Origin of the sequence: Pseudomonas sp. YH-1 (assembly GCF_051990045.1) — a bacterium.
GTDB classification, from domain to species: domain Bacteria; phylum Pseudomonadota; class Gammaproteobacteria; order Pseudomonadales; family Pseudomonadaceae; genus Pseudomonas; species Pseudomonas nicosulfuronedens.
In genome coordinates, this window is record NZ_CP178184.1 from 57,672 (window position 1) to 170,219 (window position 112,548).

104 protein-coding genes, 1 other RNA gene and 1 riboswitch (2 of these 106 running past the window's edge) are annotated in these 112,548 nt (G+C 65.3%); of the genes, 39 read left to right on the forward strand and 66 right to left on the reverse strand.

Features of this window, described 5'->3' with window-relative positions; all coding sequences use genetic code 11:
• From glmM to rlmE, 4 genes are all read right to left on the reverse strand, one after another.
• Positions 1-1,328 carry the 5' portion of a phosphoglucosamine mutase gene (gene glmM / locus ACKI1H_RS00275; protein WP_138524510.1) on the reverse strand. The gene continues 13 nt to the left of window position 1, outside the view, so only the first 1,328 of its 1,341 coding nucleotides appear in the window; the start codon lies at positions 1,326-1,328; its stop codon lies off the left edge, out of view.
• Positions 1,325-2,194: a dihydropteroate synthase gene (gene folP / locus ACKI1H_RS00280; protein ID WP_138524512.1), complete on the reverse strand. Its 870-nt coding sequence runs from the start codon at positions 2,192-2,194 to the stop codon at positions 1,325-1,327. The genes glmM and folP overlap by 4 nt, the downstream gene beginning before the upstream one ends.
• Before the next feature lie 9 nt (positions 2,195-2,203).
• On the reverse strand, positions 2,204-4,120 hold the full coding sequence (ftsH, locus tag ACKI1H_RS00285) for an ATP-dependent zinc metalloprotease FtsH (RefSeq protein ID WP_045216741.1): 1,917 nt from the start codon (positions 4,118-4,120) through the stop codon (positions 2,204-2,206).
• A 201-nt stretch (positions 4,121-4,321) separates the two neighbouring features.
• Positions 4,322-4,945, reverse strand: a complete 624-nt coding sequence (gene rlmE, locus ACKI1H_RS00290; protein WP_045216738.1) for a 23S rRNA (uridine(2552)-2'-O)-methyltransferase RlmE — start codon at positions 4,943-4,945, stop codon at positions 4,322-4,324.
• A gap of 79 nt (positions 4,946-5,024) precedes the next feature.
• Here rlmE and ACKI1H_RS00295 point away from each other — a divergent pair, with 79 nt between their 5' ends.
• Positions 5,025-5,339, forward strand: coding sequence for a YhbY family RNA-binding protein (locus tag ACKI1H_RS00295; protein ID WP_015478938.1), 315 nt, complete (start codon positions 5,025-5,027; stop codon positions 5,337-5,339).
• Positions 5,340-5,381: 42 nt separating this feature from the next.
• On the opposite strand, the gene ACKI1H_RS00300 is transcribed toward ACKI1H_RS00295, so the two are convergent.
• The 9 genes from ACKI1H_RS00300 to grpE all read right to left on the reverse strand — a co-directional run bounded on the left by ACKI1H_RS00300 (position 5,382) and on the right by grpE (position 16,205).
• The gene (locus ACKI1H_RS00300; protein WP_171049506.1) at positions 5,382-5,786 is read right to left on the reverse strand and encodes a DUF4149 domain-containing protein; all 405 of its coding nucleotides are present in this window, start codon (positions 5,784-5,786) and stop codon (positions 5,382-5,384) included.
• A gap of 10 nt (positions 5,787-5,796) precedes the next feature.
• Positions 5,797-6,273: a transcription elongation factor GreA gene (gene greA / locus ACKI1H_RS00305; RefSeq protein WP_015478940.1), complete on the reverse strand. Its 477-nt coding sequence runs from the start codon at positions 6,271-6,273 to the stop codon at positions 5,797-5,799.
• A complete protein-coding gene (gene carB, locus ACKI1H_RS00310) occupies positions 6,270-9,491 on the reverse strand; it encodes a carbamoyl-phosphate synthase large subunit (protein ID WP_138524516.1) in 3,222 nt (1,073 codons plus the stop codon). Before carB ends, greA begins: the two co-directional genes overlap by 4 nt.
• Before the next feature lie 19 nt (positions 9,492-9,510).
• Positions 9,511-10,164 (reverse strand): leucine efflux protein LeuE, encoded by a 654-nt coding sequence (gene leuE / locus ACKI1H_RS00315; RefSeq protein WP_026079047.1) that lies wholly within the window; start codon positions 10,162-10,164, stop codon positions 9,511-9,513.
• Positions 10,165-10,192: 28 nt separating this feature from the next.
• Complete coding sequence (gene carA, locus ACKI1H_RS00320) at positions 10,193-11,329, reverse strand: glutamine-hydrolyzing carbamoyl-phosphate synthase small subunit (protein ID WP_138524520.1); 1,137 nt, start codon at positions 11,327-11,329, stop codon at positions 10,193-10,195.
• Between the two features lie 188 nt (positions 11,330-11,517).
• Positions 11,518-12,324, reverse strand: a complete 807-nt coding sequence (dapB, locus tag ACKI1H_RS00325) for a 4-hydroxy-tetrahydrodipicolinate reductase (protein WP_440467344.1) — start codon at positions 12,322-12,324, stop codon at positions 11,518-11,520.
• Positions 12,325-12,381: 57 nt separating this feature from the next.
• A complete protein-coding gene (dnaJ, locus tag ACKI1H_RS00330; RefSeq protein WP_038803372.1) occupies positions 12,382-13,512 on the reverse strand; it encodes a molecular chaperone DnaJ in 1,131 nt (376 codons plus the stop codon).
• A gap of 122 nt (positions 13,513-13,634) precedes the next feature.
• Positions 13,635-15,551 carry a molecular chaperone DnaK gene (gene dnaK, locus ACKI1H_RS00335; protein ID WP_440467345.1) on the reverse strand — a complete coding sequence of 639 codons (1,917 nt, stop codon included), beginning with the start codon at positions 15,549-15,551 and terminating at the stop codon, positions 13,635-13,637.
• Positions 15,552-15,641: 90 nt separating this feature from the next.
• Positions 15,642-16,205: a nucleotide exchange factor GrpE gene (gene grpE, locus ACKI1H_RS00340; RefSeq protein WP_081520689.1), complete on the reverse strand. Its 564-nt coding sequence runs from the start codon at positions 16,203-16,205 to the stop codon at positions 15,642-15,644.
• A 200-nt stretch (positions 16,206-16,405) separates the two neighbouring features.
• Between grpE and recN the strand changes: the two genes are divergently transcribed.
• Positions 16,406-18,082 carry a DNA repair protein RecN gene (gene recN, locus ACKI1H_RS00345; RefSeq protein ID WP_440467346.1) on the forward strand — a complete coding sequence of 559 codons (1,677 nt, stop codon included), beginning with the start codon at positions 16,406-16,408 and terminating at the stop codon, positions 18,080-18,082.
• 73 nt (positions 18,083-18,155) lie between these two features.
• Here the strand turns inward: recN and fur are convergent, their stop codons facing one another.
• The gene (fur, locus tag ACKI1H_RS00350; protein WP_009613072.1) at positions 18,156-18,560 is read right to left on the reverse strand and encodes a ferric iron uptake transcriptional regulator; all 405 of its coding nucleotides are present in this window, start codon (positions 18,558-18,560) and stop codon (positions 18,156-18,158) included.
• A gap of 96 nt (positions 18,561-18,656) precedes the next feature.
• Here fur and ACKI1H_RS00355 point away from each other — a divergent pair, with 96 nt between their 5' ends.
• Positions 18,657-19,193 (forward strand): outer membrane protein assembly factor BamE, encoded by a 537-nt coding sequence (locus ACKI1H_RS00355; RefSeq protein WP_138524526.1) that lies wholly within the window; start codon positions 18,657-18,659, stop codon positions 19,191-19,193.
• A gap of 89 nt (positions 19,194-19,282) precedes the next feature.
• On the opposite strand, the gene ACKI1H_RS00360 is transcribed toward ACKI1H_RS00355, so the two are convergent.
• Together ACKI1H_RS00360 and ACKI1H_RS00365 are read right to left on the reverse strand one after the other, a co-directional pair.
• A complete protein-coding gene (locus tag ACKI1H_RS00360; RefSeq protein WP_440467347.1) occupies positions 19,283-19,591 on the reverse strand; it encodes an RnfH family protein in 309 nt (102 codons plus the stop codon).
• Complete coding sequence (locus ACKI1H_RS00365) at positions 19,584-20,018, reverse strand: type II toxin-antitoxin system RatA family toxin (RefSeq protein WP_138524530.1); 435 nt, start codon at positions 20,016-20,018, stop codon at positions 19,584-19,586. The genes ACKI1H_RS00360 and ACKI1H_RS00365 overlap by 8 nt, the downstream gene beginning before the upstream one ends.
• 154 nt (positions 20,019-20,172) lie before the next feature.
• On the opposite strand from ACKI1H_RS00365, the gene smpB reads away from it, so the two are divergent.
• Positions 20,173-20,652 (forward strand): SsrA-binding protein SmpB, encoded by a 480-nt coding sequence (smpB, locus tag ACKI1H_RS00370; protein WP_017518965.1) that lies wholly within the window; start codon positions 20,173-20,175, stop codon positions 20,650-20,652.
• A 37-nt stretch (positions 20,653-20,689) separates the two neighbouring features.
• Here smpB and ACKI1H_RS00375 read toward each other — a convergent pair whose 3' ends face one another.
• The gene (locus ACKI1H_RS00375) at positions 20,690-21,466 is read right to left on the reverse strand and encodes an FCD domain-containing protein (protein WP_138524532.1); all 777 of its coding nucleotides are present in this window, start codon (positions 21,464-21,466) and stop codon (positions 20,690-20,692) included.
• Between the two features lie 356 nt (positions 21,467-21,822).
• On the opposite strand from ACKI1H_RS00375, the gene ACKI1H_RS00380 reads away from it, so the two are divergent.
• The 10 genes from ACKI1H_RS00380 (at position 21,823) to ssrA (ending at position 36,272) form a co-directional block, all read left to right on the forward strand.
• Positions 21,823-23,499: a lactate permease LctP family transporter gene (locus ACKI1H_RS00380; protein ID WP_440467348.1), complete on the forward strand. Its 1,677-nt coding sequence runs from the start codon at positions 21,823-21,825 to the stop codon at positions 23,497-23,499.
• Positions 23,500-23,658: 159 nt separating this feature from the next.
• Positions 23,659-24,804: an FMN-dependent L-lactate dehydrogenase LldD gene (gene lldD / locus ACKI1H_RS00385; protein ID WP_138524536.1), complete on the forward strand. Its 1,146-nt coding sequence runs from the start codon at positions 23,659-23,661 to the stop codon at positions 24,802-24,804.
• A 171-nt stretch (positions 24,805-24,975) separates the two neighbouring features.
• Positions 24,976-27,798, forward strand: coding sequence for an FAD-binding and (Fe-S)-binding domain-containing protein (locus ACKI1H_RS00390; RefSeq protein WP_440467349.1), 2,823 nt, complete (start codon positions 24,976-24,978; stop codon positions 27,796-27,798).
• A 139-nt stretch (positions 27,799-27,937) separates the two neighbouring features.
• Positions 27,938-28,615, forward strand: a complete 678-nt coding sequence (locus ACKI1H_RS00395; protein ID WP_440467350.1) for a response regulator — start codon at positions 27,938-27,940, stop codon at positions 28,613-28,615.
• Positions 28,612-30,015, forward strand: a complete 1,404-nt coding sequence (locus ACKI1H_RS00400) for a sensor histidine kinase (RefSeq protein ID WP_440467351.1) — start codon at positions 28,612-28,614, stop codon at positions 30,013-30,015. The genes ACKI1H_RS00395 and ACKI1H_RS00400 overlap by 4 nt, the downstream gene beginning before the upstream one ends.
• 83 nt (positions 30,016-30,098) lie before the next feature.
• Entirely contained in the window at positions 30,099-30,365 is a 267-nt protein-coding gene (locus ACKI1H_RS00405; RefSeq protein ID WP_138524546.1) for a hypothetical protein, read from the forward strand.
• A 150-nt stretch (positions 30,366-30,515) separates the two neighbouring features.
• Positions 30,516-33,800 carry a carboxyl transferase domain-containing protein gene (locus ACKI1H_RS00410; RefSeq protein ID WP_440467352.1) on the forward strand — a complete coding sequence of 1,095 codons (3,285 nt, stop codon included), beginning with the start codon at positions 30,516-30,518 and terminating at the stop codon, positions 33,798-33,800.
• A gap of 37 nt (positions 33,801-33,837) precedes the next feature.
• Positions 33,838-34,006: riboswitch (yybP-ykoY riboswitch) on the forward strand.
• 56 nt (positions 34,007-34,062) lie between these two features.
• On the forward strand, positions 34,063-35,076 hold the full coding sequence (locus tag ACKI1H_RS00415; protein WP_138524550.1) for a sodium:calcium antiporter: 1,014 nt from the start codon (positions 34,063-34,065) through the stop codon (positions 35,074-35,076).
• A gap of 86 nt (positions 35,077-35,162) precedes the next feature.
• Positions 35,163-35,840 carry a type 1 glutamine amidotransferase domain-containing protein gene (locus ACKI1H_RS00420; RefSeq protein WP_138524552.1) on the forward strand — a complete coding sequence of 226 codons (678 nt, stop codon included), beginning with the start codon at positions 35,163-35,165 and terminating at the stop codon, positions 35,838-35,840.
• Between the two features lie 74 nt (positions 35,841-35,914).
• Positions 35,915-36,272: a transfer-messenger RNA gene (gene ssrA, locus ACKI1H_RS00425) on the forward strand.
• A 61-nt stretch (positions 36,273-36,333) separates the two neighbouring features.
• Here the strand turns inward: ssrA and ACKI1H_RS00430 are convergent.
• The 4 genes from ACKI1H_RS00430 to ACKI1H_RS00445 all read right to left on the reverse strand — a co-directional run bounded on the left by ACKI1H_RS00430 (position 36,334) and on the right by ACKI1H_RS00445 (position 39,115).
• On the reverse strand, positions 36,334-36,636 hold the full coding sequence (locus tag ACKI1H_RS00430) for a hypothetical protein (protein ID WP_138524554.1): 303 nt from the start codon (positions 36,634-36,636) through the stop codon (positions 36,334-36,336).
• A 113-nt stretch (positions 36,637-36,749) separates the two neighbouring features.
• Positions 36,750-37,421, reverse strand: coding sequence for a YceH family protein (locus ACKI1H_RS00435; protein WP_440467353.1), 672 nt, complete (start codon positions 37,419-37,421; stop codon positions 36,750-36,752).
• A gap of 61 nt (positions 37,422-37,482) precedes the next feature.
• Positions 37,483-38,277, reverse strand: a complete 795-nt coding sequence (locus ACKI1H_RS00440; RefSeq protein ID WP_246084891.1) for a cache domain-containing protein — start codon at positions 38,275-38,277, stop codon at positions 37,483-37,485.
• A gap of 91 nt (positions 38,278-38,368) precedes the next feature.
• On the reverse strand, positions 38,369-39,115 hold the full coding sequence (locus ACKI1H_RS00445) for a FadR/GntR family transcriptional regulator (RefSeq protein WP_246084892.1): 747 nt from the start codon (positions 39,113-39,115) through the stop codon (positions 38,369-38,371).
• Positions 39,116-39,411: 296 nt separating this feature from the next.
• On the opposite strand from ACKI1H_RS00445, the gene ACKI1H_RS00450 reads away from it, so the two are divergent.
• Both ACKI1H_RS00450 and ACKI1H_RS00455 read left to right on the forward strand, forming a co-directional pair.
• A complete protein-coding gene (locus ACKI1H_RS00450) occupies positions 39,412-40,905 on the forward strand; it encodes an aldehyde dehydrogenase (protein WP_440467354.1) in 1,494 nt (497 codons plus the stop codon).
• A gap of 131 nt (positions 40,906-41,036) precedes the next feature.
• Positions 41,037-42,521 (forward strand): APC family permease, encoded by a 1,485-nt coding sequence (locus ACKI1H_RS00455; RefSeq protein ID WP_440467355.1) that lies wholly within the window; start codon positions 41,037-41,039, stop codon positions 42,519-42,521.
• A 151-nt stretch (positions 42,522-42,672) separates the two neighbouring features.
• Here the strand turns inward: ACKI1H_RS00455 and ACKI1H_RS00460 are convergent, their stop codons facing one another.
• The 7 genes from ACKI1H_RS00460 to ACKI1H_RS00490 all read right to left on the reverse strand — a co-directional run bounded on the left by ACKI1H_RS00460 (position 42,673) and on the right by ACKI1H_RS00490 (position 50,098).
• Positions 42,673-43,344, reverse strand: coding sequence for a flavin reductase family protein (locus ACKI1H_RS00460; RefSeq protein ID WP_440467356.1), 672 nt, complete (start codon positions 43,342-43,344; stop codon positions 42,673-42,675).
• An 11-nt stretch (positions 43,345-43,355) separates the two neighbouring features.
• A complete protein-coding gene (locus tag ACKI1H_RS00465; protein ID WP_440467357.1) occupies positions 43,356-44,855 on the reverse strand; it encodes an amidohydrolase family protein in 1,500 nt (499 codons plus the stop codon).
• Complete coding sequence (locus ACKI1H_RS00470) at positions 44,852-46,051, reverse strand: amidohydrolase family protein (RefSeq protein WP_138524566.1); 1,200 nt, start codon at positions 46,049-46,051, stop codon at positions 44,852-44,854. Before ACKI1H_RS00470 ends, ACKI1H_RS00465 begins: the two co-directional genes overlap by 4 nt.
• A gap of 148 nt (positions 46,052-46,199) precedes the next feature.
• Positions 46,200-47,252 carry an extracellular solute-binding protein gene (locus ACKI1H_RS00475; protein WP_138524568.1) on the reverse strand — a complete coding sequence of 351 codons (1,053 nt, stop codon included), beginning with the start codon at positions 47,250-47,252 and terminating at the stop codon, positions 46,200-46,202.
• Between the two features lie 73 nt (positions 47,253-47,325).
• Positions 47,326-48,117, reverse strand: coding sequence for an ABC transporter permease (locus tag ACKI1H_RS00480; RefSeq protein ID WP_440467358.1), 792 nt, complete (start codon positions 48,115-48,117; stop codon positions 47,326-47,328).
• Complete coding sequence (locus ACKI1H_RS00485) at positions 48,114-49,025, reverse strand: ABC transporter permease (RefSeq protein WP_171049504.1); 912 nt, start codon at positions 49,023-49,025, stop codon at positions 48,114-48,116. Before ACKI1H_RS00485 ends, ACKI1H_RS00480 begins: the two co-directional genes overlap by 4 nt.
• A 2-nt stretch (positions 49,026-49,027) precedes the next feature.
• A complete protein-coding gene (locus ACKI1H_RS00490; protein ID WP_017516843.1) occupies positions 49,028-50,098 on the reverse strand; it encodes an ABC transporter ATP-binding protein in 1,071 nt (356 codons plus the stop codon).
• Positions 50,099-50,238: 140 nt separating this feature from the next.
• Here ACKI1H_RS00490 and ACKI1H_RS00495 point away from each other — a divergent pair, with 140 nt between their 5' ends.
• Entirely contained in the window at positions 50,239-50,925 is a 687-nt protein-coding gene (locus ACKI1H_RS00495) for a GntR family transcriptional regulator (protein WP_440467359.1), read from the forward strand.
• A gap of 224 nt (positions 50,926-51,149) precedes the next feature.
• Here ACKI1H_RS00495 and yjiA read toward each other — a convergent pair whose 3' ends face one another.
• The 4 genes from yjiA to ACKI1H_RS00515 all read right to left on the reverse strand — a co-directional run bounded on the left by yjiA (position 51,150) and on the right by ACKI1H_RS00515 (position 55,206).
• Entirely contained in the window at positions 51,150-52,148 is a 999-nt protein-coding gene (gene yjiA / locus ACKI1H_RS00500; RefSeq protein WP_440467360.1) for a GTPase, read from the reverse strand.
• A gap of 77 nt (positions 52,149-52,225) precedes the next feature.
• Positions 52,226-52,429: a YbdD/YjiX family protein gene (locus ACKI1H_RS00505; protein WP_015478970.1), complete on the reverse strand. Its 204-nt coding sequence runs from the start codon at positions 52,427-52,429 to the stop codon at positions 52,226-52,228.
• Between the two features lie 12 nt (positions 52,430-52,441).
• The gene (locus ACKI1H_RS00510; protein ID WP_440467361.1) at positions 52,442-54,508 is read right to left on the reverse strand and encodes a carbon starvation CstA family protein; all 2,067 of its coding nucleotides are present in this window, start codon (positions 54,506-54,508) and stop codon (positions 52,442-52,444) included.
• A 188-nt stretch (positions 54,509-54,696) separates the two neighbouring features.
• Entirely contained in the window at positions 54,697-55,206 is a 510-nt protein-coding gene (locus ACKI1H_RS00515; protein WP_138524575.1) for a DUF3015 domain-containing protein, read from the reverse strand.
• Positions 55,207-55,385: 179 nt separating this feature from the next.
• Between ACKI1H_RS00515 and ACKI1H_RS00520 the strand changes: the two genes are divergently transcribed.
• Positions 55,386-55,754, forward strand: a complete 369-nt coding sequence (locus tag ACKI1H_RS00520; RefSeq protein ID WP_045216617.1) for a PilZ domain-containing protein — start codon at positions 55,386-55,388, stop codon at positions 55,752-55,754.
• 63 nt (positions 55,755-55,817) lie between these two features.
• Here ACKI1H_RS00520 and radA read toward each other — a convergent pair whose 3' ends face one another.
• The 3 genes from radA to ACKI1H_RS00535 all read right to left on the reverse strand — a co-directional run bounded on the left by radA (position 55,818) and on the right by ACKI1H_RS00535 (position 57,813).
• Positions 55,818-57,197 carry a DNA repair protein RadA gene (gene radA, locus ACKI1H_RS00525; RefSeq protein ID WP_037015294.1) on the reverse strand — a complete coding sequence of 460 codons (1,380 nt, stop codon included), beginning with the start codon at positions 57,195-57,197 and terminating at the stop codon, positions 55,818-55,820.
• A 54-nt stretch (positions 57,198-57,251) separates the two neighbouring features.
• Positions 57,252-57,494, reverse strand: coding sequence for a hypothetical protein (locus ACKI1H_RS00530; RefSeq protein ID WP_138524577.1), 243 nt, complete (start codon positions 57,492-57,494; stop codon positions 57,252-57,254).
• A gap of 76 nt (positions 57,495-57,570) precedes the next feature.
• On the reverse strand, positions 57,571-57,813 hold the full coding sequence (locus ACKI1H_RS00535) for a YdcH family protein (RefSeq protein ID WP_081520069.1): 243 nt from the start codon (positions 57,811-57,813) through the stop codon (positions 57,571-57,573).
• 185 nt (positions 57,814-57,998) lie between these two features.
• On the opposite strand from ACKI1H_RS00535, the gene mscL reads away from it, so the two are divergent.
• Positions 57,999-58,415: a large-conductance mechanosensitive channel protein MscL gene (gene mscL / locus ACKI1H_RS00540; RefSeq protein ID WP_138524579.1), complete on the forward strand. Its 417-nt coding sequence runs from the start codon at positions 57,999-58,001 to the stop codon at positions 58,413-58,415.
• A gap of 39 nt (positions 58,416-58,454) precedes the next feature.
• Here mscL and ACKI1H_RS00545 read toward each other — a convergent pair whose 3' ends face one another.
• From ACKI1H_RS00545 to ACKI1H_RS00555, 3 genes are all read right to left on the reverse strand, one after another.
• Entirely contained in the window at positions 58,455-60,005 is a 1,551-nt protein-coding gene (locus ACKI1H_RS00545; RefSeq protein WP_440467362.1) for a TerC family protein, read from the reverse strand.
• Positions 60,006-60,234: 229 nt separating this feature from the next.
• Positions 60,235-61,011, reverse strand: a complete 777-nt coding sequence (locus tag ACKI1H_RS00550) for a ferredoxin--NADP reductase (RefSeq protein ID WP_138524583.1) — start codon at positions 61,009-61,011, stop codon at positions 60,235-60,237.
• Positions 61,012-61,132: 121 nt separating this feature from the next.
• Positions 61,133-62,125 carry a TRAP transporter substrate-binding protein gene (locus ACKI1H_RS00555; protein WP_138524585.1) on the reverse strand — a complete coding sequence of 331 codons (993 nt, stop codon included), beginning with the start codon at positions 62,123-62,125 and terminating at the stop codon, positions 61,133-61,135.
• Between the two features lie 343 nt (positions 62,126-62,468).
• Between ACKI1H_RS00555 and ACKI1H_RS00560 the strand changes: the two genes are divergently transcribed.
• Both ACKI1H_RS00560 and ACKI1H_RS00565 read left to right on the forward strand, forming a co-directional pair.
• Positions 62,469-63,593 carry a methyltransferase gene (locus tag ACKI1H_RS00560; RefSeq protein WP_440467363.1) on the forward strand — a complete coding sequence of 375 codons (1,125 nt, stop codon included), beginning with the start codon at positions 62,469-62,471 and terminating at the stop codon, positions 63,591-63,593.
• 65 nt (positions 63,594-63,658) lie between these two features.
• Complete coding sequence (locus tag ACKI1H_RS00565) at positions 63,659-64,522, forward strand: alpha/beta fold hydrolase (protein WP_440467364.1); 864 nt, start codon at positions 63,659-63,661, stop codon at positions 64,520-64,522.
• A 99-nt stretch (positions 64,523-64,621) separates the two neighbouring features.
• Here the strand turns inward: ACKI1H_RS00565 and ACKI1H_RS00570 are convergent, their stop codons facing one another.
• From ACKI1H_RS00570 to ACKI1H_RS00590, 5 genes are read right to left on the reverse strand one after another with little or no spacing between them, the layout of a single operon-like run.
• A complete protein-coding gene (locus tag ACKI1H_RS00570; RefSeq protein WP_440467365.1) occupies positions 64,622-65,188 on the reverse strand; it encodes a nucleotidyltransferase family protein in 567 nt (188 codons plus the stop codon).
• Complete coding sequence (locus ACKI1H_RS00575; protein ID WP_440467366.1) at positions 65,185-66,156, reverse strand: XdhC family protein; 972 nt, start codon at positions 66,154-66,156, stop codon at positions 65,185-65,187. Before ACKI1H_RS00575 ends, ACKI1H_RS00570 begins: the two co-directional genes overlap by 4 nt.
• A 3-nt stretch (positions 66,157-66,159) precedes the next feature.
• The gene (locus ACKI1H_RS00580; RefSeq protein WP_138524595.1) at positions 66,160-67,371 is read right to left on the reverse strand and encodes a cytochrome c; all 1,212 of its coding nucleotides are present in this window, start codon (positions 67,369-67,371) and stop codon (positions 66,160-66,162) included.
• A gap of 2 nt (positions 67,372-67,373) precedes the next feature.
• Positions 67,374-67,913, reverse strand: coding sequence for a (2Fe-2S)-binding protein (locus tag ACKI1H_RS00585; protein WP_024764769.1), 540 nt, complete (start codon positions 67,911-67,913; stop codon positions 67,374-67,376).
• Positions 67,906-70,737: a xanthine dehydrogenase family protein molybdopterin-binding subunit gene (locus ACKI1H_RS00590; RefSeq protein WP_440467367.1), complete on the reverse strand. Its 2,832-nt coding sequence runs from the start codon at positions 70,735-70,737 to the stop codon at positions 67,906-67,908. The genes ACKI1H_RS00585 and ACKI1H_RS00590 overlap by 8 nt, the downstream gene beginning before the upstream one ends.
• Positions 70,738-71,069: 332 nt before the next feature.
• Between ACKI1H_RS00590 and ACKI1H_RS00595 the strand changes: the two genes are divergently transcribed.
• On the forward strand, positions 71,070-72,281 hold the full coding sequence (locus tag ACKI1H_RS00595; RefSeq protein ID WP_138524599.1) for an MFS transporter: 1,212 nt from the start codon (positions 71,070-71,072) through the stop codon (positions 72,279-72,281).
• Positions 72,282-72,562: 281 nt separating this feature from the next.
• Here the strand turns inward: ACKI1H_RS00595 and ACKI1H_RS00600 are convergent, their stop codons facing one another.
• Genes ACKI1H_RS00600 through ACKI1H_RS00610 form a run of 3 tightly spaced genes read right to left on the reverse strand, consistent with a single transcriptional unit; the run spans position 72,563 to position 75,171 of the window.
• Positions 72,563-72,712, reverse strand: coding sequence for a DUF2474 domain-containing protein (locus ACKI1H_RS00600; protein WP_037007166.1), 150 nt, complete (start codon positions 72,710-72,712; stop codon positions 72,563-72,565).
• A gap of 11 nt (positions 72,713-72,723) precedes the next feature.
• On the reverse strand, positions 72,724-73,731 hold the full coding sequence (gene cydB, locus ACKI1H_RS00605; protein ID WP_138524600.1) for a cytochrome d ubiquinol oxidase subunit II: 1,008 nt from the start codon (positions 73,729-73,731) through the stop codon (positions 72,724-72,726).
• Positions 73,732-73,734: 3 nt separating this feature from the next.
• Entirely contained in the window at positions 73,735-75,171 is a 1,437-nt protein-coding gene (locus ACKI1H_RS00610; RefSeq protein WP_138524601.1) for a cytochrome ubiquinol oxidase subunit I, read from the reverse strand.
• Between the two features lie 462 nt (positions 75,172-75,633).
• On the opposite strand from ACKI1H_RS00610, the gene ACKI1H_RS00615 reads away from it, so the two are divergent.
• The 3 genes from ACKI1H_RS00615 (at position 75,634) to ACKI1H_RS00625 (ending at position 78,716) form a co-directional block, all read left to right on the forward strand.
• Positions 75,634-76,413: a MetQ/NlpA family ABC transporter substrate-binding protein gene (locus tag ACKI1H_RS00615; protein ID WP_440467368.1), complete on the forward strand. Its 780-nt coding sequence runs from the start codon at positions 75,634-75,636 to the stop codon at positions 76,411-76,413.
• A 118-nt stretch (positions 76,414-76,531) separates the two neighbouring features.
• Positions 76,532-77,722, forward strand: a complete 1,191-nt coding sequence (locus tag ACKI1H_RS00620; RefSeq protein WP_440467369.1) for a trans-sulfuration enzyme family protein — start codon at positions 76,532-76,534, stop codon at positions 77,720-77,722.
• 19 nt (positions 77,723-77,741) lie between these two features.
• Positions 77,742-78,716: a sigma 54-interacting transcriptional regulator gene (locus ACKI1H_RS00625; RefSeq protein ID WP_440467370.1), complete on the forward strand. Its 975-nt coding sequence runs from the start codon at positions 77,742-77,744 to the stop codon at positions 78,714-78,716.
• A 55-nt stretch (positions 78,717-78,771) separates the two neighbouring features.
• Here ACKI1H_RS00625 and ACKI1H_RS00630 read toward each other — a convergent pair whose 3' ends face one another.
• A complete protein-coding gene (locus ACKI1H_RS00630) occupies positions 78,772-79,107 on the reverse strand; it encodes a hypothetical protein (RefSeq protein WP_138214175.1) in 336 nt (111 codons plus the stop codon).
• Positions 79,108-79,880: 773 nt separating this feature from the next.
• Here ACKI1H_RS00630 and betT point away from each other — a divergent pair.
• Positions 79,881-81,839 (forward strand): choline BCCT transporter BetT, encoded by a 1,959-nt coding sequence (betT, locus tag ACKI1H_RS00635; protein ID WP_440468805.1) that lies wholly within the window; start codon positions 79,881-79,883, stop codon positions 81,837-81,839.
• A 105-nt stretch (positions 81,840-81,944) separates the two neighbouring features.
• Here the strand turns inward: betT and ACKI1H_RS00640 are convergent, their stop codons facing one another.
• The 14 genes from ACKI1H_RS00640 to ACKI1H_RS00705 form a co-directional block, all read right to left on the reverse strand.
• A complete protein-coding gene (locus tag ACKI1H_RS00640) occupies positions 81,945-83,984 on the reverse strand; it encodes an OPT family oligopeptide transporter (protein ID WP_138524607.1) in 2,040 nt (679 codons plus the stop codon).
• Positions 83,985-84,242: 258 nt separating this feature from the next.
• Positions 84,243-85,079, reverse strand: coding sequence for a taurine dioxygenase (gene tauD / locus ACKI1H_RS00645; RefSeq protein ID WP_440467371.1), 837 nt, complete (start codon positions 85,077-85,079; stop codon positions 84,243-84,245).
• A gap of 218 nt (positions 85,080-85,297) precedes the next feature.
• On the reverse strand, positions 85,298-86,116 hold the full coding sequence (locus tag ACKI1H_RS00650) for an ABC transporter permease subunit (protein ID WP_440467372.1): 819 nt from the start codon (positions 86,114-86,116) through the stop codon (positions 85,298-85,300).
• On the reverse strand, positions 86,106-86,897 hold the full coding sequence (locus ACKI1H_RS00655; RefSeq protein ID WP_440467373.1) for a taurine ABC transporter ATP-binding protein: 792 nt from the start codon (positions 86,895-86,897) through the stop codon (positions 86,106-86,108). The genes ACKI1H_RS00650 and ACKI1H_RS00655 overlap by 11 nt, the downstream gene beginning before the upstream one ends.
• A 125-nt stretch (positions 86,898-87,022) precedes the next feature.
• Entirely contained in the window at positions 87,023-88,033 is a 1,011-nt protein-coding gene (tauA, locus tag ACKI1H_RS00660; protein ID WP_440467374.1) for a taurine ABC transporter substrate-binding protein, read from the reverse strand.
• An 80-nt stretch (positions 88,034-88,113) separates the two neighbouring features.
• Positions 88,114-89,085: an aliphatic sulfonate ABC transporter substrate-binding protein gene (locus ACKI1H_RS00665; RefSeq protein ID WP_440467375.1), complete on the reverse strand. Its 972-nt coding sequence runs from the start codon at positions 89,083-89,085 to the stop codon at positions 88,114-88,116.
• Positions 89,086-89,258: 173 nt separating this feature from the next.
• Positions 89,259-90,155, reverse strand: coding sequence for an acyl-CoA dehydrogenase family protein (locus ACKI1H_RS00670; RefSeq protein ID WP_440467376.1), 897 nt, complete (start codon positions 90,153-90,155; stop codon positions 89,259-89,261).
• A gap of 184 nt (positions 90,156-90,339) precedes the next feature.
• Positions 90,340-91,302 carry an ABC transporter substrate-binding protein gene (locus ACKI1H_RS00675; protein WP_440467377.1) on the reverse strand — a complete coding sequence of 321 codons (963 nt, stop codon included), beginning with the start codon at positions 91,300-91,302 and terminating at the stop codon, positions 90,340-90,342.
• 10 nt (positions 91,303-91,312) lie between these two features.
• Positions 91,313-92,299: an aliphatic sulfonate ABC transporter substrate-binding protein gene (locus ACKI1H_RS00680; RefSeq protein WP_440467378.1), complete on the reverse strand. Its 987-nt coding sequence runs from the start codon at positions 92,297-92,299 to the stop codon at positions 91,313-91,315.
• A 111-nt stretch (positions 92,300-92,410) separates the two neighbouring features.
• Positions 92,411-93,559: an acyl-CoA dehydrogenase gene (locus tag ACKI1H_RS00685; RefSeq protein WP_138524625.1), complete on the reverse strand. Its 1,149-nt coding sequence runs from the start codon at positions 93,557-93,559 to the stop codon at positions 92,411-92,413.
• A 4-nt stretch (positions 93,560-93,563) separates the two neighbouring features.
• Positions 93,564-94,646, reverse strand: coding sequence for an LLM class flavin-dependent oxidoreductase (locus tag ACKI1H_RS00690; RefSeq protein WP_138524627.1), 1,083 nt, complete (start codon positions 94,644-94,646; stop codon positions 93,564-93,566).
• Between the two features lie 27 nt (positions 94,647-94,673).
• Entirely contained in the window at positions 94,674-95,618 is a 945-nt protein-coding gene (locus tag ACKI1H_RS00695) for an ABC transporter substrate-binding protein (protein WP_440467379.1), read from the reverse strand.
• An 11-nt stretch (positions 95,619-95,629) separates the two neighbouring features.
• Positions 95,630-96,697 (reverse strand): LLM class flavin-dependent oxidoreductase, encoded by a 1,068-nt coding sequence (locus tag ACKI1H_RS00700; RefSeq protein WP_440467380.1) that lies wholly within the window; start codon positions 96,695-96,697, stop codon positions 95,630-95,632.
• A 329-nt stretch (positions 96,698-97,026) separates the two neighbouring features.
• Positions 97,027-97,923: a LysR family transcriptional regulator gene (locus ACKI1H_RS00705; protein ID WP_440467381.1), complete on the reverse strand. Its 897-nt coding sequence runs from the start codon at positions 97,921-97,923 to the stop codon at positions 97,027-97,029.
• 113 nt (positions 97,924-98,036) lie between these two features.
• Between ACKI1H_RS00705 and ACKI1H_RS00710 the strand changes: the two genes are divergently transcribed.
• Complete coding sequence (locus tag ACKI1H_RS00710; protein ID WP_440467382.1) at positions 98,037-98,642, forward strand: 3-mercaptopropionate dioxygenase; 606 nt, start codon at positions 98,037-98,039, stop codon at positions 98,640-98,642.
• Positions 98,639-100,222 carry a rhodanese-related sulfurtransferase gene (locus tag ACKI1H_RS00715; RefSeq protein ID WP_440467383.1) on the forward strand — a complete coding sequence of 528 codons (1,584 nt, stop codon included), beginning with the start codon at positions 98,639-98,641 and terminating at the stop codon, positions 100,220-100,222. The genes ACKI1H_RS00710 and ACKI1H_RS00715 overlap by 4 nt, the downstream gene beginning before the upstream one ends.
• Positions 100,223-100,287: 65 nt before the next feature.
• Here ACKI1H_RS00715 and yedA read toward each other — a convergent pair whose 3' ends face one another.
• Positions 100,288-101,175, reverse strand: a complete 888-nt coding sequence (yedA, locus tag ACKI1H_RS00720; RefSeq protein ID WP_440468806.1) for a drug/metabolite exporter YedA — start codon at positions 101,173-101,175, stop codon at positions 100,288-100,290.
• A 165-nt stretch (positions 101,176-101,340) separates the two neighbouring features.
• Between yedA and ACKI1H_RS00725 the strand changes: the two genes are divergently transcribed.
• Complete coding sequence (locus ACKI1H_RS00725) at positions 101,341-101,787, forward strand: Lrp/AsnC family transcriptional regulator (protein ID WP_138524638.1); 447 nt, start codon at positions 101,341-101,343, stop codon at positions 101,785-101,787.
• Between the two features lie 232 nt (positions 101,788-102,019).
• On the opposite strand, the gene ACKI1H_RS00730 is transcribed toward ACKI1H_RS00725, so the two are convergent.
• Positions 102,020-103,297 carry an acetyl-CoA C-acetyltransferase gene (locus ACKI1H_RS00730; protein ID WP_440467384.1) on the reverse strand — a complete coding sequence of 426 codons (1,278 nt, stop codon included), beginning with the start codon at positions 103,295-103,297 and terminating at the stop codon, positions 102,020-102,022.
• A 168-nt stretch (positions 103,298-103,465) separates the two neighbouring features.
• On the opposite strand from ACKI1H_RS00730, the gene ACKI1H_RS00735 reads away from it, so the two are divergent.
• Positions 103,466-104,821 (forward strand): 3-oxoacyl-ACP reductase, encoded by a 1,356-nt coding sequence (locus ACKI1H_RS00735; protein WP_138524642.1) that lies wholly within the window; start codon positions 103,466-103,468, stop codon positions 104,819-104,821.
• A gap of 154 nt (positions 104,822-104,975) precedes the next feature.
• Here the strand turns inward: ACKI1H_RS00735 and ACKI1H_RS00740 are convergent, their stop codons facing one another.
• Positions 104,976-105,380, reverse strand: a complete 405-nt coding sequence (locus ACKI1H_RS00740) for an EF-hand domain-containing protein (RefSeq protein ID WP_138524644.1) — start codon at positions 105,378-105,380, stop codon at positions 104,976-104,978.
• A 64-nt stretch (positions 105,381-105,444) separates the two neighbouring features.
• Complete coding sequence (locus ACKI1H_RS00745; RefSeq protein WP_440467385.1) at positions 105,445-106,452, reverse strand: AraC family transcriptional regulator; 1,008 nt, start codon at positions 106,450-106,452, stop codon at positions 105,445-105,447.
• Positions 106,453-106,657: 205 nt separating this feature from the next.
• Here ACKI1H_RS00745 and ACKI1H_RS00750 point away from each other — a divergent pair, with 205 nt between their 5' ends.
• The 4 genes from ACKI1H_RS00750 to ACKI1H_RS00765 are packed head-to-tail and all read left to right on the forward strand — an operon-like array spanning position 106,658 to position 109,296.
• Positions 106,658-107,515: a MaoC family dehydratase gene (locus ACKI1H_RS00750; RefSeq protein WP_138524648.1), complete on the forward strand. Its 858-nt coding sequence runs from the start codon at positions 106,658-106,660 to the stop codon at positions 107,513-107,515.
• Between the two features lie 46 nt (positions 107,516-107,561).
• On the forward strand, positions 107,562-107,879 hold the full coding sequence (locus ACKI1H_RS00755; protein WP_017520638.1) for a nucleotide pyrophosphohydrolase: 318 nt from the start codon (positions 107,562-107,564) through the stop codon (positions 107,877-107,879).
• The gene (locus tag ACKI1H_RS00760; protein ID WP_138524650.1) at positions 107,876-108,646 is read left to right on the forward strand and encodes a methyltransferase domain-containing protein; all 771 of its coding nucleotides are present in this window, start codon (positions 107,876-107,878) and stop codon (positions 108,644-108,646) included. The genes ACKI1H_RS00755 and ACKI1H_RS00760 overlap by 4 nt, the downstream gene beginning before the upstream one ends.
• A gap of 53 nt (positions 108,647-108,699) precedes the next feature.
• Positions 108,700-109,296 carry a DUF4136 domain-containing protein gene (locus ACKI1H_RS00765; RefSeq protein WP_440467386.1) on the forward strand — a complete coding sequence of 199 codons (597 nt, stop codon included), beginning with the start codon at positions 108,700-108,702 and terminating at the stop codon, positions 109,294-109,296.
• Here the strand turns inward: ACKI1H_RS00765 and ACKI1H_RS00770 are convergent.
• Positions 109,281-110,207, reverse strand: a complete 927-nt coding sequence (locus ACKI1H_RS00770; protein WP_440467387.1) for a glycerophosphodiester phosphodiesterase family protein — start codon at positions 110,205-110,207, stop codon at positions 109,281-109,283. The genes ACKI1H_RS00765 and ACKI1H_RS00770 overlap by 16 nt on opposite strands.
• Positions 110,208-110,339: 132 nt before the next feature.
• Between ACKI1H_RS00770 and ACKI1H_RS00775 the strand changes: the two genes are divergently transcribed.
• The 5 genes in view from ACKI1H_RS00775 to ACKI1H_RS00795 are tightly spaced (at most 25 nt apart) and all read left to right on the forward strand, a layout consistent with a single transcriptional unit that may run on beyond the window.
• Entirely contained in the window at positions 110,340-110,912 is a 573-nt protein-coding gene (locus ACKI1H_RS00775) for a DUF4136 domain-containing protein (protein WP_138524654.1), read from the forward strand.
• A 25-nt stretch (positions 110,913-110,937) separates the two neighbouring features.
• A complete protein-coding gene (locus ACKI1H_RS00780; RefSeq protein WP_440467388.1) occupies positions 110,938-111,432 on the forward strand; it encodes an N-acetyltransferase family protein in 495 nt (164 codons plus the stop codon).
• Positions 111,419-111,793 (forward strand): DsrE family protein, encoded by a 375-nt coding sequence (locus ACKI1H_RS00785; protein ID WP_138524658.1) that lies wholly within the window; start codon positions 111,419-111,421, stop codon positions 111,791-111,793. The genes ACKI1H_RS00780 and ACKI1H_RS00785 overlap by 14 nt, the downstream gene beginning before the upstream one ends.
• Positions 111,769-112,251 (forward strand): glycine cleavage system protein H, encoded by a 483-nt coding sequence (locus ACKI1H_RS00790; RefSeq protein ID WP_440468807.1) that lies wholly within the window; start codon positions 111,769-111,771, stop codon positions 112,249-112,251. Before ACKI1H_RS00785 ends, ACKI1H_RS00790 begins: the two co-directional genes overlap by 25 nt.
• Positions 112,248-112,548, forward strand: the start of a protein-coding gene (locus ACKI1H_RS00795; RefSeq protein ID WP_440467389.1) for a M15 family metallopeptidase. The gene runs 383 nt beyond the window's last position; 301 of the gene's 684 nt are visible here — the first part of the coding sequence; it begins with the start codon at positions 112,248-112,250; its stop codon lies off the right edge, out of view. The genes ACKI1H_RS00790 and ACKI1H_RS00795 overlap by 4 nt, the downstream gene beginning before the upstream one ends.

Genomic DNA, 112,548 nt, shown 5'->3' on the forward strand with positions numbered 1-112,548 from the left:
TCTGTAACGACTTTTGCCAGCTGTTCGGCGTAGGCACGAACACGAGCTTCCTCGTCACCCTCGACCATCACCCGAACCAGCGGCTCGGTTCCGGACTTGCGCAGCAGAACGCGGCCACGCCCAGCCATTTCCTCGGTCACCTTGGCGCAGGCTTCCTTCACTGCCGGATGCTCCAGCGGGTCGACGCCACCGCCAGCGAAGCGCACGTTGATCAGCACCTGTGGGCACTTGCGAATACCCATGCGCGCTTCGGCCAGGTTCTGGCCGCGGGTCTTGAGCGCCATCAGCACCTGCAATGCCGCAATGATCGCATCCCCTGTCGTGGTGTGCTGGTAGCAGACCACATGACCGGAATTTTCACCGCCCAACTGCCAGTTGCGCGACTGCAACTCGGACATCACATAGCGATCCCCGACCTTGGCACGAGCGAAGGGAATATGGAGATCTTGCAGGGCCAGCTCGAGCCCGAGGTTGCTCATCAGCGTCCCGACCACACCACCATGCAGCTTGCCGCGATCCAGCATGTCTCGGGCAATGAGGTAGAGAATCTCGTCGCCATCGACGATGGTGCCGGTGTGATCGACCATCATCACCCGGTCGCCGTCGCCGTCGAAGGCGATACCGATGTCGGCATGCTCGGCCAGCACCGCCTCCTGCAGCGCCCCCATGTGAGTGGAGCCACAATTGTGGTTGATGTTCAGGCCATTGGGCTCAGCACCGATGACGAACACCTCGGCACCCAGCTCACGGAAGACATTGGGGGCAATCTTGTAGGTCGCACCATGGGCGCAATCCAGCGCGATGCGCAGCCCGGCGAAGCTGGTGTTAGAGGGCACGCTGCTCTTGCAGAACTCGATGTAGCGGCCTGCAGCGTCGTTGATGCGCGAGACCTTGCCCAGACGAGCGGACTCGACCACGGTCATCGGCGCATCCAGGAGCTCCTCGATGATCAACTCGACTTCATCGGGCAGCTTGGTGCCCTGCCCGGAGAAGAACTTGATGCCGTTGTCGTCGTGCGGATTGTGCGAAGCACTGATGACGATGCCAGCTTCGGCATGGAAAGTACGAGTCAGATAGGCGATACCGGGAGTGGGCATTGGGCCCAGCAACATCACGTCGGCCCCGGCGGCAGACAAACCAGCTTCCAGTGCGGATTCGAACATGTAACCGGAAATTCGGGTGTCCTTGCCCACCAGCACGCGACATTTGCCCTGCTGGCGGAAGGCCATACCCACAGCCCAACCCAACTTGAGCACGAAGTCCGGAGTGATCGGCGGAGTGCCTACGCGACCGCGAATTCCATCGGTGCCAAAATACTTCCTGCTCATGCGGGCATCCCCTCTTCCATTGCACTTTCTACTGCGTGAATCATTCGAACCACATCCACGGTCTCCGCGACATCGTGGACACGGATGATGCTGGCTCCCTTGGTCACTGCCAGGGCAGCCAACGCAAGGCTGCCATACAGGCGATCCCCTACTTCGCGCCCCAGCGCCCGACCAATCATGCTCTTACGGGAGACACCGACCAGGAGCGGATGCCCCATATCCAGCAACGCTTCCATCTGACGGAACAGGTTGAGGTTGTGGTTCTGGGTCTTGGCAAAACCGAAGCCAGGATCGATCACGATTCGTCCCCTGGCAATGCCCACGGATTCGCACGCCGAGACACGACTTTCAAGGAAACCACGGACTTCCTCAAGGATGTCCGGATAACGCGGATCGTCCTGCATGTCTCCGGGCTCGCCGCGCATATGCATGAGGCAGACTGGCAACCCAGAGTCAGCAGCAGCGTCCAGAGCGCCATCACGCTGCAAGGAACGCACATCGTTGATCAGTCCAGCTCCCAGACGCGCGGTCTCGCGCATCACCGCCGGGGTGGAGGTATCGACGGAGATCACCACATCCAGCTCGCGAGCGATGGCTTCGACCACCGGTGCGACACGTTCCAACTCCTCAGTGGGTGAAACCACGCGCGCACCCGGACGGGTCGACTCACCACCGATATCGATCAGCGTAGCGCCGGCCGTGACCATCTCCGCCGCGTGACGCAACGCAGCATCGTGCCGGTTGAAGCGCCCGCCATCGGAGAAGGAGTCAGGGGTGACGTTGAGGATGCCCATGACGTGCGGGCGGCTTAAATCAAGAACCCGGTTGCCGCAAGGCAACCGGGTCGGGTGGTACAACGAACTCATTCAGTACTCTCAGTGTTCGCCGGCGGGCCCGCCAATTGGATTTTCCTGGCGACCTTCGTCGCGCGGCGAGGCGGCGTTGCCGGAAGAGCCGGAGTTGCCACCCTGCCAGTCACGCGGCTCCCGGGGAGTGCGACCAGCCATGATGTCGTCGATCTGATCAGCATCGATGGTTTCGTACTTCATCAGTGCGTCGGCCATCATGTCGAGCTTGTCGCGATTTTCTTCCAGCAGGCGCTTGGCGGTGCCATAGCAGTCGTCAATGATGCGGCGCACTTCCTGGTCGATCAGCTTGGCCGTCTCACCCGAGATATTCGAGTGCTGGCCGCCAGCGCTACGGCCGAGGAAGACCTCGCCCTCCTCTTCCGCGTACATCAGCGGACCGAGCTTCTCGGACAGACCCCACTTGGTCACCATGTTCCGCGCCAACTGGGTGGCACGCATGATGTCGTTGGAGGCGCCGGTGGTCACTCCTTCGAAGCCCAGGGTCATCTCTTCGGCGATACGGCCACCGAACAGCGAGCAGATCTGGCTTTCCAGGGCGCGCTTGGACAGGCTGTAACGGTCTTCTTCCGGCAGGAACATGGTCACACCCAAGGCACGACCGCGCGGAATGATGGAAACCTTGTAGACCGGGTCGTGCTCCGGAACCAGACGACCGACGATGGCGTGGCCGGCTTCGTGGAACGCGGTGTTCTTCTTCTCCTTCTCGGACATGACCATGGTCTTGCGCTCGGCGCCCATCATGATCTTGTCCTTGGCCAGTTCGAACTCACGCATGTCGACGATGCGCTTGTTGGAACGGGCGGCGAACAGCGAGGCCTCGTTCACCAGGTTGGCCAGGTCGGCACCGGAGAAGCCTGGGGTGCCGCGCGCAATCACGGCCGGATCGACGTTGTCGCCCAGCGGGACTTTGCGCATGTGCACTTTCAGGATCTGTTCGCGGCCACGAATATCCGGCAGGCCGACCACCACCTGGCGGTCGAAGCGACCCGGACGCAGCAGCGCAGGGTCGAGCACGTCCGGACGGTTGGTCGCGGCGATGACGATGATGCCGTCATTCATCTCGAAGCCGTCCATCTCCACCAGCAACTGGTTGAGGGTCTGCTCGCGCTCGTCGTGACCGCCTCCCAGGCCGGCGCCACGATGGCGGCCGACGGCGTCGATCTCGTCGATGAAGATGATGCAGGGTGCGTGCTTCTTGGCCTGGTCGAACATGTCGCGAACGCGCGAGGCGCCCACGCCGACGAACATTTCCACGAAGTCCGAACCGGAAATGGTGAAGAACGGCACCTTGGCTTCGCCGGCAATCGCCTTGGCGAGCAGGGTCTTACCGGTACCGGGCGGGCCAACCATCAGCACGCCGCGCGGGATACGACCACCCAGGCGCTGGAACTTGCCCGGATCGCGGAGGAACTCCACCAGTTCGCTGACTTCTTCCTTGGCCTCGTCGCAACCGGCAACGTCGGCGAAGGTGGTCTTCACTTGATCTTCCGACAGCAGGCGCGCCTTGCTCTTGCCGAAGCTCATCGGTCCACCGCGCCCACCGCCGCCACCCTGCATCTGGCGCATGAAGAACATGAAGACCGCGATGATCACCAGGATCGGGAAGCTCGCTACCAGCAACTGGGTCCAGATGCTCTGCTGCTCGGGCTGCTTGCCTTCAACAACGACGTTGTTGTTGACCAGGTCACCGATCAGGCCGTTGTCCTGGATCGCCGGGCGGATGGTCTTGAAGGTGTCACCATCCTGGCGCTTGCCGGTGATGACATAGCCGTCGACGGTCACGCGCTCGACCTTGCCGTCCTTCACCTGCTGGATGAAGTCGGAATAGTTGAGCGTCTGCGGCTCGCTCGGGCTGGAGAAGTTGTTCATCACGGTGACGAGTACCGCCGCGATGATCAGCCACAGAATCAGGTTCTTTGCCATGTCGTTCAATTGACTACCCTCTGAAGCCGGCTCCGCCCTGGAAACCGCTTCTCACGACGGCCAGACTCCTTCCGGCCAAAATTACTACACAACGCCCGCCGCCAGGCAGACGCCGTCTGTAACCCTTTATGAACCCCGGCTTTCACCGGTACAAGCAAAACCTGCAAGGCATAGACCAGTAGCCTGCCCAATCATTCCAGTCTAGGCGCCGCGAAAGCCTCGTGCGAGCAGATACTGCTCCCGCGAACGGTCGCGGGACGACAGCGGTTTGCGCATCTGCACCTTCTCGAAGTTCTCGCGAACCATCTTGTGGTAAGCGTCGAAACCCTCACCCTGGAAAATCTTGATCAGGAAATCGCCACCCGGACGCAGCACACGGGTGCACAGGTCCAGGGCCAACTCGCAGAGGAACATCGCACGGGGCATGTCCACGGCGGGCAGTCCACTCATATTGGGGGCCATATCGGAAATCACAAGGTCTACCGGATTTTCTCCGATGGCCTCGAGCAACTGGGCGAAGACCTCGTCCTCGGTGAAGTCACCCTGGATGAAGGTGACATCCGGGATGCTGTCCATCGGCAGGATGTCCGACGCGATCAGGGTGCCCTTGTCGCCGATCACCCGGCTGGTGACCTGCGACCAACCGCCAGGGGCCGCACCGAGGTCTACCACGGTCATGCCCGGGCGCAGGATGCGATCCTTCTCCTGGATTTCCAGCAGTTTGTAGCTGGCGCGCGAGCGGTAGCCGTCGCGCTGTGCCATCTTCACGTAAGGATCGTCGAAATGTTCTTTCAGCCAGCGATGGCTAGTCTTGGAACGGGCCACGTATTACCTCGTCTGAGCGGCATCCCGGTCGTACCGAAACTCGGGTAGAATATCCGCCTTTTTTCCCAGGGGTCAGATTATGGCGCTCTCTCAGGAGCAGAAAAAGCAGTTCAAATCTATCGGGCATCACCTGAAACCCGTATTGACCGTTGCAGAAAACGGTCTCTCGGAAGGTGTAATGGCCGAGCTTGAGCGTGCGCTCAACGATCATGAACTGATCAAGGTGCAGTTCCGCATCACCGAACGCGACGACCGTCGCGCGCTGATCGACGAACTTTGCCAGAACGGCAGCTGCGAACTGGTTCAGTCCATCGGCAAGATGGCGCTGATCTATCGTCGCAACCCCAAGCCGAACAAGAACCTGTCGAACATCAGCCGCTTCAGCGGTCTCTGACAGTCAAGACCGGCAACGCGGAGCCGGCAAGGCTCCGCCGCGTCAGTTCCGTTCGTCCCGCCCAGGCGCCGGCTGCAGCACCAGCAGCAACCCGCACAGCGCCACCACCAGGTAATTGAACAGTAGCCAGCGCTGAGCATCCGGCGCTACCTGGCGCACCACAAGATAGGCTGCCGCCATCACCAGCACCGTCAGCAACAACTGCCCCCGCGTTTCTCGGGTAAAGGCAGCGAACCCGCGCGCCTGCCAGAGCACCAGAGCCTGGAGCAGCACGCAGAAACCGGCGAAACCCACAAGCAATGGCTTCAGCGCGTCGGCGACGGCCTCCACCAGCAGAGGTGCCAGGCCGATCTTGCCCAGCGCCGGCAACACCACGAACTGAAGCAGCCAGAGGCCGCCGACCCAGAATGTCTGGGCCAGCAGCCAACTGATGGTGCCTGCGTTCAGGGATTGCCGATCAGGCGTGGCGGACTTCAACGATCTCGTACTCGACGTCACCACCCGGAGTCTTGACCAGAACGGCGTCGCCTTCGGTCTTGCCGATCAGCGCACGGGCGATCGGCGAGTTGACCGAGATCTTGCTGTTCTTGATGTCCGCCTCGTCGTCGCCGACGATCTGGTAGGTCACCGTCTCGTCGGTCTCGACGTTGGCGATATCGACGGTGGTGCCGAAGATCACCTTGCCGCTGTGCGGAATGGTGGTCACGTCGATGATCTGCGCGTTGGACAGCTTGGCCTCGATGTCGCGGATGCGAGCCTCGGACATGCCCTGCTGTTCACGAGCCGCGTGATACTCGGCGTTTTCCTTGAGGTCGCCCAGCTCACGCGCTTCGGCGATGGCCTGGGTGATCTGCGGGCGCAGCACGGTCTTCAGGTGTTTCAGCTCTTCTTCCAGGGCGCGAGCGCCCTGGACGGTCATTGGAAATTTGCTCATGCGTTGATCCCTGCATGGAGATCCTGCAGACGGCGAACGGTCTTCTCGGGACCGAACTTGAGCGCCTCACAGATCGCCTGCCCAGCCGCAATGGTGGTGGTGCAGTAGATCTTGTGCTGCAGGGCGTTACGACGGATGGAGTACGAGTCAGCGATGGACTGGCGGCCCTCGGTGGTGTTGATGATCAAGGTGACTTCGTCATTCTTGATCATGTCGACCACGTGAGGACGGCCCTCGGTCACCTTGTTCACACGGCGTACCGGCAGACCGGCAGCCTCGATCACCTTGGCCGTGCCGGCGGTGGCAACGACCTCGAAGCCCAGCGCGACCAGGTCGCGGGCGACCTGAACGGCTTGCGGCTTGTCGTCCTCGCGGACGCTGATGAAGGCGCAACCGGCGTTCGGCAGGATTTCGCTGGCACCCAGCTGGGCTTTTGCGAAGGCCTCACCGAAGCTGTCGCCGACACCCATCACCTCGCCAGTGGACTTCATCTCTGGGCCGAGGATCGGGTCGACACCGGGGAACTTGGCGAACGGGAACACCGCTTCCTTGACGCTATAGTACGGCGGGATCACCTCCTGGGTGAAGCCGACTTCGGCCAGGGACTTGCCAGCCATGACGCGGGCCGCAACTTTCGCCAGCGATTCGCCGATGCACTTGGAGACGAACGGCACGGTACGGGACGCGCGCGGGTTCACCTCGATCACGTAGATATCTTCGCCCTGAACGGCCATCTGCACGTTCATCAGGCCGACCACGCCGAGCTCCAGGGCCATCTTCTTGACCTGCTCACGAATCTCGTCCTGGATGTGCTGCGGCAGCGAGTAAGGCGGCAGCGAGCAGGCGGAGTCACCGGAGTGCACGCCAGCCTGTTCGATGTGCTGCATGATCGCGCCGATCACCACAGTCTCACCGTCGCACACTGCGTCGATATCGACTTCGATGGCGCAGTTCAGGAAGCGATCCAGCAGCACCGGGCTGTCGTTGGAAACCTTCACGGCTTCGCGCATGTAGCGCTTGAGCTCTTCTTCCTGGTAGACGATTTCCATCGCCCGACCGCCCAGTACATAGGACGGGCGAACCACCATCGGGTAACCGATGTTTTTCGACAGCTCCAGGGCCTGGTCTTCGCTGCGCGCGGTGGCGTTGGCCGGCTGGCGCAGGTTCAGGCGCTGGACCATCTGCTGGAAGCGCTCGCGATCTTCCGCGCGGTCGATGGCGTCGGGGCTGGTGCCGATGATCGGTACACCGGCTTCTTCCAGGGCACGGCAGAGCTTCAGCGGGGTCTGGCCGCCGTACTGCACGATGACGCCCTTGGGCTGCTCGACGCGGACGATTTCCAGCACGTCTTCCAGGGTCACCGGCTCGAAGTACAGGCGGTCGGAAGTGTCGTAGTCGGTGGAGACGGTCTCCGGGTTGCAGTTGACCATGATGGTCTCGTAACCGTCTTCACGCATGGCCAGCGCGGCGTGTACGCAGCAGTAGTCGAACTCGATGCCCTGGCCGATACGGTTCGGACCGCCGCCCAGGATCATGATCTTGTCGCGAGTCGACGGATTGGCTTCGCACTCTTCCTCGTAGGTCGAGTACATGTAGGCGGTGTCGGTGGCGAACTCGGCGGCGCAGGTATCGACGCGCTTGTAGACCGGCAGCACCTTGAGCTTGTGGCGGTGGTTGCGCAGGTTCTTCTCGGTCACGCCGAGCAGGGTGGCCAGGCGCGCATCGGAGAAGCCCTTGCGCTTGAGCTTGAGCATCAGGTCGCGGTCGATCGCGGACAGGCCCAGGGTCTTGACGCGCTCTTCGTCCTTGACCAGGTCTTCGATCTGCACCAGGAACCACTCGTCGATGCGGGTCAGGTCGAAGACTTCGGCAATGCTCTTGCCGGCGCGGAAGGCGTCGGCGACGTACCAGATGCGGTCGGCATTGGGCACGGTCAGCTCGCGCTTGAGGATGCTCTCGGCTTCCGGGTTGCTCAGGTCGAGCTTCGGATCAAAACCGGTGGCGCCGACTTCCAGGCCGCGCAGAGCTTTCTGCACGGACTCCTGGAAGGTGCGGCCGATAGCCATGACTTCACCCACGGATTTCATCTGGGTGGTCAGGCGGGCGTCGGCTTTCGGGAATTTCTCGAAGGCGAAACGCGGGATCTTGGTGACGACGTAGTCGATCGCCGGCTCGAAGGACGCCGGGGTGCGGCCGCCGGTGATGTCGTTCTGCAGTTCGTCGAGGGTATAGCCGACAGCCAGCTTGGCGGCGATCTTGGCGATCGGGAAGCCGGTGGCCTTGGAAGCCAGCGCCGAGGAACGCGATACCCGCGGGTTCATCTCGATCACGACCATGCGGCCAGTGTTCGGGCAGATGCCGAACTGCACGTTGGAACCGCCGGTTTCCACGCCGATCTCACGCAGCACCGCCAGCGAGGCGTTGCGCATGATCTGGTATTCCTTGTCAGTCAGGGTCTGCGCCGGCGCTACGGTGATCGAGTCACCGGTGTGCACGCCCATCGGGTCGAAGTTCTCGATGGCGCAGACGATGATGCAGTTGTCCTTCTTGTCGCGGACAACCTCCATCTCGTATTCCTTCCAGCCGATCAGCGATTCGTCGATCAGCAGCTCGTTGGTCGGCGACAGGTCCAGGCCGCGGGTGCAGATCTCTTCGAATTCTTCACGGTTGTAGGCGATGCCGCCGCCGGTGCCGCCCATGGTGAAGGACGGACGGATGATGCACGGGAAGTTGACCTTCTCCAGCACACCGTAGGCTTCTTCCATGGTGTGTGCGATGCCCGAGCGCGGGCAGGCCAGGCCGATGTCACGCATGGCCTTGTCGAAGCGCGAACGGTCTTCGGCCTTGTCGATGGTGTCGGCGTTGGCGCCGATCATTTCCACGCCGAACTGCTCGAGCACGCCGTGGCGCTCCAGGTCCAGGGCGCAGTTCAGGGCAGTCTGGCCGCCCATGGTCGGCAGCAGCGCGTCAGGGCGCTCCTTCTCGATGATCTTGGCGACGGTCTGCCACTTGATCGGCTCGATGTAGGTGGCGTCGGCCATGGCCGGGTCGGTCATGATGGTGGCCGGGTTGGAGTTCACCAGGATGACACGGAAGCCTTCTTCCTTCAGGGCCTTGCAGGCCTGTGCGCCGGAGTAGTCGAACTCGCAGGCCTGGCCGATGACGATCGGGCCGGCGCCGAGGATCAGGATGCTCTTGATGTCTGTACGCTTGGGCATGGGACTCTCGTTGCAATATTCAGGAAAGGGTTGCGCTGGCCAGCTTCACGCCAAAGCCGACGAACAGGGCGCCGACGCCGCTAGAAGCGCCGGCAGCCAGCCGTTGCCGCCGACGGAACCAGGCCGCCAGACGCACACCGGAGAAAATCAGGAAGCTCAGGTAAAGGGCGCTGATGATCTCGAGGATCGTGCCCAGTACCAGGAACGACAGGCCGGGATAGGCGTAACCCGGGTCGACGAACTGGATGAAGAAGGAAATGAAGAAGAGGATCGCCTTGGGATTGGACAGGCTCAGCAGCAACGCCTTGCGGAACGGCTGGTTGACGTCCACTTCCTTGGCCGGCGCGGCGGCCGCTTCCAGCGGGTGGCGCAGCTTCTGCCAGCCACCACGGAGCATGCCGATGCCCAGATAGAACAGGTAGGCGGCGCCGACGTACTTCAACCCCAGGAACAGCATGGGCTCAGCCTTGAGGACCGAGGCGATGCCCAGTGCCGACAGGAACATCAGGATCGCATCGCCGAGGAACACCGCGCTCGCCGCCCGGTAGCCCGAGGCCACGCCGCGCTGGGCGGCGGTGGCGAGGACGAACAGCGAGTTCGGCCCCGGCAGCAGGACGATGAACAACGTACCCAGGACGTAGGTCCAGAGGTCGGTGATTCCCAGGGTCGGCATCATCTTCTTTCCCTCTTCGAGCTCGGACTCAGCGGCGCTCGGCCATCGCCGCAATGAAGCGGTCGAACAACGGAGCCACGTCGTGCGGACCAGGGCTGGCTTCCGGGTGGCCCTGGAAACTGAAGGCCACCTTGTCGGTGCGCTCGACGCCCTGCAGGGTGCCGTCGAACAGCGACTTGTGGGTAGCGCGCAGGTTGCTTGGCATGCTCGCCTCGTCCACAGCGAAACCATGGTTCTGGCTGGTGATCATCACCACGCCCGAATCCAGGTCCTGCACCGGGTGGTTGGCGCCATGGTGGCCGTGGCCCATTTTCACAGTCTTGGCGCCGGAAGCCAGGGCCAGCAGCTGGTGACCCAGGCAGATACCGAAGATCGGCGTCTCGGTGTCGAGGAACTCGCGGATGGCCTGGATGGCGTAGTCGCACGGCTCGGGGTCGCCAGGGCCGTTGGAAAGGAAGATGCCGTCCGGGTTCAGGGCCAACACTTCACTCGCCGGGGTCTGCGCCGGCACGACGGTCAGGCGGCAACCACGGGCGACCAGCATGCGCAGGATGTTCAGCTTCACGCCGAAGTCGTAGGCGACCACGTGGTACGGCAGATCGGCGGCGGCGATTTCCGGGTGGCTATCGGTTTCCAGGCTCCAGACGCTGGAGCGCCACTCGTACTTCTCGGTGGAGGACACGACCTTGGCCAGGTCCATGCCTTTCAGGCCCGGGAAGCCGCGCGCCAGTTCGAGGGCTTTTTCCTCGGTGGCGTCGTCGCCAGCCAGGATGCAGCCGTTCTGCGAACCCTTTTCGCGCAGGATGCGAGTCAGGCGACGGGTGTCGATGCCAGCGATGGCAACGGTGCCGTTCTCTTTCAGGTAATCCGGCAGGGACTGCTTGTCGCGCCAGCTGCTGGACAGCAGCGGCAGGTCACGGATGATCAGGCCGGCGGCCCAGACCTTGTTCGACTCGGCGTCTTCCGGCGTGGTGCCGGTGTTGCCGATGTGCGGGTAGGTCAGGGTGACGATCTGTTGGGCGTAGGAAGGATCGGTAAGGATTTCCTGGTAGCCGGTCATGGCGGTGTTGAACACCACCTCTCCGACGGTCTGGCCGTCGGCGCCGATGGCTTCACCGCGAAAAACGCTGCCGTCGGCAAGTGCAAGTATGGCTGGCTTAGTCAAGAAGACCTCCCGTAGTTCAAGCCTGGCTGGGCGTGCGCAGATTGTAAAAAAGCGGGATGACATCAGAAGAAGTCATCCCGCTTTTTATGTGATTCATGCTGCGCTGCTTTTAGTGGACACACTAAAGCTGTAGTTTACAGAAATGCGACATCATGGTCCACCTTTTGCACGACGTACGGCCATGCCGCTCAGCGCAGGCCGAGAACATCCTGCATGTCATACAGGCCGTTGGCCTGCCCTTCCAGCCACTGCGCAGCACGTACGGCGCCACGAGCGAAGGTCATGCGGCTCGAGGCCTTGTGGGTGATTTCCACCCGCTCGCCGTCGGCGGCGAACAGTACCGTGTGATCACCCACCACATCACCAGCACGCACAGTGGCGAAGCCGATGGTCTCGCGCGGGCGCGCGCCGGTCTGACCTTCGCGACCGTACACGGCCACTTTTTCCAGATCACGACCCAGCGCATTGGCAACCACTTCGCCCATGCGCAGCGCGGTGCCGGACGGAGCATCGACCTTGTGGCGGTGGTGCGCCTCGAGGATCTCGATATCCACGTCATCACCCAGCACACGAGCGGCGGTGTCGAGCAGCTTCAGGCAGAGGTTCACGCCGACGCTGTAGTTGGCCGCGAAGACGATGGGGATATCCTTCGCCGCCTCGCTCAGCAGTTCCTTCTCCGCCGCGGAGAAGCCAGTGGTACCGATAACCATGGCCTTGCCAGCCTTGCGGCAGACTTCCAGGTTCTTCAGGGTTACGGTCGGATGAGTAAAGTCGATCAGCACGTCGAACTCGTCGACCACCTTGACCAGGTCGCCCGACAGCGGCACGCCGATACGGCCCAGGCCGGCCAGCTCGCCAGCGTCAGCGCCGACCAGCGTACTGTCCGGGCGGTCGACCGCCGCAGTCAGGCCTGCGCTGCCATTGGTCTGCTGGACAGCTTCAATCAGGGTCTTGCCCATGCGCCCGGCGGCGCCCATTACGGCTATACGTCGCATATAAAACAGCTCCCAGCTAAAAAAGCCCCGGACGACTCGCATCGCCGGGGCCCTGCATCATAGATCGTCGAAGAAGCGCTTCATGCCCTCGAACCAGCCACTGGCCTTGGGCGAGTTGGAAGAGTTGCCCTGCAGGGTACCGCGAAACTCTTCCAGGAGTTCGCGCTGACGCTTGTCCAACTGCACAGGCGTCTCCACGACCACGCGGCACATCAGGTCGCCGGCACCACCACCACGCACCGGGGCGACGCCCTTGCCGCGCAGACGGAACAGCTTGCCGGTCTGAGTGCCCTCGGGAATCTTCAGCTTCACGCGACCATCCAGGGTCGGCACTTCCAACTCGCCGCCCAGAGCGGCATCGGCGAAGCTGATCGGTACTTCGCAGTACAGATGCTTGCCGTCGCGCTGGAAGATGTCGTGCTCGCGCACATTCACCACCACGTACAGGTCGCCCGCCGGGCCACCATGAGCGCCAGCTTCGCCTTCGCCGGTCAGGCGGATGCGGTCACCGGTATCGACGCCGGCCGGCACTTTCACCGACAGGGTCTTGTGCTCTTCCACCCGGCCCTGGCCATGGCAGGAACCACAGGGGTCGGTGATCATCTTGCCGCTGCCATGGCAACGCGGGCAGGTCTGCTGCACCGAGAAGAAGCCCTGCTGCATGCGTACCTGGCCGATACCACCACAAGTGGTACAGGTGACCGGCGTGGTGCCGGGCTTGGCGCCGCTGCCGCTGCAGGTCTTGCAGCCGACCAGGGTGGGAACGCGAATGGTCACGGTGGTGCCGCGAACCGCATCTTCCAGGTCGAGATCGAGGGTATAGCGCAGGTCCGCGCCGCGGGCCGGGCCGCCACGGGAACCGCCGCGACCGCCGCCACCCCCGAAGAAATCACTGAAGACATCACCGAAGATGTCCGAGAAGCTCGCGCCGCCGAAGCCGGCACCGCCGCCACCCATCTGCGGGTCGACGCCGGCATGGCCGTACTGGTCGTAAGCCGCGCGCTTGCTGGCGTCGGACAGGACCTCGTACGCCTCGTTGGCCTCCTTGAATTTATCCTCGGCCTCCTTGTCGCCGGGATTGCGGTCCGGGTGGAACTTCATGGCGAGCCGGCGATAGGCCTTCTTCAGGTCCGCTTCGCTGGCGCCGCGCTCGACACCCAGCACCTCGTAAAAATCACGTTTGGCCATAACTTTCCTGCACTCTAAAAACCGTTCCCCCAGACACGCCAACGCGGGAGCAAGCCCCCGCGTGACGTTTCATGCGCACCGACACGCTGGTCGGTGCGCCGGAGCGGAAGCAAGCACGCGGCTTACTTGTTCTCCTTGACCTCTTCGAACTCGGCGTCGACGACATCGTCGCCAGCCTTGTCGTCAGCGGCCTCGCCCTGAGCGGCAGCACCCGGCTGCGGCTGTTCGGCATACATCTTCTGCGCCAGCGGAGTGGATGCCTGGGACAGCGCATTCATCTTCGCTTCGATCTCGGCCTTGTCGTCGCCCTTCACGGCAACTTCCAGCTCGCCGAGAGCTTTCTCGATGGCGGTTTTCTCTTCGGCAGTAGCCTTGTCGCCAGCCTCGGTGACCATCTTGCGAGTCGCGTGGACCAGCGCATCACCCTGGTTGCGGGCAGCGGCCAGTTCCTCGAACTTGCGGTCTTCCTCGGCATTCGCCTCGGCGTCGCGGACCATCTGCTGGATCTCGTCTTCGGACAGACCCGAGGAAGCCTTGATCACGATGGACTGCTGCTTGCCGGTGGCCTTGTCTTTCGCGCCGACGTGCAGGATGCCGTTGGCGTCGATGTCGAAGGTCACTTCGATCTGCGGCACACCACGCGGAGCCGGCGGGATGTCGGCCAGGTCGAACTTGCCCAGCGACTTGTTCTGGCCGGCCTGCTTGCGCTCGCCCTGCAGAACATGGATGGTCACGGCGCCCTGGTTGTCATCGGCAGTGGAGAACACCTGCGACTTCTTGGTCGGAATGGTGGTGTTCTTGTCGATCAGCGCGGTCATCACGCCACCAAGGGTTTCGATACCCAGGGTCAGCGGGGTGACGTCGAGCAGCAGCACGTCCTTCACATCGCCGGCCAGTACGGCGCCCTGGATGGCAGCACCCATGGCAACAGCTTCGTCCGGGTTGACGTCCTTGCGCGCTTCCTTGCCAAAGAACTCGGCAACGGTCTTCTGTACCAGCGGCATGCGGGTCTGGCCGCCGACCAGGATCACTTCGTCGATCTTCGACACGTCCAGGCCTGCGTCTTTCAGCGCAACGCGGCACGGCTCGATGGTGCGGGTGACCAGGTCTTCCACCAGGGATTCCAGCTTGGCGCGGGAAACCTTGACGTTCAGGTGTTTCGGGCCGCTGGCGTCAGCAGTGACGTACGGCAGGTTGACGTCGGTCTGCTGGGTCGAGGACAGCTCGATCTTGGCCTTCTCGGCCGCTTCCTTCAGACGCTGCATGGCCAGAGGGTCGCCCTTCAGGTCCATGCCGGATTCTTTCTTGAATTCCTCGACGAGGTAGTCGATCAGGCGCAGGTCGAAGTCTTCACCACCGAGGAAGGTGTCGCCGTTGGTGGCCAGTACTTCGAACTGGTGCTCGCCGTCGACTTCCGCGATCTCGATCACGGACACGTCGAAGGTACCGCCACCCAGGTCGTAGACGATGATGGTGTGATCACCCTTCGCCTTGTCCAGGCCATAGGCCAGCGCGGCCGCGGTCGGTTCGTTGATGATGCGCTTGACGTCCAGACCGGCGATGCGGCCGGCGTCCTTGGTGGCCTGACGCTGGCTGTCGTTGAAGTAGGCCGGAACGGTGATGACCGCTTCAGTGACCGGCTCGCCCAGGTAGTCCTCGGCAGTCTTCTTCATCTTCTTCAGGACTTCGGCAGAGACCTGCGGCGGAGCCATCTTCTGGCCCTTGGCTTCGACCCAGGCGTCACCGTTGTCAGCCTTGACGATCTTGTACGGCACCATCTTGATGTCTTTCTGCACGACGTCTTCTTCGAAGCGACGGCCGATCAGGCGCTTCACTGCGTACAGGGTGTTGGTCGGGTTGGTCACAGCCTGGCGCTTCGCCGGCTGACCTACCAGGATTTCACCGTCGTTGGCGTAGCCGATGATCGACGGGGTGGTACGAGCGCCTTCGGCGTTCTCGATGACCTTGACGTTACCGTTCTCCAGGATGGACACACAGGAGTTGGTGGTCCCCAGGTCGATACCAATGATTTTGCCCATAGTTCACTCTCCAGAAATTAGATTCCGCGCTGACCCTGTTGCGGGTCTTTGGCTCGGTTGATTACCCAGATGGGGACCGGGTGGTGGATTTCAAGCCTTCTCGTCGATCGAAGGCGGGGTTTGTTCCGGTGCCTTGCTGACCACGACCATGGCCGGACGCAGCAGACGACCGTTGAGCAGATAACCCTTCTGGAACACCTTGACCACGCTGCCCGGCTCGAGGCGGATGCTCTCTTCCATGGCCATGGCCTGGTGGTGTTCGGGGTTGAATGGCTCGCCGTGCGGGTCGACCGGCTCGAGGTTGTAGCGCTTCAAGGTGTCGTGGAACATCTTCAGCGTCAGCTCGATGCCTTCGCGCATCGGCTTGATCACTTCATCTTCCGGGTTCGACATCTCCAGCGCGCGCTCGAGGGTATCGACGATCGGCAGCAAGTCGCCGGCGAATTTCTCCAGGGCGAACTTGTGCGCCTTCTCCACGTCCTGCTCGGCACGGCGGCGGACGTTCTGCAACTCGGCAACGGCGCGCAGGCTCTGGTCCTTCGCCGCGGCTACCTGCTCTTCCAGTTCCAGCACGCGGGCGTTCAGATCCCCGGTAGCGCCGGTGTCCGGCTGCTCGTTGAACTGGGAATCCTGAGTCTGTTGTTCGTCAGACATGCCACTCTCCTAAAAAGAAAATAAGCCTTTGAAAACAAGGCGAACCCAATGGTCCGCGGCTCTGCCGTGTATATGGGGCGCCTTTCTCCGACTTCAAGGGCATGACTTCAAGGACACACCCCTCACAGGCGACGAGGGAGAATTGCCAGCGGCAAAAAATACTGTATAAATAACCAGACTTATCTACGGAGCCGCCGCCCATGCTGGTTCATCTGTCCGTGCACAACTACGCCATCGTCGAGCACCTCGATCTCGAGCTCGCCGCCGGCATGACCGTGATCACCGGCGAAACCGGCGCCGGCAAGTCGATCATGCTCGACGCCCTCGGTCTCGCCCTCGGCGACCGAGCCGACAGCGGCGTCGTACGCCCCGGGTCCGACAAGGCAGACATTCTCGCCAGCTTCGATGTCAGTGCGATTGCTGAAGCCCGCGACTGGCTCGCCGAGCGCGACCTGGAGCAGGACGGTCCGTGTATCCTGCGCCGGGTGATCACCGCCGAAGGCCGCTCCCGCGCCTACATCAACGGCACGCCCTGCCCGCTGGGCGATCTCAAGCACCTGGGCGAGCTGCTGATCGATATCCACAGCCAGCACGAACACCAGTCGCTGCTCAAGTCCGACACCCACCGCCGCCTGCTCGACGAATTCGCCGGCAGCCAGGACCTGGCGCGCCAGATACACCTCGCCGCGCAGCGCTGGAAGCAGACCCGCCAGGAACTGGACCGTCTGTCGCGCAATGGAGACGAACAGCGCGCCCGCCACCAGCTGCTCAGCTACCAGCTCGAGGAGCTGGAAAACCTCGGCCTGGGCGACAACGAATTGGAGTCGCTGGAAGCCGAACACAAGACCCAGAGCAACGCCGGCAGCCTGATCGCCGCTTGCCGCCAGGTCGTCGATCTCTGCAGTGAAAGCGATGCCGGCAACGTGCTGTCGGCACTGACCTCCAGCCTCAACCGCCTCACAGCCTTCCAGACCCAGCCAACTGCGCTGGGCGAGGCGGTGAACCTGCTGTCCAGTGCGCAGATCCAGGTGGAAGAAGCCATCGGCGAGCTGAACCGCTTCGTCGACCACTTCGACGCCGACCCCATGCGCCTTCAGCAACTGGAAGAGCGCATGGACGCCATCTACAGCCTCGCCCGCAAACACCGCGTGCAGCCGCACGAACTGCAGGATTTGCAGCAACGCCTACTGGACGAACTGGAAGCGCTGAACGCCGACGACGAAGCCGTGGAGCGCCTGGGCGACGAACTGTCCGCCTACGCTCGCCACTATCAGGAGAAGGCCGACGAGCTCAGCCGCATTCGCCAGGATGCCGCGCCGAAGCTGGCCAAAGCCGTGGAAGTGGAGATGCAGCGGCTCGGCATGCCCGGCGGGCGTTTCGCCATCGAACTGCGCCAGTCCAGCTCGGACGAACCTCAGGTCAGCGGCCTGGAGCAGCTGGAATTCCTCGTCAGCGCCAACCCCGGTCAACCGATGAAGGGCCTGGCCAAGGTCGCCTCGGGCGGCGAATTGTCGCGCATCAGTCTGGCGATCCAGGTGATCACCGCGCAGACCTCACGCATTCCCACCCTGGTCTTCGACGAAGTGGATGTCGGCATTGGCGGCCCCACCGCCGAAGTGGTCGGCCAACTGCTGCGCCGCCTCGGTGATCGCGGCCAGGTACTGACCGTCACCCACCTGCCGCAGGTCGCGGCGCAGGGGCACCAGCATCTGTTCGTGCACAAGGACCGCGACACCAGCGAAACCCGTACCGCCGTGGCCAACCTGAAGAAGGCCGAACGCATCGAAGAAATCGCCCGCATGCTCGGCGGCGTCGATCTGACCAAGGAATCCCTGGCCCACGCCCGCAAGATGGTGGACTCGGCCGTACAGGGCTGACCCTGCCAGCGTTTGAAACCCGCGCAAATGAAAACGGCGACCCGAGGGTCGCCGTTTCTGCTGATGCGTGCGCTTATTTCTTCTTGCGCACGTACAGCACCAGGTTGTGATCGACGAGCTCGAAGCCGCGCTCCTTGACGATCTCCTTCTGGCGTTTCTCGATTTCCGAGTCCATGAACTCGATGACTTCGCCGGTATCGACGCAGACCATGTGGTCATGGTGACCGCTGTCGGCCAGTTCGAAGACGGCATGGCCGCCGTCGAAGTTGTGGCGCACCACCAGGCCGGCGGCTTCGAACTGGGTCAGGACGCGGTAGACGGTGGCCAGACCAACGTCCTCACCCGCCTCCATCAGCGCTTTGTAAACATCCTCTGCGCTCATGTGGCGCTGCTCGGCGGAATCGAGCATCTGGAGGATCTTGACGCGCGGCAGTGTGACCTTCAGTCCGGCTTTGCGCAGTTCGCTATTTTCAACCATGTGTGCTTTCTCGGCGCGGAATGCTTCGCAGCATCTCTCAATACAGGTATGATCGGGATTTCGTCGCTCAGCCAAGATAGTGGAAGTCACCCCTTGATGCAAAACGCCAAGCTCATGCTGACCAGTCTCGCTTTCGGGCTGGGACTCGCCGCACTCGCCGGTTGCTCGTTCCCGGGGGTCTACAAGATCGACATCCAGCAGGGCAACGTTGTAACGCAGGATATGATAGACCAGTTGAAGCCCGGAATGACCCGGCGCCAAGTGCGGTTTATCATGGGCAACCCCCTGATCGTGGACACCTTCCACCCCAACCGCTGGGACTATCTCTACAGCATCCAGCCGGGCGGCGGTCAGCGCCAGCAGGAGCGCATGAGCCTGTTCTTCGGTGAAAACGACCAGTTGATCGGCCTCAACGGCGACTTCATGCCCGGTGTGAGCCGCGACGAGTCGATCCTCGGCAAGGACGGCGTCACCCCGCCGCTGGCCCCGGAGGCGCCGCAACAGCAGCCCGAACAGCCCAAGGAAGAACCGGCCAAGCCCGGCTCCGTGGAAGAACAGATCCAGAAGGAAGTCGACCAGGTGGAAACCGTGCCGGTCCCGACCCCGGAACCGCTGGACAAGGATCCGCAGTAAGGGATCCGCTCCAACGAAAAAGCCCGGCCAATGCCGGGCTTTTTGTTGCCTGCGCTTTCATCCCATGAGAATCATGCATCGCACAGCAATCAGCCGCGCGCCGCCTTGGCTCGCGCGGCCCGCTGTTTCCGCACTTCCTTGGGATCGGCGATCAAAGGCCGATAGATCTCCACCCGCTCGCCCTCCTCCAGCACACGCTCCTCGGGCCTGGCTACCGCCTTGCCGAAAATACCCAGCGGGCAGCTCTGCACATCCAGACCGGGAAATTGCGCGGCAATACCGGACAGAAGCACAGCCTCGCGCATCCGCGTCCCTGGAGGGACACTCAGGCGCAGCAGCACCTGATTCTCCGGCAAGGCATAGACGACTTCGATGGCGATGTTCGCGGACTCAGCCATGCAGCTGCTTGGCACGCTGACAGAAGGCGTCGACCATGGTGTTCGCCGCCTGGGTGAACAGCGGGCCCAGGGTGGCCTTCACCAGCGCACCGGCGTAGTCGAATGTCAGGTCCAGGGAAATCTTGCAGGCCTTGTCACCCAGCGCCTTGAAAGTCCACACGCCGTGCAGCTGGGTGAAAGGGCCCTCCTCGAGGTTCATCTCGATGCTCTGCCCGGGCACCAGCACGTTGCGGGTGGTGAAGCGTTGGGTAATGCTGCCCTTGGCCACGGTCAGCTCGGCGCGCATGGCCGTATCGCTTGCCTCCAGCACGGTGGAGGCGGAACACCAGGGCAGGAACTCCGGGTAGCGCGCCACATCGTTGACCAGGTCGTACAGCGCCTTCGCCGGATAGGGCAGCAGCGCCGAACGCTGGATATGCGTGCTCATAGACGTCTCGCTTGGTTGTGGGGCGTTTCATACGCCCGCTGCTCAAAAAAACAGCGCGCATTGTCCGAGATTAGCCACACACCCTCAAGCTTGCATGCCGTCACACGCTGTCCCGATAGCGGCGCGGCGAGCGACTCCCTATAATGCGCGGCCTATGGCTAAACAGAAGAAACACCCTTCGGGGACCATCGCGCAGAACAAGAAGGCTCTGCACGACTACTTCATCGAGCAGCGCTTCGAGGCAGGTGTCGCCCTGGCCGGCTGGGAAGTGAAAAGCCTGCGCGCCGGCAAGGCGCAGCTGGTGGACAGCTACGTGCTGCTCAAGGATGGCGAAGCCTGGCTGCTGGGCAGCCACATCACGCCGCTGACCACTGCCAGCACGCACGTCATCGCCGACCCGGTGCGCACGCGCAAGTTGCTGCTGCACAAGCGCGAGCTGGGCAAGCTGTTCGGTGCCGTGCAGCAGAAGGGCTACGCCTGCGTCGCGCTGTCGATGTACTGGAAGAAGCACCTGATCAAGTGCGAGATCGCACTGGCCAAGGGCAAGAAAGAGTACGACAAGCGCGGCACCGAGAAGGAGCGTGACTCCGACCGGGAAATCCAGCGCGCCATTCGCCACGGCAAGGACGACTGAAGTCCTTTCGCGCCCTCCCGCGAGGGCGCGTTGCCGATCAGGCGTCCGCCGTACCCTGGCGTCGCTGTGCCCGTTGCAGGCGCAACTCCTTCGCCTGGACCTCGGCCAGCACTTCCTGCACGTAGTCGATATGCCGCTGGGAAATCTCCCGCGCCGCTTCCGCGTGCCCGCCGATAATCGCCTCGTACAACTCGCGGTGCTGACGCATCAGCTGCTCGCGGGTCTCGTCGCGCTGCGCGTACATTCCACCAATGTTGGTCACCACGTTGCGCTTGAGCAGGTCGAACAGGCCACGAATGGTGTGCAGCAGCACGGCATTGTGGCTGGCCTCGGCGATGGCCAGGTGGAAGGCTGCGTCCGCCGCGCCCTCTTCCGCACGACTGACCTTGCCCACACGCAGGTAACAGTCCTGCAACGCATCGAACGCCTGCCTCAGTCGCTGGTGGTCCACCTCGGTCGCACGCTGCGCCGCGTAGTAGGCGCAGGAGCCTTCCAGGGTGTGGCGAAACTCCAGCAGGTCGCGCTGCGCCTCCGGGTTGCTCTCCAGCAAGTGCAGCAGCGGATCGCTGAACATCGAGCCCAAGCCTTCGCTGACGTAGTTGCCACCGCCCTGCCGGCTGACCAGCAGCCCCTTGGCGCCGAGCTTCTGGATTGCTTCACGCAGCGAAGGCCGTGACACGCCGAACTGTTCGGCCAGCACGCGCTCGGCGGGCAGCCGTTCGCCCGCCTTGAGGGTGCCCTCGAGGATCATCGCCTCCAGCCGTTCGACGATGTCGTCCGACAGACGGCGTTGCTTGACCTGACCAAAACTCATGCTCGTGAACCCTCTCGCCTCTCACTCTGGAGCTGCGCTCCAGACCGCGACCTGAACAGCGCGCGGCAGCCTAACCAGTACCGCCGCCAGCAACAAGACCAATTCGCCTTCCCGATCACGCTCGACAAAAGTCGCAGGGCAGCAAATTGACAGGTCGCCAGCAGGGCTTTTACCCTGAGCGCTCGGCCTTGTAAATTGGTCTTACCAATTTACCGTAAGTCGAATTGCACGACAACAGGTTCACAAAAACACAAGCCGCGATCAGTCGACCGTCTGCCCAGGCGCCACAAGCGCATCGGAATCGCCCGACCGGCAACCAGGCCCTCCACCCAAAAACAATTAGGGAGCCAAACCAGATGCAAACCTGGCAGCAGATCTACACCCCGCTCGGCAGCCTCGGCCTGTCCGCGCTGGTCGCCGTCATTCCGATCGTGTTCTTCTTCCTCGCCCTCGCCGTGTTCCGCCTCAAGGGCCACGTCGCCGGCAGCATCACCCTCGCCCTCTCGATCATCATCGCCATCGCCGCCTTCGGCATGCCTGCCGACATGGCCATCGCCGCCGCCGGTTATGGCTTCGCCTATGGCCTGTGGCCGATCGCCTGGATCATCGTCGCGGCGGTGTTCCTCTACAAACTCACGGTCAAGAGCGGCCAGTTCGAGGTGATCCGCAGCTCAGTGCTGTCGATCACCGGCGACCAGCGCCTGCAGGTGCTGCTGATCGGCTTCTCCTTCGGCGCCTTCCTCGAAGGTGCGGCCGGCTTCGGCGCCCCGGTGGCGATCACCGCCGCCCTGCTGGTCGGCCTGGGCTTCAACCCGCTGTACGCCGCGGGCCTGTGCCTGATCGCCAATACCGCGCCGGTAGCCTTCGGCGCCCTGGGCATCCCGATCATCGTCGCAGGCCAGGTCACCGGCATCGACGCCTTCAAGATCGGCGCCATGACCGGCCGCCAGCTGCCCTTCCTGTCGATCCTCGTGCCGTTCTGGCTGGTGTTCATGATGGACGGCTTCAAGGGCGTGAAAGAAACCTGGCCGGCCGCCCTGGTTGCCGGCGGCAGCTTCGCCATCACCCAGTACTTCACCTCCAACTTCATCGGCCCGGAACTGCCGGATATCACCTCCGCCCTGGTCAGCCTGATTTCCCTGACCCTGTTCCTCAAGGTCTGGCAACCTGCCGGCGAGCGAGAAGTGGTCGCCACCGCTGGCGGCACTGCCGTCATGGGCGGCAACGGCCCGCGCAGCGCCGAGCCGACGCCCTACAGCTTCGGCGAGATCCTCAAGGCCTGGTCGCCCTTCCTGGTGCTGACCGTACTCGTCACCATCTGGACCCTGAAACCGTTCAAGGCGCTCTTTGCGCCGGGCGGCGCGCTGTACAACCTGGTGTTCAACTTCTCCATCCCGCACCTGGACCAACTGGTGGTGAAGACCGCCCCCATCGTCGCCAACCCGACACCGATCGCCGCCGTGTTCAAACTGGACCCGGTATCGGCCACCGGCACCGCGATCTTCTTCTCCGCCGTGATTTCGATGTTCATCCTGCGCATCGGTGCGAAAACTGGTCTGACCACCTTCAAGGAAACCCTGCTCGAGCTGAAATGGCCGATCCTCTCCATCGGCATGGTGCTGGCCTTCGCCTTCGTCACCAACTACTCGGGCATGTCCACCACCCTGGCGCTGGTCCTGGCGGGCACTGGCGCGGCGTTCCCGTTCTTCTCGCCGTTCCTGGGCTGGCTGGGCGTGTTCCTGACCGGTTCGGATACGTCCTCCAACGCGCTGTTCAGCTCGCTGCAAGCCACCACCGCGCACCAGATCGGAGTCAATGACACCTTGCTGGTGGCCGCCAATACCAGCGGCGGCGTGACCGGCAAGATGATCTCGCCGCAATCCATCGCCGTCGCCTGCGCCGCGACCGGCATGGTGGGCAAGGAATCCGACCTGTTCCGCTTCACCCTCAAGCACAGCCTGATGTTCGCCGCCATGGTGGGTCTGATCACCCTGGCCCAGGCCTACATCTTCACCGGCATGCTGGTTCACTAAGGGAGTCATCGCCGCTGCGCCGTTCACAGGTTGAACGGCGCAGCGGCCGGCCCAAGCGGCACGCGCGACTGCAGCGAACCCGGTAAACGTCTAGTTTGTTCTGGGTTCCTGCCGTCACCGTGACGCCTTAATCGACAGACCCTCACCGATGGGACGCCCATGATCATTTCTGCCTCTACCGACTACCGCGCCGCCGCCCAGCGCAAGCTGCCGCCATTCCTCTTCCACTATGCCGACGGCGGCGCCTACGCCGAGCGCACCCTGCGCAACAACGTCGACGACCTGGCCAACATCGCCCTGCGCCAGCGCGTGCTGAAGAACATGTCCGAGCTGAGCCTGGAGACGATGCTGTTCGGCGAGAAGCTGAACATGCCCATCGCCCTGGCCCCGGTCGGCCTGACCGGCATGTATGCCCGCCGCGGCGAAGTGCAGGCTGCCCGCGCGGCCGCCGCCAAGGGCATCCCCTTCACGATGTCCACGGTGTCCGTCTGCCCGATCGAGGAAGTCGCTCCGGCCATCGACCGGCCCATGTGGTTCCAGTTGTATGTGCTCAAGGACCGCGGCTTCATGCGCAATGCCCTGGAGCGCGCCAAGGCCGCTGGCGTGAAGACCCTGGTGTTCACCGTCGACATGCCGGTGCCCGGTGCCCGCTACCGCGACGCCCATGCCGGCATGAGCGGCCCGAACGCGCCGCTGCGTCGCGTCTGGCAGGCCATGACCCACCCGTCCTGGGCGCTCGATGTCGGCCTGCTGGGCAAGCCCCACGATCTGGGCAACATCTCCAAGTACCGCGGCAACCCCACCGGTCTGGCCGACTACATCGGCTGGCTGGGTGCCAACTTCGACCCGTCGATCTCCTGGAAGGACCTGGAGTGGATTCGCGAATTCTGGGACGGCCCGATGATCATCAAGGGCATCCTTGATCCGGAAGACGCCAAGGATGCGGTGAAGTTCGGCGCCGACGGTATCGTCGTGTCCAACCACGGCGGCCGCCAGCTCGACGGCGTGCTCTCCAGCGCCCGCGCCCTGCCGGCCATCGCCGACGCAGTGAAGGGCGACCTGAAGATCCTCGCCGACTCCGGCATCCGCAACGGCCTGGACGTGGTGCGCATGATCGCCCTTGGCGCCGACACCGTGCTCATCGGCCGGGCCTTCCTCTACGCCCTGGCGACCCACGGTGAAGCCGGCGTGAAGAACCTGCTGGACCTGTTCGAGAAGGAAATGCGCGTGGCGATGGTGCTCACCGGCGCCAAATCCATCAGCGAGATCACCCGCGACTCGCTGGTACGCGAGTTGGGGCAGTAAACGCTCTGCTTTTGTAGAAGCGAGCTTGCTCGCGAACCGGGCCGGCACGAAGCTGCGCAGGTTCGCAAGCATGCTCGCTCCTACAGGAGGAGCGCGCTCCGGCGCGTTCGATAAAAGAACACCGATGGGCCGTCCAGCGGCCCACGCTCACCGATGATGAATGGAGCCGCCATGAGCCTCCCTGCCGCCTTCCTCGACACGGTAGAACACCTGATCCCCCGTGAGCGCCGCTTCGACGATCCGCTCTCGACCCTGGCCTTCGGCACCGACGCCAGCTTCTATCGGCTGATTCCCAAGCTGGTGATCCGCGTCGAGAACGAAGACGAAGTCGCTTCCCTGCTCAAGTCCGCTCATGCCAATCAGGTGGCGGTGACCTTCCGCGCTGCGGGCACCAGCCTCTCCGGCCAGGCCGTGAGCGACTCGGTGCTGCTGGTGCTGGGTGACAACTGGAACGGCCGCGACATCCGCGAGGGCGGCACGCAGATTCGCTTGCAGCCCGGCGTCATCGGCGCCCAGGCCAACGCCTGGCTTGCGCCCTTCGGCCGCAAGATCGGCCCGGACCCGGCATCGATCAACGCTTGCAAGATCGGCGGGATCGTCGCCAACAATGCCAGCGGCATGTGCTGCGGCACCGCGCAGAACAGCTACCACACCCTGGCCGGCATGCGTCTGCTGCTGGCCGACGGTACGTTGCTGGACAGCGAGCTACCCGGCAGCGTCGCGGCCTTCCGCGAAAGCCACGGCGCGCTGCTCGACCACCTCGCCGAACTGGGCCGGCAAACCCGCGCCAACACCGAGCTCGCCGCGAAAATCCGCCACAAGTACCGCCTGAAGAACACCACTGGCCTGTCACTGAACGCGCTGGTCGACTACGACGAGCCGCTGGATATCCTCACCCACCTGATGGTTGGCTCCGAGGGCACCCTGGGCTTCATCAGCGCGGTGACTTACGACACCGTGCCGGACCACCCGAACAAGGCCAGCGCGCTGATCGTCTTCCCTGACGTGGAGACCTGCTGCAAGGCAGTGACCGTGCTCAAGCAGCAGCCAGTGTCTGCCGTGGAGCTGCTGGACCGCCGCAGCCTGCGCTCGGTGGAAAACATGCAGGGCATGCCGGTGTGGGTGAAGAGTCTCTCCGAAGGCGCCTGTGCGCTGCTCATCGAGTCCCGTGCCGCGACCCAGTCGCTGCTGCATGAACAGCTCGCGCAGATCAGCACCTCCATCGCCGATTACCCGGTGGAAAAACAGGTCGACTTCAGCGAAGACCCGGTGGTCTACAACCAGCTCTGGCGCATCCGCAAGGACACCTTCCCGGCCGTCGGCGCGGTGCGCGAGACCGGTACCACGGTGATCATCGAGGACGTCACCTTCCCTGTCGAACAGCTGGCCGAAGGCGTGAACCGCCTGATCGAGCTGTTCGACAAGCACGGCTACGACGAGGCCATCCTGTTCGGCCACGCGCTGGAAGGGAACCTGCACTTCGTCTTCACCCAGGGCTTCGAATCGCCCGAGCAGGTAGCACGCTACTCGGCTTTCATGGACGACGTCGCGCACCTGGTCGCCGTGGAATACGGCGGCTCGCTCAAGGCCGAGCACGGCACCGGGCGCAACATGGCGCCCTTCGTCGAGCTGGAATGGGGCCATGACGCCTACCAGCTGATGTGGCAATTGAAACGTCTGCTCGACCCCACCGGCATCCTCAACCCGGGCGTGGTACTGACCGACGATCCGCAGCTGCACCTGAAGAACCTCAAGCCGCTGCCGGCCGCCGACGAGATCGTCGACAAGTGCATCGAGTGCGGCTTCTGCGAACCGGTCTGCCCGTCCAAGGGACTGACCCTCAGCCCGCGCCAGCGCATCGTCCTGTGGCGCGACATCCAGGCCAAGCGCCGCGCCGGCGTCGACACCACGGAGCTGGAGCGCGACTACCAGTACCAGGGCATCGACACCTGCGCCGCCACCGGCCTGTGCGCCCAGCGCTGCCCGGTGAACATCAACACCGGCGAGCTGATCCGCAAGCTGCGCGGCGTGGAAGCGCACCACGCCGGCACCGCCACCTGGCTGGCACGCAATTTCGCCACGGCGCTGAAAGGCGCGAAGTTCATGCTGCATGCCGCCAATGGCGCGCGCATCGTTCTGGGAGCGCCACGCCTCGCTCGCCTCAGCGCCTCCATCAGCCACGCCAGCAAGGGCCGCGTGCCGCAGTGGACACCTGCCATGCCGCAGCCGGTGCGTCTCGCAGCTACGTCGCAACCTGTGGATAACGGCAAGCCGCGCGTCGTCTACCTGACCGCCTGCGTCTCCCGCGCCATGGGCCCGGCGGCGGCGGACGAGGAGCAGATGCCGCTGATCGAAAAGACCCACCAATTGCTGGAGAAATCCGGCTACCAGGTGGTCTTCCCGGACAACGCCGATAACCTCTGCTGCGGCCAGCCGTTCGCCTCCAAGGGCTACCAGTCACAGGCCGACGCCAAGCGCGACGAGCTGCTCGCCGAACTGCTGCGCGCCAGCCGTGGCGGCCTCGACCCGATCTACTGCGACACCAGCCCCTGCACGCTGCGCCTGGTGCAGGAGCTGGCGGACGACCGGCTGAAGATCTACGACCCGGTGAAGTTCATCCGCACGCACTTGGTCGAGCGTCTGGACTTCCAGCCGCAGGACAAGCCGGTGGCCGTCCACGTCACCTGCAGCACCCAGCACCTGGGCGAAAGCCAGGCGCTGATCGACCTGGTCAGACGTTGCACCCGCGAAGTAGTGATCCCCGAAGGTATCCACTGCTGCGGTTTTGCCGGCGACAAGGGTTTCACCACGCCCGAGCTGAACGCGCACTCGCTGCGTACGCTCAAGGAGGCTGTGCAGTACTGCGAGGAAGGCGTCTCCACCAGCCGCACCTGCGAGATCGGCCTGTCCGCCCATGGCGGCATCGACTATCGCGGCGTGGTCTACCTGGTGGATCGCGTGACCCGCGCCCGCCCAACCGATACCCAACCGTAGGGCGGGTAACCTGTTCCAGGTTATTCGCCCTACAACGCGTCTCACTCGTTAACTGCACCTTAATCCGCTGCCGCCACCCTCTGCCCGAAATGAGTGACGCCGGCTATCCTGCTGCACAGAGCCGGCTGAGGGGGCATCGATGAGAATCCTGTTGGCAGAAGACGACCAGCTGCTGGGCGATGGCATTCGCGCAGGGCTCGGTCTGGAAGGCGACACCGTGGACTGGGTGAGCGATGGCGTGGCCGCCGATCAGGCGCTGGCGACCGATGAGTTCGACCTGTTGGTCCTCGACCTCGGGCTGCCGCGCAAGGACGGCCTGGAAGTGCTGCGCGGCCTGCGCCGCCGTGGCGACCTGACCCCCGTATTGATCCTCACCGCCCGCGACAAGGTGGCCGACCGCGTGGCCGGCCTGGACGCTGGCGCCGACGACTACCTGACCAAACCCTTCGACCTCGATGAACTGCTCGCCCGCGTGCGCGCCCTCACCCGCCGCCACACCGGCCGCGCTGCGCCGCTGCTGCAACACGGCGAACTGGCACTGGACCCGGCCACTCACCAGGTCAGCCTGGCCGGTTCACCGGTTGACCTGGCACCACGCGAATATGCGCTGCTGCGCCTGCTGCTGGAACAACGCGGCAAGGTACTGTCCCGTGCTCGCCTGGTGGAGGCCCTCTACGGCTGGGACGGCGACCTGGAAAGCAACGCCATCGAAGTCCATATCCACCACCTGCGGCGCAAGCTGGGCAACGGCCTGATCCGTACCGTGCGCGGTATCGGCTACGGCATCGACCGCCCCGAAGGCGCCGCACGAGCTTGAGCAGCGCGCCGCCCCGCGCCGGTTCCATCAGCCGGCGCCTGTTGCTGACGCTGATCGGCGGTGTGTCCGTGCTGTGGCTGGTAGCCGGCCTCTTCACCTATCACCTGACCCGCGAGCAGGTGAACCGGCTCTACGACCAGGACATGATCGACTTCGGCCAGGCCGCCCTGAGCCTGGTCGACGTCGCCGACGCCATCGACCCGCAATCCAGCGACGCCATGGAAATCCTCGCGCGCAGCCGCAAGGCCATCGAAGGGCTGCCACTGATCCGTCGCGAAGCCACGCTGGGCTACGCCATCTGGTATCGCGGCCAACCGCTGCTGGCCACCCACAAGCCGCCCGGGGGAATCGAGGCGCAACCGCCGGGCTTCTCCGACCTGCTCAGCGGCGGGGTCAACTGGCGCGTCCTGCAGATGGCCACGACGGGAGCGGATGAAGTGCGCATCTGGGTCTTCGAGGACCTGCACTACCGCCACAAGACCCTGCATCTGCTGCTGTTCAGCGCCCTGTTCCCGTTGCTGCTGGCACTGCCGCTGTTCGGCGTACTGGTCTGGTTCGGCGTGCGCCAGGGACTGGCGCCGCTGCGCAGCCTGATCGAACAGGTGCACCAGCGCGGCGCCCACAGCCTCCACCCGCTGGCCCTGAGTCGCGCACCGGTGGAGGTACACAGCCTGGTCAACGAACTGAACCTGTTGCTGGAGCGCCTGCATTCGGCGATGGAAGCCGAGCGCCGGCTGACCAGCGACGCCGCCCACGAAATCCGCACGCCACTGGCCAGCCTGCGCACCCACGCCCAGGTAGCACTGCGCTCGTCCGACCCGGCCGCCCACGCCCATGGGCTACAACAGGTCAGCCGCAGTGTCGAACGGATCAGTGCGCTGATGGAGCAGATCCTCCTGCTGGCGCGGCTCGATGCCGAAGAGCTGCACGAAATCTTCGCCCCGGTGGACCTGCGCCTGCTGGCCGAAGACACCATCGCCGATCTCGCGCCGCAAGCCATCGACAAACAGATCGAACTGACCCTCGACAGCCAGGAGGTCACGCTGCGCGGCGTAGCGGCGTGGCTCGGGCTGATGCTCACCAACCTGGTCGGCAACGCCTTGCGCTACACCCCCGAAGGCGGCCGCGTGGCCGTCAGCCTTGAGAGCACGAGCGACCGTCTGACCCTCTGGGTCCGCGACAACGGCCCCGGCGTAGCCCCGGCCGAACAGGCAGCGATCTTCACCCGCTTCTACCGCAGCCCCAGCGTCGCCAGCAGCCACGGCAGCGGACTGGGCCTGCCCATCGTCAAGCGCATCGTGGAAATCCACCACGGGCGCATTTCCCTGCACGAAGGGCTGGACGGTGCCGGTCTGGGCGTCTGCGTCGAACTCCCGGTCACCACCGGGCCGATTCTCTGAACCCCGCGCGAATCACGGCAGTCCACCCTGTACGGTCCGCTCGTGCGGTCCGCGACAACGGTCAAGTTGACAGGAGTACTGCCATGAAACGTGCCGCCCTGCTCATTACAGCCGCCCTGCTGACGTCACCGGCTTTCGCCGCCGACCTGTGCAGCGACAATCTCCAGAAAGTCGATGACGCGGTAAAAACCGTCACCAACAACACCCAGGCCCAGGAGCAGGCCATGCGCCTGCAGGAAAAGGCCGCCCAGGCCCAGGCCGCGGGTGACACCAAGGCCTGCATCGCGCAGACCGAAAAAGCCCTGCAGCTGCTGAAGAAAAACGCCGGCGACGGCGGAGCCAACGGGTGATCCCGCACGCGGCGGCCGGCCTCCCACCGGTCGCCGCTCATAAGGCCCACTAAGCCTGTGCCATTCGCAACGCCGTAGTTGATTCCCCGCTCTCCCCACCCGCCTAAGATGGTGCGATTCCCGACCACAAGAATCACAACCGGAATCGCCATGCCTGTCACCCGCCTGCTCATCGCCAACCGTGGCGAGATCGCCATCCGCATCGCCCGCGCCGCTGCCGAGCTGGGTATCCAGACGCTGGCGATCTTCGCCGAGGACGACGCCGCCTCGCTGCACACCCGCCGCGCCGACCAGGCCGCGGCCCTGCAAGGCCGTGGCGCCAGCGCCTACCTGGACCAGCAGCAGATCATCGACGTGGCCCTGGCCCACGGCTGCGACTCGGTGCATCCAGGCTATGGCTTCCTTTCCGAGAACGCCGATTTCGCTCGCCGCTGCAAAGCCGCCGGGCTCACCTTCGTCGGCCCCTCGGCAGAAACGCTCGACGTCTTCGGCGACAAGGCCCGCGCCCGCGACCTGGCCCGCGACCACGGCGTCGCACTGGCTGCCGGCAGCAACCGCGCCACTTCCCTGGAAGATACCGAACGCTTCTTCCGCGAACTGCCCGCCGGCGCCGGCATGATGATCAAGGCCCTCGCCGGCGGCGGCGGACGTGGCATGCGTGCGGTACACCGCGCCGATGAAATCGCTGACGCCTATGCCCGCTGCCAGGCCGAAGCCCGCGCGGCGTTCGGCGATGATCGGCTCTATGTCGAGCGCCTGATCCAGTGCGCCCGTCACATCGAGGTGCAGGTGATCGGCGACGGTCGTGTCGTCAGCCACCTGTGGGAACGCGACTGCACCCTGCAGCGGCGCAACCAGAAACTGCTGGAGATCGCCCCCAGCCCCAACCTGCACCCGCGCCTGCGGGGCGCCATCCTCGCTGCCGCGGTGCGGTTGGCCGAAGCCGTGGACTACCGTGGCCTGGGCACCTTCGAGTTCCTGCTGGACGAGGACAGCGGCGACTTCGTGTTCATGGAAGCCAACCCGCGCCTGCAGGTGGAACACACCATCACCGAAGCGGTGACCGGCATCGACCTGGTCCAGGCACAACTGCGCATCGCCGCCGGCGCCAGCCTCGCCGAACTGAACCTGACCCAGGCCGAGATTCCCGCGCCGCGCGGCCACGCCCTGCAACTGCGGATCAACCTGGAAAGCCTCGCCAGCGACGGCACGCCCCACCTCGCCTGCGGCACCCTGAGCGCCTACGAGCCGCCCAGCGGCCCCGGCCTGCGCGTGGATGGCTACGGCTACGCCGGTTACCGCAACAGCGCCGGCTACGACTCGCTGCTGGCCAAGTTGATCGTCCACGGCAACGGCGGTTATCCACAGCTGGTGCAGCGCGCCTACCGGGCGCTCTGCGAGTTCCGTCTGGAAGGCGTGGCGAGCAACATACCGCTGCTGCTCAATCTACTGCGCCAGAGCGCAGTGGCCGACAACCAGGTCACCACCCGCTATATCGAAGAACACCTGGCCACACTGCTGAGGGCACAGGAGCACGCGCACCCACATCGCTTCTTCAGCCACGCTGGCGTATCCGCGCAAGCCCAGCGTGCCAGCGAAGCGCCGGCTGGTTGCGTCCCACTCGCTACGCCCAGCGCGGGCGTGCTGGTCAGCCTGAACGTCTCCACTGGCGACGCCGTCGCCCAGGGCCAGACCATCGCCGTCGTCGAGGCGATGAAGATGGAATTCGAGGTCAAGGCCAGCGCCAGCGGCATCGTCCACAGCCTCGCCGCCACACCCGGTGATAGCCTCGACGAAGCCGATGCGCTGCTGTTCGTCGAACCGATGGACATAGAAGCGCAGGGCCCTGAAAGCAACGACGCCATCGACCTGGGCGCGATCCGCGCCGACCTGGCCGAAGTCCTCGAGCGTCACGCCATCGGTCTCGACGAGCGCCGCCCGGAGGCTGTCGCCAAGCGCCACAGGATCGGCAAGCGCACCACTCGCGAAAACCTCACCGACCTGCTCGATGACGGCAGCTTCATCGAATACGGCGCCCTGGCCATCGCCGCCCAGCGTCGTCGCCGCAGCGTCGAGGAACTGATCGCCAGCAGCCCTGCCGACGGCCTGGTCAGCGGCCTGGGCAGCATCAACGCCGCGCAGTTCGGCGACGAGAAGGCCCGCTGCCTGGTGCTGGCCTACGACTACACGGTGTTCGCCGGCACCCAGGGCGTGATGAACCACAAGAAGACCGACCGCATGCTGCACCTCGCCGAGCAATGGCGCATCCCACTGGTGCTCTACGCGGAAGGTGGCGGCGGGCGTCCGGGCGACACCGATTTCGTCGGCGTGGCGGGGCTGGACAACATGAGCTTCGTCGGCCTGGCGCGACTCTCCGGACTGGTGCCGCTGGTGGGCGTGGTCTCCGGTCGCTGCTTTGCCGGCAACGCCGCGCTGCTGGGCTGCTGCGACGTGATCATCGCCACCCGCGATACCAGCCTAGGGATGGCTGGCCCGGCGATGATCGAGGGCGGCGGCCTGGGCAAGTTCGCCCCCGAGGAAGTCGGCCCCAGCGACGTACAGAGCGCCAACGGCGTAATCGACGTACTGGTGGAAGACGAGGCCGAGGCCACTCGGACGGCGCGCCAATACCTCGCCTATTTCCAGGGCGACACCGCTGATTGGGAATGCGCTGACCAGCGCTTGCTGCGCCACGCGGTGCCGGAGAACCGCCTGCGCGTCTACGACATCCGTCAGGTTATCGAACAGTTGGCCGACAGCGGATCGGTGCTGGAACTGCGCCGACACTTCGCCGCCGGGATGATCACCGCGCTGGTGCGCATCGAAGGCAAGCCCTTCGGGCTGATCGCCAACAACCCCATGCACCTGGGTGGTGCCATCGATGCCGAGGCCGGCGACAAGGCCGCTCGCTTCATGCAACTGTGCGACGCCTTCGACCTGCCGATCATTTCCCTGTGCGACACCCCCGGCTTCATGGTCGGCCCGGAAGCGGAGAAGACCGGCACCGTGCGCCACGTCTCGCGCATGTTCGTCACCGCCGCCAGTCTCACCGTTCCATTCTTCACCGTGGTCCTGCGCAAGGGCTACGGCCTCGGCGCCCAAGCCATGGCCGCTGGTAGCTTCCACTCGGCGCTGTTCACCATCGCCTGGCCCAGCGGCGAGTTCGGCGCCATGGGACTGGAAGGGGCAATCCGCCTCGGCTATGCCAAGGAGCTGGCCGCAATCGAAGACCCGCTAGAGCGACAGAAGCTGTTCGACAAGCTGGTCGCTGCGGCCTACCGCAACGGCAAGGGACTGAACATGGCGAGCTATCTGGAGATCGACGACGTCATCGACCCGGCCGACACCCGCCGCTGGTTGCTGCGCGGCCTGGCATCGACGCCGAAGCCCGCAGCACGCCAGGGGAAAAAACGTCCGCTGATCGATACCTGGTGACGCATGGGTTGAGCTGCTCGCCCGATCCGCTAGAATGCGCGGCGTCATTGGGGAGTAGCCGACCGTTCGACGAACGGGGGCGACGTCAACACACTTGGCCCGCAGGCCATGGCGTCGTCAGCAGCTTTGCCTGGCAAGACCTTTGACCACGTGATCTCCGCAACGGCCGGGGAGATGCGTGGTCATGGGTACTTACACCGGCCGGGAGCTTCACCGTGATGCACCACCCCACTCTTCGCTCCATCTCTCTGGAGCTGCGCGCATGCTGACCTTCATTCTCGAACTGCTCGGCATGCTGCTGGTGATCCTGATCGCCGCCGAACTTTTCACCAACGCGCTGGAACACTTCGGCGAGCGCCTCGGCATCTCCGAAGGCGTCACCGGTTCGCTGTTCGCCGCCATCGGCACTGCCCTGCCGGAGACCCTGATCCCACTGCTGGCGCTGTTCGCCGGCACCAGCAATGTCAATCTCAACGAAGAAGTCGGCGTCGGCGCCATCCTCGGCGCACCGCTGATGCTCTCCACCCTGTCCACCTGCCTGATGGCGCTCGCCGCCTGGCGCGCTCGTGGCCTGTTCGGACGCATCCGCCCCGAGCGCACGGGCATGCAGCGCGACCTGAACTTCTTCCTGGTCGCCTTCAGCTTCGCCACCATCGCCATGTTCGTGCCTGCTGAACTGCACTCCGTGCGCGTCGCCCTCAGCGTGCTGCTGGTACTGACCTACGTGGGCTACATCACGCTGACCCTCCGCGCTTCGCAGAGCCTGGTGGAAGACGGCCACGGCACCGAGGCCGACCATCGCATGTACCTGTCACGCATGGGCCTGCCGACCAACCTCGCCACCATCCTGCTGCAACTGCTGCTGGGCCTGGTGCTGCTGGTGCTGGGCGCCAAGGGCTTCATCCATGGCGTGGAAGGCCTGTCGCACATCCTGGGGATTTCAGCACTGCTGCTGTCGCTGCTGATCATCCCCATCGCCACCGAACTGCCGGAGAAGATCAACAGCATCCTCTGGGTGCGCCGTGGCAAGGACACCCTGGCCTTCGGCAACATCAGCGGCGCGATGGTGTTCCAGGGCACCCTGCTGCCCGCCATCGGTATCCTGCTCACCCCCTGGCAGCCGCGCATCGAAGTGCTCACCGGCGTGCTGGTCACCCTCGGAGCTGCGCTCTGGCTGCGAATCAACGCCCAGCGCGGCGGCGGCCTGCCAATCTGGGTACTGATGCTCAACGGCGTGCTGTACGCCGCCTATCTGGGTATCACCCTGTCGCGCTGACGCGGACGGCTCATTGCCTACACTGACAGTCCGGGCTGCCGTTTCGGTGGCAGCCGCATGACTAGCGATACGCCGAAGGAGTGAGCATGAAAATCCTGGTAGTCCTGACCTCCCACGACCAGCTCGGCAGCACCGGCAAGAAAACCGGCTTCTGGCTCGAGGAGTTCGCCGCGCCCTACTACGTGTTCAAGGATGCCGGCGCCAGCCTGACCCTGGCCTCGCCCAAGGGCGGCCAGCCACCGCTCGACCCCAAGAGCGACGAGGAAGGCGCACAGACCCCGGCTACCCTGCGCTTCCGCCAGGACAGCGCAGCCCAGGCCGAGTTGGCCAACACCGTGAAGCTCAGCGAGGTGAAGGCAGACGACTTCGACGCCGTGTTCTACCCCGGCGGCCACGGCCCGCTCTGGGACCTGGCCGAGGACCGCACCTCGGTGGCGCTGATCGAGGCCTTCCATTCCAGCGGCAAACCCGTCTCCGCCGTCTGCCATGCTCCAGCCGTGTTCCGCCATCCCCACGGGCTCGACGGCCGCCCGCTGGTGCAGGGCCGACACGTCACCGGCTTCTCCAACAGCGAGGAGGACGCCGTGGGCCTCACCGACGTGGTGCCCTTCCTCGTCCAGGACATGCTCAAGGCCAACGGAGCCCGCTACAGCAAGGGTCCGGACTGGCAGAGCCACGTCGAGGTGGATCGCGGCCTGATCACCGGACAGAACCCCGCGTCCTCCGAGGCCGTGGCCGAAGCCGTGCTGAAATTCCTGAGCTGACAACACCTTGCGCCGCCCCGGGTGGCTATCGGGGCGGCTTTCCCGTAGAATGAATCCCGACCTTGAAAGGTTTTGGGGCCGATTAGGATTCGACGCCGGTAACAAAACTCGAGGGGCATGCCGAGTAGGTGACAGTTCTCGTAAATCAGCTGCCACAACTTTATAGTTGCCAACGACGACAACTACGCCCTAGCAGCCTAAGTGCCGCTAGCAGACCCTAGGGGATGCCTGTAAACCCGAAGATTAGGTCTGTCATATAGAACAGGATCGCCGCCAAGTTCGCTGTAGACGTAACGGCTAAAACTCATACAGCTCGCTCCAAGCGCCCTGCCACTCGGGCCGCAAGGAGTTAACCTAATAGAGATGGCTAAGCATGTAGAACCGACAGCGGAGAACTGGCGGACGGGGGTTCAAATCCCCCCGGCTCCACCAAATCCAAAGAAAAAGGCGCTGAGCCTCAAGCCCAGCGCCTTTTTTCTTGCCTGCGATTTGCCTAGAGCGTCAGGAAGCCCAGCCGCGGCATCAGCGGTTCGGCCTGCTCTTCCGCCACCACTTCCACGCAAGGTTTGCGCAGGCGCAGGCGTTCGGCGTTGCACAGCAATGGACCGTCCTCGTCCGCGGCGCCGAAGGGATCGTCGATCAGCACACCTTTGATTACCCCCTGGCGGAACAGTTCGCGGATGGCGAACAGGTTGGCTTCGCGGGGGCCGGCAAGATCGCTGATGGATTTGAAGTCGGTTTCCGTGAGCTGGCTGAGCACGGCGGTCAGCTGGGCCTGGGAGGGTTTGCGGCTCATGGGGTACTCCGGGGTAAAGCGGGGTCAAGCCTGACTATCGGGATCAAATGTTAACGCTGGATTAGCGCGCTGACAGACCGACCTTGGTCGGCCTGTCGGGGGAATCTTCCGAATCAGTCTCGGGGAATGCCCATCTCCAACAACGCGAGGCGCTCCTCGAGAGCTGCAATACGGCCTTCCAGTTCGACCAGACGGCCTTCGTCATGACCGCCGCTGTCGCTGCGCTCGCTGGAAGCACGGCTACCGCTGGCGGCGATGGCAGCCTCGCGGTCTTCCTCGGTGCCCAGCAGGTGCATGTAGCGGTCTTCACGCTGGCCGCTGAGACGCTCCAGCTGCAAGGCCATGCCGCGGCCGGCGAGGCGTTCGAGCTGGTGGCGGACTTCCTCGGTATCGTCGAAGTCGTGCATGCGCTGGCTGCGGGTGAGCAGTTCGTTGAGGGTCTGCGGGCCGCGCAGGAACAGCAGGCCGAGCAAAATGACCTGCGGTTTCACCAGCTCCAGTGCCTTGTCCAGCCGCTGTTCCCAGCGGTCGGCACGGCTGCCCATGACCAGGCGGGTCATCTCGCGGCCTTCGAGGTGGCGCAGGGACTGACCGACCTGCCCGGGCGTGAGGTTCATCACCGGGTCGCGGCTGGTCTTCTGGTTGCAGGCCGTGACCAGGGCGTTGAGGGTCAGCGGGTAGGCTTCAGGCGTGGTGAGCTGCTTTTCGATCAGGCACCCGAGAACGCGGGCATCCGTTGCACTCAGGGGTTCAAAGTCGGTGAGGGTGTCGAGCGACTGGCTCATGGCGGTATCCGTCGATGAGGGAACCGCCCTAGCCTAGCCGTTTACGCGGCGTTTGGCAGCCTCAGGCAGCGCCGGCCAGGCGTCGGTTCAGCGGTCGTTCGATGACTGACCAGTGCGAGAACGACGCCGCCAGCTCCTGTTCACGCCCCTGCGCATCCCGCCCCAGCGTGCGTCGGGCGAGGTCACCGGTGAACCAGTTGGCAGTATTGGCTGCGACAACACGCCCTTCTCCATTGACCACCAGGGCCTCGTGCCCCATCTGCATCAGGCTGCCCAACAGCACGCTTTCGAACTCGTGCAGGGCAATGTCCGCGGCGGCAACGCCGATGAAGCGGCCGTCCACCTGGATCGGCACGGAGAAGGCGAGGATGTACAGGTCGGTACCGTAGAGGTCGACGAAGGGCCCAACCACCGAGGGCTGCCCACTGGCGCGCGGGCGGGAGAACCAGGGCATGTTGAGGTAGTTGTAGAAGCTTTCGCTGCGCCGGTTGAAGTTCAGGCTCATGGGCACGACCTTGTCACCGCGGCCGTGGTACCACCACTCCAGATACATGTCCTGGTCGGCCAGTTCGCCCGGCTCGATCACCACGCCGGTGCCGTGCAGGCGCGTGCCGTCATCGGTGAGGTCGTGCTGGATGCGCGGGCGTAGTGCGCCGAGGTCCTTAGAGGACGGGCGCTTGCCCTCCTCCGCCAGCGTGCGCCAGATCGCTACGACTTCGCCCGCCAACTCGTCGAGACGCTGGAAAACGTTACGGATGGAAGCGTCGATGCGCTGTGCACAACGCTGGAGTTCATCCGTGGGTTGTTCGCTGGACATGACCGGGGCCTCGCTGTTCTTGTCGTTGTTCTTGCTCAAGGGCGCGCCAGAGAGGCTCGCAAAGTCGGATCGATGAGTCAGTCTGTGCGCCCGCTCGGCCGCGCCGTGAAAGCAGCAAGCGCTGTGCCAGTCAGCCGTCGTCGGCGAGCAGGCTCAGGCGCAGGTTGATCAGCCGCTTGATGCCGCGCGTGACGTGGGCTTCGGCCAGCGCGCCGGCCAGGTTCGAGTCGCCGGCGCTGATCGCTTCGAGAATGGCCCGATGCTCCATCTCGATGGCAGCCGCCCCAGGGAATCCGTCCACGGGCAGCCACAGCCATTCGCCGATTTCCGCCTGCAGGCGGGTTTCCGCATGGGTCAGGCGCACGGACTGCGCGGCCACGGCAATCTCGATGTGGAAACGCGCATCGGCGCGGCGCTGCTCCTGTCGGGTAGTGGCGCTCGCCAGGGCATCGAGGTACTGCGCGATGCGCGCCTGCTCATCGGAGGTGGAACGCTGCGCCGCCAAGCGCGCGGCAGCACCGGCGATGGCGACATGCTCATCGCCCAGGTCGCGCAGCTCCAGCGCACTCATCTGGCGCAGTTGCCCCAGCAGGGCGTCCTCGGACGTGTGCTGCGGCGAGCAAACAAAACTGCCGCCGTTGCGACCGCGGCGTGTCTCGATCACCCCACGCTCGCGCAGCTCTGCCAACGCGTCGCGCAGGGTCACGGTGGCGACGCCGAACTGCATCGCCAGCTCACTCTCACTGGGCAGTTGCTCGCCTTCGGCGTAGAGGCCGAGGTCGACCATTTCCACCAGCCGGCGCGCGACTTCTTCGGTGCGCCCTTCCTGGCGCAGGCGCATGAAGCTGGCGGGGCGGACTTTCCTGAATTCGTTCATAGGCGGCAAGGCGAGGGGCGCGGACGCTTCCTGCGCGAAATGTTCCTGTTCTGGAGTGCATGGCGAAGTCTACCGGCAAGCCCGGCTGCAGCTCCGCGCAAAACTATGTCTCCATATTTTTAAATCGCTTTCCGGACTTTCAGCAAGGGTATTTCGCACGAAAACTCCTTTCCAACGCTCATTTTTCGACCTGTATTGGCAACCGCAAAAACATAAGATATGGTTTCAAATGTATTTGCCAGCGACGGTCCGCAGGCCGTCTCCGCCCACAACAGCAAGAACGAGGAGCGATACGCATGAGCCAGCCAACCCGCGCCGAATGGGAAGCCCGCGCCAAGGCCCTGAAGATCGAGGGCCGCGCCTTCATCCAGGGCGAGTACCTTGCCGCCGCCTCCGGCGACACCTTCGACTGCATCAGCCCGGTGGATGGCCGCCTGCTGGCCAAGGTCGCCAGCTGCGACGCCGCCGACGCCGAGCGCGCCGTGCAGAGCGCCCGCGCCACCTTCGACTCCGGCGTCTGGTCACGTGAAGCGCCGGCCACCCGCAAGGCCGTGATGATCCGCTTCGCCGCCCTGCTGGAAGAGCACGCCGAGGAGCTGGCGCTGCTGGAAACCCTGGACATGGGCAAGCCCATCGGCGACTCGCTGAATGTCGACCTCCCCGGCGCCGCCGACTCGCTGCGCTGGAGCGGCGAGGCCATCGACAAGGTCTACGACGAAGTCGCTGCTACCCCCCATGACCAACTCGGCCTGGTCACCCGCGAGCCGGTGGGCGTGGTCGCCGCCATCGTGCCGTGGAACTTCCCGCTGATGATGGCCGCCTGGAAGCTCGGCCCGGCGCTGGCCACCGGCAACTCGGTGATCCTCAAGCCGTCCGAGCGCTCGCCGCTGACCGCCATCCGCATCGCCCAGCTGGCCATCGAGGCCGGTCTGCCCGCTGGCGTGCTCAACGTATTGCCGGGTTACGGCCACACCGTCGGCAAGGCCCTGGCGCTGCACATGGATGTGGACACCGCGGTGTTCACCGGCTCCACCAAGATCGCCAAGCAGCTGATGGTCTACGCCGGCGAATCGAACATGAAGCGCGTCTGGCTGGAAGCCGGCGGCAAGAGCCCGAACATCGTCTTCGAGGATGCCCCGGATCTGCAGGCCGCTGCCGAATCCGCCGCCGCGGCCATCGCCTTCAACCAGGGCGAAGTGTGCACCGCCGGTTCGCGCCTGCTGGTGCAGAAGTCGATCAAGGCGAAATTCCTGCCGCTGGTGGTGGAGGCCCTCAAGGGCTGGAAAGCCGGCCACCCGCTGGACCCGGACACCAACGTCGGCGCCCTGGTCGACGGTCGCCAGCTGGAGCAGGTGCTGGGTTACATCCAGGCCGGCCAGGACGAAGGCGCGAAGATCCTCACCGGCGGCAAGCGCGTGCTGGAGGAAACCGGCGGCACCTACGTCGAGCCGACCCTGTTCGACGGCGTGAGCAACGCGATGAAGATCGCCCGCGAGGAAATCTTCGGCCCGGTGCTCTCGGTCATCGAGTTCGAGGACGCCGACGAAGCCATCAGCATCGCTAACGACACCCCGTACGGACTGGCCGCGGCGGTCTGGACCCGCGACATCTCCAAGGCCCACCTCACCGCCCGCGCCCTGCGCGCCGGCAGTGTGTGGGTGAACATGTACGACGGCGGCGACATGACCGCGCCCTTCGGCGGCTTCAAGCAGTCGGGCAATGGTCGTGACAAGTCGCTGCACGCCTTCGACAAGTACACCGAGCTGAAGGCGACCTGGATCAAGCTGTAACGCGATCCGGAACACGAGAGGTTTGGAGCAAGACGGCGCGCGGGCCGAACCGCGCGCCGCACAATAACAACAACGCTTTCCGTTGCACCCGATTGGCTGCCGACGCGAAAACCTCAAACAGGACATCCACGATGAACAGCTCGATCCAGCCAGGCGCCGCCCTGGACCGCGACGCGGAGCAACTCCGCGCGCTGGGCTACACCTCCAATTTCGAACGCAGCATGACCCTCTGGCAGAACTTCGCCCTGGGCTTTACCTACCTCTCGCCGGTGGTCGGCGTATACACCCTGTTCGGCCTGTGCCTGGCCGCCGGCGGCCCGCCGATGTTCTGGTCCTACCTGCTGGTGGGCATCGGGCAGATGCTGGTATGCCTGATCTTCTGCGAGGTCGTCTCGCAGTTCCCCATCTCCGGTGGTGTGTATCCCTGGGCGCGACGCCTGGTGGGCAAGCGCTGGGCCTGGATGGTCGGCTGGATCTACTCGGTGTCGCTGTGCGTGACCATCGCCGCCGTGGCTCTTGGCGCAGGGCCGTACATCGCCACGCTGCTCGGCTTCGAGTCGACGCCGGTGACCAATACCCTGGTGGCCCTGGCGCTGACGGTGATCGCTACCCTGCTCAACCTGTCCGGCACCAAGCTGCTGGCCCGCGTGGCAATGTTCGGCTTCATCTGCGAACTACTCGGCGCGCTGGTGATCGGCACCTACCTGCTGATCTTCGAACGTCATCAGCCGTTCTCGGTGCTGTTCAACACCTTCGACATCCGCATCGACGGCAGCTACTGGCCGGCCTTCCTCACCGCCTCGCTGGCGGGGATGTTCCTCTACTACGGCTTCGAGGCCTGCGGTGACGTCGCCGAAGAAACTCCGAACCCCAGCCGCCGTATTCCGAAGGCCATGCGCATGACCATCTGGATCGGCGGCGGCGCAGCCATCTTCGCCGCCCTGGCGCTGATCCTCGCGGTACCGGACATGGCGGCGGTGATCTCCGGCGCCGACAAGGACCCGATGACCACCATCCTCGACAACGCCTTCGGCGTGACCGGCGCGCGCCTGGTGATGGCGGTGATCATCGTCTCGTTCGTTTCCTGCGTGCTCAGCCTGCAGGCCGCCGCCAGCCGCCTGCTGTACTCCTACGCCCGCGACGAGATGGTGATGGGCAGCGGCCTGCTCAAGCGCCTGTCGCCCAACACCCACGTACCGGTCGCCGCGCTGATCGCTTGCGGCGTGATCCCCAGCGTGATCGTCTGCGCCGGCTTCTACCTGCAGAACGCCATCGCCATGGTGGTGAGCTTCGCCGCCATCGGTATCTACCTGTCGTTCCAGATGATCGTCGGCGGTGCACTCTTCGCCCGCCTGCGCGGCTGGAAGCCGAGCGGCGCCTTCACGCTGGGCAACTGGGGCTGGATCGTGAACATCCTGGCGCTGACCTACGGAGTCCTGGCGATCATCAACATGTCCTGGCCGCGCACGCCGGATGCTCCCTGGTACCTGAACTACGGGATCATCCTGGTGGGTGGCATCGTGATCCTGCTGGGCCTGGCCTACATGACCCTGTTCCGCCCCTACGACAAGGGCACCGCGCCCCACGGGGACGCGTGGAAGCTGCATCAGCAGTAAGTGTTGGCGTGAAATGCAAACGCCCGGCAAGGATGCCGGGCGTTTGCATTTCTGCAGAACGTTTTGTGTAGGAGCGAGCTTGCTCGCGAATGGATTCACCGGGAAATTCGGCGTTGGGCGGGTTCGCGAGCAAGCTCGCTCCTAGAAGGGTTCAGGCGAGCTCTTCGGTTTCAGGCCAGAGACGCTGACCTGCGCCGGGAGCCTCCATCCATTGCTTGAGCGAACGTGTCGGCAGGTCGAAATACTCCCGTGTACGCGCATAGCCATGCCCGCCCATGCGGCCGATGGCATCGAGGCCGAGCTGGTCGATGTAGAGCGTCGCAGGATCGATCAGGTCGTCGCGCACATGGGCCATCAGCACTTCGCCGAGGATGATCTCCCGCGACTGGCCGATGGACAGCGCCATCATCCGTCGGCACTCCAGCGCCACCGGCGCCTCGCCGATGCGCGGGCAGCCGACGCGGGTGCCGGGGATGGCGGTGAGGCCGGCGGCGACCAGTTCGTCGAAGCCCGGCTCGAAGGGTACGGCACAGACGTTCATGGCTTCCACCAGCGCATCGGAGACGATGTTCACGGTGAACTCCTGGTTGTGCCGGATGTTCAGCGTGGTGTCCTTCGGGCTCAGGTCGCTGTAGTTCTCCACGCCCAGGGCGAGGATCGGCGGGTCGGCCGAGAGGGCGTTGAAGAAGCTGAAGGGCGCCGCGTTGGCGCGCCCCTCGGCGTCGATGGTAGTGACCAGGGCGATGGGCCGGGGCACCACGCTGCCGATGAGGATCTTGTATTTTTCGCGGGCGGAGAGCTGCTGGAAGTCGAAGCTGAGCATGGGGTGATCCTTCACGGGGCCGTTGGTGTGCGCGCGTCGAGCAGTGGTGCGCCGGCGCTGTACGAATCGGCAAAGGGAATCGCGGAACGGAACAATGTGCGCCACGGTGGGTTGCCGAATGCACGCTCGGCGTGGTGCTGCATCTGTTTCTGGAACAGTGCGTCGGCGCGGTGCTGCAGGTCGGCGTAATCGACGCCGATCACCTGGCCGTCCTGCATCACGCTGCGGCCGTCGATAAAGCTGGCGATACAGTCGTCGCCGCGGCCGGCGGTGAACAGGTTCTTCAGCGGGTCGAAAAACGGGCCCTGATGGAAGTCTCCGAGGCGGAACACCGTGATGTCCGCGCGGGCGCCGACGGCGAGGCGGCCAAGGTCATCGCGGCCCAGCGCCTGGGCGCCGCCGAGGGTGGCAGCGTTGTACAGATCGAGCATGCGCGTGTGTTCGGCATCGCCTTCCTTCACCCGCGCGATGTTCAGGCCCTGGCGCAGGTTGTCGAGCATGTCCGCCGGGAAGGTATCGGTGCCCATGGCAAGGTTGATGCCCCGCGCACGGTAGCCACCAAAGGAGTCCAGCGCATCCCCTTCGCGGGCGAACACCACGGGGCAATGCACCAGGCTCGTGCCAGTGTCGGCGAGGCGCTGCAGCTCGTGCTCACCGCTGTGCAGGATGCCGTGGGGCAGCACGCTGCGCGGATTGAGCAGGCCGTAGCGGTCGAGCCACTGCAGCGAGGACGTGTCGTGCAGGCGACGCACCAGCTCCACTTCGTAGCGCGACTGACAGCAGTGCAGGCGCAGCGGCGCGTTCAGTTCACGCTGCACGGCGGCGGTGCGCTCCAGCAACGCGGGGGTGCAGGTCTCGATGCGATCCGGCAGCAGCGCGCCGTGCACCAGGCCGCCTTGCGTGCCATCGAAGTCGCGGAAGAAGCGTTCGGCCTGCGTCAGCCCGGCAAGGCCGGCGGCTTCGTCCCAGTGCTGCGCGGCGCTGCCGTCAGCGCGGGCGTAGGTCATCCCGCTCATGTAGCAGGGACCCAGATAGGTACGCAGGCCCAGCTCGCCGGACAGCTCGGCCACCCCGGCAAATTCGTCGTAGTGCTCGGCCCAGCGCCGGTAGTACATGGAGGTGATCGGCATGGCAGTGGTGATGCCGTTGCGGATCAGCTGGGTGAAGGCGTAGCGGTACTTGAACAGCTCCTCGTCCGGGCTGTAGCACTCGCCCGGGCCGGCGCGCAGATAGTCCTCGGACCAGACGCGGCCCATGTTCCATTCGGCGCCGTTATCCAGGGTGAGCACCGTGGAATCGAGATCGCCGAGGGCATCGAGGTCGATGAAACCTGGGCCGATCAGCGCGTGACCGTAATCGATCCATTGGCTGACGTTACCGGGAAAGCCACGTCCGACGAAGAGAATTTCCCCTCCCTCGAACACCACTTCGCCGTGGCGCCAGAGCACGTGCTGCCTGCCGTCGAAGCCAACCACGAAACTGGCTTTCAGGCCAATGCGGGGCTTGCTCACAGACGCGACTCCACAAGACGGCCCTGCTCGGCGATCAGCTTGCCGGCCTTGAACACCTGGCGCTGGGCCGGGCGCGCGACCACGGCCTCGCCGAGGGTTTCGACCGGCAGCAGGAGAAAGTCCGCTGGCGCACCGGCCTCGATACGCGCCGGCTCCCGGCCCAGCGCGCGAGCGCCGTTAGCAGTGGCAGCGGCGAAGGCGGCGGCAAGGTCGTCGTCCTTGCACAGGTCGAAGCGGAAGGCCAGCAGCATGGCACGCTCGAGCATGTCGCCATTGCCCATGGGTGACCAGGCATCGCGGATGCCGTCGCTTCCCAGGCAGAGGTTCACGCCGGCTTCGCGCAGGGCTAGGAACGGCGGCACCGGGGTATCGGCCGGGGCGGAGCTCATCAGGGAAATGCCCAGTTCGGAGAGTCGTTCGGCCAGCGGCTCGACCTGCTCCCAGGGCGCCATACCCAGGCAGTAGGCGTGGCTGATCATCACCTTGCCCTGCAGGCCGTGGCGCTCGGTGTAATCGGCGATGCGGGCGATCTGCCAGAGGCCCAGCTCACCCTTGTCGTGCAGGTGGATATCGACGCCACGGCCGAACTCCACGGCGAGGCCGAAGACGATATCCAGCTGGGCGATGGGATCGTCGTCGATGCCACAGGGGTCGAGGCCGCCGACGTTTTCCACGCCCAGCGCCATCGCCTCGCGCATCAGCTCGGCGGTGCCGGGGCGGCTGACCAGGCCGGTCTGCGGGAAGACCACGAACTGCATGTCGATCAGATCGGCATAGCGCTCGCGCAGCGCCTGCATCGCGACCACATGGCGCAGGCCCAGCTCGGGGTCGATGTCCACGTGGCAGCGGAAGGTCAACGAGCCACGGGCGATGCACTGCTCCAGCAACGCGCCGGCACGTTCGGCAATCGGAGCTTCGATCTCGCGCAGCACACGGCGCTCGTTGGCGATGTAATCCTTGAGCGTGGGACCGGCACTGTTGGGGCGCCAGGGTTGGCCCCACAGGGTCTTGTCCAGGTGGCAGTGACTCTCTACCAGAGGCGGCAGCAGGAGCTGGCCGGCACCGTCGATGTCGTCCGCTTCGATGGCAGCGCCACTGGCCGGGCGGCGCTCGGCGATGCGGCCATTGTGGATCAGGAAATCTTCCGCCGCGCTGCCGAGCGGGCGGATGTTGCGAAGCCAGTAGCTGTCGGTCATGGGGACCTCGGAACAGAAAATTGGATCGGTGCTGCTTTGTAGGATGGGTGGAGCCTGCGATACCCATCGTTTGCCGGCCGCATGGGTATCGCTGCGATCCACCCATCCTACGAAGAGCGAATAACGAGCATGAGCTTCGGGTGAAGAATCAGCCCTTGAGCTTGGACCAGATGCGGTCCTGCAGCTCGCGGGACTTGTTGCTGCATTCCTTTTCCAGGCGCAGCCGCTGTGCGTACTCCTCGGGCATGTTGATGGCGTCCATGACCTTCCACTTGGCGTCGAGCAACTGGTCGGTCTGGATGCCATTGGAATAGGCGATGGCGTTGGTCACCGCAGCGGCGTTCTCGGGCTTCATCATCCAGTTGATGAAGACCTTGGCGTTCTCCGGGTGCGGAGCGCTTTTCGGCACGGCGAAGTTGTCCTGGAAGGAGGCCACGCCTTCGCGCGGGTAGACATACTTGATGGTGCTCTTCTGCAGGGTGGCGCGAGCGGTGGAGCCGTTCCAGTTCTGCATCAGCACCACTTCGCCGGAGGCCATGCGGTCCACGGTGTTGTCCGAGCTGTACATCTTCAGGAAGGGCTTCTGCTTCTGCAGCAGTTCGAGAATCTTCTTGGCGTCCTGCGGGTTCTCGGTGCACTCGTCGACGTTCAGGTAATGCGCGGCGGCGTTGATCAGGCTGCTCGGGGTATCCAGCGCGGCGACCTGCCCCTGCAACTCGGGACGCGGCTCGAAGAACTCCTTCCAGGAATCGTCCAGCTTGCCACCCGGCACCCGTGCGCTGTCGTAGGAGAAGCCCGTGGTGCCCCACAGGTAGGGAGCCGAATACTTGCGCCCCGGATCGAAGGCCGGATCGCGGAAGGCCGGTTTGACGTACTGGAAGTTCGACAGCGTGGGCGTGTCGATTTCCCGCAGCAGGTCCTGCTTGATCAGCGTCTGCATGATCGAGTGCGACGGCACGATCACGTCGTACGCGGCGCCGCCGGCCTGCAATTTTGCCAGCAGGGTTTCGTTGCTGTCGTAGCCATCCATGGTGACCTTGATGCCGGTCTCCTTCTCGAACTTGGCCAGCAGCTCCACCGGGTAGTAATCGGTCCAGTTGTAGAAGAACAACTGCTTGGGCTCCTCGGCCTGGGCGCTGCCGGCGGCCAGCAGGGCGAGGGACAAACCGGCAAGGCCGTGACGCAGGGCATTCAACTTCATGGCTTTCTCCAGAGACAAAAAGTCCGAAACAAAGGGTCCAAAAGCGAAAGATCCAAAGGCGAAAACTGGGCAGTCAGGCGTCCGGTTTGCCGCGCTGGCCGAGCCAGTACGACAGCACCACAAGGACGATGGAAATCACCAGCATGAGCGTCGAGATGGCGTTGATCTCGGGCGTTACCCCGGCCTTGATGGCCGAGAAGATATAGACCGGCAGCGTCGTCGAGCCGGGGCCGGCAACGAAGAAGGTCATGATGAAATCGTCGAGGCTGACCACGAACGCCAGCACTGCGCCGGAAAGCACCGCCGGCCACAGCAGCGGCAGGGTCACGCGGCGGAACACCTGGTAAGGGCTGGCGTACAAATCGCCGGCGGCTTCCAGCAGGCTCTTGTCCAGATCGTTCAGTCGCGCACGGATCGGCAGGTAGGCGAACGGAATGCAGAAGCCGACGTGGGCGACGATCACCGTCAGCAAGCCGAGCTTGATGCCCAGCGACATGAACAGCAGCAGCGTGGCCACAGCGATGACGATCTCCGGCAGGATCAGCGGCAGGTTGATGCCGCCCTCCACCAGCCGCCGTCCGTAGAACGGCCGCGAGGTCGCCAGTGCCGCCGCCAGGGCGATCGCCGTGGACAGCACGGTGGCGAAGCCGGCGACCACCAGCGAGTTGAAGGCTGCTGCCTGGATCGACGGGTTGGCGACGATCTTGCCGTACCAGGCGAAGGAGAATTCGGTCCACACCGTGGCCGAGCGGTTGGCGTTGAAGCTGTAGGCGATCAACACCAGGATCGGCAGGTACAGGTACGCCAGCACCAGCAGGCTGGTCTCGCGGGTGCCGGGGAGTTTCTTCAGGTGCTGGGCGATCATGCGTTGGCTCCTCCCAGGTGAACGGCCTTGGCGGCGCGGCGGCTATACAGGGCGAACGCGATCAGCGCGAGAAGCATGATCGCCAGCAAGAGGAACGACAGCGAGCCGCCCAGCGGCCAGTTGCGCGCGGTGCCGAACTGTTGCTGGATCAGGTTGCCGATCATCAGCGTCTTGCCGCCGCCGAGGATGGCGGGGGTGATGAAGGCGCCCAGGCTCGGCACGAACACCAGCAGGGAACCGGCGATCACACCGGGCATGGACAGCGGCAGGATCACCCGGCGCAGCGCTTTCCAGCGGTTGGCGCCAAGGTCGTAGGCGGCCTCGACCAGGCGCCAGTCGAGCTTCTCCAGGGTCGAGTAGATCGGCAGGATCATGAACGGCAGGAAGCTGTAGACCAGGCCGACGCAGACCGCGAAGTCGTTGTAGAGCAAGGTGATGCCGCCGGCCTGGGGGAACAGCGCATTGACCGTCTGAGCGATCCAGCCGTGCTCGCGCAGGATGATCAGCCAGGCGTAGTTGCGGATCAGCAGGTTGGTCCAGAACGGGATGGTGATCAGCAGCACCATGAGGTTGCGCGAGCGCTCGCTCAGGCTGGTCATCCACAGCGCCACCGGGAAGCCGAAGAGGAAGCACAGCAGCGTGGTGCCGCCGGCCTGGAACAGCGAGCGCAGCAGCGCCTGGGCATAGACCCAGTTCAGCTCCAGGTTGCCGTCGAAGTCTTCCTGGAAGAACAGCTGCACGTAGCTCTGGATCTGCCAGTCGGCGTGCCAGTCGACGCCGCCATAGAGGTTGCGCGGCAGCAGGCTGATGTAACCCATGATCGCCAGCGGGATGGCGATCAGCCCGAGCAGCGTCAGCGCCACCGGGCTGAGCAGCAACAGGCGTCGGGTAGTGGGCGACTCCTTCATGCTCAGGCCTCCATCAGCAGGCAGGCCTGGGGCGGCAGGTGCACCGCCACGGCCTCGCCGACGTCGCGGGCGCGGCCGCCCTCGTTGCTCTCGCGCAGGGTGATCTGCGAGGCATCGGGCAGGCGGCAGCGATACAGCGTGGCGGTGCCGACGTACATCACTGTCTCGATCACCGCCCGCAGGTGGTGCGGCTGCGACGGGTCGACCAGCTTCGAGCGCTCCGGACGGAAGGCCAGTTGCACACTGGCGCTGCTCAGGCCCGCCGGCAGCTCGCAGGGGATCTCCGCCGCCATGGCGTTGGGGTGGAAGCCGCCCTGGCGCATCTGCCCAGGGAGGAAGTTGATGTCGCCGATGAACTGCGCGACGAAGCGATGCGTCGGGCGTTCGTAGATCTCGTTGGGCGTGCCGATCTGCATGATGTTGCCATGGGACATCACGGCGATGCGGTCGGACAGGGTCAGCGCTTCTTCCTGGTCGTGGGTGACGAAGATGAAGGTGATGCCCGCCTCTTCCTGCACGCGCTTGAGCTCGACCTGCATCTCCTTGCGCAGCTTCAGGTCCAGCGCGGACAGCGGTTCGTCGAGGAGCAGCACCGATGGCTTGGGCGCCAGCGCGCGGGCCAGGGCCACGCGCTGCTGCTGGCCGCCGGACAGCTCGGCCGGCTTGCGTCGCGCCAGGTGCTCCATCTGCACCAGTGCGAGCATTTCCTTGACCCGGCCGGGAATCTCGCCACGCGCCAGGCCCTGCATCTCCAGGCCGAAGGCGATGTTCTCGCTCACCGACATGTGCGGGAACAGCGCATAGCTCTGGAACACGGTGTTGATGCGACGGCGGTACGGCGGCAGGTCGTTGACTCGCTCGCCACCGACGAGGATGTCGCCGGAGGTGACGTTCTCGAACCCGGCGATGCTGCGCAGCAGCGTGGTCTTGCCGCAGCCGGAAGGCCCCAGCAGGGTGAAGAACTCGTTATGGGCAATGTCGACCGAGACCTCGTTGAGGGCGGGAGCGACGTTGGGATCATCGGTGTAGCGCTTGCTGACCCGACGCACCTCGACTGACGACGAGTGATTCATTTTGGTGCATTCCTCTTGTTTTTGTATGCAATATTTGAATGCAATCTAGAAATAGCTGATGTATTTTTCTTCTGCAACTGGTTTTGCACGGACGGTTTTGCGGCATCCTTTGACGGGTCAAGCAAGAGGCGGAGTCGGCCATGACGGAGAAACACCCCGAGTCCACGGTGGAACGCGTCTACCAAGGGGTTTACGAGGCAATCAGCAAGCGCACCCTGCGCCCCGGCATGAAGCTGGGCGAGGCGGCGTTGGCGGAATTGTTCAAGGTCAGTCGCACTTCGGTGCGCGCGGCGCTGAAGCATCTGGAAGCGGACGGGCTGGTTTCCAGCGCGCTCAACAAGGGTGCATGGGTGTCGTTACCCAGCGACGAGGAGATCCGTTCGCTGTTCGAAACCCGGCGGCTGATCGAGATCGGCATCGTCAGCGAGCTCTGCCGCCGCGCGGACAGCGCGATCATCCAGGACCTGCGCGACCACGTGGCGCTGGAGGAGGCGACCCACGACCACGACCACGCGCGGTTCGTCCACCTGCTGGGCGAATTCCACCTGAAGCTGGCGGCGGCGCTGAACAACCCGGTGCTGCTGGACTTCTTCCGCAAGTTGATCGAGCGCGCCTCGCTCTACGCCACCACCCTGGACGACGACCAGCACGAGACCTGCCGCGGCAACGAGCATCAGCGGCTGATTGAGTACATCGAGTCGGGAAACCAAGCAGCGGCCATCGAGCTGACCTGCATGCATTTGAATGCGATCGAGCAGGCCATTCTCAAGGCGGCGGGGAACCTGAAGGCGGATTACCACCCGCTCAAGCATCTGATCGGCGGCTGACGCCGCGCTGGCAGGGTTTGGTAGGAGCGAGCTTGCTCGCGAACAAAAGCTCCCGGCTGACGCCGAAGCCCGCCACCGCACCGGCCCCCCCTCTCCCTTCAGGGAGAAGGACTGTACGGCGCGAGCGTTGAAAACGGGAGTTAGCCGAGAGCGCTGGTTCGCGAGCAAGCTCGCTCCTACGAAGAGCCAGACAAAACGCCCGGCATCTGCCGGGCGTTTTGCATTCAGGCGGTGGGGCCGCCTGTAATGCGATCGAAGCCCCGACGGATTTCCTCTTCGGGCAGGTTGTCACCGATGAAGACGATCACGCTCTCACGCTGCTCGTTGCCCTTCCATTCGGTGTCCCAGTCGAACCCATACAGCCGCAGCACACCCTGGAACACCAGGCGGCGCTCCTCGCCGGCGATGTTCAGCACGCCCTTGTAACGCAGCAGCGAGTTGCCGTGCCATTGCAGCAGGTCGTCCATGAATTCGCTGAGGCGTTCGATTTCCAGCGGCTGGTCGCTGCGCAGCACCAGGGTGGTGATGCGGTCGGTGGTGTCTGCCGCCGGGCGCACCGGGCGCAGCAGTGGGCGCAGGCCAACATCGGCGTTGAGGTTGAAGCCGCGCACATCGAGCAGGCGCTCCAATTCGATGGCGCCGTGTTCCACGGCATGGATCTCGGCACGGCGGTTGATGCGCTGCAAGCGTTCGGCCAGAGCCTCGTACTGAGCTGGCGACACCAGGTCACTCTTGCTCACCAGGATGCGGTCGCCGAAGCCGACCTGGGCCTGGGCGATCGCCTCCTGCAAGTGACGCTCGGCGTTGGCGGCGTCCACCAGGGTGATGATGCCATCGAGCAGGTAGCGCTCGCGCAGGGTTTCGTCGACGAAGAAGGTCTGCGCCACTGGGGCCGGATCGGCCAGGCCGGTGCACTCGATCACCACGCGGTCGAAGTCCAGCTCGCCGCTGTCGCGGCGCTCCAGCAGGACGTAAAGCGCGCGCTCAAGGTCGCTATTGATGGTGCAGCAGACGCAGCCATTGGACAGCGTCGTCACCTGCACGGCCTCGTCGCCGAGCAATTGAGCGTCGATGGGGGTCTCGCTGAATTCGTTCTCGATCACGGCGATCTTCAGGCCATGCTCGGCCTTGAGGATGTGCTTGAGCAGAGTGGTCTTGCCGGCCCCGAGGAAGCCGGTGAGGACAGTCACCGGAATCTGCGGTGCGCTTGCGGAATCGGTCATGGGAACTTCCAGGCAATCGGAAAAGAAAACGGGCCGCGATCGCTCGCGGCCCGTCCGTTATACACCCATCCGCGCGATCAACAGCAGCGGATCGGCCTTCCCTTGCCGCCACCGTAGCGCGCCTCCTGGCGCTCGCGGAAGAACTCCTCGTAGGTCATCGGAGTCTTGTCCGGGTGCTTGTTCTGCATGTGCTGAACGTAGGTGTCGTAATCGGGCATGCCGACCAGCATGCGTGCGGCCTGCCCGAGATACTTACCCATGCGGCTGAGGTCGTTGAACATGATGCTCCTCCGTCAGGCGTCCGGGATCGGCTGGAACGGAGCTTCCTTGTCGGTGCGCTCCTTCTTGGTCCAGGCGCTGGCGCCTACCTTGATCGCGTACACCAGCACGCTGAACACCACCAGCAGGAACAGCACGGTGAGGCCGGCGTTGATGTAGGCGTTCATCATCACGTGCTGCATCTGGCCGATGTCCTTGGCCGGGGCGATGATCTGACCAGCGTCCAGGCCGGCGGAGTACTTCTTGCCCAGGGCGATGAAGCCCACGGCCGGGTTGCTGTCGAACAGCTTGATCAGGCCGGCGGTGGTGGTGCAGATCAGCAGCCAGGCGGCCGGCAGGGCGGTCACCCAGACGTACTGCTGGCGCTTCATCTTGATCAGCACGACGGTGGAGAGCATCAGCGCGATGCCGGCGAGCATCTGGTTGGAGATGCCGAACAGCGGCCACAGCGTGTTGATGCCACCCAGCGGATCGACCACGCCCTGGTACAGCAGCCAGCCCCACAGCGCGACGCAGCCGCCGGTGCCGATGATGTTGGCAGTCCAGGATTCGGTCTTCTTCAGCGCCGGGACGAAATTGCCCAGCAGGTCCTGCAGCATGAAGCGCCCGGCACGGGTGCCGGCGTCCACCGCGGTGAGGATGAACAGCGCTTCGAAGAGGATCGCGAAGTGGTACCAGAAGGCCATGGTGTTCTCACCCGGCAGCACCTGGTGGAGGATGTGCGCGATGCCCACGGCGAGGGTCGGCGCACCACCGGCACGGGCCAGGATGGTGGTCTCGCCGATGTCCTTGGCGGTCTGGGCCAGTACTTCCGGGGTGATGGTGAAGCCCCAGCTGCTGACGGTCGCGGCCACCGCGGTGACGTCGGTACCGACGACCGCCGGCGGGCTGTTCATGGCGAAGTAGATGCCCGGCTCGATGACCGAGGCGGCGACCATCGCCATGATGGCCACGAAGGACTCCATCAGCATGCCACCGTAGCCGATGTAGCGGGCGTCCGGCTCGCGGTTGAGCAGCTTGGGCGTGGTGCCCGAGGAGATCAGCGCATGGAAGCCGGAGACGGCGCCACAGGCGATGGTGATGAACAGGAACGGGAACAGGCCGCCCTTCCATACCGGGCCGGTGCCGTCGGTGAACTGGGTCAGCGCCGGCATCTTCAGCTCCGGCGAAACGATCACGATGCCGATGGCCAGGGCGATGATGGTGCCGATCTTGAGGAAGGTCGACAGGTAGTCACGCGGCGCCAGCAGCAGCCACACCGGCAGGACCGAGGCGATGGCGCCGTAGGCGATCAGCATCCAGACGATCTGCACGCCATGGAAGGTGAACACCGGGGCCCACTCGGGGCTGGCGGCGATCTGGCCACCAAGCCAGATGGAGCCCAGCAGCAGGACGATGCCTACTACGGAAATCTCGCCGATGCGGCCCGGGCGGATGTAACGCATGTACACGCCCATGAACAGCGCGATCGGGATGGTCGCCAGCACGGTGAACATGCCCCACGGGCTTTCGGCCAGGGCCTTCACCACGATCAGCGCGAGCACCGCGAGGATGATGATCATGATCAGGAACGCGCCGAACAGAGCGATGGTCCCCGCCACCTGCCCCATTTCCTCGCGGACCAGCTCACCCAGCGAACGCCCGTTGCGGCGGCTGGAGATGAACAGCACCATGAAATCCTGCACGGCACCGGCCAGCACCACGCCGGCAATCAGCCAGAGCGTGCCGGGCAGATAGCCCATCTGCGCAGCCAGTACGGGACCGACCAGCGGGCCGGCGCCAGCGATGGCAGCGAAGTGGTGACCGAAGAGGATGTGCTTGTTGGTCGGGACGTAGTCCAGGCCGTCGTTGTTGAGGACCGCGGGGGTCGCTCGGTTGGCATCCAGCTGCATCACCTTGGTGGCGATGAACAGGCTGTAGTAGCGGTAGGCGACCAGGTAGATGGCAACCGCCGCGACGACGATCCACAGTGCGTTGATGGCTTCGCCGCGACGTAGTGCCACGACTCCCAAGGCAAATGCACCGACTATCGCCACCGCCAGCCAGGCGAGGTGACGTAGCAGGCTGTTGTTATTGTTCATAGCGAGGCTTCCGACAGTTTGAAGGCGAGAATTCGCAGAAAAATTCTAGTCTTTTCCAGCGACCCATTCATACGACCTTAGTCTAGAGCGGTTACGCGCTTATTGCCGGAGGTCAACGCGTTCCGACCCTGGAGTCAGGAAATGAAAAGGCCCGCCTGAGGCGGGCCCTTTCATGCTGCGGCAGATTGTCAGGCAGGCTGCTTGGCGTACTGCGCCAGCGTCTGGTCACGGCTCATCACGGCCAGGGTGTTGTTCAGCACCTGCTCGCCGGTGGCGTCCTTGGAGGTGAAGATCTCACCGAAGTGCTGCTGGGTGACCTGAGCGAAATGGGCGCGATCCTGGGTCGGAATACCGAGCAGGACGGCGTAGGCGTCCAGTGCTTCACCGTGTCCCTGGGCCATGTTCTCGGCGATGTTGTCGAGCATGCCGTTCATGGCGAAGATCGAGCGACCGCCGTAGGTGATGCGCTGGCTGGCGTCGCAACCGTTGGTCCCGGAGGTCAGGCCAAAGGTGGCGTTGCCCGAGGTGCCGTTGGTGGTGGTGGCCAGCAGGTGCGGGAACAGGCCACGCTGACCATCGAAGACCATGTTGCCCCAGCCGCACCCCTTGCCGCTCTGGCCAGCTTCGTCCGCGTGCGCTGCCAGGCTGGCAACGCTGATAACCCCAAAAATCAGACCCTTGATGAGTTTATTGTCCATGCTCTGCACTCCGCAGTTGTAGTGGTTAAACGCACATGGAGCTTTGGCGAGGGTCAGCAGACTGTCAAACTCGCTCGGGCTGCGTCTGACGGACGAAACGTCAGCAATCGGTGTACGACGCGTCAGCAATGGCTTGCGTCTATAGTGAGGCGAAGCAGAAACGGCCGGAGAGCCACGACATGACTGACGATCACGACGAGCGCCGACGCTTCCAGCGCATCGCCTTTGACGCCGGCACCGAGATCAGCCAGGGCGACCTGCGCTGGAAGGTGACGCTGCTGGACCTGTCCCTTCAGGGGCTGCTGGTGCAACGTCCGGAACACTGGAGCATCGTCGCGCAGGAACCGGTGCAGGTGCGCATCTACCTGGGCTTCGACGTCAACGTCTATATGGAGGCCGACCTCGCCTGGGAACGTGAAGGCCTGCTGGGCTTCAACTGCCGGCACATCGACCTGGACTCCATCAGCCACCTGCGCCGCCTGGTGGAGCTGAACCTGGGTGACGAATCGCTGCTGGAGCGGGAACTGACGCTACTGAGCGAGCATTGAAATCCCCTGTAGGAGCGCGCCATGCGCGCGATCGCGGGCATGGCCCGCTCCTACAAGGATGAATTACTCGAATAGCGCATCCAGCGCCTGCTCCAGGCGCGTCACCGCGATGACCTGCAGGCCGGGCGGCGACTCCTTCGGTGCGTTGCCCTTGGGCACGATCGCACGCTTGAAGCCATGCTTGGCCGCTTCCTTGAGGCGTTCCTGGCCACTGGGCACCGGCCGCACCTCGCCGGACAACCCGACCTCGCCGAACACCAGCAACTGGTGATCCAGCGGACGGTTGCGCAAGCTGGACATCACCGCCGCCATCAACGCCAGGTCCGAAGCCGTCTCCAGAACCTTCACACCGCCGACTACGTTGAGGAACACGTCCTGGTCGTAGGTCGGAATACCGCCATGGCGGTGCAGCACCGCCAGCAGCATGGCCAAGCGGTTCTGGTCCAGGCCCAGGGTCACTCGACGCGGGTTGGCCAGGTGGCTGGTGTCCACCAGCGCCTGCACTTCCACCAGCATCGGCCGCGAGCCTTCCCAGGTGGCCATGACCACACTGCCCGGCACCGATTCCTGGGCGCGAGTGAGGAAAATTGCCGACGGGTTGGAGACTTCCTTCAGACCACGGTCGGTCATGGCGAAAACGCCCAGTTCGTTCACCGCGCCGAAGCGGTTCTTCACCGCACGGAGCAGGCGCAGGCGGCCGTCGGACTCGCCCTCGAAATACAGCACGGTGTCGACCATGTGCTCCAGTACGCGCGGGCCGGCCAGGGAGCCTTCCTTGGTGACGTGACCGACCAGGAAGATCGCCGTGCCGCTCTGCTTGGCGAAACGCACCAGCAGCGCCGCACTCTCGCGCACCTGCGCGACGCCGCCCGGCGCGGATTGCAGCTGTTCGGTGAAGATGGTCTGGATCGAGTCGATCACCATTACCTTGGGCTGCTCCTGGCGCGCCGTGGCGATGATGGTTTCGATGCAGGTCTCGGTCATGACCTTGAGCTTGTCTTCGGGCAGGCCCAGGCGGCGGGCACGCATGGCGACCTGCTGCTGGGATTCCTCGCCCGTGACATAGAGCGCCGGCAGGCGCGTGGCGATGTTGCAGAGGGTCTGCAGGAGGATGGTGGACTTGCCGATGCCGGGGTCGCCGCCGATCAGCACGACCGAGCCGTCGACCAGGCCGCCGCCCAGGGCGCGATCCAGCTCCGCCGAGGCGGTGGAGAAGCGCGGCATCTCCTCGACGCTGACTTCGGCGAGGGTCTTGATGTTGGCCTGCTGGCCGGCCCAGCCGCCACGGCCGGAAGAGCTACTGCCCGAGCCACCCGTGGGGGTGGTGTCGATGACGGTTTCGACCAGAGTGTTCCAGGCACCGCAATCAGGGCACTGACCGGCCCATTTCGGGTAGGTGGCGCCGCACTCGGTGCAGCCGTACATGCGCTTGGCCTTGGCCATGAGGGACTTCCGTCGAATACAAAGTCCGCATCATAGCCAATCGGGCCAGGCGCTTCAGCTCGCGAGGCGGCGGTACTGGCTTTCCATATCGTGCTTGAGGCTTTCGCGGCGCATCAGCAGCGAGGCCAGGGTGCAGTCGGGGCGTTCGATGCCCTCCTCCACGCGGCCGATTCGCTGGTCCAGCAGCTCGTACTGCAGCTTCAGGCGAACCAGTCGCTCCTGCGCGCGCAGGGCATCGGCGTTGCGTTTGGGGAGCTTGGTGACGGAGTTGCCAGAGGACGAAATGGCTTTACGCATGGCGGTGGCACCGGTTGGAAAGAGATGACGGGAGCCTACGCCTCGCTCCGACACACACCCTTGACTTTGATCAAGCTCAGCCGGATCGCTTGAGCAGGTCGGAAATCTCGTCTTTCAGCGCCACGCGTTGCAGTTTGAGGGAGTTGAGAGCGAGGTCGTCCATCGCCTGGCGGCCGTCCTCGATGTCGTAGATCTTCTTGTCCAGCTCTTCGTAGCTGGCAGCCATGCGGGTGAAGTTCGCGTCCTTCCCGTGCAACCGGGTCATCAGGGCCTTCTGGTCGGGGAATTCGCGGGACAGGGGATGATGCTCGAGCGGCATGGCGGGCCTCCTTCTGTGGATGCTTGGGCATGAATGGCTTGCCCGATAAGCCTAGACCACCGCGCGATGCCGCCCACAGCCGCCGGTCAAGCCATTGGAATTGAGCGCACACGGGGTGTTCAGACGGCGACAGGCCGCTAAACTGCGCCTGTCCCCCTCTATCTTGCGTAACAAGGAGTCAGTGCATGAGTCTGCTTAGCGAATTCAAGGCCTTCGCGGTCAAGGGCAACGTCGTCGACATGGCCGTCGGTATCATCATCGGCGCCGCGTTCGGCAAGATCGTCTCGTCCTTCGTCGGCGACGTGATCATGCCGCCCATCGGCCTGCTGATCGGTGGCGTGGACTTCTCCGACCTCGCCATCACGCTCAAGGCCGCCGAGGGCGATGTGCCCGCAGTGGTGCTGGCCTATGGCAAATTCCTTCAGACCTGCCTGGACTTCATCATCGTCGCCTTCGCCATCTTCATGGGCATCAAGGCGATCAACCGTCTCAAGCGCGAGGAAGCCGTGGAGCCCAGCGCTCCGCCGGTGCCTACGCCTGAAGAAACCCTGCTGACCGAGATCCGCGACCTGCTCAAGCAGCAGAACAACCGCGCTCCTTGAGCAGATCGCTGATCGGGCCGGGCGCGCCCCCTCCTGGCGTCAGGCCGGCGGCGTAAGCAGCACGCGGCCGATGCGCCGCTCGCTGACATCCGTCACCTCCAGGCGCCAGCCGCCCAGCTCCAGCGTGTCCCCCTTGGCCGGCAAGCGGCCAAGGTGCTTGAGCGCCAGCCCACCGAGGGTCTGGTACTCCGCTGTCGGGCGAGCGTGGAAGCCGACCCGTTCGGCCAGCGCCGACAGCGTCACGGCACCGTCCACCCGGTAGGCGCCCGCCTCCGCCTCGATGTCCGTACCGGACACCTCGCTGGCGTCCGGCAGCTCACCGGCGATGGCTTCCAGCACGTCGGTCATGCTCAGCATGCCCTCGAAGCCACCGAACTCGTTGACCACGAAGGCCAGGTGAGTAGAGGCCTCACGCATTTGTTCCAGTGCGCCCAGCACCGTGCTGCTGTCCGGCAGGCTCAGCGGCTCGCGCAGCAGCGGCAGGATGTCCAGCTCGCGGCCCTGCAGCAGGGCAGAGAACAGCTCTTTCTTGTGCACATAGCCCAGCGGCTCGTCGATGTTGCCTTCACGGATCACCAGCAGGCGCGAGTACGGCGACTCCAGCAGCGCACGGCGGATGTTCTCCGGGCTGTCGGCCACGTCCACCCGATGCACCCGCTGGCGGTCGATCATCACGGCTTTTACCGGACGCTCGGCCAGGCCCAGCACGCCGCTGATCATCACCCGCTCACGGCGGTCGAACGGCGCGTCGGTGCCATCGTCCGGGCCCACCAGGTCGGCGATCTCCTCACCCACCTCATCGGCGTCGACCTTGCCACCCATCAGGCGCAGCACGGCGTGGGCGGTGCGCTGACGCAAACCACGCTGACCGCGCTGGCTCTTCTGGCGCTTCCAGCGCACCAGTTGGTTGGCCATCTCGATCAGCAGGCTGAAGCCGATGGCGGCGTACAGGTAGCCTTTCGGGATGTGGAAGCCCAGGCCTTCGGCAGTCAGGCTGAAGCCGATCATCAGCAGGAAGCCCAGGCAGAGCATGATCACCGTCGGGTGCTCGTTGACGAAGCGGGTCAACGGCTTGCTGGCCACCATCATCAGGCCGATGGAGAAGATCACCGCGATCATCATCACTTCCAGCTGGTCGACCATGCCCACGGCGGTGATCACCGCGTCGAGGGAGAACACAGCGTCCAGCACCACGATCTGCGCGACCACCGGCCAGAACGCGGCATAGACGCGCTTGCCGTTGGAAGTGTGCACACGGCCTTCAAGGCGCTCATGCAGCTCCAGTGTGGCCTTGAACAACAGGAACAGACCACCGAACAACATGATCAGGTCGCGGCCAGAGAAGGTCTTGCCGAACACTTCAATGAGCGGTTCGGTGAGCGTAACCAGCCAGGAAATGCTCGCCAGCAGGCCCAGGCGCATCAGCAGCGCCAGCGACAGGCCGATCAGCCGCGCGCGGTCGCGCAGGTGCGGCGGCAGCTTGTCCGCAAGGATCGCGATGAAGACCAGGTTATCGATGCCGAGCACCAGCTCGAGCAGGATCAGGGTGAGCAGGCCAAGCCAGGCCGTGGGGTCCATCAACCATTCCATGTCGACTCACCTCGCTGGGTGCGCGCCATGGCAGGCTGGGAAGGCTTATCCGCGAACGCGGGTGCCGGGGGAGGTTCGCCGACCACCGGCTCTACAGGGGTAGATAGCGGGGTCGGCGTCGTACTTTGACTGTCCATAAGGTCCGAAAAAAGGGAAACGGACGCTCATCCTAAGGGCAAAGGGCCTTCACCCTAAGCAGACAATCTTTTCAAAATCTATCGAGCGAGGCTCACCAATAGTTTTCCACGGCGATCTGGCCGGGCTTGCGCGTCAGCGCCAGACTCATGCCGCGGGCCTTCAGCACGGCACGGGTGTCTTCGATCATCTGCGGGTTGCCACAGAGCATCACCCGTGAATGTTCCGGAGTGAGTTCCAGACCGGCGGCGCGTTCCAGCTCGCCGTTCTCGATCAGCGTGGTGATCCGCGCGTTCAGGCAGCCGGGCACCTGTTCACGGGTGACCACCGGGATGAATTGCAGCTTGTGGATATGCTCGGCCAGGTGCTCCATCGCACCGAAGCTGGCGATCAGGTCACGGTAGGCCAGTTCCTTTTCCTCGCGGGCGCTGTAGACCAGCTTGATGGTCTCGAAGCGCTCCCATACCTCGAAGTCCTGGAGGATCGACAGGAACGGCGCAAGGCCGGTGCCAGTCGCCAGCAGCCAGAGGTCGCGGCCGTCGGGGAAACGGTCGAGGGTGAGGAAGCCGAAGGCCTGGCGGTCCACCAGCAACTGGTCGCCGACGCGCAGGCGGCTGAGCTCACTGGTGAATTCGCCGCCGGGGACGACGATGGAGAAGAACTCGAGGAAGTCGTCGTGGGGCGCCGAAACCATCGAGTAGGCACGCCAGACGATGCTGCCGCTGGGCTTGTACACACCCAGGCGGGCAAACTGCCCGGCGCGGAAGCGGTAGCCGCTGTCGCGGGTGGTGCGCAGGGTGAACAGGCTCGGGGTGAGCGTCTGCACCTCCACCAGGGTCTGGCGGGTGAACTTCTCTTCGCTGGCGGTCATTGTCCGCTCCCAATTCAAGAACCGGCCTATTTTCCCGTATTGGCGCGCGAAGAAACACCCGCAAGGCTTGTGGCTATCCCGCGAGATCGCCACAAGCCTGTCCCAAATCACTGCTGACGGATCAGTGCTTGCGGTTCACCACCTGGGCGGCGCGCAGCACGTCGGTGCCGATCTCGCCTTCGAACTGCTTCCACAGCGGCTGCATGGCGGTACGCCAGGCCTCGCGCTCGGCCGGGGTCAGGGTGATGATGCGCGCCTTGCCGTTGGCCACCACGTGGTCGCGCTCCTTCTGGTTCAGCGCCTCGGCGTCCTTGTTCACCTCGACGGTGACCTCTTCGATGATGCTTTCCAACTGGGTGCGCACGGGGTACGGCATGCTGTTCCAGAACTTCTGGTTGCTGATCACCATGTAGCTGAGCACACCGTGGTTGGTCTCGGTGATGAACGGCTGGGCGGTATCGAGCTTCTGGCTGCCGATGTTCGACCAGGTGTTCTCGGTGCCCTGCACCTTGCCGTCCTGCAGCGCCTTGAGGGTTTCGGCGAAGGGCATCTTCACCGCCGTGGCGTCGAGCAGGCCGAACTGGGCAGTGATCACCGAGGACGGCTGGATGCGGAAGGCCAGCCCCTTGGCATCGACCGGTGCGCGCAACTCGCGGTTGGCGGAGAGCTGCTTCATGCCGTTGTTCCAATAACCCAGGCCGTAGATGCCCGAGCGCGCCATGGAGTGCAGGAGCTCACGGCTCTTGTCACGCTTCTGGAAGCGCTTCACCGCCTCCAGGTCATCGAACAGGAACGGCAGGTCGAAGACCTCCAGCTGCTTGGTGTAGCCCTCGAACTTCGACAGCGACGGCGCCAGCATCTGTACCTTGCCGTCCTGCAACGCCTGCAGTTCATCGGCGTCGCCGAACAGCGTGGAGTTGGGGAACACCTCGACCTTCACCTGGCCGGCCAGGCGCTCTTCCACCAGCTTTTTGAACAGCAGCGCGCCACGGCCCTTGGGCGTGTCGTCGGCGACGACGTGGGAGAACTTGATCACGATGGGCGCATCGGCGAAGGCCGGTTGAGCCACGAGGAAAAGGGCGGACAGGGCCACCCCGAGCAACGACTTGTACATCGACATCCTTATGCAATGGCAATAGCCCGGCGCGCGAACGTGCGTCGCGTGTCGAGGATTCGTGAAGACTTGGAGTGGTGGCCGTCGGTCGGCGGAGCACTGCTCCGGGATCGGGCCCTACCGGGTCGCATGGACCGCCCGGTTATTATTGGGAGCCGCCGCGCATCGTCGGAAAGACGACGGCGGACGGATAGGTCATAATTTTTCGGTATAACGTCGCCCTGCACAAGCAGATGATGGCCAACTGCTTCGCAGTTTGATGACAATCTCGTTGCAATCAGCCTCGTCTCATTGCGACTTCCAGTACCAACTGTTCTCAGCCTTATCTTCGTTCGAGAGTCCCATGCCCGTCCTCGCCAGCCCCTTCGCCCAGCTCGACCTGGTCCGCCACCCTGAACAGCGCGAAGACCCGCTGCAGGCCTTCGATGCGGCCGACGAGTACCTGCTCGCTCATCTGCACGAGCAAGGTGTCGGCGCGGACAGCCGCGTGCTGGTGCTCAACGACAGCTTCGGCGCCCTCGCCGCCAGCCTCGCGCCCCATGTGCGCCTGACCAGCAGCGGCGATTCGCACCTGGGCTTCATCGCCCTTGAGCGCAACCTCGAGCGCAACGGCCTGGCCGAAGCGCCGCTCACCTTCGTCCCCGCCAGCGAAACCCCGCAAGGCCCATTCGACCACGTACTGGTGCGCGTGCCCAAGACCCTGGCGCTGCTGGAAGAGCAGTTGATCCGCCTGCACGGCCAGCTCGCGCCCGGCGCGAAAGTGGTGGCCGCCGGCATGATCAAGCACCTGCCGCGTGCCGCCGGCGACCTGCTGGAAAAGTACATCGGCCCGATGCAGGCCTCGCTGGCGGTGAAGAAAGCCCGGCTGCTGGTGGCCAGCGCCGAGCAGCGCCCGGCCCCCGCCTCGCCCTACCCCAGCCGCTATCGCCTGGACAAGCCGGCCCTGACACTGGTCAACCACGCCAATGTGTTCTGCCGCGAGGGCCTGGACATCGGCACCCGTGCCTTCCTCCCGCACCTGCCGCAGATCCACCACGCCGTGCGCGCCGCCGACCTGGGCTGCGGCAACGGCGTGCTGGGCATCGCCTTCGCCCTGCTCAACCCGCAGGCCGAGCTGACGCTGGTGGATGAGTCGTACATGGCGGTGCAGTCCGCCCAGGAAAACTGGCAGGCTGCCCTGGGCGAGCGCCCTGTGGATATCCGCCCCGACGACGGTCTCGCCGGCCAGGCTACCGACTCCCTGGACCTGGTCCTGTGCAATCCCCCCTTCCACCAGCAGCAGGTGGTCGGTGATTTCCTCGCCTGGCGCATGTTCCAGCAGGCCCGCGCGGCGCTGGTCACCGGCGGCGAGCTGTGGATCGTCGGCAACCGCCACCTGGGCTATCACGCCAAGCTCAAGCGCTTGTTCCGCGGCGTCGAGCAGGTGGCGGCAAATCCGAAATTCGTGGTGCTGAAAGCGACCAAATAAGCCGCCGGGATTGCTCCGGGCGGCGCGCCGGAGCAGCATGGATCGCCCCCACCCGGATGCGCGCCATGACTGCACAAGAAGCCGCCCCACTCTCACCGGAACCGATCCGCACCGCCGACGGTGTCGATCTCGCCCTGCGCCGAGTAGGCCCGGCGGATGGCGTACCGGTAGTGCTGACCCATGGCACCTTCTCCAATCACCGCAGTTGCCTGGGGCTGGCCAATTACCTGGCCAGCCAGGGCTTCGCCTGCTGGCTGTTCGACTGGCGCGGGCATGGCGACAGCGGGCGCAACGACTTCCTGCATAGCTTCGACGACGTGGCCGAGCAGGATGTGCCAGCGATTCTCGACGCGGTGAGCCAGCGCACCGGACAGACGGCGCTGCACTGGGTCGGCCATTCCGGTGGCGGGCTGATCGTCTCGATGTGGGCGGCGCGTCATCCGGCACTGGCAAAGCGCCGGTTGCGTTCACTGGTGCTGATCGGCTCCCAGGCCACGGCGGCCGGGACCAGCCCGCGACACTGGCTGGCGCTCCGGGCGTTCGACTGGATGCTGCGCTGGCGACGCATCGCGCCCAGCCGCGCCAAGTCTGTCGGTCCGGAGGCCGAGAGCGCCCGACTGATGCGCCAGTGGTGCCAGTGGAATTTCCGTCGACGTTTCGATTCGCTGGACGGCTTCGACTACATGGCCGGGCTGGGCAGCATCGAGCTACCTGTGCTGGGCGTGGCAGGCAGCGGCGATACCTTCATCGCGCCAATCGCGGGGTGCGCGGCGCTGGTGAATGCCTTTGGCGGGACAGAAGCGACGCTGGAGCTGTTCGGGCTGGCGACCGGCGCGCGGGAGGATTACAGCCACAACCGCCTGCTGCTGTCGCGCAATGCCAGCCTGGAAGTCTGGCCGCGCATTGCGCAGTGGCTGGGGCAACGCTGAAGCCTTGTGGCTGGGTGCCGCCAGGGTTCGCGAGCAAGCTCGCTCCTACAAAGAGCACCACGGCGCCAGCCTGTAGGAGCGAGCTTGCTCACGAACCTGTCAGGAGCGCAGGGCGTCAGGGGTATCGACGTCGCGCAGCACGCCAGCGTCGGCAACGTCCAGGGTGATGCAGTGATCGCGATGCGCCTGAACCAAAGCTCGGGCGCCTTCGTCGCCAGTGAGTTGGGTCAACGCCGGCCAGAACTCGCGACCGAACAACACGGGATGGCCGCGCTGGCCATCGTGAAGCGGGAAGAGAATGGCCGAGGGGCTGGCCGCTTCCGTTAACGCACGCAAGGTTTGCGGGGCGATCCACGGCATGTCGCCCAGCAGGATGGCGACCGCCTCTGCCTGAGAGTCGTTCAGCGACGCCGCGCCGGCCGCCAGGCTGTGCCCCATACCGAGCGCCGCATCCGTGCTGTGGATAACCCGGCAGCCGGCGGGCAGGTCGAAATCCTCGGCCCGCTCGCCGTCACGCAGCACCACCCGGACTTCATCGAACACCACCTGCGCGCGTTCGACGCTATGCGCCAGCAGGCTGCGCCCATCTGGCAGGATCGCGCGGCGCTTGTCCGCGCCGAAGCGCAAGCCCTGGCCGGCGGCCAGGACCAGCGCCACGACCGTCACAGCGCCTCGCGGGCGATGCCGCTGCGGGTACGCAGGATGTCGGCGAGCACCGCCATGGCGATTTCCGCGGGTGTCTTGCTGCCCAGGTTGAGGCCGATGGGTGCGTGGATGCGCGCCAGCTCGGTCTCGCCCAGGCCGCCGACGCGATGCAAACGCTCGCGGCGTTTCTCGGAGGTGGTGCGCGAGCCCATCACGCCGATGTAGAAGGCCTCGGTGCGCACGGCTTCGAGCATGGCCAGGTCGTCGATCTTCGGATCGTGGGTCAGCGCGACCACGGCGGTGTCCGCATGGCAGCCACCGTTGGCAATGAAGATCGACGGCAGTTCACGGCGGATTTCGATGCCATCCAGCACCACGCCATCCAGCGCCTCTTCGCGGGGATCGCAGAGGATCACCTCGAAGCCCAGGCCCTTGCCGAATTCCGCGCAGAAATGCGCGACGCTGGAGTAGCCCGCCAGCAGCAAGCGCTGCGCAGCGCCAACGCGCAGATACACACGGGCTTCGTCGCGCTCGACCCGCGGGCCGTGCTCGCGGTCGTCGCTCAGGCGGCGGCTGCCGTCCTGCAGGCTCACTTCGCGCAGCAGGCGGCGCTGGCCGAGCAGTGCCGATTCCAGCTCCCGCAGGTGGGCCTGCACGTCGCAATCGGGCGCGAGGTTTTCCACCAGCACGTCGAGGATGCCGCCGCAGGGTAGGCGGATATTGCTGCGGGTGTCGGTGCCGTCGCCGTAGCGCACAACGACCACCGGTTCGCTGAACTCGCCCTCGGCGACACGTTCGAGGAAGTCATCCTCGACGCAGCCGCCGGACAGCGACCCCACCCACTGGCCACTGGCGTTGACCGCCAGCAGCGAGCCCGGCGCGCGAGGCGCCGAGCCGTAGGTGAAAAGCACGCTGCACAGCCACACACGCTGGCCGGCGTTGGACCACTGGAGCGCCTGCCGGACTACTTGCAGATCGAGATGCTGCACGACTCACTCCGCTTTGAGTTGAGCGACCTGTTGTACGCCCATGTCACCCGGCAAGCCACCCCAGGCCTGACGCAGGTAGTTGATCAGGTCGGTGAGCTGCTCGTCACTGAGCTTGCCGGCGAAGCCCGGCATCGGCTGCATGCGCTCGAAACCGGTGAACTGCTGCTCGCGGATGCCCTCGACGATGACCTTGGCCAGGTTGCGCGAATCGGCCAGGCGCAGGGTGGTGTTGCCCTGCATGGCCACGGCAATGTGCGGCTTGCCCTCGCCGTCGTTGCCGTGACAGCCGGCGCAGACGTTGAGGTACTGCTGGCGCCCGCGCTTGGCGCTGTCGCTGAGCTTGTCCTCGGCGACGGCCTGGACCACCTTGGCCTGCGGTGGCTGATCGCCCAGCAGGTAGGTGGACATGGCGGCCAGGTCCTGGTCACCCAGGTGCTGGGTGCTCAGGTGCATCACCGGGAACATCTCGTTGAACATGCTGCCCTGCGGGCTCATGCCGTGCTTGAGGAAACCGGTGAGGTCAGCGCTGGTCCAACCGCGCTCGGCCAGATCCTGGGCCAGCAGGCTCGGGGCGCTGTAGCCGTTGAGCAGGCCGCCGGTGAGGCGCTTGTCCTGCTCCAGGGCGCCGATCTGGTTGCGCGGGGTGTGGCACTCGCCGCAGTGGCCGAGCACTTCCACCAGGTACTGGCCACGCTTGTAGGCGTCGCTCTTGCCCTCGGTGCTTTCCAGCTGGACGCTCTTGCCGTACAGCATGTTCCAGCCGGTCAGACCCAGGCGCACGTTGAACGGGAAGCTCAGGCTGGTTTCGGGCGCGGCGCGGTGCACCGGCGTCTGACTCATCAGGTAGGCGTAGAGGGCATCGCTGTCCTCGCGCTTGATGAGGTGGTACGAGGTGTACGGCATGGCCGGGTAGAGATTGGCGCCATCCTTGCGCTTACCCTCGGTGAGGGCGGCGAAGAACTCGTCGGCGCTGTAGTTGCCGATGCCGAAATCCTTGTCCGGGGTGATGTTGCTGCCGTAGATGGTGCCGAACGGCGAGTGGATCGGCAGACCGCCGGCGAACGGCGCGCCGCCCTCGGCGGTGTGGCAGGCCATGCAGTCGGCGGCACGGGAGACGTATTCGCCGCGCTTGATCAGGTCCTGGTCGGCAGCTTGTGCGCTGAGCGCCAGGCCGAGGCCGGCAGCCAGCGCGAGGCCGGAAAGAATGCGCTGCATGCTTAGCCCTCCTTGACCAGGCCGAGATCGGTCAGCACTTCGCGGGTGGCGTCGTAGTAACGCACATACCCGGTGCAGCGACAGATGTGGTGGCCGAGGCTCGCTTCGATGGTCGATTCCAGCTCGCTCTTCTTCAGCGGCTGGCGCTGGGCCTTCTCCACCAGCACGGTGGCGGCGTTGACGAAGCCCGGTGCGCAGTAGCTGCACTGGAAGGCGAAGCGGTCGACGAACTTCTGCTGGATCGGGTTCAGCTCCTTCACCGAACCGTCTTCCTCACGCTTGGCGTGGCCTTCGATGGTGCGCACCTTCTTGCCTTCGAAGTAGTGCGCGCCGGTGATGCAGGTGCGTACTTCCTCGCTGGTGCCGTCAGGGTTGTCGACGATCACCACGCAGGCGTGGCAGATGCCCTGGCCGCAGCCCAGGCGTGAGCCGGTGAGGTTCTGGTATTCGTGCAGGTAGTCGATCATCGGCAGGTCCTCGGGAACCTCGACCGGACCGACGGTTTGACCATTCAGGGTCAGGTTGAGCGGACGGTTAGCCATTGAGGGCCTCCTTGATGCGAGCGGGGGTGATGGGCAGGTCGCGGACGCGCTTGCCGATGGCGTGGGCCACGGCGTTGCTGATGGCGCCGACCACCGGGATCATCACCACTTCGGCGATGCCCTTGGACGGGTCGCTGGGCGAGAGCGGCGGAAGGATTTCCGAGCTCTGCTGCCAGACGGCCACGTCTTTCGCCTTCGGGAGACGGTAGCGGTTGAAGTTCCAGTCGCCCTCGCCCGGGCCACCCTCGTACAGCGGCATGTCTTCGAGCAGCGCATGGCCGATACCCATGGCAGTGCCGCCCTCGATCTGGCCTTTCACCAGCTCCGGCACCAGGACGCGGCCGCACTCGATCCAGCTGTGGTGGTTGAGCACGCAGACCTCGCCGTTGCCCTTGTTCACCTTCAACTCGACGATGGTCGCTACCGGGCTGTAGTAGGTCACGGCAGCGTTGTTCAGCTGCACCGGCGGATAGGCCACGTTCTGGCGATCCAGCAGGTGGAAACCGGCGCTGCTCATCTGCGCTTTCTTCACACCTGGTGCGCCGTCGCCGTATTTCACGGCCAGGGCGTCCAGGGGCAGGCGATCGCGTACGCCGTCGATGACGAAATCACACTCCGCCCAGCTCCAGCGGTTGAAACCGTGGACGGTGGCACCGGTGACCAGGCCTTTTTCGTGAGCGACCTGGGCCAGCTCGGCGAACGATAGCGGCTGCAGGCCGTTGGCGGTGAGCTTGCCGTCCACCCAGTGCGCGTCTTCGCGGCGCACCACCAGCGGGTTGGCCGCGCCGTTGAACGGGCCGCGGCGCCAGATTTCCAGGGCCGCCGGCCACAGGCCGTGGTTGAACAGCACGCGTGCTGCTTCGCGGGTGGCGTGGCTGAAGTAGTAGGCCGAGTTGGTCGCCGACGACGCCGAGGCGTACTTGCCGACCCAGCGTGGGTTGCGCAGCTTCTCGTCCTGGGTCGGCTGGCTCATGGTGTAGGGGTCTTCGCCGCTGAGCAGCTGAAGTTCCGGCCACTCGGTTTCGGCGGTCTTCATCTCGTCCGCCGGCTTGCCGAGGAAGTCGGCCACCACCAGCGCCTGGGAGGTGGACATCCCGGTGCCGATCTCGATGCCGATGTGGCGCATGTGCACCTTGCCCTGTGCATCGAACTCGATGCTCGCCATGGGCGCTTCGGAGCCAGTGCCGAAGTCCTTCTGGCAGATGGCGAAGCCAACGCCGTACCAGTGGTCCGGGTCCTTGGCGTCCATCTCTTTCTTGCGTGCGTCGCGGGTCTTCCACCACTCGTGGGCGGCGGCCTTGTCGAGGATCTCGTGCAAGCGCAGGGCGCCGGCAGGAATCGCACCCTGGGTGTTCTTCATGCCCGACTTCAGCGCGTTGACGCGGCGCAGCTCGATGGCGTCTACACCCAGACGACCAGCGATCTCGTCCACCATCATCTCGGTAGCGGCCATGCTCTGCAGGGTGCCGTAGCCACGCATGGAACCGGCCTCGACGGCGCGGGAATGGTAGGCGGTCACCTGCAGGTCGTTCTGCGGCATGTAGTAGATCGACTGCGCGGCGGTGGCGCCCACAGCGGCCACGGAGGGGCTGTAGTTGATGCGGCCGCCGCCGTCCACGCTCATCTCGGTGCGGAAGATCTTGAAGGTCATGTCCTTCTTGTCCACCGCCAGCTGGTAACGGATGTCGAACGGGTGGCGCTTGATGCCGCTCTGGAACTGCTCGTAGCGGTCATTGGCCAGGCGCACCGGTACACCGTTGCCGTACAGCGCAGCCAGGGCCGCGTAGTAGACGAAGATGTTGTGGTCCTTGGAGCCGTAACCCACGGTGTAGCCGGGGTGCATGTTCAGCTTGGCCAGGCCGAAGCGCGACGGGGCGATCATGTGCGCCGTCTCGTAGGCTGCTTCGAACGGGCACTGGGTGGCGACCACGAAGTGCAGGGTTTTGCTCGCCGGGTCGTACCAGCCGTTGCCGTTGTCCGGCTCCAGGGCGGCCGGCTCGATGGAGGGGGTCTTGTAGCGCTCGTCGAAGACCAGCCAGTTCTCCGGCGGGTTTTCGATCTGGTCCTTGATCTTCTGCGCGTAGAACAGACCCTGCTCGGTGAGGTCACCGTGCTGGTTGGGCTGCTGGTTCCACACCGGTTTGCGCTCGCGGATCATCGGGAACAGGATCGAGTCCTTGAGACTGGAGAACTCGTCCGGATCGGCCGAAGTCGCGCCGCCGACACGCACGTAGCGGAAGCTGCCGTAGGGATCGCCCTGGTACAGCGGCGCCTGCGCGCCGTAGCGGATCGCCTTGTCGTTGAACTTCAGCTTCAGCTTGGCCTGACGGAAGCGCTCGAAGTCGTTCCAGATCAGGATGGCCACCGGGTGACCGATGAACATCGGCACCTTGCCGCGCGGCAGCAGCGGATCCGGGGCGTGGGCTTCGGGGAAGACGATACCGTCCTTGTCCAGGTCCTCGGCAGTGACGATACGGTCGGGCTGAAGGTCCGCGCCCAGCCAGGCGAGGTCGATGCCGTCGAAGATGCGGTCGGCCTTGATGGTCTTGAGCAGCATGGCGTGACCCTGCTGCTGCGGCCAGCCGGGCATGTCCTTGGAACGGATGTCGCGGGCGAACACCTTGTTGCCGCAGACCTTGGACAGCGCGTCGTTACGGAAACGCGCCTTGCCGTCATGGCCCATCCACTGCTGGGGGGAGACGGTGACGGAGTTTTCCATCAGGGCAGCGAAGGCCCGGCTGCCGAGCGGCGCCATGGTCACGCTGACACCGGCAATCAGCCCGCCTTGCAGGAAGGCGCGCCGGGAAATATCACGGTTGGACATGGTTCATCCTCTGGACGGTGAAGGCCCGCCCATGTGGTTTTTTTCGGTGCTGGAGAGAGTTCGGAGGCCGCGGAATCGCGGGCGTCTCGGGGTTGGCGCCGGAGGAAGGATCCTGCAGTAAAACCTGACTCTTCTGTCAACTTTAACGCACCTCAATAGTGCGAAGCAAAGTCAATCGGGCAGCTTGTCGCGGCGATGAAAATTTTAGTCGACGGGTCGAGACTATTCGCCAATAGCGCAATCCGCCGGCGACAAGCGGAAAAGTGTTACGCCGTGCTACGCTTCGCAGCCTTTGCTTAGCCCGCTAACGAACCCCCTCAGCGAACCCCACCATGACCGCCGAAGCCACGTCCCTGCTGCGTCACCGCCCTTTTCTCGCTTTCTGGCTGGCACGCGTCTGCACCGCCAGCGCCTTCCAGATGATCACCGTGGCCATCGGCTGGCACATCTACGAGCTGACCCACAACGTGCTCGACCTCGGCCTGGTGGGTTTGGTGGAGTTCACCCCGCGCGTGCTGTTCATGCTGCACACCGGTCACGTCGCCGACCGTTATGACCGGAGGCGCATCGCCTCGCTGTGCCAGATCGGCCAGGGCCTGATCGCCGTCGCGCTGGTGGTGGGCGCCAGCACCGACAACGTGACCCGCGAGATGATCTTCGTGATGGCCTTCCTGCTCGGTACCGCGCGGGCCTTCGAAATGCCGACCACCCAGGCGCTGCTGCCGAACATCGTGCCCACCGCGCTGTTCCCCCGCGCGGTGGCGGCGTCCGCCTCGGCCATGCAGGCAGCGACCATCGCCGCGCCGGCCTTCGGCGGCTTCCTCTATGCTTTCGGCGCCTTCTGGGTCTACACACCCACCGCCGTGCTGTACTTCATCGCCTGCACCCTGGTGCTCACCCTGCCCTCGCGCCAGGCGCCAGCCGCGCAAGGCAAGGCAACGCTGGAATCGCTGCTGGCGGGCATTCGCTTCATCCGCAGTCGTCCGGACATCTTCGGCGCCATCTCCCTGGACCTGTTCGCCGTGCTGCTGGGCGGCGCCACCGCGCTGCTGCCGGTGTTCGCCAAGGACATCCTGCTCACCGGCCCCTGGGGCCTGGGCCTGCTGCGTTCGGCCCCGGCGGTGGGCGCGTTGCTGATGTCGTTCTGGCTGGCGCGCTTCCCCATCGAGCGCAACGTCGGACGGATCATGTTCGCCGCCGTGGGCGTGTTCGGCGTCACCACCATCGCCTTCGGCCTCTCGACTTCCTTCTGGTTCTCCCTGGCGGTACTGGTGGTGCTGGGCGCAGCGGACATGATCAGCATGGTCATCCGTGGCGCCTTCGTGCAGCTGGAAACCCCGGACGAGATGCGCGGCCGGGTCAGCGCGGTGAACGGCCTGTTCATCGGCGCCTCGAACCAGCTGGGCGAATTCGAATCCGGCCTCACCGCCCACTGGCTCGGCACCGTGCCAGCGGTAGTGCTCGGCGGTGTCGGCACACTGGTCGTCACCGGCGCATGGATGAAGCTGTTCCCCACCCTGGCCAAGCGCGACAAGTTGCACTGAGGTTGCCGCTTCGCTCAAGCAAACCTCAGCTGATCGAGGACGGAGTCCGCTCCTAAAGCCACCGGACACCACCGGTCGCTGGATGGGTGGAGCTTGCGATACCCATCAGCGTTTTCGCGCAGTAATCGATGGGTATCGCTTCGCTCCACGCCATCCTACGAGCTGGGCTCCCCTTCGCTTCCACGAAAAGCCCAGCCAAAAAAATCCCCCGCTGGAAGCACCGGCGAGGGATGTGGGAACGGGCGCCGCGAACAGCGCCCGGATGGGAACGATTGTGCGGACTAGTGCGGCGTGCCCAGACCCGCCGCGCTCATGAACAGGCGCATCAGCCAAGCCGCGACGCCCAGGCCAGCGACGCTCAGCGCCCAGATCAGCACCAGCCATCCCAGCCGCTTGCGCAGCGGCGCCTTTTCCTGCTCCTCGTGAGTCATGCTGCGCACCTCTAGTGGTAGCCGTCGCCGTGCTTCACCTTGCCGCGGAACACGTAGTAGCTCCACGCGGTGTAGACGAGGATGAAGGGGATGATGAACAGCGCGCCCACCAGCATGAAGCCCAGGCTCTGCGGCGGTGCCGCGGCGTCCCAGATCGACATCGACGGCGGGATGATGTTCGGCCACAGGCTGATGCCCAGCCCGCTGTAGCCCAGGAAGATCAGCGCCAGGGTGAGCAGGAACGGCTTCACGTGGTCGTTGCGCGCCACCGAGCGCAGCAGGCTGTAGAAGGTCAGCAGCACCAGCAGCGGCACCGGCAGGAACCAGAACAGGTTCGGCAGGCTGAACCAGCGCTGGGCGATTTCCGCGTGTGCCAGCGGGGTCCACAGGCTGACGATGCCGATCACCGCCAGCAGCACCAGCGCCAGCGGCTTGGCCAGGTCATGCATGCGCTCCTGCAACTGCCCCTCGGTCTTCATGATCAGCCAGGTGCAGCCCAGCAGGCTGTAGGCAACCACCAGGCCGAGGCCGCAGAACAGCGGGAACGGCGCCAGCCAGTCCAGCGCACCGCCAGCGAAGGCGCGGTTTTCCACCGGGATGCCCTCGATGAAGGCGCCCAGCGCCACGCCCTGGAAGAAGGTCGCCACCAAGGAGCCGACAATGAACGACTTGTCCCAGATGTGCCGCTTCGCGGGCCGCGCCTTGAAACGGAACTCGAAGGCCACGCCGCGGAAGATCAGCCCCATCAGCATCAGGATCAGCGGCAGGTACAGCGCCGAGAGCACGGCCGAATAGGCCACCGGGAAGGCACCGAACAGAGCGGCCCCGCCCAGCACCAGCCAGGTCTCGTTGCCGTCCCAGACCGGCGCGACGGTGTTCATCATCACGTCACGGTCGCCTTCGTCCTTGAAGAACGGGTAGAGCATGCCGATGCCCAGATCGAACCCGTCCATCACCACGTACATCATCACGCCGAAGATGATGATGATCGCCCAGATCAGCGGAAGATCGATTCCCATGGCTCAGCTCCTCCCCGCTTCAGTGGTGTCATCGTCGTCAAGGCCCTCTTCGGTGGCCGACAGCGGACGCGCCGCCGTGCGTTTCTGGCCGGCGCCGCCATGGCTGGCTTCCCGGCCCTCATGGGTGACCGGGCCTTTGCGTACCAGGCGCATCATGTAGCCAATGCCCACGCCGAACAGCGAGAAGTACACCACCACGAACATCACCAGGGTCAGGCTCATCTGCGTGACGCTGTGGTTGGACACCGCATCGGCGGTACGCATCAGGCCATAGACGACCCAGGGCTGGCGGCCGATTTCGGTGGTGAACCAGCCGGCGAGGATCGCGATCAGGCCGGATGGCCCCATCCACAACACCAGATGGAGGAAGGCACGGCTCTCGAACAGCCGTTTGCGCCAGCGCAGCCAGGCACTCCACAGGCCGACGAAGATCATCAGCATGCCTAAGCCGGCCATGATGCGGAACGACCAGAAGACGATGGTGGAGTTGGGGCGGTCGGCTTTCGGGAAGTCCTTCAGCGCCGGGATCGGCTCGGTCAGGCTGTGATTGAGAATGAGGCTGCCGAGCACCGGAATTTCGATCTTGAAGCGGGTTTCCTCGCGCTCCATGTCCGGCCAGCCGAACAGGATCAGCGGGGTCGGCTCGCCGCTGCTGTTGTCCCAATGGCCTTCCATCGCAGCGATTTTCGCCGGCTGGTGCTTGAGGGTATTCAGGCCATGGGCATCACCCACCATCGCCTGGATGGGCGCAACGATCAACGCCATCCACATCGCCATCGAAAGCATCTTGCGGATCGCCGGGTTGTCGCGGCCGCGCAGCAGGTGCCAGGCCGCCGAGGCGCCGACGAAGAAGGCGGTGGCGACGAACGAGGCAATCGCCATGTGCATCAGGCGGTAGGGGAAGGACGGGTTGAAGATGATCGCCAGCCAGTCCACCGGCACCACGACGCCGTTGACGATCTCGTGGCCCTGCGGAGTCTGCATCCAGCTGTTGGAGGCGAGGATCCAGAAGGTCGAGATCAGCGTGCCGATCGCCACCATCACTGTGGCGAAGAAGTGCAGGCCCGGGCCGACGCGGTGCCAGCCGAAGAGCATGACGCCGAGGAAACCGGCCTCGAGGAAGAAGGCCGTGAGCACTTCATAGGTCAGCAGCGGGCCGGTGACGCTCCCGGCGAAGGCCGAGAAGGCGCTCCAGTTGGTGCCGAACTGATAGGCCATGACGAGGCCGGAGACCACGCCCATGCCGAAGTTGACGGCGAATATCTTCGACCAGAAGTGATAGAGGTCGCGGTAGACCTCCTCATGGGTCTTCAGCCACAGGCCTTCGAGCACCGCCAGGTAGCTGGCGAGGCCGATGGTGATGGCGGGGAAGATGATGTGGAAGGACACGGTAAAGGCGAACTGGATCCGGGCCAGGTCGAGCGCCTCTAATCCGAACATGACGATTCCTCTTCAGGCTGACGCCAACCCCACGGAAGGGTCGAGCACCGTACCTTGCGCATGCGCAGGGCGTTCTTGCGTGATGTCTGTGTTTCTGACCACCGATCTCTCGTCGGTTCGGATTTCTTTCGCCGCTCAATCAGAATGGATCACCATCCGCATTGACGCCGCTCAAGAAACTGCATCGATATTACGCGCCCGCCCCCCGCAGGCTGGAGTGGTGGGTTGCCGCGCGACGGGGTGTCGCGCGACAGCTTGTCTCAGGTCACGCCTTGGCCGACCATATGAACAAAATCGAATATGAAAATGAAAAATTAATATTTTATTGGAATAACAGGAGCAGGTAACTTTCGCTGCAACCGCTGCCGAGTGAGCCGCGGAAAAAGAATCCACCGCCCGTACGAAGGCCCCATCCCGGCCGGCCCGGACGCCAGCGGTCATCTGCCCCACAAGGACATCGCAATGAAAAAGCTGCTGCTTCTGACCGCCCTCGCCGCTGCCTTCACCTCCTCCGCCTTCGCCAACGAAAAGCTGGTCGTCGCCGCCACCCCGATCCCCCACGCCGAGATCCTCGAGCTGATCAAGCCGACCCTGGCCAAGGAAGGCGTGGACCTGGAGATCAAGGTCTTCACCGACTACGTGCAGCCCAACGTGCAGGTCGCCGAGAAGCGCCTGGACGCCAACTACTTCCAGACCAAGCCGTACCTGGACAACTTCAACAAGGGCAAGGGCACCAACCTGGTCACCGTGACCGGCGTGCACGTCGAGCCCTTCGGCGGTTACTCGAAGAAGTACAAGTCCATCGACCAGCTGCCTGACGGCGCCACCGTTGCCATCCCCAACGAAGGCAGCAACAGCGGCCGCGCCCTGCTCCTGCTGCAGAAGGCCGGTGTGATCAAGCTCAAGGACCCGAGCAACGCCCTGGCCACCCCCAAAGACATCGCCGAGAACCCCAAGCACCTGAAGTTCAAGGAGCTGGAGTCGGCCCTGCTGCCGCGCGTGCTGGACCAGGTCGACCTGGACCTGATCAACACCAACTACGCGCTGGAAGCCAAGCTCAACCCGGTGAAGGACGCCCTGATCCTCGAAGACCGCAACTCGCCCTACGTGAACTACCTGGTGGCGCGTCCAGACAACAAGGACAGCGATGCCCTGAAGAAACTTTCCGCCGCCCTGACCAGCCCGGAAGTCAAAGCCTTCATCGAGAAGAAGTACAACGGCGCCGTGGTGCCGGCCTTCTGACCCGTCGCCCGGCCACGCGCCGGGCGCAACGACTCCCACGCTGGGCGCACCGCGAGTGCACCCGCTTCGACGCCGGTGGGCAAGTTCCACCGGCGTTTTTCTTTCCCAAGGACTTGCCATGAGCGACCACGCCAAAGGCCCCTCCACCCTCGCCGTCCACGCCGGTCATGATGCCGACCGGCGCATGGTCACCCGCGCCAAGAGCCAGCCGATCTACCAGAGCTCGGTGTTCGTCTACGACTCCCTCGAGCAGGTCGACGACTTCCTTGCCGGCAACCCCGACAACTACATGTACACGCGCATCGGCAACCCCAACCACAGCGCTGTGGAAGAGCTGCTGCGCGAGCTGGAGGGCGGCGAGGATGCGCTGTTCTCCGCCTCCGGCATGGCGGCTATTTCCGCTGCGCTGCTGGGTGTACTGGGCGCCGGTGATCACCTGATCGCCAGCCGCGAGCTGTACGGCACCACCCAGAGCCTGATCGAGAAGGAACTGACGCGCTTCGGCATCGCCGCCACCCTGCTCGACCTCAACGACCTGGCAGCAGTGGCAGCGGCGATCACGCCAACCACCCGGCTGATCTACACCGAAACCGCCTCCAACCCGCTGGTGCGCATCAGCAATATTCCTGCACTGGCCGATCTCGCCCATCGCCACGATCTCAAGCTGCTGGTGGACAACACCTTCCTCTCGCCGGTGCTCTACCAGCCGCTGCGCGATGGCGCCGACCTGGTGATCCATAGCACCACCAAGTACCTCAACGGCCACAGCGACGCCATGGGTGGCGCGCTGGTCGGCGAGGCGCAATGGATCGCCGCCGCGCGGCGCTTCCAGATCAACGCCGGCGGCAGCGCCAGCCCCTTCGAGAGCTGGCTCAACTTCCGCGGCGCGAAGACCCTCGCCCTGCGCATGAAGGCCCACTCGCAGAACGCCCAGGCGCTGGCCGAAGCCCTCGAAACACACCCGCAGGTCGCCCGTGTGTTCTACCCCGGCCTGCCTTCGCACCCGGACTTCGAGCTGGCGCAGCGGCTGTTCCGCAAAGGCCATTCGGGCATGTTGAGCTTCACCCTCAAGGGTGGCCTCGATCAGGTCGACGCGCTGATCGGCGAGTTGCAACTGGCCGCCTTCGCGCCATCGCTGGCGGGAGTCGCCAGCAGCATCACCCACCCCGGCAAGACCTCGCACCGCGCGCTGTCCGCCGAGGCCCTGACCGCGCTGGATATCCACGACGGCACCATCCGTGTCTCGGTGGGCATCGAGGACAGCGAGGACATCGTCCGCGACTTCCTGCAAGCACTGGACGCGCTGTAGGAACAGAAGGAGATTCCCCATGAATGCACCCCACGCGCCGCTACCGCTGCTGACCTTCCCCGACGCCGACAAGAGCCCGCTGAGCATCCGCGCCAAGGCGCTGGTGTTCTTCGACCCGCGCTCCCATGAGGTGCGCGACGAGGTGGAGCGCCTGGCACCGCTGCCGCAGCCGGTGCTGATCCACGGCGAGACCGGCACCGGCAAGGAGCTGCTGGCCCGCCACATCCACCGAGCCAGCGAACGTCCCGGCCTGTTCGTCGCAGTGAGTTGCAGCGCACTGAGCCGCAACTACGCCGACGCCGAGCTGTTCGGCTACGCGCCGGGAGCGCACAACGGCCCGGTGGGCAGCCGCGCCGGCTGGTTCGGCTCGGCTAACGGCGGAACGTTGTATCTGGACGAGATCGCCGACCTGCCACTGTCGCTGCAACAGAAACTGCTGCGCGTACTGCAGGAGCGCGAAGTACTGCGCGTTGGCGCCCGTGAGCCGGTGCCGGTGGATGTGCGCCTGGTCGCAGCCACCAGCATCGACCTGGGGCAGGCAGTGAAAGCAGGAAAATTCCTCGAGGGGCTACAGCAGTACCTGCACGACGGCAACCTTACGCTGCCGCCGCTGCGCGAACGTATCGGTGATATCCAGCCACTGGCCGAGTACTTCCTTGGCGTGCATGCGCAACGCCTGGAACTGCCGGTGCCGCAGATCGCCAGCGACACCCAGCGCGCGCTGGAAGGCTATTCGTGGCCGGGCAATATTCGCGAGCTGGAGAACGTCATCCATTTCGCCCTGCTGGTCAGCCCGGACGAGGAAATTCGCCCGGAGCACCTGAACTTTTCAGGCGGCGTAGCGGGGTCAGCCAGCGTGGCGGGATCAGTGGGCGTAGCAGAAGTGAACGAACAAGCGCTGGAGCACCTGGTGCGCCAGCCCGGCGTCGAAGCGCAACTGCGTGCGCTGCTGCAACGCCTGGAGCACGAGCGCGGCCCGGAGGCCGCGCTGTAGTCGCCAACGCGACCCGAAGGGCCGCGCACGGGCGACAGCATGCAACGAGGTGGTGTTACTTGGTGGCGGTGTTCGAGTGAGCAACTACCGGGGTGCACGACGGGTTGGTCAGCTTGGCCGGATCGGTCAGCAGGCCCGGCATCATGCGCGAGGTGCAGTTGAAGATGCGGCCTTTGGTGGTGGTGGCGACGTAGGAGAGTTCCTGGCCACCCAGGGCGTCCGGCTGGCCGGCTTTGACGTCGCTGACAACCAGCTCGTCGGAGGAAGCCAGACCGATCATCTGAGCGGTAGCGGCTTGCAGCGGAACAATGGCCTGGTTGGTGGTCATGGTCTGGCAACCGGCCAGCGAAGCGAAGAGTGCAGTGGCAATGGCGATGCGTTTGAAGTCCATCTCGAGATGCTCCCTGTTGGTGGTTTTTTGTCCTGCCGGGGGAGACTAACGGAATCGGCAAGTCAATCGCCATAGCCGTTTCACATGTTTTTCACTAAATATTGCACACCCGTTCAAGTTTTAAGGCTCGAACACGCTCTACTTCGGGAACTGTGCTATGAGCCAACCTGTTTCGTGCGGGTGACAGCCGTTTATCGCGCCGAAGCCAGAAGCGGCGCTGAACCGATTCATCTTTGGCGACGAATGGTCGCAGTGAAAGGCTTTGCCGACTCGCAGGTCGGCAGGAGGGAATCCTGAGCAGGAAGTCAAAATCAGGATGATTCCCCGCAGATAGAAATAAAAGCAGTCTCATCGACCAGATCAATACCGCTCATCAAGACCATTCACTTCTTTTCGTCACAATCTTCAGGGAAAATGGCTATCAGGCGGTCGGGACCCATTTTCCCCGGCGCCATTGGAGACTATCGTGACCAGCTTTGCCGCTCTTGCTAACTTCTTCGCCGCCACCGCTTTCCTGACCGCGCCCGCGAAGGCCGACCCGGAACGCCGTGAAATCCGTGAGGCGAAAAAGAACCGTCGCAAGTAAAGCAGTACCCGCTCCGCTCGGCCCTTTTGACAGGGCCGGCGGCGGGACCATCGGTCCCGCCGATTGGCTTTCCAGGGCCCTCCCGTGTTTTCATTGAATGCTTGTTCAAGGAAAATGTCGAGGAACCCCGCCCGTTTTGTCCGCAGCACAATCGCCTCCGTCCGTAACACCGCTCCCCTCCATGCGCATGAACCCACCGGTCTTCTACGGTGCGGCTGCGCTGATCCTTCTCTTCGCCCTGATCGTCATCAGCCAGCCACAACAGGCCGGTGAATGGCTGCTCGCCGCACAGTCCTGGGCCGCCGACAGTGTCGGCTGGTACTACCTGCTGGCGATGACGCTGTACCTGATCTTCGTGGTGGTCACCGCGCTTTCCGGCTATGGAAAGATCAAGCTCGGTGCCGACCACGACGAGCCGGAATTCAGCTACCTGTCCTGGGCCGGCATGCTCTTCGCCGCCGGCATCAGCATCACCCTGTTCTTCTTCTGCGTCTCCGAACCACTGACCCACTTCGCCCAGCCGCCGCAAGGCGAAGCCGGGACCCAGGAAGCAGCGCGCCAGGCCATGCAGCTGCTGTTCCTGCACTGGGGCCTGCATGGCTGGGGCGTGTTCGCCCTGGTGGCGATGGCGCTGGCGTACTTCGCCTACCGCCACAACCTGCCGCTGGCGCTGCGCTCGGCGCTCTACCCGCTAATCGGCAAGCGCATCAACGGCCCTATCGGCTACGCCGTGGACTGCTTCGGCATCATCGCCACGGTGTTCGGCCTAGGCGCGGACATGGGCTTCGGCGTGCTGCAGCTCAACGCAGGACTGGACTTCCTTTTCGGCATCGCCCACAGCCATCCGGTGCAGATGACCCTGATCGCGCTGATGATGGGCGCGGCCATCCTGGTCGCCGTGTCCGGCGTGGACAAGGGCATCCGCCTGCTGTCGGACATCAACATGCTGCTGGCCTGCGCGCTGCTGCTCTTCGTGCTCTTCGCCGGCCCCACCCAGCACCTGCTCAACACCCTGGTCCAGAACATCGGTGACTACCTCGGCGCCCTGCCGACCAAGAGCTTCGACCTCTATGCCTACGGCAAGGACGGCAGCGACTGGCTGGGAGGCTGGACGGTGTTCTACTGGGCCTGGTGGATTGCCTGGGCGCCCTTCGTCGGCCTGTTCATCGCGCGCATCTCGCGCGGGCGGACGATCCGCGAATTCGTCTTCGGCGTGCTGTTCATCCCGCTGGGCTTCACCCTCGCGTGGATGTCGATCTTCGGCAACAGCGCGCTGGACCAGGTGCTCAACCATGGCTTCAGCGAACTGGGCCGCGTGGCCATCGCCGACCCGTCCATGGCGCTCTACCAGATGCTGCAGAACTACCCGGCCAGCCGCGTGGTGATCGCGGTGACGGTACTGGTCAGCTTCGTCTTCTTCGTCACCTCGGCGGACTCCGGCACCGTGGTGCTCTCCACCCTTTCCGCCCACGGCGGCAGCGCCGACGACGACGGTCCGAAATGGCTGCGGGTGTTCTGGGGCGTAGCCACCGCGCTGGTGACCGGCGGCCTGCTGTTCGCCGGCAGCATCGATGCGCTGAAGTCCGCCGTGGTGCTGACCTCGCTGCCCTTCTCGCTGATCCTGCTGCTGATGATGTGGGGCCTGCACAAGGCGTTCTATCTCGAGTCCCAGCGCCAGCGCGCGCGCACCCACTCGCTGGCGCCGCCGCCCTCGGCCAAGCCCGGCGGCTGGAAGCGGCGCATCTCCCAGGCGGTGCACTTCCCCACCCGCGACGAGGTGTACCGCTACATGGTCGACGTGGTCAGCCCGGCGATCGCCGAGGTCTCCGAGGTGTTCCGCGAGAAGGGCCTGCAGGTGGATTCGGACCTGGACCTGAGCAACCTGGAAATCGGCCTGGAGATCGGCCACGGCGCGCAGCATCCGTTCCTCTACCAGGTCTCGATGCGCGGCTACTTCACCCCCTCCTTCGCCCGTGCCGGCATGGGCGGGTTGCACCTGAAGAACCGCCGCTACTTCCGCGCCGAGGTGCACCTCTCCGAAGGCAGCCAGGACTACGACCTGATGGGGTACAGCAAGGAGCAGATCATCAACGACATGCTCGACCAGTACGAGCGCCACCTGCAGTTCCTGCATCTGGTGCGCTAGGTCCGGACTTGCACATGCCCTTGTAGGAGCGAGCTTGCTCGCTCCTACGAAAAACCCACATGAAAAAGGCGCCCGCAGGCGCCTTTTTCACATCGAGGCGAAGGATCAGCCGCGCGTGCCGCCCAGTACCTTGCGGTAGAACAGCACGCAGATCGCCACGAAGACCACCAACCCCAGCCACTGCGCGGTGTCCTCGAAACTTCCCCCGACCAGGGCCAGGGGCGAGGCAGAGCCAGTGGTGCCGATGATGGCGGCGAGCAGGATGCCCATCAGGCTCTCGCCAACGATCAGGCCGGAGGCCAGCAGCACGCCCCGGCGCCTGGGCTCGTCGGAGAATTTCTCCGCGTCGACACCGGCTGCCGCGGCGCGCTTGGCCAGCGCGGTCTCCAGCAGCCAGCCGATCACCGCACCGACCACCAGGGTCATGCCGATGGTCGGCGGCAGGTAGATGCCCAGACCGACCGCCAGCACCGGCAGGCTGGCCTTGCCGGTGCGGCGCAGCAGCACGTCCACCAGGATCAGCGCGATGCCCAACGCCACGCCGATCAGGATCATGTTCCAGTTCAGCGCGTTGTGGAAAATCCCGCTGGCAATCGCCGTCATCAGCGTCGCTTGCGGTGCAGCCAGCGCAGCATTCGGGTCCATGCCCTCGCGCGGCAAGGCTCCGGTGAAGCCGTAGGCGTTGAACAGCAGCTCCAGCACCGGCGGGATCACCAGTGCACCCACGAGGCAGCCGACGATCAGCGCGACCTGCTGGCGCCACGGCGTCGCGCCGACCAGGTAGCCGGTCTTCAGGTCCTGCAGGTTGTCGTTGGAAATCGCCGCGATGGCGATCACCACGGAGGTCGTGAACAGCGCCAGGGCGATGGCCAGCTTGCCGCCCTGCTGGTCGAGGAAGCCGGTTTCCAGCGAGCCGACGCCCAGGATCAGCAGCGACACCAGGATCACCGCGATGATGCCGATGCCGGAGATCGGGCTGCTCGACGAGCCCACCAGGCCAGCCATGTATCCACAGGCGGCGGCGATCAGGAAGCCGAAGAAGAAGGCGAAGATCACGCAGACCGCCACCAGGCCCCAGAAGCCGAAGCCCTTGAGGTCCGGTGCGGCCTCGCCGAGGAAGTAGGAGAACACCACGAACAGCGCCACGAGCAGGAAACCGGCGATGGCGACGATCCACTTCGCGGAGAGGTCCTGCTCGGTGCGCAGGTCACTCACCTCACCACGCCCGCGCACGGCGCTCAGCGACGACCAGACACCCTGCACCATGGGCTTGAACAGGGTAGCCAGGGTCCACAGCGCAGCGATCCCGATAGTGCCGGCGCCGAGGAAGCGGACCTGGCTGCTCCACAGTTTGGTGGCCAGCTCCGGCAGGCTCTGCCCGGCGGCCAGCACGCTGTTCACCGAGAGCAGCGGCACGGCCACGCCCCAGGCGATGACCACGCCGATCAGGATGGCGATGCCGGCGGTGATACCCATCAGATACCCGGCGCCGACAAGGGCCAGGGAGAAGCCGGTGGACAGGCGGAACGCCGCCTGCCCGGCGGTGATCCAGAAGCTGAAACCTTCGGCGAGCACCTTGAAGCCACTGCTGAGCAGGCTGAAAGCAGCGGCAACCACGCCGCCGGCAATGATGTCGCGCAGGCCGGGGCCACCGGCTTTCGCAGGCTTGCCGGCTTTCTCCTCCTCCTCGTCCTGGCTGCCGACGCGAAGGATCTCCGCTGCCGCCACGCCTTCGGGATAGGGCAGGCTGCTCTGCACCACCATTACCCGACGCAGCGGAATGGTGTAGAGCACGCCGAGAATGCCGCCGATGGAGCAGATCGCCGCGGTCTGCCAGAACGGGAAGCCGCTCCAGTAGCCGATCATCAGGAGACCCGGAAGGATGAAGATGATCGAGGACAGGGTGCCGGCCGCCGAGGCCTGGGTCTGCACCATGTTGTTCTCGAGGATGTTGGAGCCGGAGAAGTAGCGCAGCACGGCCATGGAAATGACCGCAGCGGGAATCGACGAGGCGAAGGTCAGGCCGACCTTGAGGCCGAGGTACACGTTGGAAGCGGTGAACACCACGGTGATCAGCGCGCCGAGGATCAGGCCGCGAACCGTCAGCTCGGCGAGGTTGGACTCGTCGGGAATCCGTTCTTGCATGTAGGCAATCTCTTTATGAAGCGAAACTGCCAAAGCGTAGGACAGTGCGCCATCCACCGCGACCCAGAATGGCGACGAATGCGGTCTGCGGTGCGGCTTTGTTGCCTTAAGTCACGGGGATGACGGTAATTTCCGAGTCGCTGCGACGTCTGTAGGAGCGAGCTTGCTCGCGAACGGATTCCAGAATGACTCCAGAGTTATGCGGTTCGCGAGCAAGCTCGCTCCTACAAATCAAACCGCCAATTCCGTGTGGCGAACTCAGAACGGTTTGTCGCCCAGTATGGTCGCACGGTGCATCACGCGGCGCTGCGGGCGGTAGTCGTCCACCGCGTAATGCTGGGTCACACGGTTGTCCCAGAAAGCCACGTCGTTCTCCCTCCAACGCCAGCGCACGGTGAACTCCGGGCGAGCGAAGTGGGCAAACAACAGGTCGAGGATGGCGCGACTTTCCGCCGGTTCCAGCTCGTTGATGCGGGTGGTGAAGCCGTCACTGACGAACAGGGCCTTGCGCCCGGTGACCGGATGCGTACGGATCACCGGATGGCTGCGCGGGGGGTTCTTCTTGCGCGCTTCTTCGAGACGCGCGAGGTCCGCGTCGGTGGCGCCGAAGCGTTCCTGGGGGAAGGACTTGCTGATGTCGTGGGTCGCGGTGAGTCCGTCGAGCAACTGCTGCAGCGGTTTCGACAGCGCCTCGAACGCCGCGATGCCACTGGCCCACAGGGTGTCGCTACCGTAGGGCGGCAGCTGCTTGGCGGCCAGCACGGCGCCCAGCGCCGGTGTCTCCAGGAAGGTGACGTCGGTGTGCCAGATGGCGTTGTCGCGCACATCGGTGACGGCGGTGTCGAGGACGATGACCTCGCGCTGCTCAGGCGAGCTGGGGTAGATCGGATGGATGTGCAGGTCGCCGAAGCGCGCGGCGAAGTTCGCCTGCTGCGTCGGTGTCAACGGCTGGTCGCGGAAGAACAGTACGTGGTGATCGAGCAGGGCTTGCTCGATCTGGCGCTGTGCCGCGTCGTCCAGCGGATCGGCCAGGCGCACGCCGGAAACGATGGCGCCGAGGGCCGGGCTGATGGGTTCGATGGTCAGGGTGGTCATGTTCGTGTTCTCTCGTGAGGTTCACGGGGAAAGGCGCCCTCTCCCCACCCCTCTCCCTGAAGGGAGAGGGGGCTTGTTCGGTGTATTCGGAAAGGGCGGTCAACCCCTTCAGCCGCGCAGACTCATCCATGAGGCAGAGGTATCTAAGCCACTCAGGACAGTCCCCTCTCCCGCTTGCGGGAGAGGGTTAGGGAGAGGGGCCTTTGCTCTCGGTTGCATTACTCCCAGGAAGCAAACCGCTTCTGCACCCAGCGCAGGCCCAGCTCGAAAGTCAGTGCAATGGCGGCGATCAGCAGAATCCCCAGTACCACCACGTCGGTGGCGAGGAACTGCGCGGCGGATTGCACCATGAAGCCCAGGCCGCGGTTGGCGGCGATCAGCTCGGCGGCGACCAGGGTCGACCAGCCCACCCCTAGGGCGATGCGCAGGCCGGTCAGGACATCCGGCAGCGCGCTGGGCAGGATCACGTGGCGCACCACCTGCAGGCGGCTGGCGCCCAGGCAGCGCACGGCCTGGATCCGCGACTTGTCCACACGGCGCACGCCGGCGGCGGTGGCGATCAGCAACGGCGCAAACAGCGCGAGGTAGATCAGCAGCACCTTGGACAGCTCGCCGATGCCGAACCAGATGACGATCAGCGGCAGGTAGGCCAGCGGCGGCACCGGGCGGTAGAACTCCACCAGCGGGTCGAAGGCCGCGCCCACCAGCGGGTTGAGACCCATCAGGATGCCCAGCGGAATGGCCGTCAGTACCGCCGCGCCCAGTGCCAGCAACACACGCAGCAGGCTGGTACCGATGTGTTGCCACAACGACGCATCGACGTAGCCTTCGGCAAGCAGACGCTGGAAGGCTTCCACCAGTTGCTCCGGCGCGGGCAGGAACAGGGTGTCGACCCAGCCCAGGTGCGTGGCCAGCCACCAGAGCACGAAGATCGAACCGACGCTGCCGGCAGCGGCCCAGCGGCGGTAATCGCGCGGCTCGCTGCGCCCTTTCGGCGCAGCAGTCGGGAGTTTCGCGGCGAGGGTTTCAGTGGGCATGCTCGGCCTCCGGTTCTTCGAGGAACTCATCGAGGAGGAGTTGGCGCAGACGCGCGAATTCCGGGTCGGACTTGATGCTGCGCACCGGCTCGCCCGCGGCATAGCGACGGGCGAAGTCCAGCGACAGGCGCTTGACGATGCGTGCCGGCGGTCCGTCCATCACCACCAGGTCAGTGGCGAGGAACAGCGCTTCGTCGACGCTGTGGGTAATCAGGAACAGGCCCTTGCCGGTCTTGCGCCACAGGTCGAGAGTCAGCACCTGCATGCGCTCGCGAGTCAGCGCGTCGAGGGCACCGAAAGGCTCGTCGAGCAACAGGAAATCCGGTTCCACCGCCAGCGCGCGGGCGAGGCCCAGACGCTGCCGCTGACCGCCGGACAGTTGCGAGATTCGGTAGTCCGCGTGCTCGCCCAGGCCTACCAGCTTCAGTACTTCGTGGGCACGGGCATTGCGCCCGGCAGCGCCGACGCCGCGAATGCGCAAGCCCAGGGCGACGTTATCCAGGGCATTGAGCCAGGGCATCAGCGCGTCATCCTGGAACACCACGCCGCGTTCACCGCCGGGGCCTTCGAGGGTCCGGCCATCGATCTGCACGCGGCCGCTGTCCGGCGCCTGGAAGCCCGCCAGCACGTTGAGCAGGCTGGACTTGCCGCAGCCGGACGGGCCGAGCACCACCAGGGATTCGCCCTTGGCCAGGCTGAGAGTGAGGTCCTGCAGTACGACGCGCTCGCGTCCGCGCTGCTGGAAAGTGAGGCTGACCGCCTCGGCCGTCAGACGGCTCATGTTCTGCCCTCCGTAGGGTGAGAAGAAATGCGGATCGGTGCCAGCCGTAGGATGGGTGGAGCCTGCGATACCCATCAGCATGGGTATCGCTTCGCTCCACCCATCCTACGGAGCAGCCGGGTCAATCAGCGCTGCCCGACCTGCACGCTCTCCGCCTGGCGCACGTACTCGGCGCTGACGTAGGGCGAGTAGTCCTTGAGCACGGACGGCACGCGTTTCTGCTCTTTCAGGAATTCAGCCGTACCGGCGATGTCCTTGGCGGTGCCGCCGCCCAGCAGCGCGGAAGACAGCTGCGCCTGGGCCTCGGGGAAGGCGGAACCGGCCAGCAGCTCCGGAACGTCCTTCGGATCGGCGCCGGTCAGGCGGGCGATCTTCTTCGCCTGCTCGGAATCGGCAGTCCATTCGGCCTTGTGGGCGTTGTAGTCGGCGAAGGAGTCCAGGCTCACCTTGGCGAACTTGGCAATCACTTCCGGGTGCTTCTCGGCGAAGTCCTTGCGGGCGACCCAGACCTCGAAGGTCGGCGCGCCCCACTGGCCGACTTCGGCGGCGTCGGTCAGCACCTTGCCGGACTTCTTGATCTCGCCCAGGGCGGGCGACCAGACGAAGGCGCCGTCGATGTCACCACGTCGCCAGGCGGCGGCGATCTCGGTGGGGTTGAGGTTGACGATCTTCACTTTCGTGGGGTCGATCTTCCAGTGCTTGAGGGCGCCCAGCAGGCTGTAGTGCGAGGTGGACACGAACGGTGTGGCGATGGTCTTGCCGACCAGGTCCTCGGGTTTCTCGATCTTGCTGCCGTTGCGTACCACCAGGGCCTCGGCCGAGTTGATCTGCGCGGAGACGATGAAGGCCACGATCGGCAGGCCACGCGAGGTGGCGGCGGCCAGCGGGCTGGAGCCGATGTTGCCCAGCTGCACGTCACCGGAGGCAATCGCGGCGATCACTTCCGGGCCGCTGTTGAAGCGGCGCCAGTCGAGCTTCTCGCCGATGACTTTCTCGTAGGTACCGTCGGCCTGGGGCACCTTGGTCGGGTCGATGCCGGTCTGGTAGCCGAGGGTGATGTCGGCCTGGGCGGCGCCAGCGACGCCGACCAGGGCAAGCGCGGCCAGCAGGCGGCGCGGGGCACTGATGTGTTTCATGTGGAGCTCCTGGAAATGCGTACGAAGGCGGCCAGCCGGGCCGTGACGGGCCGCTCCGGCGGAGCGGCGGCAAAGGTGGATCAGTTGCTTGCCACGTCCGGTTGCCATACCGGCACCGCACGGGCGTCGACTGGCTTGGGCAGCAGGCCTTGGGCATAGAAGGCGTCGGCGATGCGTTGCTGTTCGTCGAGACCGTCCTTGCGCACCGGCTGCACGTCGTAGCTACGGCGGGCGTTGGCCTGCTCGACCGTGGCGACATCGAGGTTGCCCCACAGCGGGCCGAGCACCTTGGCAGCGTCGGTGGGATGCTCCTTCACCCAGCGGCCGGTCTTCTGCAGTTCGGCGAAGACCTGCTTGAGCACTTCCGGGTGCGCCTTGGCGTACTCGGTGGACGCCAGGTAGTAGCGCTGGTAGCTGGCCAGGCCCTGGCCATCGGCGAGCACGCGGGCGTTCTGCTGGCGCTGGGCGCTGGCGACATAAGGGTCCCAGGTCACCCAGGCATCGATCTTGTGGTTTTCGAAGGCGGCGCGGCCATCGGCCGGAGTCAGGTACGCCGGCTGGATGTCGGAGAACTTCAGCCCGGCCTTCTGCAGCGCGGCGATCAGCAGGTAATGGCTGCCGGCGGCCTTGGTCACGGCAATGCGCTTGCCTTTCAGATCGGCCAGGGACTTGAGCGGCGAATCGTGTGGCACCAGGATCGACTGCGCGGTGGGCGACGGGGTTTCACGGGCGAAGTAGGTCAGCTGCGCGCCAGCAGCCTGGGCGAAGACGGGCACGGTGTCGGCGACGTCGGCGGAAAGGTCGACGTTGCCCACGTTGAGGGATTCGAGCAGCGGCAGACCACTGGGGAATTCATGCCAGGTGACCTTGATGCCCTGCTTGCCCAGTTCGCGCTCCAGGTTGCCCTGGGCCTTGACCACGGTGAGCAGGGTGGAGGACTTCTGGAAGCCGATGCGCAGGGTCTGTTCGGCCTGCGCGCTGAGGGCGCCGAAAAGGGCGACAGAGGCACTCAGGCCGACGGCAAAACGGCGCAGGAATTGACTGCGGGACATGGATACGGCTCCTCGGGTACGGGTTGGCCGCCCGCAGAGCGAGGCGGACCACTGGACGGGTCAGGTGACGCTGGATGAGTCCGGTGGTCCGGTAGAGCGAAGATTACAGATATAAAAAAACCAAAATAAATAATTTTTAGTTCTTAACTAATACCGGACCGATTTACCCCCGATCAGTGCGCAGCCCCCAGTACACGGGCCCTGACACCTTCCGCACGCAAGCTCGTCTGCGCCGCCTCGCGAGCCACCGCCAGGGCCTGGATGGCCAGGTTGGAGAAATGGCTGCTACGGCTGAAACTCAGCGACGCGCCAGCCGTGATGTCTTCATCCAGTTGCGTAGCCGCCTGTTCACTGAGCACCAGCCCCAGACCCAGCAACCGCGGCAATGCCGAACGCTCCGCCAGCTCCAGCCGTTCGGCTGCCTGCAACGCCAGGCCAAGGGCGACATTGGCCTCCAGCAGCAGCGCCAGGCCGTCACACAGCAAGCGGCGCGGAGTGATCGCCAACCCCGGCGGCAGCAGGATGTCCTCCGGGTGCAGGCGCAGTTCGTTGCATTGCGCGCCCGAACGCAGCACCAGGCCCGCGCGACGGGTAGGCAACGCGGCGTAAAGGTAATCGCGGCAGGGCTCGTGCCAGGCACGCAGCACCAGCCAATCGGCGGCTTCAACGGTGAAACCGTCCCACTCGACGCCGTTGACGCGGAATCCCCCACGCACATGCTCGGCTGCCTGGAGGGACGGACCATCACCCAGCGCGCCCCACAGCGGTTCGCGCAGCAGGGTCAGGTTGAGCAGGCGCTGCACCTGCTCGAGGCTGCCCAGCAGGCTCACCCGGGCCAGTTGCAGGTGGTGCACGGCGAACAGCCGGGCCAGCCCGCCATCGCGCTCGCAGAGATCCCGCAGGGTCTGCAGGGTGTCGCGCCAGGGACTGCCACTGCCGCCCAACTGGGCCGGCAAGGACAAGCGCAACAGACCGGACTCGCGCAGGGCACGGGCCCAGGTATCGGCAGCGCTGGGAATGGGTGGGGCAACCGGCCGGGCCGCGGCCAGCCGGAACGGGGCGACGCTCATGGACACCTCGGGAAGACGGGAGGATCAGCGGCCTGGGCGTTGACGCACGGGAAAACTGAAGCGGGAAACGGGGCTCGGGAGGCCCCGTTGCACCGCCGGAGAGACGGCGGCCGGAGCGGCACTTAGAACCATATCCAAGCATAACTCTAAGGTTAAATAACCTTTTCGCCTTAGCTGAGAACCGTCACGGCTGCCGCGCGCCGACCGTAGGCCCCTGCTCCACCGCGAAGCCGACGGCGAAGGTCGGGGCGACATCCAGGCGCTGGGGGATCAGCCCGTGGGTCTGATAGAAGTCCGCGGTTTCCTGCTGCTGCGCGAGGGTTTGCGCATCCAGCGCTTGCCAACGCAGCTGCCGACGCTCGAACTGCAAGCGCGCGGCGTCCTCGGGGAAACCGATGATCTTCGCCAGGCTGCGCGAGTAGTCATCCAGGTGTTCGTAGGCCCAGCGTTGGGCTCCGGCCAGTCGTTGCAGATAGTCCTGCAGCGCAACGCGCCTGGCCGGGTCGGCCAACGACTGATCGGTGGCGGCGAGGAAGCTGTTGCCCGCCCAAAGCCCACGACCGTTGGCCAGTACGCGGGCCTTGTCGGCAGTCTCGGCCAGCGCGGTGTAGGGTTCCCAGGTCGCCCAGGCGTCCACCGAGCCGTTGGCGAGGGCCATCTTCGCGTCCACCGGGCCGAGGAAACGGAACTCCACGTCCTTCTCGCTCAGCCCGGCGGCCGCCAGCGCCTTGAGCGCGACGAAGTGGCCGATGGAGCCACGCCCGGTGGCGATGCGCTTGCCCTTGAGATCGACGGCCGAACGCAGCGGCGAGTCCTCGCCGACGATCACTGCCGTGCCGTAGGGATCGGACTTGTCCACCGCAATGGCCTTTACCTGCGCCCCGGCAGCCAGGGCGAACAGCAGCGGCGCATCGCCGATGATGCCCGCGTCGACGGCGCCGGCATTGAGCGCCTCGGCCAGGGGCGCGGCGGCGGGAAACTCGAACCACTGGATGTCGTAGTGCAGGTCCTTCAGGGCACCGGCCGCTTCCAGTTGGGCGCGCATGTTGCCCTTCTGGTCGGCCAGGCGCAGGGTCACGCGCTCGGCAGCGAAAGCCTGGCCGGCAGCCAGGCCCAGCAGCAGGAACAGGCTCAGGATCTTGTGCATGGAAGGCTCCTCAGCGCTGGCCGACGGCAAGGTCGGCGGGCAAGGTGCGGGCCACCTCGGCGGCGCCGCGCGAGAGGCTGAAATCGAAGGCCGGCGAAACATTCAGCGCCTTGGGCAGCACGCCCTCGCCATGGAAGAAATCGGCGGCTTTCTGCAGGGTCGCAGCGATGCGTTCGTCGAACACGATGGGGCTGATGCGCGCCTCGCCCACCCAACGCCGGGTCACTTCCTGCGGCATGTTCAGGTCCTTGGCCAGCGCGGCGGCGAACGCGTCCGGATGCTGCAGCGCCCAGACCTGGGCGCGAGCCAGGCGGGTCATCAGGTCGCTGATCGCCTCCTGCTTGGCGGCGATCGCGGCGTCGCTGGCCAGTGCGTAGGAATAGCCGGTCATGATGCCGTCACCGTTGTCGATCACCCGCGCACCGTCCAGCAGCACGGCACTGGAGGTGTAGGGCTCCCAGGGCACCCAGGCATCCACCGAGCCGCGCACCAGGGCGGCGCGGCCGTCCACCGGGCCGAGGAAGGAGAAGGTCACGTCTTCCGGCTTGAGCCCGGCACGACGCAGCGCGCCGAGGGCCATGAAGTGCCCCCAGCCGCCGCGGTTGACGGCGATGCGCTTGCCCTTGAGGTCGGCCACCGAGTGGATCGGCGAATCCTTGCCCACCACCAGCGCCACCGTCGCCGGGTTGAAGTGCCAGGCGCCCACCGCCTTGAGCGGAGCGCCGGCGGCGTACACGAAGAGGAATGGAATATCGCCGGTGAAGCCGATATCCAGGGCGCCGGCGTTCAGCGCCTCGAGGACCGGAGCACCGGAGGGAAAGGCCGACAGCTCCAGCTTGTACGGCAGGTTCTCCAGTTCGCCGGAGGCGCGCAGCGAGGCATAGCGGTCGCCCTTCACATCTCCCAGGCGCAGAGTGAGGGGTTCGGCGGCGCTGGCGGCGCCGGCCAGCAAGGTCGCGGCCAGCAGGCCGGCGAGGACACGCAAGGTTCGTTTCATGGGCAATCTCCACAGGGCTGCGAACGCAAGCCAAGGTTGTGTCTTGGGGCTATCCGTTCCGCCGGTGCGGTCGCCGATATGGCCGTTTCTTCAATTCGGTGATGGGGGGAGTCAGGCGCTCAAGGCAGCCCTCCCCGCCGCGATCCAGACGCTGTCCTTCTGTGGGGTGTGGACACGTCCGCACAGCACATCGCGGTAATGCCGCTGCAACGGGTTGTGGCGGCTGAGGCCGTGGTTGCCGGTCAGTTCCAGGGCCTTTTCGACCACCGCGATGGCGTTGTCGGTGACGGACACCTTGATCAGCCCGGACTCGCTGGCGCTGAGCCAGTCGCGGCAGGCCGCATCGAGCAACAGACGATTCTGCAGCAACAGCTGGTCGATGCCGCCGACGGCTTCCTGCACCCGTGGCAGGCTCGCCAGCGGCGAACCGAGGCTGGCCGGTACCCGCTCGCGCAACCACTGCACGAGCCAGTCCCGCGCCGCGTGGGCAACACCGTCGTACAGGGCCCCAAGCAGCGCCGCGCTGGCCTGGGCGAAGTCGCGGGCGACCGCCTCGTCCGGCGCCGGCGGCTGGTCATGGGGATACAGGCCGACGGCATGCTGCAGCGGCACCGGCACGTCCTCGAAGATCACTTCATGGCTACCGGTGGCGCGCATGCCCAGGTGATCCCAGCTTTCCACGATGCGGATGCCGGGGCTGTCGCGGCGCACCAGCCAACTGCCCACGCGCGGCGTCGGCTCGTCGCTGCGCGCCCACACCGCCAGCCAGGTCAGCCCAGGGATGCCGGTGGTGTAGAGCTTGTGGCCGGACAGGCGCCAACCGTCGCCCACCCGCCGGGCAACGGTCTGCGGGAGGCCGCCGCGCGCCGGTGAACCGAGCTCCGGTTCGACCCGTAGACTGTTGATCAGCGCGCCCTGCTCCAGCGCTTCGTGGGCCACCCGCTGCTTGAGCGCCTCGGGCCACGCAGGGTTGTCCGCCAACCGGCGCAGGTGCAGGTACTGCATGCACAGCACCAGGGCAGTGGAGGGTTCGCCACGGGCCACCGCGCCGACCGCCTGGCGCAGCTCGCCCAGGCTCGCGCCGGGGCCGCCCAGCGCGGGCGGCAGCGCCAGCCCCAGCAGGCCGTGCTGCTGCAGCAGGGCCAGGTTGGCGTGGGGGAACTCGCCGCTGCGGTCCAGGGCATCGGCACCTTCAGCCAATTTCCGGGTCACCTCCGGCAATTGGCCGAGGGCCACGGGAAGACTCTGCAGGACCGTCATCGGATCAGGCCGTGGCACGCCGGCGCTCGCGCTCGGCGACCTTGGCGCGGGTCAGGGGGATCAGCTCGCGGCCGAACTCCACGGCATCGTTCAGCGGATCGAAGCCACGGATGAGGATGTTGCGCACGCCCAGGTCGTAATACGCCAGCAACGCATCGGCGACCTGCTCGGGGGTGCCCACCAGGGCGGTGGAGTTGTGCCCGCCGCCGACCAGCTTGGCAATGCCGGTCCATAGGCGCTCGTCGACCCGGTCGCCCTGCTCCACCGCCCTGAGCAGACGCTGCGCACCCACGCTCTGCGGCTTGCCCTTGGGGAAGCCGGCCTCGCCCAGGCGCTCGCCAGCGGTGGCGCGGATTGCCTCGGCCTTCGCCCAGGCCTCCTCTTCGGTACGACCGAGAATGGGCCGGAATGACAGGCTGAACTCCACTTCGCGGCCATTCAGGCGCGCCTGCTCGCGCACGGCGGCGATGGTTTCAGCGGCCTGGGCCAGCGGCTCGCCCCAGAGCATGAACACGTCGGCCTGTTTGCCGGCGACCTTCAGCGCCGCCTCCGAAGAGCCGCCGAAGTACACCGGGATGTGCGGTTTCTGCTGCGGGCGGATGGCCGCGAAGGCCTGTTCCACCCGGTAATGCGCGCCGTGGAAATCGAAGGGCTTGTCAGCGGTCCAGGTGCGTTTGAGCACCTCGATGAACTCTTCGCTGCGGGCGTAGCGCTGGTCGTGGTCGAGGTAGTCGCCGTCCTTGCGCTGATCGGCATCGCTGCCGCCGCTGATGATGTGCACCGCCAGGCGACCGTCGAGCAGGTGCTCGAGGGTCGCCAGCTTGCGCGCGGCCAGGGTCGGCGCGACAAAACCGGGGCGGTGCGCCAGCAGGAAATGGATCTTCGAGGTGGCGAGGCCGGCCGTCGCGGCGACCAGGAAACCGTCTGGCTGATCCGACCAGTAGCCCACCAGGATGCGGTCGAAACCGGCTTCCTCGTGGGCGCGGGCGAAGGCGGCAATGTACTGCTTGTCGAGGATCGGCCCTGCCGGGGCGATGGTCTCCGAGGCCAGACGATGGCCGATCATGCCGAGGAACTGGATGCTCATGGGGGCGCTCCGTGCTCAGTCAGTGACTCAGTGGAAGGAAGTGGCGAAGGAGGTATCGATCACGCTGGAGGTGTCGAAGGCCTCGGGCAGCGCGCCGGTCTGCAGCAGGAAGTCGGCGGTGCCCTGGTAATCGGCGGCGGCTTGCGGGTCCACCGGGCCGACGCTCATGGCGGCCTGGCCGATCCAGTGGCGCGACACCGACTGGTCGAGGTTGGCCTTCTTCGCCCAGAGGTCGGCGTACTGCTCCTTGTGTGCCTCGACCCAGGTGCGGGCCTTCTGCAGGCGACCGAGGAAGTCGGCGATCTGTGCGCGCTTGGGATCGATGGCGTTGGCGTTGGCGGCAATGCTCGACAGCCCCGGCATCAGGTCGCGGGCGGTGAGGATCGGACGCGCGCCGGAAAACACGATCTGCTGCGAGATGTAGGGCTCCCACACCGGGAAGGCGTCAATGCTGCCGCGCGGCAGCGCCGCGGCGGCGTCGATGGGCATCAGCTTGACGAACTCCACGTAGTCGCTGGGCAGGCCGGCCTTCTCCAGCGCGCGCAGGGTCAGTTGCTGGCTCCAGGCGCCGGGCCAGTAGGCGACCTTCTTGCCCTTGAGGTCGGCGATGGTCTTCACCGGCGAATCCTTGGGCACCAGCAACGCGATGGTGTCGGGGTTCTGCCGGGAAATACCGATCAGCTTCACCGGCGCGCCCTTGGCGGCGAGGAAGATGAAGCCCGAGTCGCCCAGGAAGCCCAGGTCCAGCGCTCCGGCCTGCAGGCCTTCAGCGACCGGCGCGGCAGACTGGAAGTGCTTCCAGTCAACGGTGTAAGGCGCACCCTCGAGAACACCGGAGGCCTCCATGGAAGCCCGCACGTTGTAGTAGTTCTGGTCGCCCACCCGCAGGGTCGGCAGGTCGGCGGCCTGGGCCAGCGGAGCCCCCAGGATCAGCGCGGCAAGGGTCGCACGCAGGCGTTGCTTCAGGTTCATCGAACAGCTCCTCAACCGGCATGCCGTAGTTGCGGCAGGCGGGCGATATGGTCATGGATGGCGGGAATCAGGCCCTGGCCGTAGCGCACGGCATCGCCGAGCGGATCGAAGCCACGGATCAGGAAGGTGGAAACGCCCAGGCGGTAGTACTCGCCCAACGCGGCGGCAACCTGTTCGTGAGTGCCGACCAGGGCCGTGGAGTTCCAGCGCGCGCCGGTCAGCCGGGCCACGCCAGTCCACAGGCGGGTATCGAGCACCTCGCCCTGCTGCGCGGCGGCCAGCAGGCGCTGCGAGCCGACGTTCTCCGGTTGATGGTCATTGAGCGGCAGGCCCAGGCGGGTACGGTTCTCGCGGACCTGTTCGAGCACCTCGGCAGCGCGCTTCCAGGCCGCCTCCTCGGTGTCCGCGACGATCGGCCGGAACGACACCGAGAAGCGCGGATCGCGCCCCTGGGCATTGGCCGCGGCGCGCACGCGGCGGATGTGCCCGTCAACGGCAGCCAGTGGCTCGCCCCAGAGCATGTAGGTGTCGGCGTGCTTCGCCGCGACCTCGATGGCAGCCTCGGAGGAGCCGCTGAAGTAGATCGGGATATGGGGTTTCTGCTGCGGTCGCACGGCCGGCGAAGCCCCCTGGAAGCGATAGAACTCGCCGTCGAAATCCACCGGGCCGCTGGCGGTCCAGATGTCCCGCAGGGCCTGCAGGTATTCATCGGTACGGGCGTAGCGGCGGTCGTGGTCGAGGTAGTCGCCGTCGCGGGCGAGGTCTTCATCGTTGCCGCCGCTGACCACGTTGAGGGCCAGGCGGCCTTCGCTGAACTGGTCGAGGGTAGCGAGCTGGCGCGCGGCCAGGGGCGGGGCGATCACGCCCGGCCGATAGGCCAGCAGGATGCCCAGCCGGCGCGTTGCGGCGGCGACGAAAGAACTGACCACCGCACCCTCGGCGGCATTGCTGAAATAGCCCACCAGCACGCGGTCGAAGCCGGCGTCCTCATGGGCCTGGGCGAAGCGCCGGACGAACCCGGCATCCACCGCCTCCCCCAGCGGCTGGTCCACCTCGGAACTCGGGGTGGCGGTGATCATGCCGAGAATTTCCACGCTCACTGTGTTGCCCTCGCCTGGGCCGCTGCATAAGGTCGGCGGCTTTCGTTATAAGAAAAACATCGGATTCGACGTTGTTCTTAGAAGCTATAGGCAAGCACTTCATGATGGAAATTCATTTTTGTCATATCCTAATATGCTAATTGCGCATATTCAGGCGTGACCAAGTTGCGCGGCGTGCTTCCGCCTTTCGCAGGATCGGGGGGACGCCTATCCCTTGCTCACAAACAGGCCGATACGCGCACATCCGTTGGTGACGGAGTGCAGCGGTTCGCGAGCAAGCTCGCTCCTAGAGGGTCGAAACCGGGGGCTCAACCCGTCGCAATGTCCAGTCCATCGGCCACCGCATGGCCGAACAGACGCGCCGGCGCTTCGAGATTGCCCAGCAGGCGCGGGCGCACCAGCCAGAGCTGGATCAGTGGCTGGAAGTCCTCCAGTTGCAGCACCCGCAGCTGCTCGCGGTAGCGGCTGCGCGCCAGGGCCGGCGCCGGCACCAGGCCCAGCCCACGGCCTTCGGCCACCAGCCCGAGCTGCAACTCACTGCCAAAGGTTTCCAGGTTCAGTTGCAGGCCCAGGCCCTGGTCGGCCAGGGCGCGCTGCAGCCCGGCGCGGAAGCCGCAGCCGTCGGGATTGAGGACCCAGCCATGCTGATGGCAATCGACCAGGCGGTGCGCCTGCACTTCGCTGTCACGGGCAACCACCACGCAGAGTTCGATACGCCCCAGCGCAGTGGCGCCCAGGTCATCGGGGAAAACCTTGCTCGGCGGGAACAGCACCACCGCCGCATCCAGTTCAGCGTTCTCCAGGCGCGCCAGCAGATGACTGCCCCAGCCACTGCTGACCTGCGCCCGCAGCTCCGGATACTCGTCCGCCAGCCGCCGCAAGGCCTCCAGCAGCACCACCTCGCCGATGCTCTGCGGCACACCCAGGCGCAGCACGCCGCTGGGTGCGGTGTCGCTGGCCACCAGCTCGCGCAGCCCGTCCACCTCCCGCAACACTCGGCGGCACTGCTCGAACACCTTCAGGCCCGCAGCAGTGGGCTTGAGTGGCTTGGTATTGCGGTCCAGCAACTCGACCCCGAGGGATTCCTCCAGGCTCTGCACCCGCCGGGTAATAGCCGACTGGGTCAACCCCAGGCTTTCGGCAGCCTGGCTGAGGGAGGCGTTGCGGATCACCGCGACGAAGGCATCGATGTCGTCGATCTTCATGGGGCTGGTACCAATTGCATTTCTCGCATATTAGCTTAGATTCAAAATGCATTTCAGGAATAAAAAAGCGTTTGCTACCGTAGCGCCAGAACCTTCCGGAGTGAATACCCCGCATGTCAGCTCCCCTGCGCCTCGACCGCCTGCGCCAGTTCATCGGCAATCTCGCGGCCCTGATCGACACCACCCCCGACGAGGCTGCACTCCTCACCGGGGCACGCCCGCTGCTGGCCGAGCTGGTCCGCCATGACGACTGGTTGCCCGAGGACTACGCCCGCCCCGACGCGCAGCGCTACCAGCAATACCTGCTGCACGCCGACTCACGGCAGCGCTTCTCCGTGGTCAGCTTCGTCTGGGGCCCGGGCCAGCGCACACCGGTGCATGACCACCGCGTCTGGGGTCTGATCGGCATGCTGCGTGGCGCCGAGTACTCTCAGCCCTTCGCCTTCGCCGCCGACGGCAGCCTGCGGCCTGCCGGGGAGCCGCAGCGCCTGGAGCCGGGCGAAGTGGAAGCGGTGTCGCCGCGCATCGGCGACATCCACCAGGTGAGCAACGCCTTCGCCGACCGATCCTCCATCAGCATCCACGTCTACGGCGCCAACATCGGCGCGGTCCGGCGTGCCGTCTTCAGCGCCGAAGGTGAAGAAAAGCCCTTCATCTCCGGCTATTCCAACAGTCAGTTGCCCAATATCTGGGACCTGTCGAAAGAGAACAACGCATGAGCCAGATCGCCCGCCGCCGCTTCCACGACATCCGTGCCGCCCTCCTCGCCCGCGAGGAGCTGGCGCTTCTGGACGTGCGCGAGGAAGACCCCTTCGCCCAGGAACACCCGCTGTTCGCCGCCAACGTGCCGCTGTCCAAGCTCGAGCTGGAGATCTACGCCCGTGTGCCGCGCCGCGATACCTCGATCACCGTCTATGACGACGGCGAAGGTCTGGCCCAGGTCGCCGCGCAGCGCCTGCTGGACCTGGGCTACAGCGACGTCGCCCTGCTCGACGGCGGACTGGCCGGCTGGCGTGACGCCGGTGGCGAACTGTTCAAGGACGTCAATGTGCCGAGCAAGTCCTTCGGCGAACTGGTGGAGGCTGAGCGTCACACCCCGTCGCTCGCTGCGGAGGAAGTAAAGGCCCTGCTCGATACCCAGGCCGACGTGGTAGTGCTCGATGCCCGCCGCTTCGACGAATACCAGACCATGAGCATTCCCGGCGGCGTCAGCGTCCCGGGTGCCGAGCTGGTGTTGCGTGTCGCCGAGCTGGCGCCGAACCCTGCCACCCGCGTGATCGTCAACTGCGCCGGGCGCACCCGCAGCATCATCGGCACCCAGTCGCTGGTGAATGCCGGTATCCCCAACCCGGTGTCGGCGCTGCGCAACGGCACCATCGGCTGGACCCTCGCCGGCCAGCAGCTGGAGCACGGCCAGGCACGGCGCTTCGCCGAGGTCTCCGCGACCACCCGCGAATCCGCGGCTCAGCGAGCCCGCGCCGTGGCTGATCGTGCTCAGGTCGCACGGATCGATCTCACCGGCCTGCGCCAATGGCAGGCCGAGGCTGCGCGCACCACCTACCTGTTCGATGTACGCACCCCGGAAGAATACGAAGCCGGCCACCTGCCGGGTTCGCGTTCTACTCCCGGCGGCCAGCTGGTGCAGGAGACAGACCACGTCGCCAGTGTGCGTGGCGCCCGCCTGGTGCTGGTGGATGACGACGGCGTGCGCGCCAACATGAGCGCCTCCTGGCTGGCCCAGATGGGCTGGCAGGTGGCCGTGCTGGACGGGCTGTCCGCCAGCGACTTCAGCGAAACAGGCGCGTGGAATGCACCACTGCCGGCCAGGCCGCAAGCCGAGGCCATCAGCCCGCAGACCCTCGCCGACTGGCTGCGCGAACCGGGCACCGCCGTGCTCGACTTCACCGCCAGCGCCAACTACGTGAAACGCCACATCCCCGGTGCTGCCTGGGCCCTGCGCAGTCAGTTGAAACAAGCGCTGGCGCAACTGGGCGATGCCCAGCGCTACGTGCTCACCTGCGGCAGCAGCCTGCTGGCGCGCTTCGCCGTGGCCGAAGTGGAAGCCCTCGGCGGCAAGCCGGTGTTCCTGCTCGACGGAGGCACCGGCGCCTGGGTCGCCGCCGGCCTGCCCACCGAGGAAGGAGAAAGCCTGCTGGCCGCACCGCGCATCGACCGCTACCGCCGCCCCTACGAAGGCACCGACAACCCGCGCGAAGCCATGCAGGGCTATCTGGATTGGGAGTTCGGACTGGTGGAACAACTGGGCCGCGACGGCACCCACGGCTTCTTCGTGATCTGACCCGAGCCGGAAATGACAGCGCCCGCCAACAGTCTCCTGTAGGCGGGCGCTTTTCCTTCAGCCGATCAGGTCGCGGCTCCGCGTCGCCACTGCGGCAGGCCGATCAGTACCACCGCACTGATGATCACCGCCATCGCCAGGGATTCCGCCAGGCCGATGTGCTCGCCGGCGAACACCACGCCGAGCATCACCGCCACCGCCGGGTTGACGTAGGCATAGCTGGTTGCCGCCGCCGGGCGCACATTTGCCAGCAGGTACATGTAGGCGCTGAAGGCGATGATCGAGCCGAACACCACCAGGTAGGCCAGAGCGCCCCAGCCGGCGGCCGTGGGCATCTGCTCCAGGCGCTCGCCGCTGAGGAAGCTGCCCAGCAGCAGGACACCGCCGCCCACCAGCATCTCCACCGCGCTGGCCATGGCGCCGCCAGGCAGGTCCAGGCGCCGACTCCACACCGAACCGAAGGCCCAGGTCGCCGCCGCAAAGATAATCAGCGCTGCCCCCGCCGGACTGCCCTGCAGGTTCGACCCCAGGTTGAGCAGCACGATGCCGAACAGGCCCAGGGCGATGCCGGCCCACTCCAGCGCGTTGGTGCGGTTGCCGAAGAAGCGCCCGAACACCAGGGTGAACAGCGGCACGGTCGCCACCGCCAGCGCCGCCACACCCGAGGCCACGCCCCAGTGCTCGGCCACCGTCACCCCGCCATTGCCGCAGCTGAGCAGGAGGATGCCGATGGCGCCCGCCGACAGGCACTGCCTGAGCGTCGGCAACGGTGCGCCGCGCGAGAGCATCCAGATGAACAGGATCGCCCCGGCGATGATGAAGCGGCAGCCGGCCATCAGCATCGGCGGCCAGGATTCGACGCCGATGCGGATCACCAGGTAGGTCGAGCCCCAGATGAAGTAGAGGGCGAAGAACGCAGCAATCAGGGTCAGTGAGACGCGGGCTCTGGGCATGGGCATCGTGGTCATGGGTGGGGCTCGACAAGGCAGGCAAGGCGCTTCATTTTATGCAGGTCAACCGCCCCGGATAAGGCACAGACAACGCCATTACAGGCATAACACTTTTCATTCGATGGATTTTCTTAGGCCTTGCCGTCGAATCAAAACCGGAGTCGATTCATGGACAAGTACGACCGCGCGTTGCTCGCCGCCCTGCTGGAAGACGGCCGCCTGTCCTTCGCCGAACTGGCCCGACGCATCAACCTCTCCCCTCCCGCCGTTGCCGACCGCGTGGCGCGCCTGGAGGCCGACGGGGTCATCACCGGCTACCACGCCAGCGTAGACCTGTCGAAAATGGGGCGCTCGATCCAGTGCCTGATCGAGTTGCGGCTGAACGACCACCGCAGCAAGACCATGCTCGACCCGCTGCTGGAAATCCCGCAGATCATCGACTGCTACCGCATCACCGGCGAAGCCTGCGTGATGCTCAAGGTAGCGGTCAGCTGCACCCAGGAGCTGGAGGAGTTGATCGACCGGCTGGCCCAGTTCGGCACCAGCAAGACTTCGCTGGTGCTTTCCACGCCCTTCTCGAGGCGTGTGCATCCGGGGATGTTGCAGGGTGGTTGAAGGGCGTATCTAGAAGGAAATTGCAGCGCGTCGCTCTCGTAGGATGGGTGGAGCTTGCGATACCCAACAGCAGCTACTGACTGCCTTCGATGGGTATCGCTTCGCTCCACGCCATCCTACAAACGCCCGATCGTCATGCAGAAAAAAAGGCGGCGCCGCTCGCGCGGTGCCGCCTGAAGTCACGGAGTTGCTACATCGCGGAACCGAAATGCATCGGTCCCGCTGTATTGGATTACCGTTCGATGATCGCGGTCACACCTTGACCGCCTGCCGCACACACCGAGATCAATCCACGCCCCTTGCCGGCAACGTCCAGCAGCTTGGCCAGGTTGGCGACAATGCGCCCGCCAGTGGCGGCGAACGGATGGCCGGCGGCCAGCGAGCTGCCTTTCACATTGAGCTTGCTGCGGTCGATGGAGCCCAGCGGTGCGTCGAGGCCGAGGCGGGTCTTGCAGTAGTCCGCGTCCTCCCATGCCTTGAGGGTGCAGAGCACCTGGGCGGCGAAGGCTTCGTGGATCTCGTAGAAGTCGAAGTCCTGCAGGGTCAGGCCGTTGCGCGCCAGCAGGCGCGGCACCGCGTAGACCGGCGCCATCAGCAGGCCTTCGTGGCCGCCGACGAAATCCACCGCCGCCGCTTCGCCATCCTTGAAATACGCCAGGATCGGAAGACCGCGCTCCTTCGCCCATTCTTCGCTGGCCAGCAGCACCACCGAAGCGCCGTCGGTCAGCGGCGTGGAGTTGGCGGCCGTCAGGGTGCCGCGCGGCCCCTTCTCGAACACCGGCTTGAGGGTGCCGATCTTCTCCAGGTTGATATCCGGGCGCAGGTTCTGGTCGCGCACCAGGCCACGGAACGGCGTCATCAGGTCGTTCTGCCAGCCCTCGTCATAGGCGGCGGCCAGCTTGTGGTGGCTCTCGTAGGCCAGCTTGTCCTGCTCGTCGCGCGGGATAGCCCAGGTCTGCGCCATCAGCTCGCAGTGCTCGCCCATCGACAGCCCGGTGCGCGGCTCACCATTCTTCGGGATGTGCGGCATCAGATGGCGCGGGCGGATCTTCAGCAGGCTCCTGATCTTCTCGCCGTTGGATTTGCCGCGGTTGGCTTCCAGGAGGATCTTGCGCAGCCCTTCGTTGACCCCAATGGGCGCATCGGAGGTGGTGTCCACGCCGCCGGCGATGCCGCAGTCGATCTGCCCGAGGGCGATCTTGTTGGCCACCAGGATCGCTGCTTCCAGGCCGGTGCCGCAGGCTTGCTGGATGTCGTAGGCCGGGGTTTCCGGCGCCAGGCGCGTGCCCAGCACGCACTCGCGGGTCAGGTTGAAGTCGCGCGAATGCTTGAGCACAGCGCCGGCGACAACCTCGCCCAGGCGTTCGCCGTGCAGCTTGTAGCGCTCGATCAGCCCGTCCAGCGCGGAGGTCAGCATCTCCTGGTTGCTCGCCGTGGCGTACACGGTATTGGAGCGGGCGAAGGGAATACGGTTGCCGCCGACGATGGCGACCCGGCGCAATTGGGTCATGCAGAGCTCCTGGGTGGATGAGCGTTAAAGTGCGCTCAAGGCTAACCTTAGCCGCTTGTGTCGCATTGGCCGCCCCGCCGTTGCGCAGGTCAGCGCGGTCAATTGCGCCGAACCCGCCGCTGCGTAGAGTGGTCAGCACTTTAGAGACCTTGTGCAGGAGCCCGTTCCATGACCGATCGCTACATCGCCTTCGCCAACTCCAACGTCGGCCGCCGCCTGGTCGGAGCCCTCGGCCTGCCCGCGCCGGTCCGCCTGGAGCGCTGGAGCGCCGGGCGCACGCGGCCGGTGGACGGAGCGCTGCTGCTCGGTGGCGAGGGCAACCTGAACGAGGCAGTGCTGCCGTTCGCCGAGCGCCTGACCGACGCAGTGTTCTCCTTCAGCGAAGGCCAGTACGGCCTGCCGCGCTGGACCGCCGAGCATGGGCCGAAGCTCAAGGCCATCGTCTTCGACGCCAGCGGCCTGAGCCGTTTCGAGCAGACCCTCGAGCTGCGCACCTTCTTCCAGGGCGCCCTCAAGGGCCTGGATAAATGCCCACACGTGGTGATCCTCGGCCGCGCGCCGGAGTCCGTGAAAGACCCCATCGCCGCCAGCGTGCAGCGCAGCCTGGAAGGCTTCAGCCGTTCCCTGGGCAAGGAAATCCGCCGCGGCGGTAACGTGCAACTGGTCTACGTCGGCAAGGGCGCCGAGGACCAGCTCGAAGGCGCGCTGCGTTTCTTCCTCTCGCCCAAGAGCGCCTATGTGTCCGGGCAGGTCGTGCGCCTGTCCGCCTACGACAAGCAGGTGCAGGACTGGAGCCGTCCGCTGGTGGGCAAGCGCGCGCTGGTGACCGGCGCCGCCCGTGGCATCGGCGCGGCCATCGCCGAGACCCTCGCCCGTGACGGCGCCGAAGTGGTGCTGCTGGATGTGCCGCCAGCCAAGGAAGCCCTGGATGCGCTGGCCGCGCGCCTGGGTGGACGTGGCGTGGCGCTGGACATCTGCGCCGCCGATGCCGGTGCGCAACTGGTCGAGGCGCTACCCGATGGCGTCGACATCGTGGTGCATAACGCCGGCATCACCCGCGACAAGACGGTCGCCAAGATGAGCGAGGCGTTCTGGACCTCGGTCATCGACGTCAACCTGAAAGCCCCGCAAGTGCTGACCCAGGCGCTACTGGACGCCGGCAAGCTGCACGACGACGGCCGGGTGGTGCTGCTCGCCTCCATCAGCGGTATCGCCGGCAACATGGGCCAGACCAACTATGCGGTGAGCAAGGCCGGCCTGATCGGTCTGGCGCAGGCCTGGGCGCCGGCGCTGGGCAAGAAGGGCATCAGCATCAATGCGGTGGCGCCGGGCTTCATCGAGACGCAGATGACCGCCGCCATCCCGCTGACCATCCGCGAAGCCGGCCGGCGCATGAACTCCATGGGCCAGGGCGGCCTGCCGCAGGACGTCGCCGAGACCGTGGCCTGGTTCGCCCAGCCGGGTTCGGGCGCAGTGAGCGGACAGGTACTGCGGGTCTGCGGGCAGAGCCTGCTGGGCGCCTGATCGGTTCCAATCGACTCCATCTGTAGGATGGCGTGGAGCAAAGCGATACCCATCAATCCCTGCGGCAGCATGGGTATCGCTTAGGCTCCTCCCATCCTACGAACTGGAACTTCCCTGTAGTAGCGCCCCACGGGCATGGCCCACCGCTAAAGGATCAGCTTCGCGCCGCGATCAGCTCGCGAAACTCCTCCGCGCTCACCCGGTGATCGCCATTGCGGTCGGCGCGCACGATCAGCGCCGGCTCCTGGGTCAGGAATTCCGCTTGGCTGACCTTGCCGTCACCGTCCTGGTCCGGCCACGCGATGGCGTTGGGCGAGACCTGCACGCTGGGATTGGGCGGGGTCACTTCTTCGCGGGTGAGCAGGCCATCCTGGTTCCGGTCCAGCCGGTGGAACATGCGCACGCGCATGGCGGACAGGTCTTCGGCCTCGATGAAGCCGCTGCCATCGCGGTCCAGTCGGGAAAACGCCGTCTCGCCCATTTCGCCCGCCACGGCTTGCTGAGCGGTCAGCAGCAGGACGGTGGACAGCAGCAGGGTCTGGCGGATTCGGCTTTGCATCGGGCGTACCTTGGCGGAAATTGACCGGCAAAGCCTATCCAGAGGCGGACTCGAAACGGTTCGATCACTCCGCCGGCGGTTGCGGCCGGCCGCGGCGGCGGAACTCCACCGGGGTCTCGCCGACCCAGCGCTTGAAGGCACGGTAGAAGGTACTCGGCTCGGAGAAGCCGGTGCGTTCGACGATGACCTCGATGCGCTCGTCGGTCTTGAGCAGCAGCTCCTTGGCCAGGCGGCAACGGTAGTCGGTGACCAGGTCGTTGAAGCGCACCCCGGCCATGGCCAGGCGCTCGCGCAAACGGCGGGCCGGCATGTCGAGACGGGCCGCGACCTGCTCCAGCGTCGCGCCGCCATCCACCAGCAACACGCCGATCAACTCGCGCACCTTGCGCACCAGGTCCAGGCGCTCCACCTCCGCCAGCTGCCGGCGCGCCAGGGACTCGTGCATGCGCAGCAGTTCCGGCGCGGCGTGGCGCGAGGGTTTGTCCAGCACCTGGGCATCGAACACCAGCGCATAGCGCTCGGCGCCCAGCACCGCAGGGCAGCCATAAACCTCTCGGTAACGCGCGGCGGGCGCGCCTTCCTCGTGCATCAGCTGCACTTCATGGGGCTTGAAGTCGCCCTCGGTGAGCGCGTGGAACAGGCGCACCACCGCACCGGCGAGCATCTCGGGGAAATGCCGATTGGTCCCGGCAGTATGGCCGAGCAACAGCACGGCCTTCTCGCCCTCCACTTCCAGGCGGGCGTTGAGGGTGTCGGAGAGCAGGCGCACGTAACGCAGGGCGTGGCGCAAGCCTTCGCCAAAGGTGGCACTGGAAAGGAACAGGTACTCCAGCAGCAAGCCATGGAACGCGGGCAGATGGCCGGCCAGGTAGAGGCCGACGTGCTCTTCGCCACACTCTTCGGCGGCCGCTTTCCAGAACAGGTTCTGTGCGCTGTGGGGGAATCGTCCGGCAGGCAGGCTGCCGGCTGGCAGGCCGACGCGAGCCAGCACGCGGTCGGGGTCGGTACCGCTGGCGCGCAGGGCGTCGATCACCGGGCGCATCAGCGCCACATCGTCGGTCAGATCACGCATGGTGTTTTTTCTAGTTATCCATGGGGCGGGCCCATCTTAGGCAGCTTTCCCATCCCCCCTCAAGAGAATCAGGAAGCAGGTTGAGGGAAATATCCGGGCAATCGGACGGTCACATTGACTTGCCTGCCGCGCGCCGCGTTGCCACGGCCAATGCCCGCGCCTGAGCGGCGGCTAAGCTGACTGAATGCCCCTCAGGAGATACCCGATGCCCCGCGATTGGCTTGACCTGTCCGCCCCCCCCGCCCTCACCGGCCTGTTCGCCCGCGCCGCCGTGCGCCGCGGCGTGCGTGGCCGCAGCCTGCCGACACGCGGCCTGCGCTGCCCGGTCACGGTCGACCCGAAGCACCTGGAGCGCTACCGCAAGGTCTGCGGTTTTACCGACAACCACCTGTTGCCGCCGACGTATCCGCACATCCTCGCCTTCGGCCTGCAGATGGGCCTGCTCACCGACCCGAGCTTCCCCTTCCCGCTGCTGGGTCTGGTGCACCTGGAAAACCGTATCAGCGTGTTACGCCCACTGGGCGGCCTGGGGCCGTTCAACGTCAGCGTGCGAGTGCAGGACCTGCAACCCCACGAAAAGGGCGTGACCTTCAGCATCATCACCCAGCTGCACGACCAACTCGGGCTGCTCTGGGAAGGCGACAGCCGCATCCTGTTCCGCGGCATGCGCCTGGACGGCACACCGCCTGCACGCGAAGAAGTGGCCGAGTTGCCACTGGAGCAGATCGACGCCTGGAACTGCCCGGCGGACATCGGTCGGCGCTACGCCCGTGTGGCCGGTGACTACAACCCGATCCACCTGTCCGCCGCCAGCGCCAAGCTGTTCGGCTTCCCCCGCGCCATCGCCCACGGCCTGTGGAACAAGGCGCGCAGCCTGGCCGCCCTGGGCGAGCGCCTGCCGATGGCCGGCTATCGGGTCGACGTGCGCTTCCAGAAGCCGGTGCTGCTGCCGTCCCAGGTCAACCTGCTGGCCAGCGAGCCGGCGCCCTCCGGGCAGTTCAGCCTGCGCGGCAAGGACGACCTGCCACACATGGCCGGCAGCTGGAGCCCGCTGGACGTTTGACGCGCCAGGCTTGAAGCTATGGGGCTCACGTTGGAGCCCCATCTGCATGAACCTCGAAGCCATCACCGCGCGCCTGCACGCCATCCGCGACCACAACGACTGGAGTCGCTTCCACAGCCCGAAGAACCTGGCCATGGCGGCCAGCGTGGAAATGGCCGAGCTGGTGGAAATATTCCAGTGGCTGCGCGAAGACGAATCGCGCCAGCTGCCACCGGAGAAACTCGCCCACGCCGGGCAGGAAGTCGGTGACATCGTTCTTTACCTGCTGCTGATGTGCGCGGAACTGGGCATCGACATGGACCAGGCGGTGCTCGCCAAACTGGCCGACAGCGAACGGCGCTTCATCGAAGGAGGCGCCAAGTGAGCGATTCCCCGAAGACCGGCGACCGCCATTTCGACGAATTGGCCACGCGCTTCGCCGAGAAGATCTACGGCGGCGCCAAGGGCGCGATCCGCCTCGCGGTGCTCCAGGCCGACCTCGCCGAAGCCCTGCCCGACCGCCCGCTGCGCGTGCTGGATATCGGCGCGGGCCTGGGCCACATGTCGCTGTGGCTGGCCGGGCGCGGCCACGACGTCACCCTCGCCGAACCCGCTGCGCCCATGCTCGAAGGCGCACGCCAGCGCTTCGAGGAAGCCGGTCTTGCAGCCACCTTCATCGAGGCGCCCTGGCAGGACCTGCTCGGCCAGCTCAACGAACCCTATGACCTGGTGATCTGCCACGCCGTGCTGGAATGGCTGGCCGAGCCACTGGCGATCCTGCCGGTGCTGCACCAACTGACCCGTGCCGATGGCTGGCTGTCCCTGGCCTTCTACAACCGCGATGCGCTGATCTATCGCAACCTGCTCAAGGGCCATTTCCGCAAACTGCGCAAGAATCGCTTCTCCGGCGAGGGCCAGAGCTTGACCCCGCAGGAACCGCTCGATCCGCGCGTCCTCGAAGATGCCATGGCCGGCCACTGGAACATCGAGGCGCGCAGCGGCGTGCGGGTATTCCACGACTACATGCCGGTGGAGTTCCAGCACAAGGCCGAACCGCTGGACCTGGTGGAGATGGAACTGCAATACCGTCGCCACCCCGCCTTCGCCGGTCTCGGCCGCTACCTGCACTGGCTGTGCCGGCCGCAGGATTAGGTGCATAGTTGCCACTGCGCACGCCCGTTGAAGTGAGCGTGCGGGAGTCCGTCATGCCGCGCTACCTGTTGATCCTGCCGCTGTTCGCCGCCCTGGCCGCGTGCCAGAGCCCGAATCCCTACAGCAATACTTCGCTGCCGATCCCACCCGCCCCCGCGCAGGCTGCCAACCCGGGACTCGATCCTGGCAGCTACCCCGCGCCGCCGCTGGACTACGGCCAGTATCGTTCGTGGAGCTGGGCCAACGGTGCCAGTTTCGGCGGCCCCTTGCAGGACGCCGTCAGCGAAGCCCTCGACCAGCGCGGCCTGCGCCCGGCACGCTCGAATACCCCGGCAGACCTGACCGTCAGTGCACAGCTCTCCAGCGAACAGCGCACACGACAAACCACTGATTACTACAACGGCGGCTACTACGGTGGCTACAGCCGCTGGAACGATCCCTGGTACGGCGGCTACGGCGCGTCCTACCCGGTCACTCGAACCTACGTCGTCACCGTCAGCGTGGTGCACATCACCCTGTTCGACGCGCGCAATAACCAGCAGGTCTGGAGCGGCAGCGCCGAGTATGAGGGCGGCAGCAACCAGAGCGACCAGGCCCGTGCGCTGCGCGAGGCCACGCGCAAGGCCATGGACGGTTACCCGCCGGGCTGAACCTCGGCGCGCCGGTAGGCAGGCACGCTCGCGGGCGAATCCACCATCACGGCGTCCGCGCCCAGCTCGTGAGCCGCACCATAGGCCTGCGCCGAGTTTATGCCGAACATCACCACCTTCGTCGCTGGGGCGCGTCGCACACAGGCCATCGCCTGAGGCGTCCACAGTCGCGCGGGCTTGACCTGGTAGGACGACGACCCAAGGGTGAACTGCTCCGTCACCGTCAAGTCGCGCTCCAACTCGATGCCCATCCAGGTTCCGGCAGCCGGCGGCGAACAGCGGCCGGCCAGCGCCAGATCGACCAGCCGGTTGCGCGTGGCATCACGGCTCTCGAAACGCTGCGCCCGGTCCGCGTAGTGCTGCGCCAGGTAATCGCTGGCATCACGCTCGGTGGAGTAGAAACGCACCCGCGACCATGCCTGCTGCTGATCCAGCGTGCGGGCAACTGCATCAATGACATTGCCCACCGGTTGCGCCTTGATATCGAGGAACAGCGGAACCGACGGAGGAACGCTCCGCAGTGCCTCGGCCAGTGTCGGGATCGCCTGCGGCTGCGCACGGTACGGGTAGTCGCCCGCCGCATCCTTGAACTGATAGCCCGCATTCACCGTACGCAACTGTTCCAGCGACTTCGTGCCCACGGCGCCCTGGGCATCGGTCAATGCCGAGAGGTCCGCCGGTCGATACAGCACGGCGACACCATCGGCGGAAACCTGCACCGACAACCACAGCACATCGCTCTGGTTGGCCAGCGCCTTGCGGATCGCCAGCAACGTGTTCTCCGGAGCGTCCGCCGTGCCGGCGCGATGCGCTACCACGGCGGGGGCAGGCAACGATGACCGCACGCCCTCGACACTGCATCCCGCGAGCAGGGCCAGGCTCACCATGGTCCCGGGCAGCCACTGTTTCATACCCATCTCTCCCCCTTGATCGAGCGTCGACTCTAGCAAGCGGAAGCACCGCGCCAGACGCCGAACATTCCCCGCTTGCCATTCCGTCTGCCTTGCGCTTGGATGGAATTCTCTGACAGGAGTATTGCGACCATGATCCGCCGTTTGCTGTCCCGTTCACTGTTCCTGGGCTTGGTCCTCGGCCTCGCCGCCTGCGAAACCACCAGCGTCAGCCGCGACTACGACACGACCCGCGATTTCTCCCGCTACCTGACCTGGAGTTGGGCGCAGCCGGCATTCGAGTACCGCCCGGACGACCCACGCATCAAGAGCGACCTCACCGAACAACGCATCAGCGACGCGGTGGCCGACGAGTTCGACCAGCGCGGCCTGCGCCAGGCGCAGGGCGGCAACAGCGGCGACGTGAAGCTGCGCGCCTACCTGATCGTCGACCAGCGCCAGGACCAGGTCACCACCTACACCGGCGGCTACTGGGGCGGTTACTGGGGAGGCTACTGGGGTCCGCCGCCCATGGCCGAAACCCGCAGCGTGACCTACAAGGTCGCCACCATTCAGGTCGACATGTTCGACGGCAAGGACGGCAAGCTGGTCTGGCGCGGCAGCGGCGAGCAGATCATGCGCAGCAGCCCGCCAACGCCCGCCGAGCGCGAAGCGGCGATCCGCGAGACGGTGAAGAAAATCATCGCCCAGTACCCGCCGCACTGACCGTCCCCCAGACGCCGGAGACCGCGTGAACCAACCCACCCTGCAACACCGCCCCGCCCTCGCCGACGACCTCGGCGAGCTGGTGGGTTTTCCCCAGGACGCCGACGAACTCTTCTACTGCTACCCCAAGGCCAGTTGGCCGCTGACCATCGGCCAGCTGGCCGCCGCCATGGCAGAACGACGCGGCAGTACGGTAGCTTTGCTCGACGGCCGCCTCGCCGGCTTCGCCAACTTCTACCAGTGGCAACCCAGCGAGTTCTGCGCGCTGGGCAACATGATGGTCGCACCCTGGGCGCGGCGGCATGGCGTGGCGCAGTACCTGATCGAGGTCATGGAGAATCTCGCCCGCGACCAGTACAAGGCGCAGGTCATGAAAGTGTCCTGCTTCAACGCCAACGCCGCCGGCCTGCTGCTTTACGCACGCCTGGGCTACAAGCCGCAGGGCATCGTCGAGCGCGCCGACCCGCAGGGCCGGCGCATCGCCCTGGTCCAACTGGAGAAAGCCCTTGTCCACGCCTGAGCCTCAACGGGTGCTGATCATCGTCAGCAGCGGCCCGAGCACCCCGGCGCGCTGCGCCGCGCCCTTCTACACCGCCACGCTGCTGGCGTGCATGGACGCGAAGGTCACCCTGTTCCTCAGCGGCGAAGGCACGCGTCTGGCCTTCCAGGACATCGCCGACAATCTCTACGCTGCCGAAGATGGCGAGCCCATCAGCCACTTCATCCAGCAGGCCAAGGAAGCCGGCGCACGCCTGCTGATGTGCCGCGCGCCGGGCGTGGCCATCGACGAAAGCCGGCTGATCGAGGAAGTCGACGAGATCGCCAGCGGCGGCGAGCTGGCGCGCATGATCCTCGAATACGACCGGGTGCTGACGCTGTGAAGCTGCACGGCCTGGAGTTCCCCGACGATCTGCTCTACGCCCCCGACTACAACCTCTGGTTGCGCGAAGAACAAGGCGGCGTCGTCACACTCGGGCTCACTGCCTACGGCTGTGCGGTCTACGGGCAGATATTCGCCTTCACCCCCAAGCGCGACGGCTGGCACATCGACTGCGATCGCAGCTTCGGCGTGGTGGAGTTCGCCAAGGCTGCATCGTCTGCGCGCAGCCCGCTGGACGGCACCGTTCTCGCCAGCAACGAAGCCGTGGTGCGTCGGCCGGGGCTGATCAACCAGGACTGCTACGGCGAAGGCTGGATGGTGCGCCTGAAGCCCGATGACTGGGCCGCCGTCCGTGGCCGCTTCCTGCAGGGCGAAGCCGCGCTGGAGGCCTTCGCCCAACGCATGCATCTGGACAACTTCGATCCCGACGACGACGGGGTTCAGGCCCTGCGCCCATGAGCCGGGCAGGCCTGGGCCTCGCGCTGCTGCTCGGCCTGCTGACCAGCCCGGCGCTGCGCGCCGACCAGCCGACGCAGGACGGCTTCGTCTATCTCGATCAGGTGCTGAAGTCCGCGCGCTATGAGGTGCGCTACGCCGGTGCCGATAACTTCGTCGGCGAGCCCATCGACGGCTACCAGAAGGCGCGGATCATCCTCACCCGCGAAGCCGCCGTCGCATTGGCAGCGGTCGAAAAGGACGTCGCCCTGAGCGGGCTGGCGCTGAAATTCTTCGATGGCTATCGCCCGCAGCGCGCCG

Coding starts and splice junctions, on each gene's coding strand:
- folP (WP_138524512.1), bottom strand. CDS start 2,194: ATGAGTTCGTTGTACCACCCGACCCGGTTGCCTTGCGGCAACCGGGTT.
- ftsH (WP_045216741.1), bottom strand. CDS start 4,120: ATGGCAAAGAACCTGATTCTGTGGCTGATCATCGCGGCGGTACTCGTC.
- ACKI1H_RS00295 (WP_015478938.1), top strand. CDS start 5,025: ATGGCGCTCTCTCAGGAGCAGAAAAAGCAGTTCAAATCTATCGGGCAT.
- greA (WP_015478940.1), bottom strand. CDS start 6,273: ATGAGCAAATTTCCAATGACCGTCCAGGGCGCTCGCGCCCTGGAAGAA.
- carB (WP_138524516.1), bottom strand. CDS start 9,491: ATGCCCAAGCGTACAGACATCAAGAGCATCCTGATCCTCGGCGCCGGC.
- leuE (WP_026079047.1), bottom strand. CDS start 10,164: ATGCCGACCCTGGGAATCACCGACCTCTGGACCTACGTCCTGGGTACG.
- dapB (WP_440467344.1), bottom strand. CDS start 12,324: ATGCGACGTATAGCCGTAATGGGCGCCGCCGGGCGCATGGGCAAGACC.
- dnaJ (WP_038803372.1), bottom strand. CDS start 13,512: ATGGCCAAACGTGATTTTTACGAGGTGCTGGGTGTCGAGCGCGGCGCC.
- dnaK (WP_440467345.1), bottom strand. CDS start 15,551: ATGGGCAAAATCATTGGTATCGACCTGGGGACCACCAACTCCTGTGTG.
- grpE (WP_081520689.1), bottom strand. CDS start 16,205: ATGTCTGACGAACAACAGACTCAGGATTCCCAGTTCAACGAGCAGCCG.
- recN (WP_440467346.1), top strand. CDS start 16,406: ATGCTGGTTCATCTGTCCGTGCACAACTACGCCATCGTCGAGCACCTC.
- fur (WP_009613072.1), bottom strand. CDS start 18,560: ATGGTTGAAAATAGCGAACTGCGCAAAGCCGGACTGAAGGTCACACTG.
- ACKI1H_RS00355 (WP_138524526.1), top strand. CDS start 18,657: ATGCAAAACGCCAAGCTCATGCTGACCAGTCTCGCTTTCGGGCTGGGA.
- ACKI1H_RS00360 (WP_440467347.1), bottom strand. CDS start 19,591: ATGGCTGAGTCCGCGAACATCGCCATCGAAGTCGTCTATGCCTTGCCG.
- ACKI1H_RS00365 (WP_138524530.1), bottom strand. CDS start 20,018: ATGAGCACGCATATCCAGCGTTCGGCGCTGCTGCCCTATCCGGCGAAG.
- smpB (WP_017518965.1), top strand. CDS start 20,173: ATGGCTAAACAGAAGAAACACCCTTCGGGGACCATCGCGCAGAACAAG.
- ACKI1H_RS00375 (WP_138524532.1), bottom strand. CDS start 21,466: ATGAGTTTTGGTCAGGTCAAGCAACGCCGTCTGTCGGACGACATCGTC.
- ACKI1H_RS00380 (WP_440467348.1), top strand. CDS start 21,823: ATGCAAACCTGGCAGCAGATCTACACCCCGCTCGGCAGCCTCGGCCTG.
- lldD (WP_138524536.1), top strand. CDS start 23,659: ATGATCATTTCTGCCTCTACCGACTACCGCGCCGCCGCCCAGCGCAAG.
- ACKI1H_RS00390 (WP_440467349.1), top strand. CDS start 24,976: ATGAGCCTCCCTGCCGCCTTCCTCGACACGGTAGAACACCTGATCCCC.
- ACKI1H_RS00395 (WP_440467350.1), top strand. CDS start 27,938: ATGAGAATCCTGTTGGCAGAAGACGACCAGCTGCTGGGCGATGGCATT.
- ACKI1H_RS00405 (WP_138524546.1), top strand. CDS start 30,099: ATGAAACGTGCCGCCCTGCTCATTACAGCCGCCCTGCTGACGTCACCG.
- ACKI1H_RS00410 (WP_440467352.1), top strand. CDS start 30,516: ATGCCTGTCACCCGCCTGCTCATCGCCAACCGTGGCGAGATCGCCATC.
- ACKI1H_RS00415 (WP_138524550.1), top strand. CDS start 34,063: ATGCTGACCTTCATTCTCGAACTGCTCGGCATGCTGCTGGTGATCCTG.
- ACKI1H_RS00420 (WP_138524552.1), top strand. CDS start 35,163: ATGAAAATCCTGGTAGTCCTGACCTCCCACGACCAGCTCGGCAGCACC.
- ACKI1H_RS00430 (WP_138524554.1), bottom strand. CDS start 36,636: ATGAGCCGCAAACCCTCCCAGGCCCAGCTGACCGCCGTGCTCAGCCAG.
- ACKI1H_RS00435 (WP_440467353.1), bottom strand. CDS start 37,421: ATGAGCCAGTCGCTCGACACCCTCACCGACTTTGAACCCCTGAGTGCA.
- ACKI1H_RS00445 (WP_246084892.1), bottom strand. CDS start 39,115: ATGAACGAATTCAGGAAAGTCCGCCCCGCCAGCTTCATGCGCCTGCGC.
- ACKI1H_RS00450 (WP_440467354.1), top strand. CDS start 39,412: ATGAGCCAGCCAACCCGCGCCGAATGGGAAGCCCGCGCCAAGGCCCTG.
- ACKI1H_RS00455 (WP_440467355.1), top strand. CDS start 41,037: ATGAACAGCTCGATCCAGCCAGGCGCCGCCCTGGACCGCGACGCGGAG.
- ACKI1H_RS00460 (WP_440467356.1), bottom strand. CDS start 43,344: ATGCTCAGCTTCGACTTCCAGCAGCTCTCCGCCCGCGAAAAATACAAG.
- ACKI1H_RS00470 (WP_138524566.1), bottom strand. CDS start 46,051: ATGACCGACAGCTACTGGCTTCGCAACATCCGCCCGCTCGGCAGCGCG.
- ACKI1H_RS00475 (WP_138524568.1), bottom strand. CDS start 47,252: ATGAAGTTGAATGCCCTGCGTCACGGCCTTGCCGGTTTGTCCCTCGCC.
- ACKI1H_RS00480 (WP_440467358.1), bottom strand. CDS start 48,117: ATGATCGCCCAGCACCTGAAGAAACTCCCCGGCACCCGCGAGACCAGC.
- ACKI1H_RS00485 (WP_171049504.1), bottom strand. CDS start 49,025: ATGAAGGAGTCGCCCACTACCCGACGCCTGTTGCTGCTCAGCCCGGTG.
- ACKI1H_RS00490 (WP_017516843.1), bottom strand. CDS start 50,098: ATGAATCACTCGTCGTCAGTCGAGGTGCGTCGGGTCAGCAAGCGCTAC.
- ACKI1H_RS00495 (WP_440467359.1), top strand. CDS start 50,239: ATGACGGAGAAACACCCCGAGTCCACGGTGGAACGCGTCTACCAAGGG.
- yjiA (WP_440467360.1), bottom strand. CDS start 52,148: ATGACCGATTCCGCAAGCGCACCGCAGATTCCGGTGACTGTCCTCACC.
- ACKI1H_RS00505 (WP_015478970.1), bottom strand. CDS start 52,429: ATGTTCAACGACCTCAGCCGCATGGGTAAGTATCTCGGGCAGGCCGCA.
- ACKI1H_RS00510 (WP_440467361.1), bottom strand. CDS start 54,508: ATGAACAATAACAACAGCCTGCTACGTCACCTCGCCTGGCTGGCGGTG.
- ACKI1H_RS00515 (WP_138524575.1), bottom strand. CDS start 55,206: ATGGACAATAAACTCATCAAGGGTCTGATTTTTGGGGTTATCAGCGTT.
- ACKI1H_RS00520 (WP_045216617.1), top strand. CDS start 55,386: ATGACTGACGATCACGACGAGCGCCGACGCTTCCAGCGCATCGCCTTT.
- radA (WP_037015294.1), bottom strand. CDS start 57,197: ATGGCCAAGGCCAAGCGCATGTACGGCTGCACCGAGTGCGGCGCCACC.
- ACKI1H_RS00530 (WP_138524577.1), bottom strand. CDS start 57,494: ATGCGTAAAGCCATTTCGTCCTCTGGCAACTCCGTCACCAAGCTCCCC.
- ACKI1H_RS00535 (WP_081520069.1), bottom strand. CDS start 57,813: ATGCCGCTCGAGCATCATCCCCTGTCCCGCGAATTCCCCGACCAGAAG.
- mscL (WP_138524579.1), top strand. CDS start 57,999: ATGAGTCTGCTTAGCGAATTCAAGGCCTTCGCGGTCAAGGGCAACGTC.
- ACKI1H_RS00545 (WP_440467362.1), bottom strand. CDS start 60,005: ATGGAATGGTTGATGGACCCCACGGCCTGGCTTGGCCTGCTCACCCTG.
- ACKI1H_RS00550 (WP_138524583.1), bottom strand. CDS start 61,011: ATGACCGCCAGCGAAGAGAAGTTCACCCGCCAGACCCTGGTGGAGGTG.
- ACKI1H_RS00555 (WP_138524585.1), bottom strand. CDS start 62,125: ATGTACAAGTCGTTGCTCGGGGTGGCCCTGTCCGCCCTTTTCCTCGTG.
- ACKI1H_RS00560 (WP_440467363.1), top strand. CDS start 62,469: ATGCCCGTCCTCGCCAGCCCCTTCGCCCAGCTCGACCTGGTCCGCCAC.
- ACKI1H_RS00565 (WP_440467364.1), top strand. CDS start 63,659: ATGACTGCACAAGAAGCCGCCCCACTCTCACCGGAACCGATCCGCACC.
- ACKI1H_RS00580 (WP_138524595.1), bottom strand. CDS start 67,371: ATGCAGCGCATTCTTTCCGGCCTCGCGCTGGCTGCCGGCCTCGGCCTG.
- ACKI1H_RS00585 (WP_024764769.1), bottom strand. CDS start 67,913: ATGGCTAACCGTCCGCTCAACCTGACCCTGAATGGTCAAACCGTCGGT.
- ACKI1H_RS00590 (WP_440467367.1), bottom strand. CDS start 70,737: ATGTCCAACCGTGATATTTCCCGGCGCGCCTTCCTGCAAGGCGGGCTG.
- ACKI1H_RS00595 (WP_138524599.1), top strand. CDS start 71,070: ATGACCGCCGAAGCCACGTCCCTGCTGCGTCACCGCCCTTTTCTCGCT.
- ACKI1H_RS00600 (WP_037007166.1), bottom strand. CDS start 72,712: ATGACTCACGAGGAGCAGGAAAAGGCGCCGCTGCGCAAGCGGCTGGGA.
- cydB (WP_138524600.1), bottom strand. CDS start 73,731: ATGGGAATCGATCTTCCGCTGATCTGGGCGATCATCATCATCTTCGGC.
- ACKI1H_RS00610 (WP_138524601.1), bottom strand. CDS start 75,171: ATGTTCGGATTAGAGGCGCTCGACCTGGCCCGGATCCAGTTCGCCTTT.
- ACKI1H_RS00615 (WP_440467368.1), top strand. CDS start 75,634: ATGAAAAAGCTGCTGCTTCTGACCGCCCTCGCCGCTGCCTTCACCTCC.
- ACKI1H_RS00620 (WP_440467369.1), top strand. CDS start 76,532: ATGAGCGACCACGCCAAAGGCCCCTCCACCCTCGCCGTCCACGCCGGT.
- ACKI1H_RS00625 (WP_440467370.1), top strand. CDS start 77,742: ATGAATGCACCCCACGCGCCGCTACCGCTGCTGACCTTCCCCGACGCC.
- ACKI1H_RS00630 (WP_138214175.1), bottom strand. CDS start 79,107: ATGGACTTCAAACGCATCGCCATTGCCACTGCACTCTTCGCTTCGCTG.
- betT (WP_440468805.1), top strand. CDS start 79,881: ATGAACCCACCGGTCTTCTACGGTGCGGCTGCGCTGATCCTTCTCTTC.
- ACKI1H_RS00640 (WP_138524607.1), bottom strand. CDS start 83,984: ATGCAAGAACGGATTCCCGACGAGTCCAACCTCGCCGAGCTGACGGTT.
- tauD (WP_440467371.1), bottom strand. CDS start 85,079: ATGACCACCCTGACCATCGAACCCATCAGCCCGGCCCTCGGCGCCATC.
- ACKI1H_RS00650 (WP_440467372.1), bottom strand. CDS start 86,116: ATGCCCACTGAAACCCTCGCCGCGAAACTCCCGACTGCTGCGCCGAAA.
- ACKI1H_RS00655 (WP_440467373.1), bottom strand. CDS start 86,897: ATGAGCCGTCTGACGGCCGAGGCGGTCAGCCTCACTTTCCAGCAGCGC.
- tauA (WP_440467374.1), bottom strand. CDS start 88,033: ATGAAACACATCAGTGCCCCGCGCCGCCTGCTGGCCGCGCTTGCCCTG.
- ACKI1H_RS00665 (WP_440467375.1), bottom strand. CDS start 89,085: ATGTCCCGCAGTCAATTCCTGCGCCGTTTTGCCGTCGGCCTGAGTGCC.
- ACKI1H_RS00670 (WP_440467376.1), bottom strand. CDS start 90,155: ATGAGCGTCGCCCCGTTCCGGCTGGCCGCGGCCCGGCCGGTTGCCCCA.
- ACKI1H_RS00675 (WP_440467377.1), bottom strand. CDS start 91,302: ATGCACAAGATCCTGAGCCTGTTCCTGCTGCTGGGCCTGGCTGCCGGC.
- ACKI1H_RS00680 (WP_440467378.1), bottom strand. CDS start 92,299: ATGAAACGAACCTTGCGTGTCCTCGCCGGCCTGCTGGCCGCGACCTTG.
- ACKI1H_RS00685 (WP_138524625.1), bottom strand. CDS start 93,559: ATGACGGTCCTGCAGAGTCTTCCCGTGGCCCTCGGCCAATTGCCGGAG.
- ACKI1H_RS00690 (WP_138524627.1), bottom strand. CDS start 94,646: ATGAGCATCCAGTTCCTCGGCATGATCGGCCATCGTCTGGCCTCGGAG.
- ACKI1H_RS00695 (WP_440467379.1), bottom strand. CDS start 95,618: ATGAACCTGAAGCAACGCCTGCGTGCGACCCTTGCCGCGCTGATCCTG.
- ACKI1H_RS00700 (WP_440467380.1), bottom strand. CDS start 96,697: ATGATCACCGCCACCCCGAGTTCCGAGGTGGACCAGCCGCTGGGGGAG.
- ACKI1H_RS00705 (WP_440467381.1), bottom strand. CDS start 97,923: ATGAAGATCGACGACATCGATGCCTTCGTCGCGGTGATCCGCAACGCC.
- ACKI1H_RS00710 (WP_440467382.1), top strand. CDS start 98,037: ATGTCAGCTCCCCTGCGCCTCGACCGCCTGCGCCAGTTCATCGGCAAT.
- ACKI1H_RS00715 (WP_440467383.1), top strand. CDS start 98,639: ATGAGCCAGATCGCCCGCCGCCGCTTCCACGACATCCGTGCCGCCCTC.
- yedA (WP_440468806.1), bottom strand. CDS start 101,175: ATGCCCAGAGCCCGCGTCTCACTGACCCTGATTGCTGCGTTCTTCGCC.
- ACKI1H_RS00725 (WP_138524638.1), top strand. CDS start 101,341: ATGGACAAGTACGACCGCGCGTTGCTCGCCGCCCTGCTGGAAGACGGC.
- ACKI1H_RS00730 (WP_440467384.1), bottom strand. CDS start 103,297: ATGACCCAATTGCGCCGGGTCGCCATCGTCGGCGGCAACCGTATTCCC.
- ACKI1H_RS00735 (WP_138524642.1), top strand. CDS start 103,466: ATGACCGATCGCTACATCGCCTTCGCCAACTCCAACGTCGGCCGCCGC.
- ACKI1H_RS00740 (WP_138524644.1), bottom strand. CDS start 105,380: ATGCAAAGCCGAATCCGCCAGACCCTGCTGCTGTCCACCGTCCTGCTG.
- ACKI1H_RS00745 (WP_440467385.1), bottom strand. CDS start 106,452: ATGCGTGATCTGACCGACGATGTGGCGCTGATGCGCCCGGTGATCGAC.
- ACKI1H_RS00750 (WP_138524648.1), top strand. CDS start 106,658: ATGCCCCGCGATTGGCTTGACCTGTCCGCCCCCCCCGCCCTCACCGGC.
- ACKI1H_RS00755 (WP_017520638.1), top strand. CDS start 107,562: ATGAACCTCGAAGCCATCACCGCGCGCCTGCACGCCATCCGCGACCAC.
- ACKI1H_RS00765 (WP_440467386.1), top strand. CDS start 108,700: ATGCCGCGCTACCTGTTGATCCTGCCGCTGTTCGCCGCCCTGGCCGCG.
- ACKI1H_RS00770 (WP_440467387.1), bottom strand. CDS start 110,207: ATGAAACAGTGGCTGCCCGGGACCATGGTGAGCCTGGCCCTGCTCGCG.
- ACKI1H_RS00775 (WP_138524654.1), top strand. CDS start 110,340: ATGATCCGCCGTTTGCTGTCCCGTTCACTGTTCCTGGGCTTGGTCCTC.